Raw genomic sequence first — 113688 nt, forward strand, 5'->3', positions numbered from 1 at the left:
ATGATGACCGGCAAATCGACGGCAACGACGGGTGATGATGCACATGCGAACCGTATCCACGGATCTTCTGCTACCGGAAACGACAAGAGCCTGGTCGAGTTGAGCGGCAACGCAGGTGACGAGGTTTTCGAGCGCCTTACGGCAAAGCTGAAAGCCCGCGTCGGAACCGAGATCTATTCGAGCTGGTTCGGTCGTCTGAAGCTCGACGACATCTCCAAGAGCATTGTCCGCCTGTCGGTTCCGACGGCATTTTTGCGCTCCTGGATCAACAATCACTATTCCGAACTCCTGACTGAACTTTGGCAGGAAGAAAACGCCCAGATTCTCAAGGTCGAAATCGTCGTTCGTGGCGTAAGCCGCGTGGTGCGCAGCGCAGCTCCGGTGGAAGCCTGTGAAGCGGCAGACAGCAAGCCCGCCGTCGCTCCGCGTGAAAAGATGGTGTTTCCTCTTGGACAGTCCTTTGCTGGACAGGCTTTCGGCGAAAAGCGCGGCTCTGCCGTGGTCGCAGAATCGGCAGCGGCTTCGGGCTCGGTTCTGGGTTCGCCGCTCGACCCCCGCTATACGTTCGACAGCTTTGTCGACGGCGCATCGAATCGCGTTGCACTTGCCGCAGCGCGCACCATTGCCGAAGCCGGTTCCAGCGCCGTGCGCTTCAATCCGCTTTTCATCCATGCGTCCGTTGGACTCGGCAAGACTCACCTTCTGCAGGCCATTGCCGCTGCCGCGCTCCAGCGCCAGGAAAAGGCTCGCGTTGTCTATCTGACGGCTGAATATTTCATGTGGCGCTTCGCCACCGCGATCCGCGACAACAATGCGCTGTCCTTCAAGGAGCAGCTGCGCGATATCGATCTTCTCGTGATCGACGACATGCAGTTCCTGCAGGGCAAGTCGATCCAGCATGAGTTCTGCCATCTCCTGAACACGCTGCTCGACAGCGCCAAGCAGGTTGTGGTTGCTGCCGACCGCGCGCCTTCCGAACTGGAATCGCTCGATGTCCGCGTTCGTTCGCGTCTTCAGGGTGGTGTTGCGCTCGAAGTGGCGGCTCCTGATTACGATATGCGGGTTGAGATGCTGCGCCGCCGTCTGGCCGTCGCACAGGCAGAAGATTCGAGCCTCACCATTGGCGACGAGATTCTCTCTCACGTTGCCCGCACCGTCACCGGATCGGGTCGTGAACTGGAAGGCGCTTTCAACCAGCTCCTGTTCCGCCAGTCTTTCGAGCCGAATATTTCCATCGACCGCGTCGATGAATTGCTGGGTCATCTGACCCGCGTTGGCGAGCCGAAGCGTATCCGCATCGAGGAAATCCAGCGCATCGTGGCACGTCACTACAATGTTTCGAAGCAGGACCTGCTGTCGAACCGCCGCACGCGCACCATCGTCAAGCCGCGTCAGGTTGCGATGTATCTTGCCAAGATGATGACGCCGCGCTCCCTGCCGGAAATCGGCCGCCGCTTTGGCGGACGCGACCACACCACAGTTCTTCATGCTGTACGCAAGATCGAGGATCTGGTCGGCGCCGACACCAAGCTGGCACAGGAACTTGAGCTTCTGAAGCGCCTCATCAACGATCAGGCTGCCTGATCGACAAGGCATTGGCCCGAAAATCGCTATCGATTTTCGAAAAGCACGATGCGCCAGTTTGCCAGCTTAGGCGCGCCGCGTGTCCGAAAGGATGCACGGCGCTCCAGGCTTCCCCGCTATCAACGGCGGTTATCAACAAAAAGCCCGGGCCCTGTCGCTTTCCGACACGGCGCGGGCTTGCTTTTCTCCTTAAAAATCTGCCACTTTAACGGACCTTCTGGCGCCCCTGGCGCCTTATCGACAGGGGCCGTCTGCCTGCCCGTCAGATGCAGTTGCCCTGTCCCAGCGAGCGAGTGCGTTTGAACATGCGTGTTACCCTAGAGCGATCGAACCTTCTCAAATCTCTCAACCACGTCCATCGCGTCGTGGAGCGCCGCAACACGATACCGATTCTGTCGAACGTGCTTTTGCAGGCTGAGGGTGCAAGCCTCGCACTCAAGGCAACCGACCTTGATCTCGAGGTCAATGAAGCGACGGCCGCCATGGTGGAACAGGCTGGCGCCACGACGGTTCCGGCACATCTTCTCTATGATATCGTCCGCAAGCTGCCGGATGGTGCCGAAGTCATGCTGTCGACCAATCCGGATGGCGGCTCCATGTCGGTTATTTCCGGCAAATCGTCCTTCCGCCTGCAATGCCTGCCGCAGTCCGATTTCCCGGAATTGACAGCAGGTGCCTTCACCCATTCCTTCCGGATTGAGGCGCAGGCGCTGAAGCGTCTCATTGACCGCACGCAGTTTGCGATCTCGACGGAAGAAACCCGTTATTACCTCAACGGCATTTTCTTCCATGCCATCGAAAGCGATGGCGCCCTGAAGCTGCGCGCTGTCGCGACCGACGGTCATCGTCTGGCGCGCGCTGAACTGGAAGCGCCGTCCGGCACGGAAGGCATGCCGGGCATCATCATTCCGCGCAAGACGGTTGCCGAACTGCAAAAACTGGTCGATGTGCCGGATGTGGTCGTTTTGGTCGAACTGTCTGATGCCAAGATCCGCTTTACGGTTGGGTCGGTGGTTCTCACCTCGAAGCTGATCGACGGCACCTTCCCGGATTACCAGCGTGTGATTCCGTCCGGCAACGACAAGAAGCTCACTATCGGCCGCCAGGAATTTGCAGCCTCCGTGGATCGCGTCTCGACCATTTCGAGCGAACGTGGCCGCGCGGTCAAGCTTTCGATTGCCGATGGCCAGCTGACGCTGACGGTCAACAATCCCGATTCGGGCAGTGCAACCGATGAGCTGGCGGCAGACTATGATTCCGATCCGCTGGATATAGGCTTCAATTCCAAGTATCTCTTGGACATTACCAGCCAGCTTTCGGGTTCGGATGCGATCTTCATGCTGGCCGATGCCGGCTCGCCGACGCTGGTGCGCGATACCGGCGACGAAGATGTGTTGTACGTCCTCATGCCGATGCGTGTTTAAAGAAACAGAAACGTGAATAGGCCTGAATCTAATCAAAGCCGCCCGGATCGCGTTTCGATCCGGCGGCTTAAGCTTGTCAATTTCCGCAATTATACGGAACTGTCGCTGCCGCTTGGCCCCGGCCATGTGGTGCTGACGGGTGAAAATGGTTCCGGCAAGACCAATCTGATCGAAGCGATTTCCTTTCTGTCGCCGGGGCGCGGTCTGCGCCGCGCCGCTTATGATGATGTTGCGCGCACCAACGCGCTCGACGGCTTTGCCATTCATGCCGCACTCGACTGCATGATCTATGGAGAAGCCGAAATCGGGACCGGTACGGCAGGCGGCGGTGAAAGTGGCCGTAAAGTTCGTATCAACGGCATTGCGGCCTCCGGCGACGATATGCTCGATTACGCGCGCATCCTCTGGGTGGTGCCCTCAATGGACGGGTTGTTTACCGGAGGTGCTTCCGATCGCCGGCGTTTTCTCGACCGCATGGTGCTTGCTATCGATACCGCCCACGGCAAGCGCGTGCTCGATTATGAAAAAGCGATGCGCAGCCGAAACCGGTTGCTGAACGACGGCAATAATGACGACCAATGGCTGGATGCGATTGAAAGCCAGATGGCGGAACTGGGCACGGCTATTGCCGCTGCCCGCGCCGAAGCCATGCGCCTGATCGCGGCCATGATCGAACGACTGCCCGCAGAGGGGCCTTTTCCAAAGGCTGATTGTTTTCTGGAAGGGGTGCTGGAGCAGAGAATCAATGTCGAGGCAGCACTTGATCTCGAAGAAGATTTCCGCCGTACCCTGCGGGATGGCCGGACTCGAGACCGGGCAGCAGGCCGTACGCTCGACGGTCCGCATCGCACCGATCTGATTGTCCAGCATCGCCCCAAGGCCATGCCCGCCGCGCTCTGTTCCACAGGCGAGCAAAAGGCACTGCTGATCGGTCTGGTGCTTGCCCATGCGCGACTGACGGCGGAGCTTTCCGGCATGGCTCCCATACTCCTGCTCGATGAAATTGCCGCGCATCTTGATACCGGTCGCCGTGCGGCCCTGTTCGGCATCCTCGATGAACTGGGCGGACAGGCTTTCATGACCGGCACCGATCGTGCGCTCTTTGAAGCGCTTGAAGGGGAGGCGCAATTCTTCAACGTCTCTGCCGGTCATCTCACCAGACTGTCTGACGCCTAATTCTGATCCAAAAGCCGGTTCCGTTTGGGGGATCGTACTGTGAGGCAAAATATCCGCTGACAGCGCCTTGGGAGAGGCATATGTTTGGCGGTATGAATGCACCATCCAGACCATTTTCGTCCGAAGAACTTGAACGCTATGCGCGCCATATCGTGCTGCTGGAAATCGGCGGGCCGGGCCAGCAGAAGCTGAAGGCAGCCCGTGTGCTGATCGTCGGCGCAGGGGGGCTTGGCGCGCCTGTGCTGCAATATCTGGCGGCTGCGGGGGTCGGTACGCTCGGCATCGTCGATGACGACACGGTTTCGCTGTCGAACCTGCAGCGGCAGGTCATTCACGATACGCAAAGCGTGGGCCAGCCAAAGGTGGAAAGCGCGCTGGTTACCATTGCCCGTATCAACCCGCATGTGAAGGTCGAGGGACACCAGCTTCGCCTCGATGCGGACAACGTCGAAGCATTGATCGGCAATTATGATGTCCTGGTGGATGGTTCGGACAATTTCACCACACGCTATATTCTGGCCGATGCTGCTGCCAAGTTGGAAAGGCCGCTGGTGACGGGCGCCATGGGGCGTTTCGACGGCACGGTCACCGTGTTGATGCCCTATACGACCGGACCGGATGGCGCGCAGAACCCTTCCTATCGCGATCTCTTTCCGGAAGCCCCGCCACCCGGAACGGTGCCGACCTGTGCGGAAGCCGGTGTGCTTGGCGTCTTGCCGGGTGTGATCGGCAGTCTGCAGGCGATGGAGGTCATCAAGCTCATCACCGGTATCGGAGAGCCGCTGGTCGGTCGTCTGCTGCTTTATAATGCCCTGAATGTCCGTTTTGAGACTATTCGCTACAAGGCGCGCAAGAAGGGCTGAGCATGGCACTGACATTAACCGATGAAGAGCGCTCGATAGCCGCGGGCGATCAGGGAGAAGGTGCTGCGATGGCGATGCGCATCGTGGCCGATACGGCGAAACTGATGGGCGCGCCGCGCCTCATCCCGATTGCGTCCGCTCATATCGATGGCGCGCTTTATCACGGCGACAGCGGAACGCTTTTTGCAGAAAAGCTGGTTGAGGGCGGTGCCAAGGTCAAAGTTCGCTCGACGCTCAATGTCGGTTCGGTCGATCTGACTGGCTGTTCGCGTAATCTTTTGCCGGCTTATGAAGCTGACATGGCCAAGCGTATGATGCGTGCCTATATCAAGCTCGGCTGCGAGCCGACCTGGACCTGTGCACCCTATCAGGCCGGGCACAGGCCTGTAAAAGGCACCGATGTTGCCTGGGGCGAATCCAATGCCGTTGTGTTCTGCAATTCGGTTCTCGGCGCGCGAACCAATCGCTATGGCGACTTTCTCGATATCGCCTGCGCCATTGCGTGCCGCGCGCCCGATTATGGTCTCCATCGCAGCGAAAACCGCCGTGCCACGGTGGTGATCGATATTTCGGCACTCGATCCGGCTTTCCTGTCTTCGGAAGTGGCCTGGCCTATACTCGGCAATCTGTTCGGTCGCAGCGTGGGGACGAATATCGGTGTCGTTGCGGGCAGTCCTGTCCATCCCGATGAGGACGATCTCAAGGCGTTCGGTGCGGCGTCGGCATCGGTCGGCGCTGTCGGGCTGTTTCACATTGCGGGCGTGACGCCGGAAGCCCCCGATCTCGAGACAGCTTTGCAGCATAGCAAGCCGGAAAGTGTCATCCGCGTCACGCAGGAAATGATTGAGGCGACCCGCAAGCGGCTTTCGACGGTCGGGCAGGTAGATCATATCGATGCGGTCGCCATTGGCAGTCCGCATCTTTCTATAATGGAATTCGACCGCCTGGAGCGCGCCATAGCGGAACGCAAGCTTGCAGTGCCGCTTTATGCCTGCACTGGCCGTCATGCGCTGGTCGAGCTGGAGAAAGACGGACGCAGGCAGGCGCTGGAAAAAGCAGGCGTCGTGATTGTTGCCGATACATGCGTGGTCGTTACACCCATTTTGCCGGCTAAAAGTGATGCTGTTCTGATGACCAATTCCGGCAAGTTTGCCCATTATGCACCCGGCAATACCGGCTATGGCGTGCTTTACGGTTCGCTGGAGGAATGCGTGGAAAGTGCTGTTGCGGGCAGGCCGGTTTTCGGGAGGCAGGCGGCATGAGCCTTGGTGAAAGTTCTGTGCTCATTGCAGGTAAGGGTGCTGATGCTGATGCGCTGGTTCTCTCTGCGCCGATCAGCTTCTGGGGCGGTGTCGATCCGAAGAGCGGGCGCATTGCCGATGTGCGCCATCCGGAACATGGGCAAAGCATCGCCGGGCGAGTGCTGTGTCTGCCCGGAACCATCGGGTCGTCATCGGCTGCTGCCGTGCTTCTGGAGCTGGTCCATAGCGGTTATGCGCCTGCGGCCATTGTCCTGCATGAACCGGATGCGATCCTGCTGCTTGGCCTCATCGTGGCGCGTGAAATGGGGCATGACGTGCCTATCGCCGTTGAACTCGACCGCGAGGCACAAAAGCAACTCGCCGGCCATCGGGTGACGGTCGGCGAGGATGGGATGATCGGAATCGCCGCTTAGAGCGCCGATCTGATCGAATCAGATCGGCGCTCTAAATATTTGTTTTAACGCGCATCTTTTCCGAAAACCGTTTCACACTTTTCGGGATGCGCTCTAATACTGCGTGTTTCGGTCGACGATGTGTTCCAGCGTCCCGTCGCGCTCAAAAGCTTCGATCTGCCGGATGATCTGCGGCACAAGCGCGGTTGCGGATGAGCTTGCCGCCGCATGGGGGGTGATCGTCACACGTGGATGATCCCAGAGAGGGCTGCCGGTCGGCAACGGTTCCTGCGTGAATACGTCGAGCGAAGCTGCCGAAAGAAGCCCGCGATCAAGCGCGGCCAGAATATCCGCCTCGTTCTGCAGACCACCGCGTCCGGCATTGATCAATACCGGCGCACCGAGCGGCCCGTCGCTCTTCAGTTGCGCAAACATAGACATGGAGAGGATGCCCTTGGTGTCGGGTGTCAGCGGCAGCAGGCAGACGAAAATATCGGCTGTCTTGAGGAATTTCCCGAACCCGTCCTTGCCGTGATAGGTCTGCACGCCGTCGATTTCCTGCGGGCGACGGCTCCAGCCGGTTATGTTGAAGCCGAGAACCTTCAGCTTTTCCGCTGCATCGCGGCCCAGCACGCCGAGGCCCATGATGCCGACCGTTACCTCATGGGCGGCAGGCTGGCGGCGATCTTCATGCCAGACATGATTCTGCTGCTGCTTGCGATAGCGCTGCCCAAGACGGTGATGGTCCAGCACCTGCCAGACAACATATTCCGTCATGCGCATGGTGAGATCGTCGGAGATGATGCGCACCAGTGGCACATCGGGAATCCGGTCGTCGCGGAAGACGTGATCGACGCCTGCACCCAGCGAGAAGATGACCTTCAGATTGGGCAGGTTCTCAAGCGAACCCGGCTTTTGCTTCCAGACAAGCGCATATTTGACGGAAGGATCGTTTTCCGTGCGTTCCGTCACCACCGGACGATCCGGCGCGTGATCCCGAAATGTCTTCAGCCAGATTTCCGGATCCCAATCGGTGATCGCCAGAAGGATATTGCCCTGATCGTTATTCGTCATTGTTTTATTCCTCCTCCTCCCTCGGTGGCTTCCATACGGAATGCTGCCGCCATCAACGCCTTGGTATAGTCGGTCTGCGGGTGGGCGAAGACGTCCTTCGCCGCGCCATACTCGACCGCCTTGCCGTTGCGCATCACCAGCACATCATTGGCCAGCGCCCGTACCACTTTCAGGTCGTGGCTTATGAAAAGATAGGCGAGATCATGCTTCTTCTGCAATGCGCGTAATAGATCGACGACCTGCGCTTGTACGCTCATGTCGAGCGCGGAGGTCGGTTCGTCCAGCATGACGAATTTCGGGTTCAGCACCATGGCGCGCGCAATGGCGATGCGCTGGCGCTGGCCACCGGAAAACTCGTGCGGATAGCGAAAGCGGGTTTCTGGATCGAGGTTCACTTCCTGAAGTGCTGCGACGACGCGCGCATCGCGGTCGTCTGCCGACAGTTTTGGCTCATGCACCAGAAGCCCCTCGGCGATGATATCGGCGATGGTCATGCGCGGTGATAGGGAGCCGAACGGGTCCTGAAACACGATCTGCATTTCACGGCGCAGCGGGCGCATGTCCTTGAAGCTGAACTTGGCGATATCATGCCCGTCGAACCTGATTTCGCCTTTGGATGAAATCATGCGCGAAAGGGCGAGGCCAAGCGTTGTCTTGCCGGAACCCGATTCGCCAACGACGCCGAGCGTCTGGCCGGCGCGCAGATTGACGTCGATGCCATCCACCGCCTTCACATGGTCGACGGTCTTGCGCATGAAGCCCTTTTTGATCGGGAACCAGACACGGATACCCTTGCCTTCCATCACCGTTTTTGCTGCAGGATCGGCAGCGGGCGGCTCGCCCTTCGGCTCGGCTGCGAGCAGGTGCTTAGTGTAAGGGTGCTGCGGGTTTTCGAAAATCTCTTTGGTTGGCCCGGCCTCGACGATCTTGCCCTTGCTCATCACGCAGACCTTGTCGGCGATCTTGCGCACGATACCGAGATCGTGGGTGATGAAGAGCATCGACATGCCCTGCGCGGCTTTCAGCTCGGCAAGCAGTTTCAAAATCTGTGCCTGCACGGTGACGTCGAGTGCCGTGGTCGGCTCATCGGCAATCAGCAGTTTTGGCTTGTTGGCAAGCGCCATGGCGATCATCACGCGCTGGCGCTGGCCGCCTGAAAGCTGGTGCGGGAAGGCCGACAGGCGTTTTTCCGGCTCGCGAATGCCGACTTCGTTCAGAAGTTCCAGCGTTCGCGCCCGTGCTGCCTCAACACCCATACCCTGATGCATTTTCAGGATTTCGCCGATCTGTCGCTCCACACTGTGCAGCGGATTGAGCGATGTCATAGGCTCCTGAAAGATCATTGTGATGTCGTTGCCACGCACATGGCGCAGTTCCGGCTCCGAGGCCTTCATCAGATCCTTGCCGTTGAAAAGAATTTCTCCGGAAGGATGGCTGGCAGACGGATAGGGCAGCAGCTTCAGGATAGAAAGTGCCGAGACGGATTTGCCTGATCCTGATTCGCCGACGAGCGCGACTGTTTCGCCTTCGGCAATGTCGAAGGATACCCGATCCACGGAGATGCGTTCCTCGCCGTTCTGGCGGAATGCGACGGACAGATCGCGGACGGACAGCAAAGTTTTGTTCCCTGATTCGATCATGGATCCGCTCATTGAAAAGCCTTTCGCGGATCGAAGGCGTCACGTGTTGCTTCACCGATGAAGATCAGAAGCGACAGCATCAGTGAGATGACCACGAAGCCGGTAATGCCGAGCCACGGCGCCTGCAGGTTGTTCTTGCCCTGGGCAAGAAGTTCGCCAAGCGAAGCCGAGCCGGGCGGCAGGCCGAAACCGAGGAAGTCGAGCGAGGTGAGCGTGGTGATCGAGCCGTTCAGGATGAAAGGCAGGAAGGTCAATGTCGCGACCATGGCATTGGGCAGCAGATGGCGCCACATGATCGTGCCGTTCTTCACGCCAAGCGCGCGCGCGGCGTTCACATATTCGAAGTTTCGGGCGCGCAGGAATTCAGCGCGCACGACGCCGACGAACGCCACCCATGAAAACAAAAGCATGATGCCGAGCAGCACCCAGAAGCCGGGCGGTAATATCGCCGCAATAATCAGCAGCAGATAAAGAACGGGGATAGAGGACCAGATTTCGATGACGCGCTGGAAGATGAGATCGACCCAGCCGCCGAAATAGCCCTGAACTGCGCCTGCCGTCACGCCGATGATCGCCGAGAAGAAGGTGAGGATCAGGCCGAACAGCACCGAAATGCGGAAGCCGTAAAGCGCGCGGGCAAAGACATCGCGCGCCTGATCGTCGGTGCCGAGCAGATTGAAATTGCCGAAGCGGCAATTGGGATCGCTCACACCTTGCGGATAGCGCTGGCAGCGTTCTTCCGCCGAATAGAGCCAGAATGGCTTTGATGGCGCTGCTTCCGGTATCTCGTTGTTCACCGTGTTGTAGGAATAGCGGACCGGCGGCCAGATGGCCCAGCCATTATTGGCGATCTCTTCCTGTATGACCGGGTCGCGATAATCGGTGACGGCATAAAAACCGCCGAATTTCTCTTCCGGGTAATCGACAAAAACCGGCATCAGCAACTCGCCCTTGTAGGAAACGAGAATGGGCCGGTCATTGGCGATGAATTCGGCGCAGAGTGCCGCAACGAGCAGGAACAGGAAAATCCACAGCGACCAGTAACCGCGCTTGTTGGCCTTGAAGTTCTGCCAGCGGCGCTTGTTGAGCGGTGAAAGCCACGGCCGTTTTACGGGCGTTGCGGCGGGGGCGAGGGTGGTGTCTGTCATCACACGTCCCTCCGGTCAAAGTCGATGCGCGGATCGATCCAGGTATAGGTGAGATCGGACAGAAGACCGACCAGAAGCCCGATCAGCGAGAAGATGAAAAGATTGGCGAACACCACCGGATAATCGCGGTTGATGACCGACTGGTAGCCAAGAAGGCCGAGCCCGTCGAGCGAGAAGATGGTTTCGATCAAAAGTGAGCCGGTGAAGAAGGCCGAGATGAAGGCGCCGGGAAAACCGGCGATCACGATCAGCATCGCATTGCGGAAGACGTGACGATAGAGAACCTGATTCTCGGTCAGCCCCTTGGCGCGGGCCGTGGTCACATATTGCTTGCGGATTTCTTCCAGAAACGAATTCTTGGTCAGCAGCGTCGTGGTGGCGAAGGCTGAAAGAACGAGTGCTGTGACCGGCAGCACCATGTGCCACAGATAGTCGCCGATCTTGCCCCAGAACGACATCTGCGCGAAATCGGGCGAGGTGAGGCCGCGCAGCGGGAACCAGTCGAAAAACGATCCGCCTGCGAACAGCACGATCAGCAGGATCGCGAACAGGAAGCTCGGAATGGCGTAACCGACGATGATAATGGCGCTGGTCCATGTATCGAAACGGGTGCCTTCCTTGACCGCCTTGCGAATGCCGAGCGGGATCGAGATCAGATAGGACAGGAAAGTCAGCCACAGGCCAAGCGAGATCGATACCGGCATCTTTTCCTTGATGAGATCGATCACGCTGATGTCGCGGAAATAGCTGCGTCCGAAATCGAAGCGCATATAGTTCCACAGCATCTGGCCGAATCGTTCCAGCGGCGGCTTGTCGAAGCCGAATTGCTTTTCCAGATCGGCGATGAATTGCGGGTCGAGCCCTTGCGCACCGCGATATTTGGAATTGACCGAGCCGCTGTCGACAGCGCTTTGCCCGAAATCGCCGCCACCGCCTGAAAGGCGGTCGAGAGCGTCGCCGCCCTGGCCGGAGAGCTGCGCGATCACGCGCTCGACCGGGCCGCCGGGAGCGAACTGAACCACAGCGAAAGAAATAGCCATGATGCCGAGAATCGTCGGGATCATCAGAAGCAGACGGCGGAGAATATATGCGCCCATCAGCCCGGCTTTCTCCGCAGGTTCAGGTTTGTCTTATGGCTTGCCAACAACTTCTGCCTTTTCTTTATCTATCCACCACAGCGTCTCGACAGGGAAGCCGTAATCGGGCTTCGGCTCCTTGAAACCGAACCGGTCCCAATAGGCCGCGAGATGATTCGCTGTCGTCCAATTTGGAATCCAGTCGCGCCGGATACGCAAGTACCGATCAAGCACCCGCATCGTGGCGACGAGTTCTTCACGGGTCGAAACCTTGCCGATATCCGCAATCAGCGCATCGATCAACGGATCTTCCGTGCCGGGCAGATTGTAGCTGCCGGGGATCTTGGCCGATTCGGAGCCGAACATGCCGGCAAGCGATTCCTGCGTCGGTGTCGGGCTGAACTGCAGTGCCATTCCCACCATGTCGAACTGGAAATCCTGCATCCGCGCCTGATACTGGCTTGCATCGACAAACCGCAGACTGGCATCGATGCCGATGGCGCGCAGCTTCTGCACATAGGGATTGTAGACCCGCGCGAAGGCTTCGGAATTGGAGAGAATTTCCAGCGCGAACTTTGATCCGTCCTTGTCGTAGAACTGGCCCTTCCTGCGCTCGAAACCTGCAGCCTCCAGCAGTTTGATGGCCTGCGCGAACTGCGCGCGGTCGCGACCCGTCCCGTCCGATACCGGCATGAGCACAGCCTCGCTGAAAACTGTGTCCGGCAGTTTTCCGCGATAGCGTTCAAGCACTTTCAGCTCATCGGGCGTCGGCAGTCCGCTTGCCTGAAAATCCGAGCCGTTGAAGCAGGACTGTGAACGGGCATAGACATTGTAGAACAGATTTTCATTGGTCCATTCGAAGTCGAAGCAGAGCGCGATTGCTTCGCGCACGCGCGGATCGCGAAACCGTTCGCGGCGCTGGTTCAGCGCCCAGGCCTGCATCAGCGGGCGCTTTTCTCTCGGAAAGGTGCGCTTGATGACCTTCTTCTGCTGGATGGCCGGGAAATCGTAGGCTGTCGCCCAGTTCTTGGAGACGCTCTCCTCGCGGTAATCGATGCTGCCTTTCTTGAAGGCTTCGAATTGCGGCTGGCGGTCGCGGAAAAACTCGATGCGAATGCGGTCGAAATGGTTGAAACCTTTCTGCACCGGCAGGTCTTTCGCCCAATAATCCTCGACGCGGTCATATTCAATGAACTGACCGGCGGCGAAGTTACCGACCTTGTAGGCGCCGGAACCCAGCACAGGCTCCATGGTCGTGGCTTCGAAATCGCGATCCTTGAACCAGCTTTCCGACAGGATCGGCACCGTCACGGCGTCGAGAATGGCGTTCGGTCCACGCCCTTCGACGAAACGCATCCGTACCTCGCGCTTGCCGGTAACTTCCACCTTTTCTAACCCAGCCAGAGACTGGCGCAGGGTCGGATGGCCTTTCTGCTTGATGGTCGTGTATGTGAACAACACGTCGTTCGCCTCGATCGGCGAGCCGTCGTGAAAACGTGCTTCCTTGCGAAGCTTGAAGGTGCAGCTACGCCTGTCTTTGGAAAGCGTCGCACTTTCCGCGATCAGGCCGTAGACGGAATCCGGCTCGTCCAGTGCCGAAGCCATCAGCGTATCGAAGGTCAGTTCCATACGCGGCGGCGCATCGCCCTTGAAGGTGAAGGTGTTGAGCGTGTTGAACGTGTCGGTATTCTGGTTCCAGACCCAGCTCGACGGGGCGAAGTTGAACGTGCCGCCTTTCGGCGCTTCGGGGCTGGCATAGTCGAAATGCGGAAAATCGGGACCATATTTCAGGTCACCGAAAGCCGAAATCCCGTGCAGCGCCTTGCCCGTCGGGATATCGGCAAAGGCCTTGTGCGGCAGGAAAGCCGCGACGGCGGCACTTCCCGAAAGCCCCAGAAAATGGCGGCGGTTCATGCGAAGGATCGTCATTCTCGCTCAGCCCTCATTCACTGCCGGTCTTGAGCTTGGCTTCCTTCGCAGGGTCTATCCACCAGGAGAACGGGTCAATCCCAAGATAGTCGGGCTGCTTTTCAGGCATTCCGAATTTATTCCAGTAAGCCACGTTGATGTGGTCGGAATACCATTGCGGAATGACGTAATAGTTCCACAACAGAGCCCGGTCGAGCGCATGGGTCGAGGCGACCAGCTCGTCGCGGTCCTTGGCATAGATGACACGGTCTACCAGCTTGTCGATGGCCGGATTCTTGATACCGGCATAGTTGCGGCTGCCTTTGAAGTCGGCGGCCTTGGAGCCCCACATGTCCCGCTGTTCATTGCCGGGCGAATTGCTCTGCGCGATGATGGAGGTGACCACATCATAGTCGAAATCGTTGACGCGAGCCTGATATTGCGCGGTATCGACGATACGCACAGTCGCGTTGATGCCGATCTTGCGCAGGCTCGCGGCAAACGGATTGTAAATGCGCTCGTCGGTCGGATCCTTGCCGAGAAATTCGATGGTGAACGGATTGCCCTTGGCGTCAACCAGCTTGTTGCCCTGCAATGTCCAGCCTGCTTCCGAGAACAGCTTCAGCGCGGTACGCAGGTTTTCGCGGGTGGCCTGCGGCGTGTCATAGACCGGCAGAGCGAATTCCTTGGTCAGCGCGTCCGCCGGAAGCGAATCCTGGACTGTTTCCAGTATGACTCGCTCCTCGGGCGTTGGCGGGCCGCTCAGTTCCAGTTCATTACCTGCGAAATAGCTGTTGATACGCTTGTACTGGTTGAAGAACAGCAGGCGATTCATCGATTCGAAATCGAAGGCGTAGGTCAGCGCCTGACGCACTTTCGGATCCTTGAACTTGTCGCGGCGCGTATTCAGGAAATAGCCCTGCATGCGTCCGGCGGCATGGAAGGGAAACGAAGCCTTCACGACATCGCCGCGCTGCACGGCCGGGAAATTATACTGTTCGGCCCAGCGCTGGGCGCGATTCTCGTTGCGATAATCGTATTGTCCGCCCTTCTTGAAGGCTTCCCAGGTCGCGTCCTCGTTGAAATAATATTCGTAAGCGATGCGGTCGAAATTGTTACGCCCGACATTCACGGCTACGTTCTTGCCCCAATAGTCGTCGACGCGCGCCCAGATGATGGAGCGTCCAGGTGCCATGCTGTCGATCTTGTAGGCGGAAGAGCCGAGCGGGATTTCAAGCGTCGGGCGGGTGATGTCACGCTGTTTGCCCTGCGCATCCTTGCCCTCCCACCAGTGCTTGGGCAAAACGGCAAGCTGGCCCAGAATCTGCGGCAGTTCGCGGTTGCCCTTTTGGCTGAAGGTGAATTTCACCTCATGTTCGCCGGTCTTTTCCGCCTTCTCCACGTCACCATAATATTTGTTGTACATCGGCGACTGCTTCTTCAGCACATCGAACGACCAGATCACGTCATCGACGGTGATCGGCTGGCCGTCATGCCATTTCGCATCGGGATTGAGCTTGAATTTAACCCAGGAGAAATCCTCGGGATATTGCAAAGCTTCGGCAATCAGCGGGTATTGCGTCGATCCCTGATCGAGCGAATCCGTCATCAGCGTATCGTAGAGAAGGCCACCGCCGAAATCGGAAAGGCCAGCGGCGGGAACGCCTTGCACCACGAACGGATTGAGACTGTCGAAGGTGCCGACGGCGACCATGTTCAGCGTGCCGCCTTTCGGCGCATCGGGGTTCACATAGTCATAATGTTTGAAATCAGCTGGATATTTGGGCTCGCCAAGCAGGCTGGAGGAGTATCGCCATTGGGGTTCCGTGTCATTCGCCCGCCCCATTGAAACCGTGCTCGCAAGCATGGCCACCGCGAACGCACCCGCCCAAAAAGCTCTCATCCAGCCGCTCCGTTTCTGTTTCGGATATATCCGGATGAAGTCTTATGGGTTTTTGCGGAGGAAGAAAGGCATGCAGGCAAGAAATTTGACGCGGGCAAGAAAAAAGCCCGGCGAACCGGGCTTTTTTCCTACCTGTATCTTGTCCGCTTAATTGGCAGGCGCCGGTTCGGCAGGCTTCTGTTCGCCGCCTGCCGGTGCACCTTCCGCCGGCTTTTCACCTGCCGGTGCGTTGCCTTCGGCTGGCTTTGCATCGCCGCCTGCTGCAGGTGCCGCATCAGCGGTCGGCAGCGGAGCCGGATTGTCGGACAGCGTGCGCAGATAAGCGATCAGATCAGCGCGCTCATTGTCCTTCTTGTCACCGGCAAAGCCCATGGCGGTGCCCTTGATGAAGCCCTTCGGCGAGGTCAGGAACTTGTTGAGATGTTCAAAATCCCACTTGTTGCCGCCAGCGCCGAATTCCTTCATGGCAGCCGAATAGCCGAAACCTTCAACGGAGGCAGCCGGACGGTTCACGACATCCCACAGATGCGGACCAACCTTGTTGGCGCCACCCTTTTCACCGGTATGGCATGCAGCGCAACGCTTGAAGACGGTTTCACCGCGTGCCGGATCGGCAGTCTGCAGCAACGTCGCAATGGAAACTTCTTCCTTGGCCGGTGCAGCTCCCCCTTCACCGGTCGAGGCTTCTGCAGCTTCGATGGCGAAGCCCGGCTTTTCAGGCGCAGGCGAGTGAAACAGCGAATCGGACAGGATGCCTGTCGTCATGACAACGAAAACCGTTGCCAGAAAAGCCATGATAAACTTGTTAGTCCGGGTTGAATTCATCGCCGGTCAGCGCTCCCTCTACCAAAACGCTCTCCCCGAGAACGCTCTCCTAGCCGGCATGCAAACCTTTAATAAAGGTCACAATTCTCTCCCCGGCATCGGGCGGAAACTAGGTCTTTTACCAAAGCGATGCAACACCTATAAGGGTGACTAGACCCGTGACTTTTTGACACTTTTGATGCATTTCCAGTGCTGTGAAAGCGGTTTAAAAGACCTTCGCGACCTTATCGATCTCAAGAGGCAATGATGCTTCAGACATTAAAGACACTTACTCTTATCCCGGCGCGCATGGCGTCCACGCGGCTGCCGAACAAGCCGCTCGCCGATATTTGCGGCAAGCCGATGATCGTCCATGTGGCTGATCGTGCAGCGGCTGCAAAGCTGGGCCGGACCGTGGTCGCAACCGACAGCGAAGAGATTTTTTCAGTTGTTACCGCGCATGGCCACGAAGCCATCATGACGCGAGAAGATCATGAATCCGGTTCCGACCGCATCTATGAAGCGCTGATGAAAGTCGATCCGGCGGGCGAATTCGATGCCGTGGTGAATGTTCAGGGCGACCTGCCGACTATCGATCCCGATATCATCCGCCGCGCGCTTCTGCCGCTCGAAGACGGGCCTGCCGACATCGCGACGCTCGGCGTCGAAATCGAGGAAGAATCGGAAAAGACCAATCCCAGCGTGGTGAAGATCGTCGGTTCGCCGCTTGCCGGTAACAGCCGCCTGCGCGCGCTTTATTTCACCCGTGCAACCGCGCCCTATGGCGACGGTCCGCTTTATCACCATATCGGCCTTTACGCCTATCGCCGCTCGGCACTGGAACGCTTTGTGAAGCTTGGGCCATCGCCTTTGGAAAAGCGTGAAAAACTCGAACAATTGCGGGCCCTCGAAGCCGGAATGCGCATCGATGTGGAGCTTGTAAAGACAGTGCCGCTCGGTGTCGACACGCGGGTCGATCTTGACCGGGCGCGCATTCTTGTAGCACAGGGTATCTGACAGATCGCTTGTGAGCGGTATTTGAGAAAGCATGGTACGATGAAAACCAATAGGATTTCCTTTCAGGGTGAAGCGGGCGCAAATTCCGATACGGCGTGCCGCAACATGTTTCCCGATATGGAGCCTTTGCCGTGCCCGACTTTCGAGGATGCCTTCAACGCAGTTGAAACCGGCGCTGCCGACCTCGCCATGATCCCGATCGAGAACACGCTGGCCGGTCGCGTTGCCGATATTCATTATCTGCTGCCGCTGGCCGACATGCATATCATCGGCGAATATTTCCTGCCGATCCACTTTCAGCTGATGGTGCTTCCGGGCGTCAAGCGTGAGGAAATCAAGACCGTTCACAGCCATGTCCATGCGCTCGGCCAGTGCCGCAACGTCATTCGCCAGAACGGCTGGAAGGGCGTCATCGCAGGCGATACGGCGGGAGCCGCGCGTCTCGTCGCCGATATGAAGGACCGCTCGATGGCGGCGCTGGCGCCAAGCCTCGCTGCCGATCTCTACGGTCTCGATATTCTGGAAGAAAACGTCGAGGATTCGGAAGACAATGTGACCCGCTTCGTGGTTCTGTCCAAGAACAAGCAGTGGGCGCCCCGTCCCGAAAATGGCGAACGCATCGTGACGACTTTTGTCTTCCGTGTCCGCAACGTTCCGGCTGCGCTCTACAAGGCGCTGGGCGGTTTTGCCACCAATGGCGTCAACATGACGAAGCTGGAAAGCTATCAGATCGGCGGGCGTTTCATCGCGACGCAGTTCTACGCCGATGTCGAGGGGCATCCGGAAGACGCCAATCTGCAGCTTGCGCTGGAAGAATTGCGCTTCTTCACCAAGGAAGTGCGTGTCCTCGGCGTCTATCACGGCAGCGATATTCGCGGCACGCAGTTACTCGCTGCGGAGTAATCTAGAAGCTATCGGGCGGAATCAGTTTTCCGCCCAGGTCTTTATGAGATGGTTTGCGATGGCGCCGGATGGCGGCACCCGCAACCCGTTTTCATGTGTGCCGTCCAGCATTGTGCGCACTTCGGCTTTCGAGAACCAGCGCCCGTCTTCGAGTTCCGAGCGGTCGATGGTGAAGTCGTCGCTGAGCACCTCGGCATGACAGCCGATCATCAGCGAATAGGGAAAAGGCCAGGGCTGGCTCGCATGATAGGCAACGCGGCCGATTGCCAGCCCCATTTCCTCGACACTTTCGCGGCGCACAGCGGCCTCGATTGTTTCGCCGTGCTCAATGAAGCCTGCAAGGCAGGAATAGGAACCCGGCGCGAAATGCGGGCTGCGGGCCAGAATGCATTTTTCGCCACGCACCGGCAGCATGATTGCCACCGGATCGGTGCGCGGGAAATGCTCGGCACTACAGTTCGGGCATTGCCGCTTGGCACCACCGGCACGCATTTCGGTTTTCGTGCCGCAGCGTCCACAGAAACGGTGATTTGTATGCCATGCGGTCAGCGCTGCGGCCTGTGCCAGCGCGCCGAGCAGATCGGCGGATACCAGCCCTTCCGTATAGAGGCTGCGATAATCCTGCAGGCGGAAAGGCGCCTCCATCGTTTCGGGGTCAAGCGGTGTCGTCAACGCGACAAGCGGCACGCCGTCCTGAAGTCCCAGCAGAATGGGTTCACTGAGATCGGGCGCGAACGCCTTCGCCTCGCCAAGGCGGAACAATGCACGCGGGGCCTTCTCATCGGCATAGTCGAGAAGAAGCCTGTTGCCGCCCAAAAGCATGATTCGCGTTTCGGGAAGTTCCAGTGCCGTGAAGGCAGAATCATCCTGCCGCTTTTCGGATTGGCGGTCGATTCGATTGCCGGCAAATCCGACAAGTCGGCTCGGTTCGATTTCCGGCAGATCGTAGAGGCGGAAAGCCATGATGCTCTCGAATTGCTGTTGCTGGGAGAATTATAAAGCCGCGCGAATGTCGGCGATCAGTTGGTGGGCGACCTTGTCATCATAGGTCTCGCGGGTGCCGAAACCCCAGACAGGGCCGGGCCAGCCCGCATCACCCTCATTGCGGGCGATCACATGCAGATGGAGCTGCCGCACGATATTGCCGAGCGCGCCTGTATTGATCTTCTCGCAACCCGTCACAGTCTTGAGTGCCTGCGCCACGATGCCGGTCTCGAAGGTCAGCATGGTCTGGTCGAGTGGCGTCATGTCGTGAATTTCGGTGAGGCCTGAACGGCGCGGCACCATGATCAGCCACGGCCAGCGCCGGTCATTCATCAGTCGCAGCTCGCAAAGGCCGAGCTTGGCGACAGAAAAAGTGTCGGCATTGAGTCGCTTATCGAGTTCAAACTGTTCCATAGGCCGACATTTACCAGTTTTTTTCGGTCAGCGCTTGCTTTTTGCGTGGCGCCCTCCTTGCTTTTTGCTTCACAATTGACGATATGCAGCGTGGGAGGTTGGTGGTGGACGAGCCACTCGCCAACCGGGTCAGGTCCGGAAGGAAGCAGCCCTAACGAGCCACGGCACGGGTCATCGTGCCAGCCTCCCACCCTTTCTCATTCGCCCGGTTCCGTGATTTTCACGGCGATTGTTGATGGGCTCTATCCCATGTTGACGCCACTCATGCGTCCGGTCCAAACTGGCGATTGAGAAATAAGCGGAACAGGAAGAACGGAAGGGTCGCGCTATGGACACAAAATCCGCCGATGGCGCCTATCGCGTTCTCGCCCGCAAATATCGCCCCCAGAATTTCAACGACCTTATCGGCCAGGAGCCGATGGTTCGCACGCTCAAGAACGCGTTCGAGACGGGCCGTATCGCGCAGGCCTGGATGCTCACCGGCGTTCGCGGGGTGGGCAAAACCACCACGGCGCGCATTCTGGCGCGCGCGCTCAATTACAAGACCGATACCGTCGATCAGCCGACTATCGACCTCTCCGAGCCGGGCGAAAACTGTCAGGCGATCATGGAAGGCCGTCATGTCGACGTGATCGAGATGGATGCCGCCTCGCATACCGGCATCGACGATATCCGCGAGATCATCGAACAGGTCCGCTATCGTCCGGTTTCGGCGCGCTACAAGGTCTACATCATTGACGAAGTGCACATGCTCTCCAATCAGGCCTTCAACGGCTTGTTGAAGACGCTGGAAGAGCCGCCGCCGCACGTCAAATTCATCTTTGCGACCACCGAAATCCGCAAAGTGCCGATCACGGTTCTGTCGCGCTGCCAGCGCTTTGACCTGCGCCGCATCGAATCGGGCACGCTGGCACAGCATCTGCGTCGAATCGCGGAGGCAGAACAGATCGCCGTGGACGACACGTCGCTGGCCATGATTGCACGCGCAGGCGAAGGCTCGGCACGTGATTCGCTGTCGATCTTCGATCAGGCGATTGCGCATGGTGCTGGCACCGTCACGGCGGAGGCTGTACGCTCCATGCTGGGCCTTGCCGACCGCGCCCGTATCATCGACCTGTTCGAGATGCTGATGCGCGGCGATGTGGCTGGCGCTCTCACCGAATTTCGTGCGCAGTATGATGTTGGCGCCGATCCGTCGGTCGTGCTGACCGATCTTGCCGATTTCAACCATCTGGTGACCCGTCTGCGTTTCACGCCGGATGTGGCCGAAGACGTGTCGCTGTCGGAAGACGAACGCGTGCGCGGGCGCGAGTTCGCGCAGAAACTTTCCGTCCGCGTGCTGTCGCGCACCTGGCAGATGCTGCTCAAGGGCATCACGGAAGTCGATACCGCAACGAGGCCGGTTCAGGCTGCAGAAATGCTTTTGATCCGGCTTGCCCATGCTGCCGATCTGCCAACGCTGGACGAGGCGATCCGCGGCCTCGACAATGGTTCGGTCTCGGCACCGCGCCAGCAGCCGGGCAATCCGCGGTCGAATGGCGGTGGCGGTGCGCCGGAAGCGCGTTTTGCCACTGATGCGGTCGGTTCGTCGTCGATGGTACCTGCCTCCGGTGGGCCGGCGACAGCCATGCGCATCGTGGAAACGCCGCCGCAACCGGTTCAGCCGTCGGCCGCACCGCAGCAATTTGTCGAAAATACGCCGCAGCCTTCCGTGCCGGTCAACAGCCTGCACGATGTTGTCGCAATGGCCGACAAGCATCGCGACATGCAGTTCAAGATTTTGGTCAAGAGCTGTGTGCGCCTCGCATCCATTGCACCCGGACGGCTGGAAATCGGCTTGACCGACGATGCACCGAAATCGCTACCGAGCGACATTTCGCAACGCCTCCTGAACTGGACCGGCATTCGCTGGGTGGTGACCGTCGCGCGTGACGTGGCAGGGCAGACCATTTCGGAGGCGGAAACCGAACGTCGCGACAATCTGGTGACCGACGCCCGTGCCGATCCCGATGTTGCCGCTATTCTCGCGGCCTTTCCGGGCGCAAAGATCACCGACGTGCGCATTGCCGTGCCGGAACAGAATGACGACGAGGACATTGACCTCGATGCCGTGGTGGAAACACCCGGTGCCCCGTCTGAAGACGATTGATCTACAGAATGATGGAGTGAACCCATGCGTGACATGATGGGCATGATGAAGCAGGCGAAGGAATTGCAGGCCAAGATGAAGGCCATGCAGGATGAGATCGCCACTATGGAAGCCTCGGCCTCTTCGGGCGGCGGGCTGGTGACGATCACGCTTTCCGGCAAGGGCACCTTGTCGGCGCTGAAGATCGACCCGTCGCTGATGAAGGAAGAAGAGGTGGAAATCCTCGAAGACCTGATCATCGCGGCGCATAACGATGCCAAGGCGAAGCTCGAAGCGGCCATGGCCGAAAAGACGCAGTCGCTGACCGCCGGTCTGCCGATCCCTCCGGGATTCAAGCTGCCATTTTAAGTGAGTAGGGCAGCAAGGCATTAGGGCAGTATGTTTTATCTGCTCGAAATGTTGCTGCCTCTGCTTTCCCTATTGCCTTACTGCCCTGTTGCCGTATTGCCTTAAAAGATGTCCAAACGAATAGCCGGTCCTGAAATCGAACGTCTTATCCAGCTTCTGGCCCGCGTGCCGGGGCTTGGACCGCGTTCGGCCCGTCGTGCAGCGCTTCATCTCATCAAGAAGAAGGAAGCGCTTCTGGTGCCGCTCGGCGGCGCGATGCAGGAGGCTGCCGAAAAGGTGCGCATCTGTTCATGCTGCGGCAATGTCGATACGTCCGATCCGTGCACGATCTGCACCGATGAGCGCCGCGATCCGACGACCCTTATCGTGGTGGAAGATGTTTCCGATCTCTGGGCGCTGGAACGGGCGGGCACGATGAATGTGCGCTATCATGTTCTCGGCGGTCGCCTGTCGCCGCTCGATGGCATCGGCCCGGACGATCTCAACATCAAGGGACTGGTGGAACGTGTCGCGACCGGCGAGATCAGGGAAGTGATTCTCGCGGTCAACGCCACCGTCGAAGGTCAGACCACCGCGCATTACATCACCGACCAGCTAACGAGTTTCGACATTCGCGTCACCCGGCTTGCCCATGGCGTGCCGGTCGGCGGCGAACTTGATTATCTCGATGAAGGCACGCTTGCTGCCGCCTTGCGGGCGAGAACCACCCTCTAGTTTTTCAGGAGAAATATGATGGCAGCAAGCCATTGGAAGCATGCTTTGAAAACTGCTCTGGGTCTTGCCGTCATTCTTGCTGTTTCTCCGGCTGTCGCGGCGCCTTCGAAGGCTCAGATTGAAAACCAGTATCGTAACTGGCTCGAGAAGGATCTCTGGCCGGAGGCGAAGGCAGCAGGTGTGTCCCGCGCCGTGTTCGATCAGGCTTTTGCCGGTGTGTCGATCAACTGGAAGCTGCCCGATCTTGTCATTCCCGGCGAAAAACCTTCGACCCCGAAAGAGCAGAAACAGGCAGAATTCGGTGCGCCCGGCAAATATTTCAACGCCAAGACGATGGGCGCTGTCACAAGCGGCGGCAAGGCGCGCTATGGCCAATATGCCAGTCTCCTGAAGCGCATCGAGCAGAAATACGGCGTTCCGGGGCCCATTCTGCTTGCCGTATGGGGTCGTGAATCGGGCTTTGGCACCGTCAAGATCCCCTACAATGCCTATGAGGTTCTCGGCACCAAGGCTTATCTGGCGACGCGCAAGGATATGTTTCGCAAGGAGCTGATCGCCGCGCTCGAAATCGCGTCCAAGGGTTATATCGACGAGAACGCGATGAAAAGCTCGTGGGCGGGCGCGCTGGGCCAGCCGCAATTCATGCCGACTTCCTATCTGAAGCACGCCGTCGATTTCGATGGCGACGGCAAGCGCGATATCTGGAATTCGGTACCCGATACACTCGCCTCCATTGCCAATTATCTGAAGCTTCACGGCTGGCAGAAGGGGCGCGACTGGGGCTTTGAAGTGAACGTTCCGCAGAACGTGTCCTGCGCGCTGGAAGGCCCCGATCAGGGCAAGACGATTGCCGAATGGGCAAAGCTCGGCATTACGCGGGTGAATAACAAGCCATTCCCAGCCAATGAAATTAAAGGCGAGGGCTTTCTGCTCATGCCTGCTGGCCGCTACGGTCCGGCCTTCGTCGTGAGCCCGAATTTCTACGTGCTCAAAGACTATAATATGAGCGATCTTTATGCACTGTTCATCGGTCATGTCGGCGATCGCGTCGCCTATGGCGCGGGCGATTTCAGCCGCGCATGGGGTGATGTCGGTTCCATGTATCGCTCCGATATCGGCGCGATGCAGAAACGCATGCAGGCACAGGGCTATGATGTCGGCAAGCCGGACGGTCTGCCCGGCTTCAAGACGCGCCGCTCGATTGGCCTGTGGCAGGCCAAGAACGGCTTACCGTCGACCTGCTTTCCGCAGCCCGAATTGTTGCGTCAGATACGCTGATCCTCGCCGCTTAGCAGGCTTGCGAAAGACTGGAGAGCCTTCGTTCTGTAACGGTCGTTGTGCTGCAACATCAGAAACTGGCGTTGCGGGAGTGCAAAATCGGCCTTCACCAGCGTTCCTGCGGCAAGATGCGGAGCCGCGACGAGTTCCGAGACGGCCGTAACATAATCACCGGAGCGCACTGCCGAGCAGATGGCTTCGTTCGATGGCAGTTCCAGCGCTACATGCAGTCGCGCCGGATTATAGCCGGAAGCGCGCATGGCATCCTCGAAAACGCTGCGTGTGCCTGATCCCTGTTCGCGGAGGATCCATTTTCCTTCGAACAATCGGTCCCATGACAGTTTTCCGCCCGTACCCCAGTCATGATCGGGGCGTGCCACCAGAATAAGCTGGTCGCTTGCAACCTTGCTGATCGATAATGATGGCGCCTGCACAGCGCCTTCCACAAGGCCGATATCGGCGACACCTTCCTGTGTCGCCTCGGTGACGCTTTCGGTATTACCAAGCGTCAGCCGCACATCGATCAGGGGAAAGGCGGCATGAAAGCGTGCCAGAAAAGGCGGCAGCCAGTAGCTGGCGATGGTCTGGCTGGCATGAATGGCGAGGATACCACGCTTGCCACCGCCAAGCTCGGACAGCATGCGCTCAGCGGAACGGGCGCGTGCAAGTGTGGCGCGCGCCTCATCCAGAAACATGCGCCCGTCACCGGTCAGCTCTATCCGGCGCCCGATGCGGTTGAAGAGTGTCGCTCCGTAGCGGTCTTCCATCGTGCGGATGGCCGAACTGACCGCAGACGGGGTGAGATGCAAGGCTTCGGAAGCGCGCGTCAGGTGTTCGCGCTCGGCGACTTCAATGAAAATTCGTAACTGTTCCAGCGTCATAGCAATAACCATTCGATTTAATCGAATAAAACATGCCATATAATGAAATGGATTGAACAGGGAAAATCGGGCATCTGATCAGAAAATATTTCTCTTTTCATACGAAATGCCGAAAATGACATACTCCAAAATCCAGAACATCCTCCCAGGACTTGGCCTAAGCGTCGCCGTTGCAATAGCAGCGATCGGACTTGAGAAGGTTGAGGAGCATTATGCGGGGCGCGCCTGGCTCGAAGCGCTGGTGATCGCCATTCTCCTCGGTACGGTCGTGCGGACGTTTCTGCGTCCGGGCAAGCAATTCAACAAGGGCATCGGCTTTTCTGCCAAGCTTCTTCTGGAAATTGCCGTGGTGATGCTCGGCGCATCGATCAGCGCCAGCGCGGTCGTGGCAGCGGGTTCCGGGCTCATCTTCGGCATTGCAGGCGTTGTGGTGGTTGCCATCACGCTCAGCTACGGGATCGGGCGCCTGCTGAAGCTTCCCCATCGCATGGCCGTACTGGTCGCCTGCGGCAATTCCATTTGCGGCAATTCCGCCATCGCCGCCACAGCACCGGTCATCGGCGCGGGAAGCGAGGATGTGGCAGCCTCCATCGCGTTCACCGCAATTCTCGGTGTGGTCGTCGTGCTGCTCCTGCCGCTGCTCGTTCCGCTTCTGGGGCTGTCGCACACGCAATATGGCGTACTGGCCGGATTGACGGTCTATGCGGTGCCGCAGGTTCTGGCGGCCACAGCGCCGGTCGCAACGATCAGTGTCCAGATTGGTACGCTGGTGAAACTCGTGCGCGTGCTGATGCTGGGGCCGGTCATTCTCGCTCTGGCGCTTCTTGCCGGCAACAAGAATGCGGACGTCAAGCCAGGTTTCTTCCAGCTGGTGCCATGGTTCATCCTCGGCTTTCTTGGCATGATGGCGCTGCATTCGCTGCATCTGATCCCGGAAACGATCCTGCCCGGCATTCAATATGCCTCGACCCTTCTCACTATCATTTCGATGGCCGCGCTCGGCCTCGGCGTGGATATCCGTTCGGTCGCATCGGCAGGCGGTCGTGTCACGCTGACCGCCGTGCTTTCGCTGGTGGCGTTGTGCGCCATCAGCCTTGGTCTGATCCACATGCTCAGCGTTGCATAAAAAAGGCCGGGATGGTTCACATCCCGGCCTTTTCTTCCTGCAAGCTAGAGCGCGTTTCGATCTGATTGAATCAGGTTGGCGCTCTAACTGTTTATTTTAACGCGCATCTTTCCGAAAGCCGTTTCACACTTTTCGGGATGCGCTCTATATTCAGCTTTTCTTGGCAGTATCAGCAGACTTTGCGTCGGCTGGGGCAGCTGTTTTGCCCGCGTCCTTGGTGTCGTCCATCGACATATTGGAGCGGATTGTCACCATGCGTTCCGCCTTGATGAGGGTCAGGTTGGCATCGTAATATTTGGCATCGCCGAGCTGCTCCAGGGCCAGATCGACATCCTTGTCGATGGCGGGCAGATTAGCCGTCGTTTCGGTTATTACCAGATCGACATCCGCGAGCTTCAGTTCTTCCTGGGCCTCTTTCTTGCGCCCGTGCTGGATATGGTCATTGGCCTTTTTGAGATGTGCCGCCTTTTCCGGCGTCAGCTTGTAATCGTCGACGACGCCGACTTCCATATCGACCGGCAATGTGCCTGATTGAACCTCGGCGATTTCATCGGCTGAAGCGCCAGCCGCTTTCATCTTGTCGAGCAATGAAGGGGTGTCTTTCAGTGCCTTGTCCAGGTCGTCCTTGACGGTCGTCAGGATGACCTTTGCCTGGTCGGGCGTTCCCTGAAAAATGGCCAGTCTCGCCAGTGTGATGCCACGCACTGCTGCCAGGCCGTCGCCGGAAATCGCATCCAGCTTCTTGATGGCGTCCTGCTGGGCAACTTTCATGCCCTGTGCTGCAGCGGCTTTCGGCTTTGCCGCATCGTCGGCAAAGCTCGACGCTGCAAAGGAAGCGCTGAGCAGTGCGGTTGAAAGCAGCATTGCAGTCAAGGAAGTGGTTCTGGAAATCATCGTATGCAATCCCTTCAAAAATAATTCTGTATAGATAATTTTAGGTCAATATTATTTTTGGATGCTTTGCTCCTCCAAAATTGGTTTCGTTAAAAATTGTTAGCTTTTTTACTGCTGTTTCTGAAAAGGGTGTCGAAACTATATTTATCGAATACATAAAATTCACCCGGTTCGTGACCATTTCGTGGCAGGGGGGATATCTTAAATTTATTTAATAAAGAAAAAGCCCGCCGAAAGGCGGGCTTTTCCATGTTCAGTCGAAGAGGGAAAGATTAGTTCTTTTCCGACTTCTTCATGGCTGCAGCAAGAATGTCGCCGAGCGAAGCGCCCGAGTCGGACGAACCGTACTGAGCAACTGCTTCTTTTTCTTCAGCGATTTCAAGAGCCTTGATCGAGACCTGCAGCTTGCGGGTCTTCTTGTCGAAGGCGATGACGCGAGCGTCAACCTTCTGACCAACGGTGAAGCGTTCTGGACGCTGTTCATCGCGGTCACGCGACAGATCGGAGCGCTTGATGAAGCTGTCGAGGTCGTGATCGACCAGACGAACTTCAAGGCCGCCGTCGGTAATTGCTGTGACTTCACAGGTTACAACGGCGTTCTTGCGCAGTTCACCCGAAGCTGCTGCTTCGCCGACCTTGTCGCCGGAAAGCTGCTTGATGCCGAGCGAGATGCGTTCCTTGTCGATGTCGACATCGAGAACGACAGCCTTGACGACTTCACCCTTGTTGTACTCTTCGATGACCTGTTCGCCCGGACGGTTCCAGTCGAGGTCGGAGAGGTGAACCATGCCGTCAACGTCGCCGTCGAGGCCGATGAACAGGCCGAATTCGGTCTTGTTCTTGACTTCGCCTTCAACAACGGTACCGACAGGGTACTTCTGGGCAAAGGTCGTCCACGGATTGTCGAGGGTCTGCTTGAGGCCGAGCGAGATGCGGCGCTTGACCGGATCAACTTCGAGCACAACGACTTCGACTTCCTGCGTGGTGGAGAGAATCTTGCCCGGATGGACATTCTTCTTGGTCCACGACATTTCGGAAACGTGGATGAGGCCTTCGATGCCCGGCTCGATTTCGACGAACGCACCGTAGTCGGTGATGTTCGTGACGGTGCCGGTGATCTTTTTGCCGATCGGGTACTTCGCGCCGATACCATCCCAAGGATCGCTCTCGAGCTGCTTCATGCCGAGCGAGATACGATGGGTTTCCTGGTTGATGCGGATGATCTGCACCTTGACCGTCTGGCCGATGGTGAGGATTTCCGACGGATGGTTGACGCGGCGCCATGCCATGTCGGTCACGTGCAGGAGACCGTCGATGCCGCCGAGGTCAACGAACGCACCGTAATCGGTGATGTTCTTGACGACGCCTTCAACAACCTGACCTTCTTCAAGGTTCTGGACGATTTCCGAACGCTGTTCTGCACGGCTCTCTTCGAGAACGGTACGACGCGAGACAACGATGTTGCCGCGGCGCTTGTCCATCTTGAGGATTTCGAACGGCTGCGGGACGTGCATGAGCGGGGTGACGTCGCGGATCGGACGGATGTCGACCTGCGAACGCGGCAGGAAGGCAACGGCGCCGTCGAGATCGACGGTGAAACCACCCTTGACCTGATTGAAGATGACGCCATCGACGCGCTCGCCATTGGCGAACTTCTGCTCGAGCTTGACCCAGCTTTCTTCACGGCGTGCTTTTTCGCGCGACAGGACAGCTTCGCCCAGAGCGTTTTCGATACGCTCGACGTAAACTTCCACTTCGTCGCCCGGCTTCAGCGTGCCGTCTTTGCCCTTTGCGCCGAATTCCTTCAGCGGCACGCGGCCTTCGACCTTCAGACCGGCGTCGATGATCGCCATGTCCTTTTCAATGGCTACGATGCGGCCCTTGACGACATAACCTTCAGCAAGGTCGTTCGTTGCAAAGGATTCCGCCAGCAGCGATTCGAAGTCTGCGAGGGATGGATTGAATTCTGACATGAATACTCCTGGTGCATCCGGAAAATTCATCGGATGCGGCGCCGGGGGTTAGTGTTGCGTTATGCCCGACCTCGGCCCCGTCTTTGCAGACAACCGGCGCGTGGAACGCGAAGTCAGGCTTTTCTGTATGAGTGCAGCCTATATAGGTCCGAACTCACAATAATCCAGTTCTTCGAGGCGTAATGAAGCCCGAAAAGCTTAAAAACTTGCCGGTTTCATCCCCGATGCTGCGCCAAAGCGTGATCGATCAGCTTTTTTGCGGCTAGAAATGCCGCTTCTATACTCATTTCGCTCGTATCAAGCAAGTGCGCGTCTTCAGCGGGCCTGAGCGGAGAATCGATGCGGTTTGTGTCACGCTCGTCGCGTTTCTTGAGGTCTGCCAGGATTTCCGCGAAATCCGCCTTCTCGCCGCGCGCCACGATCTCTTCATAACGACGCTCGGCGCGGACTTCCGGCGAGGCTGTGACGAAGAGTTTTATGGCAGCATCGGGACAGACGACTGTGCCGATATCGCGCCCGTCAAGCACGCTTGAGGGCAGGGCGTTGGCGAAATTGCGCTGCGCGTCGACAAGCGCACGCCTGACCTTCGGCATGACCGCAACCTTCGATGCCGCTTCGCCGATCGTATGAGCGGAAAGGACTGCCTTGTCCATCTCGCGCAGATCGAGATTGAGTGCCGCTTCGGCCGCCACCGCTTCATCGTCGAGGGGAAGGCCCTTGTCGATAAGCGCCTTGGCGACGGCGCGATAGGTCAGTCCCGTGTCCAGATGCGGCATGCCGTAATGAATGGCAATGCGCCGGGCAAGGGTTCCCTTGCCCGAGGCGGCCGGTCCGTCGATAGCGACGATGAACGGCATCATCGTGCGTCGCTCAGCTCGATCTTCGCGCCCAGTCCCGGCATCATGCTCATGAATTCTGGGAAGGACGTGGCGATCATTGTGCTGTCGTCAACCGTTACCGGCTTTTCCGATGCCAGCCCCATCACGAGAAAACTCATCGCGATGCGGTGATCGAGATGGGTTGCGACCGTGCCGCCGCCCAGTCCCTTGCCGTCGGGGCGACCGCGTACCGTCAGCGACATCTCGCCTTCGGTGCAATCGACGCCATTGGCTTCGAGGCCGCGCGCAACCGCAGCAAGCCGATCCGATTCCTTGACACGCAGCTCGTCGAGACCGTCCATGAGGGTTTCACCTTCCGCGAAGGATGCAGCAACGGCCAGAACCGGATATTCATCGATCATCGACGGTGCGCGTTCAGGCGGAACGACGACGCCCTTAAGCTTCGAGGCCTTGACGCGCAGATCGGCAACATCCTCGCCACCGGCAAGACGCGGATCGATGATTTCGATATCGGCGCCCATTTCCTGTAGCGTCAGGATCAGGCCGGTACGGGTCGGGTTCATCAGCACGTTACGGATGGTGACGTCCGAACCTTCGACCAGAAGGGCGGCAACGAGCGGGAAGGCGGTCGAGGATGGATCGCCCGGTACGTCGATGGTCTGGCCGGTGAGCTTGCCCTGTCCGGTGATGCGGATATGGCGAACGCCGTCCTTGTCGGTTTCAACCGATAGATCGGCGCCAAAACCCTGCAGCATCTTTTCGGTATGGTCACGGGTCATGACCGGCTCGATCACGGTGGTGACGCCCGGCGTGTTGAGGCCGGCGAGCAGCACGGCGGATTTCACCTGTGCGGAGGCCATCGGCACGCGATAGGTGATCGGATTAGCCGTCCTGGGGCCGATCAGTGTCAGCGGCATGCGGTCGCCAGCGGCTGCTTCCACCTGAACGCCCATTTCACGCAAAGGATTCAGCACGCGGCCCATAGGGCGCGAGGTTAGCGATGCGTCGCCGATAAAGGCGGTTTTCATGTCATAGGTGCCGACAAGGCCCATGGTGAGGCGCGCACCGGTTCCGGCATTGCCGAAATCAAGGGCAGCTTCGGGCTGCAACAGGCAGCCATTGCCGACGCCGTTGATGATCCAGACATCACCATCCTTGCGGATTTTTGCGCCCATGGCCTGCATGGCGCGACCGGTATTGATGACGTCTTCACCTTCCAAAAGGCCAGTGATGCGGGTTTCACCCGATGCAAGGCCACCAAACATAAAGGAACGATGCGAGATGGATTTGTCGCCCGGAATGCGGATTTCGCCCTTTAAAGCCTCCGAGCGGCGGGCGATTGCTGGTTTCGGGGATGCGGAATGGGACATGGATTTTTCACTGTCGCATTTTTGGCGCGGACACGCGCCGGGATTGAGAGATAAGCAGGGCTTCCCTAGCATAGGAAAATGCCGGGGTCATCCGCGAATACGCGGCGCGGGCGACACCGATAACCAGGAGGGAGAAGCAAGAGTCTGCGCGCGCCTGTGCGTTTGGCTTTGACAAATGCGCCAAATTGCGTTTATGCACCGGACAACAATATAAACGCGCTTAAGACTTGCCCCTTGCCATATGTTTGAGTGAACAGCATGGTGTTAGGCAACATGCTTCAAGGCAATCATCCCGGCGCGATTTTATGAATTTGTGTCCCCGTGCAAATTAACGAGGCTAGACGTGACAAAAACTGAACTAGGTACCAAGCGTATCGACCCGGAAACGGGCAAGAAATTTTACGATCTCAATCGCGACCCGATCGTTTCGCCCTATACCGGCATTTCCTATCCGCGTTCGTACTTCGATTCCACGCTTGAAAGCCGTGTTGTCGAAGAGGAAACCGAAGAGGAAGAAGTCGATACGGCACTCGAAAAGCCGGAATTCGTCTCGCTCGAGGATGCCGACGACGAAACCAAGGGCACTGGCGACGATCTGCCGGATATGGGCGACGACGACGACGATGTTGATCTCGGCGACGACGATGAAGACACCTTCCTCGAAGAAGAGGAAGACGAGGACGACGACATGTCGGGCATTCTCGGCGGTGGTGTCGGCGGCGACGACGAAGAGGGCTGATCCATCTGCGGATCAGGATCTGATGTTTTTTGCGAGGCGACCTTCGGGTCGCCTCGTTTTGTTTGGAGCGCCTTCGCATGGCTGCTTCAGCGCGATCTGTGAATTATTTTTGGCAGATGTGAAAAGAGTTGCGATTTAGCTCTTGATCTTCTGACAAACGCCATTTAATAAGCCGCCACACCGGGCAGCAAGTCCTGCCTGATGCGCCTCGAAAGAGGTCTGATGGGGCCATAGCTCAGCTGGGAGAGCGCCTGCATGGCATGCAGGAGGTCAGCGGTTCGATCCCGCTTGGCTCCACCAAATTTTCCTTTCCAAAAGCCCGAAAGCATTCCGGCATCGGTCGGCACAATAACTGTCATTGGACAAAACTTGTTCGTGCGCTATGTCGTTTCCCATGACAGAAATGATCTTGGCGACATTCGACTGGGTTCCCAAAATGCCACGCGGCTTTGTGCGTGATCTCCGGGTGCGTTGGGCGCTGGAAGAAGCCGGGTTCCCCTACCGTGTCGAAGGTGTTCCTTTCAAGGATCGCGGGTCCGAACATTTCATGCATCAGCCCTTCGGGCAGGTGCCATGGCTGATCGATGGCGATATATCGGTCTTCGAAAGTGGCGCTATCCTGCTTCATATCGCCGAGAAGAGCGACGTGCTCCTGCCGAGCGATGCGAGGGCACGAAACGAGGTCATACAGTGGCTGTTTGCTGCGTTGAATTCGGTCGAAATGGCCGCCTTGCCGCTCGCCCTTTATAGATTCACCGGCGATGACGAGCAGACGCCGGGGCGCAAGCTCATGGACAGTTTTCTGGCGGGGCGGCTGGGGCATATGGAACAGGTGCTGTCCGGTCGCAAATGGCTGACGGACAGGTTTTCGGTTGCCGATATTCTGATGGCTGATGTGTTACGTCTGGTCGACCACTTCGACGGATTGGCGCAGCATCCTGTCTGCCGGGCCTATGTCGAACGCGCCACCGCGCGGCCCGCTTTCCAGAAAGCCTTTACCGACCAGATGGAGCATTTCGCTGCTGCGGACTGACGCGTGCATCGAAATTGTCGTATCAGGCATCTTTCACGCCTAAGTTGCGCTCGACAATTCCTTAAAATTGATAAATAGAACTTCATCGAAGTAATTTATCAGTGTTATGTTGAATGAAAAGACTTTCTGATTTCGATGGATTGCGGTTTTTGTTATGTGCCGGAATCGCGATCTTTCATTTTTCTTTCCGAATTCCGGTGAAGAATGAGCCGTTGAGCGATTTTATATTAACTTTCGCTTATTTTACCGATGTCTTTTTTATTCTTTCTGGATTGTTTCTGGCGAGACGGCGTCATTACCTCTGGAGCTGGGCCCGTTATGTGGCTTTTGTCGGAAAGCGACTGGCGCGAATCTACCCATTGCATGTGGCGGCTTTCTCGTGTTTCGCGCTTCTTTCGATTCTGACGGCAGCGGGAGTTCTCCATCCTCTGGTCGATCCCAGCACGAGCTGGCGAGACGGACTGACCCAGCTTCTGTTAGTCCACAATTGGGGATTGGGTCACACTTTATCCTATAACTATGTGAGCTGGTCGCTCAGTGCCCTTTTTGCCATGTATCTCGGTTTTCCGCTGTTCGACATGTTGTACCATCGCTACGGGAGCTGGGTTCTTGCAGGCGTGATAGCGACTATCGTCGGCGGTGAATATCTGGCGCAGAAGCTCGGTGTGTTGTCACTCACCCGCATTCAGTTGTCCGATATAGGTGTCTTCCGAGCCTTGCCGTCCTTTCTCTTCGGTATGTGGCTTGCAAGGCGAACACATCCTGCGGTGCCGGTTGCGGCAATCAAGGCATTGCTCGCCGTCTGCCTGCTGGTCTTTCTGTTCTATCATCCGGGAAACGGGCCGGGCGAACCCAACACACTTGAAGGACCCTGGCGGCTGGCATTCCTTTATGCCGGTACCTATGTGCTCTATATCGCTTCCATTCAGGGCGTTTATACGCCGCTGCAATGGAGCGTCCTGACAAAACTCTCCCGCTACAGCTTCGGTATTTTCATTCTTCATCCCGTGGTCGGGATGATGTTTTTCAGAGCGACCCCGGATCAATGGGGGGAGACGACGGCAGGCGCGGTCATGCTCATCGCCGGAGGTGTTTTTGCAAGCCTGTTGACCGCTATTGCCGCCTACCACCTGTTCGAAAATCCTGTTCACCGCTGGCTGGTGACACGGATCGATCGCTGGTTGAGCCGGCAGGAGGACAGGCCGGCGATGTTATCGCGTGCCGGCCCCGCCTGATCTTTCTCAAATCAGTTCCCTTGCCGGGTGATGAGCCGATGCTGTAGAAACCCGGGACGAAGCTCATCGGGAGAGGGTCAGCTTCATATCGTTACGGGAGGAATGATGAGCACCAACGCAGTCCCCACGCAATTTTCGCACGACCATCCACTGTGGCAGCCGGATGCCGGGCGCATTGCCGCCAGCAATCTGGAACAATTCCGCATTCGCGCAGAACAGCGCACGGGCCAGAGCCTGCCGGATTATGCCGCGCTGCATCGCTGGTCAATCGAGGATCGCGCCGGGTTCTGGCAGCTTGTGTGGGATTTCTGCGAGATTATCGGCGAGCGCGGCAATACGGCTCTCGTCGACAAGGGACATATGCGCGAGGCAAAATTCTTTCCCGAGGCACGGCTCAATTTTGCCGAGAACCTGTTGCGTTATCACGGTGACGAGGAGGCGATCATCTTTCGCGGCGAGGACAAGGTCGAGCGCCGTCTGACCTGGGATGATCTTCACGCGCAGGTCTCGAAGCTACAGCAATTCATGCTGGCGGAAGGCGTTCAGCCTGGCGACCGCGTGGCGGGCATGATGCCCAACATGCCGGAGGCCGTAGCCCTGATGTTGGCTGCCAGCTCCATCGGTGCAGTCTGGTCGTCGTGCTCGCCGGATTTCGGTGTGCAAGGCGTGCTCGACCGTTTCGGCCAGATCGAGCCGAAACTGTTCTTTGCCTGCGATGGCTACTGGTACAACGGCAAGCGTATCGATGTGGCCGACAAGATCGCTCAGGTCACGGCAAAGCTGCCCGGACTGAGGCGGTCGGTGATTGTTTCGTATCTGGGGGAGGCGGAAGCGGTTGCGCAGAGCGCCGAGAAGGGCATCGCGCTCGATGAAGCGCTGAGTGGCTTTGTGGCAAATCCTGTCGAATTCACGCATCTGCCTTTCGATCATCCGCTTTGTATCCTGTTTTCCTCCGGCACGACGGGCATTCCGAAATGCATCGTTCATCGCGCTGGCGGCGTGCTGTTGCAGCATTTGAAAGAACACCGCCTGCATGCGGATATTCGCGACGGCGACCGCTTCTTCTATTTCACGACATGCGGCTGGATGATGTGGAACTGGCTTGCTTCGGGCATCGCCTCGGGGGCAACGCTTCTGCTCTATGACGGTTCGCCTTTCTATCCCGATGGCAATGTGCTGTTTGATTATGCCGCCGCCGAGGGCATGACTTATTTCGGCACATCGGCAAAGTTTATCGACGCTGTGCTGAAAGCCGGGCTGAAGCCGGGCGAAACGCATGATCTGTCGGCGCTGCGCACGGTTTCGTCCACCGGTTCGCCGCTGTCGCCGGAGGGCTTTGCCTTCGTCTATGACGCCATCAAGCCGGACGTGCATCTGGCATCCATTTCCGGCGGTACGGATATTGTGTCCTGCTTCGTGCTGGGCGTGCCGACCGAACCGGTCTGGCTGGGTGAAATTCAGGGCGCTGGTCTTGGCATGGCCGTCGATGTCTGGAACGACGACGGCAAGCCGGTCCGCCGCGAGAAAGGCGAACTGGTCTGCACGAAGGCGTTTCCATGCATGCCGCTGCAATTCTGGAACGATCCCGAAGGCGCGAAATATCAGGCCGCCTATTTCGAGCGCTTCGACAATATCTGGTGCCATGGCGATTTTGCCGAATGGACTGAACATGATGGCATCGTCATCCATGGCCGTTCGGATGCGACACTCAATCCCGGCGGCGTACGCATTGGTACGGCGGAGATTTACAATCAGGTCGAACAAATGCCGGAGATCGCGGAGGCGCTCTGCATCGGGCAGGATTGGGACCAGGATGTGCGTGTTGTGCTGTTCGTGCGGCTTGCTGAAGGCGTGACGCTCGATGACGGTCTGAAAGTGCGCATCAAGACCAAGATCCGCACGGGCGCCACGCCGCGCCACGTCCCGGCGAAGATCGTGGCAGTGCAGGATATTCCGCGCACCAAATCCGGCAAGATCGTGGAGCTTGCCGTCCGCGATATCGTGCATGGGCGCGACGTGAAGAACCGCGAGGCGCTCGCCAATCCGGAAGCGCTGGAGCTTTATCGCGACATTGCGGAGCTGCATGAGGACTGATTTGGTCAGCCTCCAACCGCTTGGAGTTGCCGGATAACGGGCGCAACAAAATTTCGTTATTCGGCAATAAATAGCCACAGAACGCCACGCAAAACGGTTGCCTATTCGAAATTCACGGGACACTCTGGCCGGACATAGCCATCTTGCAAAAGATGGACACCGGGCAGAACTTGTGGAGGACGAGTATGTTTGCATCGGGCATGAATTTCGGTCTTGGCGAGGAGATCGAAGCCCTTCGTGATACGGTGCGCCGTTTCGCGGAAAGCCGCATCGCGCCGCTTGCCGCTGAAACCGACCGCAACAACGCATTTCCAATGCATCTTTGGCGTGAACTGGGTGAGCTTGGCGTACTCGGCATTACTGCGCCCGAAGAATACGGCGGCGCGGGCATGGGCTATCTTGCCCATTGCATCGCGATGGAAGAAATCAGCCGGGCTTCCGCTTCCATCGGCCTCAGCTATGGCGCGCATTCCAACCTCTGCGTCAACCAGATCAAGCGCAACGGTTCGCCTGAACAGCGCGCGAAATATCTGCCAAAGCTCATTTCCGGTGAACATGTCGGCGCGCTTGCCATGTCCGAGCCGGGCGCTGGATCGGACGTGGTTTCGATGAAGCTTCGCGCCGAAAAGCGCGGCGACGCCTATGTGCTGAACGGCAACAAGATGTGGATCACCAACGGCCCGGATGCCGATGTGCTGGTGGTCTATGCCAAGACCGATCCTTCGGCTGGCCCACGCGGGATGAGCGCCTTTATCGTCGAAAAAGGCTTTGCAGGTTTCTCCACAGCACAAAAGCTCGACAAGCTTGGCATGCGCGGCTCCAACACCTGCGAATTGGTGTTTGAAAATTGCGAAGTGCCTGCCGAGAACCTTCTGGGCGAGGTCGGCAAGGGCGTCAATGTGCTGATGTCCGGTCTCGATTATGAGCGTGTGGTGCTGGCGGGCGGTCCGCTTGGCATCATGGCGGCGTGTCTCGATGTCGTGGTGCCCTATGTGCATGAGCGCAAGCAGTTTGATCAGCCGATTGGCGAGTTCCAGCTGATGCAGGGCAAGCTTGCCGACATGTATGTGACCTTCAACGCCTCGCGCGCCTATACTTATGCGGTGGCGGCGGCCTGCGACCGGGGCGAGACGACACGCAAGGATGCGGCGGGCTGCATTCTCTATACGGCAGAAAATGCGACCCAGATGGCCTTGCAGGCCATCCAGTCGCTGGGCGGCAATGGCTATATCAACGACTATCCGACCGGGCGTCTGCTGCGCGATGCCAAGCTTTACGAAATCGGTGCGGGCACGTCGGAAATCCGGCGTATGCTGATCGGACGGGAATTGTTTCAGGAGACCCGTTGATGCCGGTTCTGAAATCGGAAATTTCGACCCGTAGCGCCACTTTTGAAGCCAATCGCAAGGCTATGCTGGCAGCGATTGAGGTGGCGGCGGAAGCATCTCGCACTGCCATTGATGGCGGCGGCGAGAAAGCGCGTGAACGTCATGTCGCGCGCGGCAAGCTGCTCCCGCGCGAGCGCGTGGCGCAATTGCTCGATCCCGGCTCGCCTTTTCTCGAAGTGGGGCTGACGGCAGCGCATGGCATGTATGGTGGCGCGGCGCCTTCGGGCGGAATCATTACCGGCGTGGGGCGTGTGTCGGGCCGTGAATGCATGATCGTCTGCAACGATGCGACGGTGAAGGGCGGCACCTACTATCCGGTGACGGTGAAAAAGCATCTGCGTGCGCAGGAGATCGCGGGCGAGAATCGCCTGCCCTGCATTTATCTGGTCGATTCCGGTGGCGCGAACCTGCCCAATCAGGACGAGGTTTTTCCGGATCGCGACCATTTCGGACGCATCTTCTACAATCAGGCGCAGATGTCGGCTGCGGGTATTCCTCAGGTCGCCGTGGTCATGGGATCATGCACGGCAGGCGGCGCTTATGTGCCCGCCATGAGCGACGAGACCGTCATCGTGCGCAATCAGGGCACGATCTTTCTGGCCGGTCCGCCGCTGGTGAAGGCCGCAACCGGCGAAGTGGTAACGGCGGAAGATCTCGGCGGTGGCGATGTGCACACACGGCTTTCCGGTGTGGCCGATCATCTGGCCAATGACGACGCCCACGCCCTCCAGGTTGCGCGCGCCATTGCCGCCAATCTCAACAGCGAAAAGCGCAGCTTCATCCCAAAAGGCGATAGCGCGGCCCCGCTTTACGACCCGGAAGAACTGCTTGGCGTGGTCTCGGCGGATACGCGTATTCCCTATGATGTGCGCGAAGTGATTGCGCGGCTGGTCGATGGCTCGGATTTCGATGAGTTCAAGGCGCGTTACGGCACCACATTGGTCTGCGGCTTTGCCAGCATCTACGGTATGCCGGTCGGGATCATCGCCAATAATGGCGTGCTGTTTTCCGAAGCGGCGACCAAGGGCGCGCATTTCATCGAGCTTTGCTGCCAGCGCAATATTCCGCTGGTGTTTTTGCAGAATATTACCGGCTTCATGGTCGGTCGCAAATATGAGGCCGAAGGTATCGCCAAGCACGGCGCCAAGCTGGTGACGGCGGTGGCGACAGCCAATGTGCCGAAAATCACCATGCTGATCGGCGCGTCCTATGGCGCGGGTAATTACGGCATGGCGGGCCGGGCCTATTCGCCACGCTTCCTGTGGACCTGGCCGAACAGTCGCATTGCGGTGATGGGCGGCGAACAGGCGGCGGGCGTGCTGGCAACCGTCAAGCGCGACGGCATCGAGCGAACCGGCGGAACATGGTCGGCGGAAGAGGAAGCGGAATTCAAGCGCCCGACGCTCGAAATGTTCGAGCGCCAGAGCCACCCGCTCTACGCCTCTGCGCGGCTTTGGGACGATGGTATTGTCGATCCGCGCAAAAGCCGCGAAGTGCTGGGACTGTCGCTTTCCGCAACGCTGAACGCGCCGGTCGAGCCGACGCGTTTCGGCTTGTTCAGAATGTAGGGAGGGGCGCGGGATGAGGAAAAGTGTAAAGCGGTTTTCCGCCCGCATCCCGCGAGGGCAAGAATGATGTTCAGGAAAATACTGATTGCCAATCGCGGGGAAATTGCCTGCCGGGTCATTCGCACGGCGCGTGAATTGGGCATTGCCACCGTTGCAATTTATTCCGATGCGGATGCCAAGGCGCTGCATGTGGAAATGGCTGACGAGGCTGTGCGTGTCGGTCCGGCGCTTTCGGCACAAAGCTATCTTAATGTCGAGGCGATTATCAAAGCGGCACTTGAAACCGGAGCCGAGGCGATCCACCCGGGCTATGGCTTTCTCTCGGAAAACGCAGGTTTTGTAGATGCCGTCGAGGCGGCGGGATTGGTCTTTATCGGTCCCTCGGCAACAGCCATTCGCGCCATGGGGCTGAAGGATGCCGCCAAGGCGTTGATGGAAAAGGCGAGTGTGCCGGTCGTACCGGGCTATCACGGTGACAATCAGGATGGCGCTTTCCTCAAAAGCGAGGCGGACCGGATCGGCTATCCGGTGCTTATCAAGGCGCGGGCTGGTGGCGGCGGCAAGGGCATGCGGCGCGTCGATCAGGCGGCGGATTTCACCGCGGCACTTGAAAGCGCGCGTCGTGAGGCCGAAGCATCGTTCGGCGACAGCGCCGTGCTGGTGGAAAAATACATGACCAAACCGCGCCATATCGAGGTGCAGGTCTTTGGCGACAATCACGGCAATGCGGTGCATCTTTTCGAGCGCGATTGCTCGCTGCAACGCCGCCACCAGAAGGTGATCGAGGAAGCGCCAGCACCCGGCATGACGCCGGATATGCGCGCGGCAATGGGCGAAGCAGCGGTGAAGGCCGCATTGGCAATCGGCTATTCCGGCGCAGGCACGGTGGAGTTCATCGCCGATGTGTCGGATGGGCTGCGGCCCGACCGGTTCTTCTTCATGGAAATGAACACGCGCCTGCAGGTGGAGCATCCGGTGACGGAAGCGATCACCGGTCTCGATCTGGTCGAATGGCAATTGCGTGTGGCTTCCGGCGATCCGCTGCCGAAACGGCAGGATGAACTTGCAATCGATGGCTGGGCTTTCGAGGCGCGGCTTTATGCCGAGGACCCGGCACGCGACTTTCTGCCCGCAACGGGCAAGCTCGCTTTGTTCGCACCGCCTGAAAATGCGCGAGTCGATTCCGGCGTGCGCACCGGCGACACGATCACGCCGTTCTACGATCCGATGATCGCAAAGATCATCGCCCATGGCGCAACGCGCGATGAGGCATTGAACCAGCTTGATGCAGCACTCAACAAAACCCGCATTGCAGGCCTCGTAACCAATCGGCAGTTCCTGTCGGCGCTCTGCAATCTCGAAGCTTTCCGCACCGGCGATGTCGATACCGGCCTGATCGGGCGCGAGACGGCAGCGCTGTTCACCAATGAGCAGCCTTCAGATATCGCCTTTGCGTTGGCCGCACTCGGTGCACTCGATCTTCTGGATGCGCCGAAAACTGGCGCCCCCAAAAATGATGACCCATGGTCGAGCCTGCGCGGGTTTCGCCTGTGGGGAGAAGCATCGCGCTCGGTCCTGCTCGATCATCATGGCGAGCGTCATGCGGTGAGCTTCACGACCGGGAGCGACGGGCATTTCGGCTTCGCTTTCGGTACCATCGAAATCCGCTCTCACGAAAACGGGCTGGTTCGCTTCGTTGCTGATGGCCGTGTTTCGGAGGCATCAGTCCTGCGCATCGGGCATGATGTGACGGTGCAATTCGAAGGTCGCGACACCATATTTCATCATGTGCAGTCTGCCGGTGCGGAAGAGGATGCTTCGAGCGAGAGCCGCATCCTGTCGCCGATGCCGGGACTGGTGCGACTGGTTTCTGCCGTGGAGGGGGCCAGCGTTGCCAAGGGCGACCCACTGGTGACGATGGAGGCAATGAAGATGGAGCTTTCGCTGACCGCGCCGCGCGACGGCAAGGTTGCGTCCGTAACCGTTGTAGCGGGCGATCAGGTCAATGAAGGTATCCTTCTTGTAGAACTGGAGGAAGAACATGGCTGAACACGTAGAAATCGTTGAAATGGCTGCGCGTGATGGCCTGCAGAATGAAAAGCGGTTTGTGCCGACAGCGGACAAGATCGCACTGATCGACCGCCTGTCCGGCTGCGGTTATGCTCGCATCGAGGCGACGAGTTTCGTCAGTCCCAAATGGGTGCCGCAACTTTCCGATGCGGCGGAAGTGATGGCCGGGATTCGCCGCGCCGACGGTGTGCGTTATTCCGTTCTCGTGCCCAATATGAAGGGGTATGAGGCGGCGGCTGCAGCCAATGCGGACGAGATCGCGGTTTTCGTTTCCGCCTCGGAAGGTTTTTCGAAGGCCAATATCAATTGCACGATTGCAGAGAGCATCGAGCGGCTTGCGCCGGTGATTGGTGCAGCCATCAATGATGGCTTAGCCATTCGTGGCTATGTGAGTTGCGTTGTGGAATGTCCTTATGATGGACCGACCGCGCCGCAGGCGGTTGCCGATGTGACCGAACAACTCTTCTCGCTCGGCTGTCATGAGGTGAGCCTTGGCGACACGATAGGGCGTGGCGCGCCGGACAAGGTTGCGGCCATGCTCGATGCCGTGCTGGCGATTGCACCAGCGCACAGCCTTGCCGGCCATTTTCACGATACGGGCGGCCGCGCGCTCGACAATATCCGCGTCAGTCTGGAAAAGGGTCTGCGGGTGTTCGATGCTTCGGTTGGCGGGCTGGGCGGCTGTCCGTTCGCGCCGGGTGCCAAGGGCAATGTCGATACGGTTTGCGTCGTCGAAATGCTGCATGAAATGGGTTTTGAAACCGGCCTCGATCTGGACAAGCTTAGATCGGCGGCTCTGTTCGCACAGGCGCTGCGCCAGGATAAAGCTGCCTAGGGGGACATGTGAGCGACTTCGAAACAATCCAGATTGCGATAGACCAACGCGGCGTCGCGACACTGACGCTCAATCGTCCTGACCAGCATAACGCGCTCTCCGGCCAGATGATTGACGAGCTTCTGACGGCTGTGTTGCATCTGGCGGATAATGAAGCTGCGCGTCTCGTTGTTCTGACCGGCGCAGGCGCCAGCTTTTGTGCGGGCGGCGATCTGGGATGGATGCAGGAGCAGGTAAAAGCCACGCGTGCGCAGCGCATCGAAGAGGCGCGCAAGCTCGCCCTCATGCTGAAGGCGCTGCGCGATCTGCCGAAACCATTGATCGGACGCATCAATGGGCAGGCCTATGGCGGCGGCGTGGGCCTCATCAGCGTATGCGATGCAGCAATTGGCGTTTCGGGCGCACGTTTCGGGCTGACTGAGACGAAGCTCGGTCTAATACCCGCTACCATCAGCCCCTATGTGGTGGCGCGCATCGGGCAGGCCAATGCGCTACGCACATTCACATCGGCGCGGCTGTTCGATGCCGAGGAAGCGCGACGCATCGGTCTGTTGCACGAAGTGGTCGAGGCCGAACGTCTCGATGCGGCGGTGGAGGCGGAGATAAAACCCTATTTTGCCACCCCGCCCGCAGCCGTCGCCGCCTCCAAGCGGCTGGTCCATGCACTGGGCGCGCCGATAGACGAGGCCGTCATCGATATGACGCTGACCCGTCTTGCCGATACATGGGAAACGCCAGAGGCCGCAGAGGGAATCGCGGCCTTTTTTGCGAAACGATCACCGACGTGGAAGGGAGGAAACTAAGACTTTGGGAGGAGCCGATTTTCGTTGTAGTTGCGGGTACTTGGCGCTTGCAATCGAAAGCCGGAAATGCATTCTTATTACATCATGAAAGCTCGCTCCCGGTCTGGAGCATGATTCCGAAAGAGCGGATGCGATTTTGGATAATATTATGGCTCCGGGATGCCGCGAGGCTGGTGTGGCGAGCTTTTGGATTGACCCTTTGAGATCATGCGATGAACAAAAGGGAGGGCCCGGCAATTCGGCAGCGCAGATGCGCTGAGATTTGACCGGCAAGGGTTGTCTCGGGGCCGTCGGAGGACGCTGCCCTACAAAGGAGAAAAAGAATGAACCTGAAACTTCTGTCCAGCGTGGCTTTTGCAGCTACACTCGGCTTTGCCAGCGCCGCCTATGCAGACATCACCATCGGCGTCGTCGCACCGCTGACGGGCCCTGTCGCCGCTTTCGGTGACCAGGTGAAGAAGGGTGCGGAAACCGCTGTTGAGGTGATCAACAAGGCTGGCGGCATCAAGGGCGAGAAAGTCGTACTGAAGTTTGCCGACGATGCCGGTGAACCGAAGCAGGGCGTTTCCGCCGCCAACCAGATCGTCGGCGACGGCATCAAGTTCGTCGTCGGCCCGGTCACGACCGGCGTTGCCATCCCTGTTTCCGACGTGTTCTCGGAAAACGGCGTCCTGATGGTCACCCCGACCGCCACCGGCCCGGACCTGACCGCGCGCAAACTTGAAAACGTGTTCCGCACCTGCGGTCGCGACGACCAGCAGGCCGAAGTCATGGCCGACTACGTCCTGAAGAATTTCAAGGACAAGAAGGTCGCCGTCATCCACGACAAGGGTGCCTATGGCAAGGGTCTGGCCGACGCTTTCAAGGCTGCGATCAACAAGGGCGGTGTCACCGAAGTTCAATATGATTCGGTTACCCCGGGCGACAAGGACTTCAGCGCGCTCGTTTCCAAGCTGAAGGCTGCTGGCACCGACATCGTCTATTTCGGCGGCTACCATGCCGAAGGCGGTCTCCTGTCGCGTCAGTTGCATGACGCTGGCATGCAGGCGCTGGTACTCGGCGGTGAAGGCCTGTCCAACACCGAATATTGGGCAATCGGCGGCACCAACGCACAGGGCACGCTGTTCACCAATGCCAAGGACGCCACCAAGAATCCGGCTTCCAAGGATGCCATTGAGGCTCTGAAGGCCAAGAACATCCCGGCTGAAGCGTTCACCATGAACGCCTATGCTGCTGTGGAAGTCATCAAGGCTGGCATTGAACGCGCCGGTTCGACCGATGATTCGGCCGCCGTTGCCAAGGCTCTGCATGATGGCAAGCCGATCGAAACCGCTATCGGCACGCTGACCTATGGCGAAAACGGCGATCTCAGCTCGCCGAGCTTCGACATCTTCAAGTGGGATGACGGCAAGATCGTCGGCCTCGAATAAGATCGTCAATCGTTTAAGATAGAAAAACGCTGGGGCTTGTCCCCGGCGTTTTGCGTTTGGGAAGCGCGGCTCCGTCAGGAGCCGGTATAGCCCAGTTCCGCTTCGACAGCCTCGAATGTCTTTTCCATCGCATAGGTTGGGCTGAGCGGAAAACCGAAATGTCCGTAGGCGATGGACATTTGCCGTTCGGCCCGGCTTTCACCTCCCTTGGCAACCGCCGCCACATAGAGCGCTGCGGCCAGGCCGGTACGGTCGGCGCCGGATTTGCAATGGATGAGAACAGGCTTTTCCGCATTCTGCATCAGGGCGATCAACTGTCTGGTTTGTGCAGGGTCTAACTGTCGTCTTGACGACATTTCGAAATCGGCGTGCTGGATACCGAGCGTCTTTGCGGCTGTGATCTCTTCATCGTACCATTTCGAACCCGGTTCGGGACCGCGCAGGTTGATGATGGTCTTGATGCCGTAGAGCTTCTGCAAGGAAGCGATGCGCGCCGGGTCCGGCTGGTTGGAGCGATAAGCCTGCCCGTCGACGATGGTATGAACGTTGCCCTTATATTGCAGCGTATAGAGATAGCCGCCCATGACGCTCGATCCGATAAGCAACCCAAGCCCGGCTAGCCGAGCATAGCTGAAGGACCATTCGACGTATTTCCGAAAGAACGACATAGGGGCCTCATTTAAACGCAAGTAAATAATAAAATATAGCTGGCTGAAAATTTGTTCTTGGCTTCCGGGTGAAATATACTAAGATTTAGACTTAATCTTGTCCGAAAGAAGAAGAAATTTCATTTGTTCTGTTTGAGTTATTTGTAAAATTCCCGAAGGTGCGTGCGGGAACGTTGTTGGGGGCAGCATCTGTGTCAGTTCGTGGTGTCGGTAAATCGCGTTGGTTTTTCGTGGCTTAAGCTTCGGTTAACCATGACTGTTTAATCTATGACCATGTGTTGGGGCAGCTAGCGGAGCAGGTTTATGCAGCGCTACAGATTTGACGATAAACGAATTCTGATCGAGGCGATTGTTGAGTTACTCAACCAGGGCGTAGAGCCTGACGAACTCGATCTTGTACTAAGCCAGATCGGTCCGGTCGATCTTGATTTGATGCGGCAATGCCTGATCGAGGTGTGGAATTACAACCATCCGGATCTGGCGGAAACGCCGATGGCGGCCTGACGACGGGTCTGCAGGCCGAGTGGTGCAAAGCATCGCGGTAAGGCAGCAAGGACGAGCCAAAGCCAATGACGTTTTGGCAGGCAATGCTTCACTTGGGCGCGCGAACCGTTCGGACGGTTGCGAACTGGGTCTGTCGAAAGGTGGATCGGGGTGCCTGAAGCGGGAAATATAAATGTCCACCTGCGGAAGTGGGTTTGACGCGGATGGAATTGGGCGTGGATGATACGCCTGTCGGACGAATACGGCAGTTCAGGCAACGGTTTGTGTGTCGGAACTGTCGGGGCAGGGCCGGGTTGAACCGGTTTTGGAGCAATCTGGCCACTGCCCGCAATGTCATATTCCTGAAATGCAGACGGGTTATACCCATTTGCATATCGGGAATTCACTTGGGACCGCGACCACGGATGTACTGGCGCAACTCAGGTGAAAGCGGAAGGTCGGGTTCAACCCGGCCTTTTTCGTTTTTGAGCGCATCCGGGAAAGCGTCAAACCTCTCCGTTGGGAAATCAGTTCATAGGACGGATTGAGAGCGTATCCCGAAAAGTGTGTGGCGGTTTTCGGAAAAGATACGCGTCAAAACAGCATTTAGAGTGCCGATCTGAGCCAATTGGATCGAAACGCGCCCCCCGGCGCTGATGGCGTGCGCATTTCAGGCTGGTCATGCATGGGATTGCGAACGGTTCGCGCACGGGCTTTCGCTGCTGTTTCGCCTTGTATCAGATGACGGAAACATTTTCCCTTTCCAACAAATGCCGTATGAAAAGACATCGCCGTCGCTATCGCGGTTGTTTTGAGCATATCTCCCGAAAGTGGAACCGGTTTCGCGGTAAAGAGATGCGTCAAAACGAGAAGATGGAGCGGTTTCGATGCTTGACTGGAATCGCCCTGGAAACGTCATTTTCAATCACGGAAGCAATTCATGATACGCCATATCGTTCTCATCAAATTCAGACCGGAACTAAAAGCCGCGCAGATAGAAGAGAGACTGCAAGCTGTTGTTGCCCTCAAGGAGAAGATCGGGGGTATCCTGTCCATCACGGCTGGGGAAAACAACAGTCCGGAAAATCTTGAAAAGGGATTCAGACACGGTTTCGTCGTCGATTTCACGGATGGCGCGGCGCGGGACGCCTATCTTCCGCATCCCGAGCACGCGAAGGTAGGTAAAAGCCTTGTCGAAGCAGCCGATGGCGGCATCGAGGGGATACTGGTATTTGACTACGCGATCTGAGATTTGCGGAAGCCGTGCGGCGCGCGACGATGCAGGCTATAGCACCAGTCCGCCGACCCCCATGCGGGACAGATCGTCGGCAGAAAGCGCAATCCCTGCCATCAGGCGATCCAGCACCCAATCGAGGCTGTTTTCGCGTGCGCTGCGGGCTGATCCGGGTGCAGCAACGATATATTTGCCGTCACGCTGGCCCAGAACCAGCAGATTGCCCGGATCGACCGGCATTCCGATGCGCAGGATTTCGCCACCTGAAATACGGATCGATTGCGGCACGATATCCGCCTCGTCTGCAACAGCTGATGCGCTGAAAATCACGATAATGTCGCAGGCCCGGCCAACCTCCACGATAGCCGCTGCCAGCGCAGCCGGATCGTGCGCGACGCGTTTTTCACAAACAAGCGCCCCGCCATTTCGAATAGCCCGCTTTTCCATCAGCTCGCGGGTTTTCTCAAGAACCGTCTCGCGTATCGAGGGAAGACGCGACTGGATCAGCCCGATCCGTGTGCCATTGAACGGGTAGACGCGAAGCGCCGGTTGTGCATCAAGGCCGATTTCCTGGAGAAGTGACCCCGGCACGGCAAAAGGAATGATCTTGACGGTGGCTATCATCTGCCCGGCTTCCACCCGCATATGATTGCGCAATGTGGCCACGGAAATACGCGCATCATGTGCATTGACCGTATCGATACGGTCGACATCGGCAGAAAATACGCCATTGCGCCGGGCATGGAGGTTGACCCGCCCAGTCGTGGCATTGCCGATCGCTATCTCGGCGGAAGCAAGCATGCGCCCGATGGCGAGGGCTGCTTCATCCTCGCCGATGTCCCCTTTTCCAAGACGCGCGGCCAGAACCGAACCTATGCCTGCCTCTCGCAGCAAAGCGAGATTGAGGGCATCGAGAACCGTCCCTTTGCGTAAAGTGAGCGCGCTTGCCGTCATCGCATAGCCGAGAATTGCACCTTCGGCCTCATCGAGCGGCATTTCGGCAAATATCATTTCTACCCCCCAATCGCCTCGCAGTATTTTCAATAAAGCATAAACCGACCGGAGTGAAACGAGGATCGATAAGATTGTGCTGAAACGCGCGCTGGGCATGCCAGGCTCAGACGATAAACCGTTGGTCGCACCAGTCATTCAACCGGGCTTGCGCCACCGACGAGGCAGCAGGTGCGGGGTGCGACGGCTGGCCGAAAACCGGTAAATTTCCATCACGATCTCGTTTACTCGGGGGTAAACGGCGGTTTTCATCTTGCAAGCCCCATCCTTTGGGCCTATTCGCTCCGCCGCGTCTGGCGGTTGGCGGTATCTCCAGAAACCCGCCGGAACGTCGATCCCTTGATATGCGGATCGCTGGTTTCATTGCATTAAACATTGCCAAGACATGATCTCAAACGGGGCTTGGAACATGGCCCGCATCTGCGATCAGGCCGGATTATTTAGGCAGAATCCCCGCTTTTGGGCGCGACATTACGATCCAGCACAATTTTCGTCAGGCACGTGACAAACCGGATTATTCGTTATAACGGTACTTTTGGAAATTTCAGAATTTACCGAAAACTAGGAAATGACGCATGCGCCGGAGGTGACACTCTGCGCGCAGGATGGAAAGACAAATGAAACACGGCACCCCCCGGACGATCGTTTCGTTCGCCGTCTTGGCCCTCACGGCGTTTCTCGCCGGCTGCGAGAACCAGGTCCTGCTCTCCCCGAAAGGGGAAGTCGGCGTGGCAGAACGCGATCTCATCCTTTTTGCGACCGGCATCATGCTGCTCGTCGTGCTTCCCGTTATCTTCATGACGCTGTATTTCGCATGGAAATACCGCGCCTCGAACGAGAAGGCGGATTACCAGCCAGACTGGCACCACTCGACCAAGATCGAGCTTGCTGTCTGGCTCATCCCGATGGCGATCATTGTCGTTCTCGGGACGGTGACCTGGATCAGCACGCACAAGCTCGATCCCTATCGCCCGCTGGAATCCAATGCGAAGCCGATCAATGTCGAAGTCGTCGCGCTCGACTGGAAATGGCTTTTCATCTATCCGGACCAGGGCATCGCCACTGTCAATGAAATGGCAATGCCGGTCGATGTGCCGGTCAACTTCAAGCTGACCTCCAGCAACATCATGAACTCCTTCTTCATTCCGCAGCTTGGCAGTCAGGTCTATACCATGCCGAGCATGCAGACGAAGCTGCATCTGGTTGCCAACCATGCGGGCGAGTTCGACGGTATCTCCGCCAATTATAGCGGTCAGGGTTTTGCCCAGATGCGCTTCAAGGCGCATGCCTACAATCAGGCCGACTTCGATAAGTGGGTGGCCGATGTGAAGGCCAAGGCGAATGGCCAAGAGCTGAGCCGCGACCGTTACGCCTCGCTGGTGCAGCCGAGCGAGAAGGTTCCGCCGCAGTTCTTCACCTTCAGCGATCCGGCGTTGTTTCACAACATCGTGAACCGCTGCTGGGATGGCAAGTCAGTCTGCATGGATGACGAAATGCATCGTCAACAGATGATCCGCGAAGCGCGTGCCAATCTGCGCAAGTCTTCGCCCGTCGATTTCAGCCAGTGGGCGAGCGACATCATCTGCGCAGTCCAGCCGCAGCGCCTTTCGCAGCTCGAAAACTGATGTGCCGATTGGCCCGCGACCTCGCATGAGGTCGCGGCCATCCGCATTCAATCCCTTGTTTCACGCGGTTCCGGAAAGATGGCGCATCTTGCGCCGCCCCGGAATTGCTTCAATCGAAGCGTGATAAAAAATGTTCGGAAAACTTACGCTCGAAGCGATACCCTATCACGAGCCAATCATCATGGTCACTTTGGCCGCGGTGGCTGGCGGGGCGCTCGCTATTCTGGCAGCCATTACCTATTACCGCAAATGGACCCCGCTCTGGAACGACTGGCTTACATCCGTCGACCATAAGCGCATCGGGGTCATGTACATCATTCTGGCACTCGTGATGCTGTTCCGCGGCTTCTCGGATGCCGTCATGATGCGTGCCCAGCAGGCTCTGGCCTCCGGCGCCAACGAAGGCTTCCTGCCGCCGCATCACTATGACCAGATCTTCACCGCCCATGGCGTGATCATGATCTTCTTCGTGGCGATGCCTTTCGTTGTCGGCTTGATGAACTTTGCCGTGCCGCTTCAGATCGGCGCGCGCGACGTGGCTTTCCCGTACCTCAACTCGCTCAGCTTCTGGCTGACCGTTGCGGGTGCGATCCTCATCAATGTCTCGCTCGGCGTCGGCGAATTCGCCAAGACCGGCTGGCTGGCCTATCCGCCGCTTTCCGGCAAGGAATTCAGCCCGGATGTCGGGGTGGATTATTATATCTGGGCCTTGCAGATTTCCGGTATGGGCACGCTGCTTTCGGGCGTGAACCTCATCACCACGATCATCAAGATGCGCGCACCCGGCATGGGCATGATGCAGGTTCCGGTCTTCACCTGGACCGCACTCTGCTCCAACGTGCTGATCGTCGCCGCCTTCCCGATCCTCACCGTCACGCTGGCGCTGCTGTCGCTCGACCGTTATCTGGATTTCCACTTCTTCACCAATGATGCCGGTGGCAATCCGATGATGTATGTGAACCTCATCTGGATCTGGGGGCACCCGGAAGTCTATATTCTGGTTCTGCCTGCCTTCGGTATCTTCTCGGAAATCGTCGCGACCTTCTCCGGCAAGCGCCTGTTCGGCTACAAGTCGATGGTTTACGCCACGGTTGCGATCACCATCCTGTCGTTCCTGGTCTGGGTCCATCACTTCTTCACCATGGGTGGCGGCGCCAATGTCAACGCCTTCTTCGGCGTGGCGACCATGATCATCTCGATCCCGACAGGGGCGAAGGTCTTCAACTGGCTCTTCACCATGTATAAGGGCCGCGTTCGCATGGAAACGCCGGTCATGTGGACCATCGGCTTCATGTGCACCTTCGTCGTCGGCGGCATGACGGGCGTTCTGCTCGCGGTTCCGCCAGCGGATTTCGTGCTGCACAATTCGGTGTTCCTGATCGCCCACTTCCATAATGTGATCATCTCGGGTGTTCTGTTCGGCTGCTTCGCCGGTCTTATCTACTGGTGGCCGAAGGCTTTCGGCTTCAAGCTGAACGAACGTCTGGGCAAGAACGCATTCTGGTGCTGGCTCGTCGGCTTCATCATGGCCTTCATGCCGCTCTATGTACTCGGCCTGATGGGCATGACCCGTCGTCTGAACCATACCGAAAACCCGGCATGGCACATCTACCTCATCATTGCCGCCGTCGGCGTTGCGATCATCCTTTGCGGTATCGTGTTCCAGATTCTGCAGATTGCGATTTCTATCCGCGACCGCGAAAAGCTGCGTGACAACAACGGCGATAGCTGGGGTACGGGCCGTACGCTCGAATGGTCGCTGGCTTCGCCGCCTGCCTTCTACAACTTTGCCGAAGTGCCGCATGTGCGCGATCATGACGGCTGGTGGGATATGAAGCAGAACGGCTATGTGCGCCGCACCGAAAAGTTCGCGCGCATCCATATGCCGAAGAACACCGGCGCCGGCTTCATCATCGGCATCCTGAACATTCCGCTCGGCTTTGCTCTGGTGTGGCACATCTGGTGGCTGGCAATCGCCTCCGCCGTGGCTGTGCTGGCCGTTGCCATCGCTCACTCCTTCAATAATGACAGGGACTATTACGTCTCGGCCGAAGAGGTGCAGGAAGTCGAAGACCTCCGTACCCGGCAACTGACTGCTCAGGAGGCCTGATTCCGATGAGCGCAAGCATTTCAACCGCCGCTCCGTTCACGGGCGGAAACGAGCACCCGGCTCACGAGGACCATCATGATGCAGGGTCGACCACACTGGTCGGCTTCTGGATCTACCTGATGAGCGACTGCGTCCTGTTCTCGGGCCTGTTTGCAACCTATGCCGTTCTGGCGCATCAGTTCGCGGGCGGTCCGACCGGCCGTGAACTCTTCGACCTGAACTTCGTTCTGATCGAAACGATGCTGCTGCTGGTGTCGTCGCTGACCTATGGTCTGGCGACACTGTCGATGTTCAAGAAGAACCGTGCTGGCCTTCTGTTCTGGCTGGGCGTGACCTTCATGCTCGGCGCGGCCTTCCTTGCGATGGAAGTCTATGAATTCCGCCATCTGATCCATGAGGGCGCAGGTCCAGGCCGCAGCGCTTTCCTCTCGGCCTTCTTTGCGCTGGTGGGAACCCATGGTCTTCACATCACGTCCGGCCTGATCTGGATTCTGGTGCTTTCCGGCCAGCTTCTGCGTGATGGTCTGACGGAAAAGAACCAGACGCGCGTGATGTGCCTCAGCCTCTTCTGGCACTTCCTTGATATTATCTGGATCGGCGTCTTTACCCTTGTCTATCTGTTGGGTGTACTGTGATGAGCTCTGCACACGAAACACACGATCATTCCGCAACCCATAGCGCGCATGGCAGCCTGAAGTCCTATCTGATCGGCTTTGTGCTGGCGGTCGTCCTTACCGTCGTGCCGTTCATGATGGCGATGAACGGTTACTTCACGCCGGGAACCACCGCAGCCATTGTGCTGGGTATCGCCGTCGTTCAGATCCTGGTGCATCTGGTTTATTTCCTGCACCTTGATCCGAAGTCCGAAGGCGGCTGGAACATTCTGGCGCTCATCTTCACGGTCATCATTCTGGCTATCGTGCTTGCAGGCTCCATCTGGGTCATGCATCACCTCGATACCAATATGATGCCGATGTACATGTCGCCGGAAGACGTGCGCAATCTGCCGTAACAAATAGCAAGAGCATTTCCGACGGTTCAGACCGCACCGGAAATGCTCTTGCTGCCTTTGCGAAACTATTGGCCTGACGGCCCGGTAATGCAGCATCGTATCGCGGCTTTATCCTCCCTCTCTCCCCCCAAAAGCCGCGTGGCGCCCCGGTTCCCTCCGGGGCGCCTTTCTTTTTGGCGGAATGCCATCCTGGGAGGGGGTATTATGTAAACTTTGAATCAATTTAATGTAATCGTAGTTTTGTTTAATGTAAAAATAAGATGATTACCGTTAATATCGAAGTGTAGAAAACAATAATATACGTCATAAATTTACCATTATTGAAGACGTTGTTTGTATTGTGTATGGTAATGCCATATCATAATTTTTGCTTGGTACTTTATTGCGTCTCTATTTGATCGCTAATCTGGAGAAGATGCGATGCCTTTATTTAAGAGAGTGCTTACTGGTAATCATATTCTTGGTGCAGCCGTCATTGCTGCCGCTCTGTTTACGCCTGCCATTGCTTCCGCAGCGACTGCCTATGTCTCGGCATCGGTGAATATCCGGTCAGGCCCCGGTTCCAGTTACGGACGGCTTGCCGCGCTCCCCGCCGGCGCAACCGTCAATGCCGGTTCATGCCGCAACGACTGGTGCCAGATTTACAACGGCAACAGGGTTGGCTTTGTATCGGCGCGCTATGTGCGCTTCGGTGCCTATAGCGGCCCCGCTTATGCGGCGCCGTCCAGCACGACTGTCATCGTCAATAATGACGGTTACGACGATGGCTGGGGTTCGGGCTTCGGTCTCGGACTTGGCCTCGGCTGGGCCACCGGCGGCTATTGGGGCCCCGGCTGGGGCGGCGGCTGGGGACCGGGCTGGCGCGGTGGGCCGAATTACGTCAATGGTTGCATCGGTCGCAACTGCCAGTCCAATCGCGGCGGCTGGAACCCGCGCTGGGGGCATGGCCCCCAGTGGAATGGTCGCGGCAACTGGAATGGTCGCGGCAACTGGGGCGGGCGCGGATGGCCCAATGGGCAGATCCGCCACAACTGGGGCCCCGGTCCGGTGATGCGTCCGACCGGTTTCGGCGGTTTCAATCGTCCCGCATTCGCCAATCGCGGTTTCGGTGGCGGTTTTGGCGGTGGCGGCTTTCACTTCGGCAATATGCGCCCGATGCACGCCGGCCGCTGATCGGGGCCTGTCGAAACGTCGAAACCTAGTCCATCTTGATCAGGTCGTTCCTCCCTCCTCCCAATGACCTGATGAGCGGCTCGTCGGCAGCACCCCCGCCGGCGAGCCGTTACGCATTTCAAGGCATATGGTTCTGCAATCAAGCCGTTTGGAAATTCGCGACGGCTTCAATCAAGGCGGGAAATTGCAATGGTGTGGTAACGTTAATACTCCATTGACTGAAATGGTCCATATCTAGCGTTGTTGCTTGGACTTCCGTTCTCCCTATGGTAACCCTGAATCGTCCTGGGCTTGGGGGTAATGAACGGGACGCCGCCAGGCGACCGCATAGACAGGAACCGGACAGTAGCGCGTATGACTTGGAGTAACAGGACGATACAGGGAAGGGGCATCGCCGTGCTTTTGCTGGCGGCGCATTTTTCCTCCTTCGCGGTGTCGCCTGCACTGGCGTTCGAGCTCTTCGGTGTTCGCCTGTGGGGCGAGGACAAGAAGCAGGATCCTGACATCATCGATCCCAAGACATATTCGGTCGAGGTCACGACCACGGGCGACCGCAAGAATGCGGACGGCACGGAAGCCGATCTGAAATCCACCATAGAAGGCGCTTCGGGCCTCGTATCGGATGCCGAGAAACCGGCTTCGGGCTCTGCCGGTCTGCTGGCCAAGGCGCGCGGCGATTATCGCCGCATTCTGGCCGCGCTCTATGGCGAGGGCCGTTATGGCGGCACGATCTCCATCAAGGTCGATGGCCGCGAGGCGAACGACATTCCGCCCGATGCCGAAATCCCCAATGATGCGAAGGTCGCGATCGCAGTCGATCCCGGTCCGCAGTTTCTGTTCTCGCGCACGGCCATTTCGAATATCGCGCCGCCCCCGGTCGACAAGCGTGATCACGTGCCGTCGCCGGAAGAGGCAGGTTTCGCACCCGGACAGGTGGCCCGGTCCGGCACGATCATCAAGGCGGAACGTCTTGCCGTCGAGGCATGGCGCCAGCAGGGTTATGCGAAGGCGCGGGTTACCGGCGAGGATATCGTTGCCGACCATGCCGACAACCGGGTTGCTGCCGATGTTTCGCTAGATCCCGGCCAGAAGGCGCATTACGGCCCGGTCAGCGTTGTCGGTACGGCGCGCATGGACCCGCAATTCGTGGCCTGGATGACTGGGTTGAAGGAAGGTCAGGAATACGATCCCGACGACATCGAGAAAGCCAAGAAACGACTTGGCCGCATGGAAGTGTTCCGTGCCATGAGCTTCGAGGAAGCCGAAAAGATCGAGACGGATGGCAGCCTGCCGATGACGCTCAATGTGCAGGAGCGCAAGCCGCGCCGTTTCGGCTTCGGTGCCGAATATTCGACCATCGACGGCTTCGGCCTCACTGGCTACTGGATGCACCGCAACCTGTTCGGACGCGGCGAGCGCCTGCGCTTCGATGCCAAGGTCAGCGGCATCGGCGGCACGCAGGATAATTCCTTCGACCCGCAGAATTTTACCTATCTTGTCGGCACAAGCTTCACGAAACCGGGCGTCTACACGCCGGATACGGATTTTGTCGCCGCGCTCGATGCCAAGCGCGAAGTGCTGGACGCCTATACCGAAACCTCAGTCAATGCGAAGACCGGCTTCACGCAGATATTCAGCGATGAACTGTCGGGCGCGCTTTATGCCAAGGCGAGCCAGGGCCATTTCGATGACGATGTATTCGGCTCGCGCAGTTTCACGACGGCCGGGCTTGAGGGCAATCTCCTCTATGACAGCCGCAACAACAAGCCGGATCCAAGCTCAGGCTTTTATCTTGAGGGCAATATCCAGCCCTTCTACGAATTCCAGTACGGCAATTTCGCCACCCGCTTCACCGCCGAAGGCCGCACCTATTACGGCTTTGGCGAAAAGGATCGTGTGATCCTCGCGGGCCGTCTCAAGGTCGGTTCGATTGTTGGCGCCTCTATCGAGGACCTGCCGCCGAGCCAGCTCTTCCTGGCGGGCGGCGGCGGCTCGGTTCGTGGTTACGGCTATCGCAATATCGGCGTCAGCGCGGGCAATGGCGAGATCATCGGCGGGCGTTCGCTGGTCGAGGCCAATGGCGAAGTGCGCACCCGCATCACCGATTCCATCGGTGCGGTCGCCTTCGTCGATGCCGGTTATGTCGGCGAAAAATCGTTCCCCGATTTTTCGGAACAGATGCGTGTCGGCGTCGGTGGCGGTCTGCGCTATCTGACCGGTCTTGGACCGATCCGCCTTGATGTCGCTGTTCCGCTCAACCGCCGCTCGGGTGATCCGAGCTATGGCTTGTACGTTGGTATAGGACAGGCGTTTTGACCAGATTTCTCGCAATCATCGCCGTTGTCGTTCTCGCCGTTACGGCAGTCATCATCGGCTGGCCGGAACAGGAAGCACCAGTCACGGCCCACGCCCAGGTAAATGCCCAGACAAACGTTCAGGCAAATGCTGTCGCACAAGAGCCGGGCAGCTCGGAAGCACCGGCCCAGCCCGAAGAAGAGAAGTCCTATTTCCTGTCTTTCGTGGAAAGCCAGCTTTCAGCGCCGAACCGCCGCATATCCATTTCGGGCATCAGCGGCGTGCTGTCTTCGGAAGCCTCGGTCGGCCTGATCACCATCGCCGACCGCGAAGGCGTCTGGCTGCGTATCGAAAATGCCAAGCTCAACTGGAGCCGCACCGCGCTTCTCATCGGTCGTCTCAGCATCCAGTCGCTTGCCGCCGAGCGCATCGATGTCATTCGCAAGCCGCTTCCCGACAACAGCCTGCCGTCGCCGGAATCGTCCAGCTTCAGCCTGCCGGAGCTGCCGATTTCGATCAATCTCGACCAGCTCGCCATTGCACGCCTGCATTTCGGACCTGAAATTTTCGGCCTTGAATCGGAAGTTTCGGCCAATGGTAGCCTGTCGCTCGCCGATGGCTCGCTGGATTCGAATTTCGACATCAAGCGTCTCGACGGTCCGGGCGGAAATTTTGCTCTTCGCGCGGCTTATGCCAATGCCGACCAGAAGGTCGATCTCGACCTGAAAGTCTCGGAACCGGCCAACGGCATCGTCGCCAACCTGTTGAACATCGACGGTCGGCCTCCGGTCGATCTCACTTTGACCGGCGCCGGTCCGCTGGATGAATTGAAGGTCGATCTTGCACTCGACACCAATGGCAGCCGCACGCTGACGGGCGAATTCGCGCTTAACCGTCAGGGCAAGGCACCCGATGGCGGGCGTGTTTTCTCTGCCCGTTTCAATGGCCCGATCGCGGTTCTGGTGCCGCCGGTGTTCCGCGATTTCTTCGGTGCTGAAACGGTTCTTTCCGCCGATGGCTTTCTCAAGGATGCGGGCGGTTTCCGTCTCGACGATCTGGCGCTGAACAGCGCCGCCTTGAAGCTGAAGGCCTCCGCCGAAACCGGCAATGACCGCTTCCTGAACAAGCTGCGCATCGACGCCTCCATTGCCGATGAAAGCAAGGGGCGCGTTCTCCTGCCGGTCAAGGGCGCTGAAACCTATATCGACAATGCCCGGTTCCAGGTCGCTTACGGTGATCGCCCGACCAATGACTGGACGGGAACGCTCGCCATTGCCGGTCTCAAGAACGCAACGATTTCCGCTGACCGCATCGCGCTCGACATGGGCGGGGTCGCTGAAAATCTGAACGATGCCGCCAATCGCCATATCACCTTCAAGGTGAATGGAGGAATGGACGGCATTTCGGCAGAGCGCGCGGAAATCGCCGAAGCGCTTGGAAGCAAGATTGCGCTCGCCATCGATGGCGCGTGGCGCGCCGGTTCGCCGGTCGAGCTTGCGCAAGCCAATATTGCCGGCAACGGTCTCAGCCTCGATCTCAAGGGCAATATCGATGACTTTGCCTTCAATGGCGATATTGCCGCGAAGATCGCAAGCCTTGCGCCGTTCGGTGCTCTGGCCGACCGTGACCTTGCAGGCAGCATCGATGTCAATGCCAAGGGTATTGTTCGCCCGGTTAGCGGCGCATTCCAGCTCGACCTTAACGGCACGGCGCAGAACATGCGCACCGGCACGGAAGCGGTTGATCGCATTCTCGACGGCGCCGTCAATCTCAGCGGTGCGCTTGGCCGCAGCGCGGAAGGGTTTTCGGCGCGCGATTTCCGTATCGGCAACGAGCTGAGTGAAATCACTGCCAATGGTTCCTTTGCTTCCGACAAGGCCAGCTTCGATTTTGGCGTCATGCTGTCCGATCTCAAGCTCCTTTCCGATCAGGCATCGGGCCGGATGACGGTCAAGGGCAGCGCGCGCGGCGACGACAAGCTGATCGCACTCGCATTGCGCGCCGATGCGCCGGAAGGCACTTTGGCCGGGCGCAAGCTTTCCGAAGGCGGCCTTGATTTCAATGCCATGCTCGATGGCAATGCAAAAACCGGCGCGGCCCTTTCCGGCAAGCTTGCTGGCAGCGCATTCCTCAATGGCCAGCGGGTCGATCTTGGAACGTTGATCGACATCATCAATGATGAAAAGCGCCTGACCAATCTCGTCTTCAATGCGGGCGGCGCGCATCTTTCCGGCAATGTCACCCAGACTGCGAAAGGCCTGCTCAATGGCGCGCTGAAGCTCGATGCGCCGGATATTTCAACGGCAGCAGCCTTGGCGCTGGCAGATGCGACCGGTGCGGCCAATGCCGATATCACGCTTGACGCCAGTGACGGTCGCCAGAATGCATCGGTCACGGCCAATGCCAAGGACATCAAGGTCAATGGCAATCATATCACCTCGGCTGACATTGCCCTGACGGCTAAGGATCTGTTCGGTGTGCCGGTGGTCGATGGCAATGCGGCGGCGCGCGACATCATGGTCGGCACTTTCGGCATCGACAGCTTTGACGCCAAAGCGAATGCAACGGGGTCGAAAACCGACTTCACCGCCAACACCAAGCTGAAGATCGGCACGGTTGCCAGCGCTGCCGGTTCGCTTGAGCCGAAGGACGGTGGTTTCGAACTGGGGTTGGCCTCGGCCAATGTGAAGCAGGGCACACTCAGCGCCAATCTGGCTTCGCCCGCCACCATTTCCATGAAGGGCGAGGAAATCTCCTTCGGCGATATCATCATCAATACGGGGGCGGATGCCAGCGCCGGTCAGGTCAAGGTCAACGGGGTGGTCGATGGCCGTCTCGATCTTTCGGTCGCCCTTTCCAATCTGCCGCTGGCTCTTGCCAACACATTCAAGCCGGAACTGGGTCTTGGTGGCACGGTCAACGGCACGGCCCGTATCACCGGCACGAAAGAAGCACCTGATGTCGCCTTCGACATGGCGGCGCGGGGAGTGACCGCAGCCGAACTGAAGAAGCAGGGCATTGCACCCCTCAATGCGGATGCCAAGGGCACTTCGGCCAATAATCGGCTCAATGTCGATGCGCATGTAACCGGCGGCGGCGGCATCGATGTTCGCGCCAATGGCGGTGTGCCGCTCGGCAAGGGAGACCTTGCCGTCGACGTCAATCTCGCCAATCTTCCGCTGACAGCACTGAACGGTGCGGTCAAGGGACAGGATCTCGCCGGTAATGTTACCGGAACGGCGCGTGTGACCGGGCCGCTCACCAATCCTGCGGCGACGTTCAATCTGCGCGGCACCGGTCTTGCGGCCAAGCCGCTGCGCGATAACGGGCTTGCGCCTCTTACCCTGCAGGCAGCCGGCAGCTATGCGGCGATGGCCATCGATTTTTCGTCGCTGACCGTTGATGGTCCGCGCGGCCTCAATGTCACCGCCAATGGTAAGGTGCCGTTTTCGGGGCAGGGGCTCGGCGTCAATGTCAATGGCAGCATTCCGCTGGCGCTCGCCAACCGCTTCCTGGCGGATCGCGGCGCGCAGGCAAACGGCACGCTGACGCTGACGGCCAGTGTTTCGGGCGGCTTCAACCGTCCGCAATTGCGCGGCATGTTCTCGACCAATGGCGCAACCTTTATCGATCCGGACACCAATGTCCGCCTGAACAATATCAATGTCATGGGCAGTTTGGATGGCGAGACCATCACCCTGCGCCAGGTCAATGCGGCGCTTGGCAGTGGCGGATCGGTTTCCGCAAGCGGTACGATTTCGACCAATGCCGAAGCGAACTTCCCGGCCAATATCGATATCAAGCTCAATCGCGCCCGCTATGCCGATGGCAAGCTGGTCGTGGCGACGGTCGATGGCGGGATCACGATCAGCGGACCGCTGATGCGCGATCCGCTGATTGCAGGTCGCATCGATGTGGACAGGGCTGAAATCTCGGTGCCGGAAAATCTCGGCGGCGGCGCAGCCTATGTCCCGGTCCGGCACAAGAACACGCCGAAGAATGTCCAGATCACGCTCGACCGCGCCAAGGTTGAAACGCGTCGCAGCCGGGTACCGACGCCGACAGCGCGTCCGACCGTGCCGCGCCTCGACGTTCTCATCAACGCGCCGAACCAGATCTTCGTGCGTGGTCGCGGCCTCGATACGGAGCTGGGCGGGCGGTTGCGCCTGACTGGGCCTGTAACCGATATCAAGCCGGTCGGCTCGTTTGACATGATCCGCGGTCGTATCGGCATTCTCGGCCAGCGCATTACCTTCGACGAAGGCCATGTCACGCTGGTGGGCGATCTCAATCCGCAGCTCAACTTCGTCGCCCGTTCGGAAGGCAATGAAATCACTGCAATCGTGACGGTAACGGGTACGGTCGATAATCTCGACATCAAGTTCTCGTCGACACCGGAACTACCGCAGGATGAAGTGCTGGCCCAATTGATCTTCAAGCGCTCCATCGGCGAATTGTCGGCGTTCCAGATCGCACAGCTTGCCGCTGCGGCAGCCGAACTTGCGGGCGGTTCCAACAACTCGCTGATGAACAAGCTGCGTCAGGGAACCGGTCTCGACGACCTCGATGTCGTGACCGACGACAAGGGCCAGACGGCAGTTCGCGCCGGCCGCTACATCCGCGACAATATCTATCTCGGCGTGGAAGCGGGTTCCGGCGGCTCGACCAAGGGCACCGTCAATCTCGACATCACCCGCAATCTGAAAGCGAAGGGATCGCTCGGCGCCGAAGGCGATTCCAGCGGTGGTATCTTCTACGAAAAAGATTACTGATCGACATAGATCATCGATCGAGACAGGCCGGGTATCAGCCCCGGCCTTTTCATTTTCAGAATGCAATTCCAAATGGCGATCTTCTTGAAAGCCACAATTTTGCCATCAAATAGCCATGGCATACATATGCTCGCCGCATTTGCCTTGATGTTTAAATCGATTGAATTTTCATAATCACTGCAATTTATGCTTTCAGTTATGATTTTCAGACACGTTTGCGCGAAACGTTTAACCGTTCTTCAACCATAAGAACGCAAATTGCTGTTGAGTACAGCGGTCGCCTGACGACTGTGTTTCAACCCTTGAGTCCGGGTAATTTGCATGACCAAGTTCATTGACAATCTGAGCCGCCGCCGTTTCCTTTTCGGCACCGGCGCCATCCTCCTCACCGGTGCTGCCGGTTGTAACCAAACGATGGATATGTCGGCCTTCCAGATGAATGTCGATCCAATGTCGACAGGCGGTATCACGCCGATGCGTCCGCAGATCAGTGTTGATCGCGATATCACGACGCCGGATGTCATGTATGCCGCCGTACAGGAAGGGCCGTATTCACTGCCCGCAATTCCTTACGAAAAGGTGCCGAAGCAATTCCGCCGTCAGATTGTGCCGGATCCAACAGGGCAGGCGCCGGGAACGATTGTCGTCAGCCTCAAGGACCATCTTCTCTACTACGTTCTGCCGGGCGGAGAAGCGCTGCGTTACGGTATCGGTATCGGCAAGGCCGGTTTTGAGTGGCAGGGCACCGCCAATGTCCAGTACAAGAAGCAATGGCCGGTCTGGACGCCGCCGCCGGAAATGATCCAGCGCAAGCCGGAACTGGCAAAATACCGCAACGGTCAGGAACCCGGTCCGCAAAATCCGCTGGGCGCGCGCGCGCTCTACATCTTCCAGAATGGGCAGGACACCGGCTATCGCATCCACGGCTCGCCGGAATGGTGGTCGATCGGCCAGTCCATGTCATCCGGCTGTATCCGCCTGATGAACCAGGACATCATCGATCTCTACAACCGCGTGCAGGGCAAGGCCCCTATTATCGTCGGATAAGCAATTGGTTTGCAAAAAAAAGGCCGCGCCAGATCTGGCGCGGCCTTTTTTGTATAAGATTCGATACGATTATTCGTAGTGTGCCGATCTGGCTCCAACTTCGCCGAGCTTGATGAAATGGCGCAGTTCGGCGCGCAGGTTTTCGGCCGAAGCCATATGGATCTGGCGCTGCGGCACAACATCGTTCTGCACGATCTGCGTGGATACGCCCGGCATGACAAACGCTCCTGCGGTCAGGACGAGGGCGGCGGCAATGCCGAGGCGTCTTTCGGTTCTGGCCTGCATTTCTATCTCCTTGCGCCATGTGACGGCGACTTAAAATCTGGAATCATCTTCATTCGCAAAACGCTGGGACTTTTCCGGTCGAGGACCGATCTGGGACCGATCAGTGAAAAGTCGCGCGCTGCGTAAAATTCAAAGCGCTGTCGATGGCATGAATGGGTATTGGCAATAAAGTCTGGCCGAAATCAGCCAGCGTGTCGGCAAAATTGCGGGCTGCTCCTGCCACATCGTCGCAGCGACGATGGCAGGCAATGGCTGCAAGGCAGGTATCGAGCAGCAGCGCGTCCTGATTCTGGATGCCGGAAATCAGCCCCAGCGTCAGGCATTCCTCCCGGCAGACATGGTGCGAGTCGAAAGGGAAGGCGCGCAACTGGCAACTGGCGCAATGGCGCAGCACGCGGATGAAATGCGACAGCTCGCCCACCGCACGTTTTGCTTCCGACGGTCCGAGAACTTCCGAATAGAGGCCCCAGGTCATTTCCCACGGGATGATGGAGCCGGTCTCGAAACCCGCAGTCCAGCGGCGATAGCCTTCCAGCACCAGCTTCTCCGGCAGACGGTCGAAATAGCCTGCGGTATTGGCGCCGTTCAGTTGGGATATGCGCATATTCATGTCCGCCTCCCGAGGAAGTTGCGGAATGAGGACATGCGTGCAGATGCGGGGCCTGCGCCCTGCTTCTCCGCCGAGGGACGTTCGGTTTCCCCCCGCACATTGCAATATCCGGTCGGCAAGAGACCGAGCTGCCAAGGCAGGCCGTCGACATTTGCGGACCGGCATTCGCCGAGACCAATCATTGGTCCTCCAATCGAAAGGGTTCAAGGCCCAGACATCAAAGGTTGTGAATTTGCACTAGGGATAGAAGCATGAAAAATCATCTGGAGTCAATTCCTCAACTTTAAAATCATATTAGATTTCAATCATTTAGAATTATTCTAGACTCTAATTGTCATGTTTACAGCATTCAACGAAGAACGCAACCGCTGTGGGGGAACAGCGGTTGCGGCAAACGGGCGCATAATGCGCGAAGGAGAGAGGACGCGGATCATTCGCCCTTTTGCTAAGGGATCGGTCTTCGCAATTGAACTTTCAGGCATTTCCCGAAACCGCACAGATAGCGCGCGGCTTGCCGGAAACGGCTGGTTCGCTTAGTGACCCGAGTGCTCTCCGTCCTTCTGGCCGCTTTTGGCTGTGACGGGGAAATCGATCGTGACCTTGCCGGCCTTTTCGAATTGCAGCGTTACCGGCACGGTCTCGCCTTCCTTGTAAGGTTTTTCCGGCTGGATGAACATGAGGTGATAGCCGCCCGACTTCAGCTCGACTTTTTCACCTGCCGGAATGTCCAGTCCGCCTTCGAGCTGGCGCATCTTCATCACGTCATCCTGCATCGTCATTTCGTGGATTTCGACGCGCTTGACGCCTTCGGTGGTGACGGAAACCAGCTTGTCGGCATCCTTGCCGTCATTGGCGATGGTCAGGAAGCCGCCTGCGACCTTGGCACCGGGAACCATGGCGCGCACCGAAGGAGCCGTGATTTCCAGATCGCCAAGCTTTGTCGGCACTGCGGCCTGCATGGAGGCATGGTCCATCTGGCCCATCATCTTGTCGTGGCCCCCGTGCCCGTCGTCACCGGCTGCGGCCATCACGTGCAACTGCGGCGCAGGGTGCTTCAGATCGTGCGGGTTCTGGCCGTCCTTTGCGATTTCCGTCCAGGCGACCGATGCGTCGCTTCCGCAAAGCTGGGTCACGGGGAAGGAAAGGGTTGTATCCTTGTCGAATTTGGCAAGCTGGCCGACAACGGTGAATTCGTCATAGAAATCGCCGGGCAGATTGCCGTCGGTGAAGCGGACTTCGCGGACGCCCGCGGTCACGTCCTTGCCGTGCACCTTGTAGCTCTGGGCATAGTCGCCCTTGACGGTTTCGATCTTCCAGCCCGCCTTGACCTGCGGCTGGGCAGAAATGAAGCCTTCGGGAAGCTCGACCTTCAATTCGGTCGTGGCTTTGCCATCGCAGCCATGCGGAACGCGGAAGGTTGCCTTGTAGAAGCTGCCTGCCTTGGCTTCACTCTGGTCGAGCGACGAATGGGCATTGGCCATGCCGGCAGAAGCGCACAGAGCGGCAATCGAGATCGCGGAGGCGAAAAGACGATAGTTTTTCATTGTTTCAAACCTGAATAATCGTTGGAAGGCACACCGGTACCAAGTTCGGGGGAACAGAGTTCGGGCGCGTTTCATTCCCGAATGCGGTCCGGGAAACGCATTCGCTCAAACGGGATATTCAGGCGAGGGGTGGCGCTTGTGGCGGCGCAGAGGGCGGGTAGGTGCTGTGCCGCAAGATGGGCTGCGGCGGCACAATCCCGTCGGCCATGGCAATATTGGGGGCGGCACCGCTGGAATCCGCTGGCGCAGGGCACAGGAAGGCTGACGAAATCCGGCAGGCTTCGCAACTGGTGTTGCTCAGATGCTTGTCGTGATCCTTCTGGCCCGGATCGGAGCCATGATCGCCGATACAGAGAACCGGGTAGGTTCCATCCGGCAGTCTGTATTGGGCAAGCTGATAGCTGTCGGGGGCATTGAGGTCGACGGGCTTGTGCGCAAAGGCGACGAACATCAGGGCGAATACGCTCAAGATGCGTATTGCCAGAGACATCCGATATTGGCCGATGCTCGTCTTCAACTCAAAGCTTCTCCATTCAAGCCGAGTTTACCTAGCCTATGAGGGCCGTCTTTGCCAAGCATCAAACAGAACCGGCGCGAATTGGTCGCGCCGGTTCTCCTTTTGGGCGGTTGGGGGAGAATAAGCCCGGCGGTCAGATCGTCCGCTTCTTCATCTGTTCCGCGATATAGTCTGCCTGTCGGATGGCTAGAGCCACGATGGTCAGGGTCGGGTTTTCCGCCCCGCCGGAGGTGAACTGGCTACCATCGGAAACAAACAGATTCTTGATGTCGTGCGTCTGCCCGTGCTTGTTCACGACGCCGTCCTGCGGTTTTTCGCTCATCCGGTTGGTGCCGAGATTATGTGTCGACGGATAGGGTGGTGTCGGGAAAGTGCGCACGGCACCGACGGCTTCATAGAGGGCCTTGCCCTGCGCATAAGCATGGGTGCGCATGGCGATATCGTTCGGATGATCGTCGTAATAGACATCGGGAACGGGCAGGCCGTGCTCGTCCTTCACGTCCTTGCTCAGCGTGATGCGGTTTTTCTCCTGCGGCATGTCTTCGCCGACGATCCACAGACCCGCCATGTTGACATAGTCATCCAGTGCCGAGGTGAAGCTGCGCCCCCAGCCGCCCGGATTGAGGAAAGCGGCCATGAAGGGCAGGCCGAGCGAGATGGTTTCCATCTCATAGCCGCCGACGAAGCCTCGCTTCGGGTTATGGGCGGCCTCGTCGCGGATGATGCCCGCCATGGTGGTGCCGCGATACATATGAACCGGCTTTTCGAACGAGGCATAGACCGATCCCGTCATATGGCGCAGATAGTTGCGCCCGACCTGTCCCGACGAATTGGCAAGCCCGTCCGGGAATTTCGATGAGGCCGAGTTGAGCAGCAGGCGCGGGCTCTCGATCGAATTGCCTGCAACGCAGACGACGCGCGCTTTTTGCAAATGCTGCTTGCCGTCCTTGTCGGCATAGAGCACGCCCGTCACCTTGCCAGCCGCATTATGCTCGATCTTGAGCGCCGTGCATTCGGGGCGAACTTCCAGCTTGCCGGTTTCCTCGCCCTTGGGAATTTCGGTATAAAGCGTCGACCATTTCGCACCCCATTTGCAGCCCTGAAAGCAGAAGCCGGTCTGCTGGCAGCCCATGCGGTCATCGCGCGGCGCGGAATTGATCGCCATGCGACCCGTATGACATTCCTTGTAACCGAGCTTGTCGGCACCGGCTTTCATCACCTTGAAATTGTTGTTGCCCGGCAGGCCTTCAATGCCGTTGGTGCGGGTGACGCCCATCTTGTCTTCGGCTTTGGTGTAATAAGGCTCCAGATCGGCAAGCGTGATCGGCCAGTCGAGCAGATTTGCCCCTTCGACCTTGCCGTAATGGGTCAGGGCCTGGAACTCGTAATCCTGAAAACGCAGCGATGCGCCAGCCCAGTGCGTGGTGGTGCCGCCGACGGCTTTCACGATCCATGCAGGCAGGTTCGGAAAGTCCTTCGCGACCCGCCAGTCGCCTGACGTGGTGCGCTTGTCGAGCCAGGCAAGCTGCGCAAAGCTGTCCCATTCGTCATTGATGAAATCTTCGAATTCGTGACGTTTTCCGGCTTCCAGAATGACGACGTCGATGCCTTTTTGCGCCAGTTCGTTGCCGAGCGTGCCGCCGCCAGCACCTGAACCGATGATGACGACGACCTTGTCGTCCTTGAGATCATATGGAGCAGCCATGGTTTCCTCCCAATGCTTCGCCGTTTCCGCAAAACGCAAGGCGCTTGCAGGACGGTGGTGCCGCTTTGAATTGGTTGAGCCTGATCAGCCCCTTAAAGCCATTCGATATCGTCGAAGCCGCGATGGATATAACCGCCCTTGGAATAGGATTCGCCTTCGTAACCGAAGAGCGGCCAGATATCCTTCTGGTTATAAAGGCCGGTCACAAGTCCGCTGCGCACCTTCTGGAAAAAGGGACTTTTCTCGATATCGCGCAGGATCGCGACGCGCTCTTCTTCCCAGCCCAGCCCCAGATAGCCCCCGGTTCCGGCCCGCTTGTTCAGATCGGCAACGCCGTCCTCGATCAGCTTTTTGAGTGTTTCGTCCTTGGCGGAATCCATGTCGTAGGGTTTGACGGCAATGGCGTAAAATCGGTCGGGCAGCTGGTCGTGCGGATAGATATCGCGTGCGAGCTGGATGAGTGTCGCCATGGTCTCGGGCTTGAGCGTGGTGGTTTCAAGCGCCCATGCGAATTGCGGGCAGATAACGGCATTGCCGCTGATGACCAGCATGGCCCCAAGGCTCAGTCCTGCACCGCGCTTCAAGAGGTCGCGGCGGGAGAGCTTCTTTTTTTCATGGGTGGAAAGACCGTCGAAAACGGTTGTCATTCGGTTCTCCTCCTTTGCTTGCTCATCCAGTATGGATGGGCTGGCTAACGCGCACCCGGAGGTTTTTACCACCGGGAACGCTGGTATCCCGTCTTTGACGGTCGCTCCTCCCGACCGTTAAAGACGATAGAAAGCGGCTTACTGGTAACGGCCGCCGCGCTGCAGAACTTCGATCTTGTAGCCGTCCGGATCTTCCACGAAGAAGAAACGGGCGAGCTGCACGCCGTTATTCTTGAAATCGACAAGCTTGCCGACCTTGAAGCCGAGTTCGGTAAAGCGGGCATGTTCCGCATCGACATCGTCAACCGCCACAGCGAGATGGCCGTAACCGTCACCCAGATTGTACGGTTCGGTGCGCCCCTTGTTGACGGTCAGCTCGACTTCGAAGTCGGCTTCGGCATTGCGCAGATAGATCAGCGTGAAGGTTTCGAAATCGATGCGTTCTGCAATGTCGAGCTTGAAGGCCGGGCTGTAAAAGGAAACGGATTTTTCCTCATCGAGAACACGGATCATCGAATGGATGGCTTTAGCCACAAGCTACTCCTGTTTCTTATGCCGCTTTGTCAAAAGCGGCTTGCGATTGTCTTGCTGGTTGTCGATTATGAAAGAAAAAACGACGGCGTGGTGGCAATCGGCTACCACAACCAAGTTCGTGCTCTAAAGGATGGAGGAACCCATGTGCAAGGTTTTCGCGGAGCAGGACCCGGAAGGCTACCGGCAGATCAATCGCTCCGTGCGCATTGGCGGGCATTCCACCAGCATTCAGCTGGAAGCGACCTTCTGGCGCCTGCTGGATGAGATCGCGGCCAGCCAGAACCTGACCACGCCGCGCTTCATCTCGACGCTCTACGATGAAGCGCTGGAGGCTAATGGCGCGATCCCGAATTTCGCCTCCATGCTGCGCACCACCTGCGCGCTTTACCTCATGGGGGATCGCCCCGAGACGGCTGTCTGTGAGGAAGCAGCCTGAAACAGCCGCCGGATGAGGCCCTGAACAAGGCATTGGCCTTTTGGTGAAAAGGGACTAATGCAGTAAGGCACTATGGGAATAGGGGAGTAAGGGAATAGGTGGTTAAGGCCCTATTCCCTTACTCCCCTAACAAGGGAATCGAAATGGCAAGCGTAACGCGCGAACAGGTTCTGGAGCGGCTGAAGACCGTGACGGGGCCGGACTTCGAAAGCGATGTTGTGTCGCTCGGACTGGTATCGGATATCTTCATTGCCGACGGCAAGGTCTTCTTCTCCATCACGGTTCCTGCCGAGCGCGCCGATGCGCTGGAGCCGATGCGGCTTGCCGCAGAAAAGGCCGTGAAGGAAATTCCCGGCGTTTCCGGTGCGCTGGTCACGCTGACGGCGGAAAAGAGAGGCGGGCGCACCAGTGACGATGCCCCGCCGCCGCCAAAGCCGCAACCGCGTCCTGCTGCGGCCGCACCCGCGCAGCATCGCCATCCGCCACAGCCACAGCGCCCGGCGCAAAAGCCCGGTATTCCGGGCGTCGGCGCGATCATTGCGGTCGCATCCGGCAAGGGCGGCGTTGGCAAGTCCACCACGGCGGTCAATCTGGCGCTTGGCCTTGCGGCCAATGGCTTGAAGGTCGGCATTCTCGATGCCGATATTTACGGTCCCTCCATGCCGCGCCTTCTGGGTCTTTCCGGTCGCCCGGAAACGATCGAAGGCCGCATCCTGAAGCCGATGGAAAATTACGGCATCAAGGTCATGTCGATGGGCTTCATGGTCGATGAGGAAACGCCGATGATCTGGCGCGGGCCGATGGTCATGTCGGCGCTGACGCAGATGCTGCGCGAAGTGGCATGGGGCGAGCTTGATGTTCTGGTGGTCGATATGCCTCCGGGCACTGGCGACGCACAGCTCACCATGGCGCAGCAGGTGCCGCTGGCGGGCGCCGTCGTGGTTTCGACGCCGCAGGATCTGGCGCTGATCGATGCGCGCAAGGGGCTCAACATGTTCCGCAAGGTGGATGTGCCGCTTCTGGGTATCGTCGAGAATATGAGCTACTTCATCGCGCCCGATACCGGCAATCGCTACGATATTTTCGGCAATGGCGGCGCGCGCAGGGAGGCCGAACGTCTCGATGTGCCGTTCCTGGGCGAGGTGCCGCTGCATATGGATGTGCGCGCCTATTCGGACAATGGCACGCCGATCACCGTCGAGGAGCCGGACAGCGAACACGCGAAAATCTATCGCGAGATTGCGGTCAAGGTCTGGGACAACATGAAGGGCGGCAAGGGGGCTGGCAGGCCAGCACCGGCGATTGTTTTTGAATAAAAAAAAGGGCCGTTTCCGGCCCTTTTCTTTTGTCAGGTGATAACGCTCGGCTCGGTGCGCCCGCTGCGCTTCTTCACCTCGGCGATCTGTTCTGCTGCGTCGATGAATGGTGCCAGCGTTTCCTGCGTATCGAGATTGTGCTTGGTGGCATCTGCTTCGTAGCGCTCGATATAGATGCGGATGGTGGCGCCTGACGTGCCCGTGCCCGAGAGGCGAAGCACGACGCGCCCGCCATCCGGGAAATAGATGCGGATGCCCTGATGCTCGCTGACCGAATGGTCGACCGGGTCATGATAAGCGAAATCGTCGGCTTTCTCGATCTTCAGACCGTTGACCGTGGTGCCGGGCAGGCTTGAGAGCTTGGCGCGCAGATCGGCTACCAGCTTGTTCGCGATATCCGAATCGACCGCCTCATAGTCATGGCGGGTGTAATAATTGCGTCCGAAGCGCGCCCAATGTTCCTCGACAATGGCCTTCACGCTTTCCTTACGCACGGCCAGAATATTGAGCCAGAGCAGCACAGCCCACAGACCGTCCTTCTCGCGCACATGGTCGGAACCGGTGCCGGAGCTTTCCTCGCCGCAGATCGTGACCTTGTCGTTGTCCAGCAGATTGCCGAAGAACTTCCAGCCGGTCGGCGTTTCAAACATGCCGATGCCGAGCTTTTCCGCCACGCGGTCGGCGGCAGCACTCGTCGGCATGGAACGGGCGATGCCCTTGATGCCACCCTTATAGCCCGGCGCGAGATGCGCATTGGCGGCCAGCATGGCCAGCGAATCGGAAGGGGTGACGAAAATACCGCGCCCGATAATGAGATTGCGGTCGCCGTCGCCATCGGAAGCCGCGCCGAAATCCGGTGCATGATCGGACATCAGCAGATCATAGAGGTCTTTTGCGTAGACGAGGTTCGGATCGGGGTGATGACCGCCAAAATCCGGCAACGGAATGAAATTGACGACGCTGCCTTCCGGCGCGCCGAGACGACGCTCGAAGATTTCCTTGGCGTAAGGGCCGGTCACGGCATGCATGGCGTCGAATTTGAGCCCAAAGCCGCCCTTGATCATGGCGCGGATCGCGTCGAAATCGAACAGGCTTTCCATAAGCTCGGCATAGTCGGTCACCGGATCGAAAATGACGATCTCGGCGTCACCCAGCTTGGTGCTGCCGAGTTTGTCGATATCGACATCGGCCACATCGGCAATCTTGTACTGGTCGATCACCTTGGAGCGAGCGAAGATTGCATCGGTGATCTTTTCCGGTGCCGGGCCGCCATTGCCGATATTGTACTTGATGCCGAAATCTTCCTTCGGTCCGCCGGGATTATGGCTTGCCGAGAGTATCATGCCGCCGAATGCCTTGTATTTGCGGATCATGTTGGAGGCGGCTGGCGTGGAAAGAATGCCGCCCTGGCCCACCATGATGCGGCCAAAGCCATTCGCCACCGCGATCTTGATGAGCTTCTGGATCACTTCGCGGTTATAATAGCGTCCGTCGCCACCCACCACGAGCGTCTTGCCGGCAAAACCTTCCAGCACATCGAAAACCGACTGGATGAAGTTTTCAGCGTAATTGGGCTGCTGGAAAACCGGAACCTTCTTGCGCAGGCCCGAAGTGCCCGGTTGCTGATCCTGAAAAGGCGTGGTCGCGATCGTCTTGACGGTCATATCTTTCCCGTTCGATTCAATGAATTAAGCAGTCAATGTGTTGGCATTTGCGGTCATTGCAAGACAACATAGATCAAACTTATTGATTGAAAATAACAAAGCGTGTGTTTGTGACGCGATCTGCTACAAATTTATCCGATGACCGACACGCACCACCATGGCCATGACGCCCGCGATGTCATGCGCCTGAAACGCGACGATGCCACCGGCCTCGAAGCTGTTGCCGCGCGTTTCCACAGCCATGCCTATGACATGCATTTCCATGACGAATGGCTCGTTGGCGTAACCCATGCGGGCGTGCAGGACTTTTTCTGTCGCGGAAAACGGCGGCAGAGCACGCCGGGCCGGGTGATTCTGATCGAGCCGGGCGAGCGCCATGACGGGCAGGCGATAGAGGCGGATGGCTTCACCTATAACATGCTCTATATGCCGCAATCGCTGATCCGCGATGCGATGGGCGGCAGTGATGCGCATATCGGCTTTCGCAAAACGCTGGCCGATGACCAGCAGCTGTTTCAAGCCATAGCATGTGCCTGCGAAGCCATATTCCTGCAAGCGCCGCAGCTGATGGTCGAGGATTATCGCGATCAGGTGAACCGCCATCTGGCGCGGCATCTCGGGCAGGACAGGCCGGAGACGGGGACGGTGCCGCACCCCGTTGCAGCGCGTGCGATGGACTATCTGCGCGCGCGCTTCGATGAAGAATTCGGGCTGGATGAGCTGGCAAAAGCCGCAGGTGCTGCGGACCGGTTCCAGCTTTCACGCGGGTTTCGGCGCGAATTCGGCACTTCGCCCCATGCCTTTCTGGTGCAGCTGCGGCTTGCTGAAGCGCGCCGTCTGTTGCGGGAAAAGACGCCTCCGGCAGAGGCGGCAGCACTCAGCGGCTTTGCGGACCAAAGCCATATGGGGCGCTGGTTCAGGCGCGCTTATGGCATGACACCGGCAGCTTATCGCCGGGGACGCACAAACGTTCCAGAAATTGCAGCCGCGAAGAGATAGGTCTTTTCTCGAAAAGAGGAAGAACCGATGATTTTCGATACCAAAGTAGCCATTCTTGTCCTGAACGATCTGCCGGTCTGGCAGAAATTGAACGTGACCGCCTTCATTGCAACCGGCATATCCGGCGCGGTGCCCGATGCGATGGGCGTGCCTTATGAAGATGCGTCAGGCCGCCGCCATGCGCCGCTTCTGGGGCAGCCGATGCTGATTTTCTCGGCGACGCCGGAAATCTTGCAACGGGCATGGCAGCAATCGATCCAGCGCGATCTCATCCGTGCGCCCTATGTGCGCGCCATGTTCGAGACCGGGCATGATGTCGCCAACCGTGCCGTATTCAAGGCGGAAAATGCCGACGCGCCCGATCTGGTCGGCCTTGCGCTTTATGGCCCCAAGAAAGACATCGACAAGGCCATCAAGGGTTCTAGCCTGCATCCTTGAACAGCACGCTCTGGTCGAACAGATAGCGATTGGAAAGCGGCAGGCTTGCCGCGCCCATCGCCTTGGCATGAACACCGACCTTGCCCTCGATGATTTTCGGCGCCCGCAAGCCTTGCAGGTCGAGACATGAAAGCTCCACGCGGGTCGCTTCCACGATGCGGTGGCGCACATTGCCTGGTAGCCAACCGTCAATGACGGCGGCCGGAAAGTCGATAACGGAAGCGGCTGCCACCGTCGCATGGGCCAGCCCGCGTGCAGCAAGCGCCACCCATTCGTCGAGCGGAGTGCCGAAATTGCGCCAGTTTTCCGGCGAAAGCCACAGATCATCGGAGGGCAGACTGCGCTCCTGCAACATGCGTTCGAGAACGAACAGCGAGGCTGTATCGATGAGCTGCAAGGTTTCGCCGCGCTCCCACGTGCCACGCATGCGCATCGGCATGGAGCCAAGCGCGCCCGCATTGCCGGTGCGTCCCGGATAGAGCGTGTTGTTCAACACCACGCCGCCGCCGATAAACGATCCAATGAAGAAATAGACAAAATCGGTGAATTCAGGCCCGCGGCCAAAGGTCAGTTCTGCGCCGCAAGCCGCCGTTCCGTCATTCTGCACGAACACGGGAAACGAAAACGCCTTGGCAAAATCGCTGACCAGATCGGCGCCGAGCCATGCATCCAGATCCTCGGCCGGTGCCCCGACTTCCTCGACCCAGTTCCACAATTCGAAGGGCAATGCGATACCAAGCCCTGCGATGCGGTCGCGCTTGGCCGGTTCGAGTGCTTGGGTGAAAGTGGCGACGCTGTCTATGGCAAAGCGGCGGATTTCACTCGGCACAGGCCAGCGATAGGTAATGTGCCGCCGTTCGCGAATCGTGCCCAGAAAATCCATCAGGATGATTTCCGCACTGCGCCGCCCGATCTTGAGACCGAAGGAGAAAACACCGTCGGCGGCTAGGCGCATCGGCATGGAAGGCTGGCCGACACGACCGCGAACACGTTCGCCTTGCGTGATGAGGCCGTCTTTTTCCAGCGCGCGGATGATGACGGACACCGTCTGTGCCGAAAGTCCGGTCAGCCGCGCAATATCCGCGCGGGCCAGCGCGCCATGACGGCGCACGAGCGCCAGAACCAGCCGCTCATTATAGGCGCGCACGCCGATCTGGTTTGAGCCGCGATTGACGCTCGCGCCAGGTCCGGCAAATTGCAGCATGGCAGGGCCCGGCGTGCCAGAGAGCGTGCCGGAAAGAGTACCTGAGAGCGTGCCGGAAAGCGTATCGGCAGACCCACTGTCCGGCTCGCGTTCAACTTTATGCCTGACCATAGCCTCTCCCAGATTCCGTGCCCATGGAAAGCAATCTCGAAATGCTGCCACGAAGTGCCGGAATTCCTAAACCATTCACCGAAGGAGAAAAAGCCCTCATTGCAAGAGATATGAAATAAAAACAATCGCTTAAGATAGATATTGCCGCAAAGTGGCAGCTCCTCGCCGACTTTGCATGCCCTCTCTCCTCCGCCTCCCAAAGTGACACAGCATATTAATAAATCAAGTGGATTTATTAATTGACTCTCTTTTGAAGCCGTGTTTTGCTTTCGGCATGCCGGGGGAAGAGGACCGGTTTCACTCTGGGAGGAGTCCATGAAGAAGACAGTTCTGTCGGCAGCCTTCGCTGCCTTCACGCTTGGCGCTGCCGCGTTACCTGTTGTCGGTCCGGCCAATGCCGCCGATGTCGGCGCGTGCCTCATCACCAAGACCGATACCAACCCGTTCTTCGTCAAGATGAAGGAAGGCGCCATTGCCAAGGCCAAGGAGCTGGGCGTCAATCTCAAGACCTATGCGGGCAAGATCGACGGCGATTCCGAAAGCCAGGTCGCGGCGATCGAAACCTGCATCGCCGATGGCGCCAAGGGCATTCTCATCACCGCTTCCGATACCAAGGGCATTGTACCGTCGCTGCAGAAGGCGCGCGATGCGGGTATGCTCATCATCGCACTCGATACGCCGCTTGAACCAGCCGACGCGGCTGACGCAACCTTTGCCACCGACAATTTCCTTGCTGGCGAACTGGTCGGCAAATGGGCGGCGGCAACGCTTGGCGACAAGGCCAAGGACGCACGGGTTGCCTTCCTCAACCTTACCGCATCGCAGCCGAGCGTCGATGTTCTGCGCGATCAGGGCTTTGCTACCGGCTTCGGCATCGATCCGAAGGACAAGACCAAGCTCGGCGACGAAGACGATCCGCGCATTGCCGGTCGCGATCTGACCGACGGCAACGAAGAAGGCGGACGCCGGGCGATGGAAAACCTTCTCCAGAAGGACCCGAACATCAATGTCGTCCACACGATCAACGAGCCTGCCGCTGCCGGTGCCTATGAAGCACTGAAGGCGGTCGGGCGCGAAAAGGACGTGCTGATCGTCTCCATCGATGGCGGTTGCCCCGGTGTCAAGAACGTGCAGGACGGCATTATAGGTGCGACCTCGCAGCAATATCCGCTGCAGATGGCTTCGCTCGGCATCGAGGCGATCAAGAAATTCGCTGGCTCAGGCGAAAAGCCGAAGCCGACCGAGGGCAAGGACTTTGTCGATACCGGCGTGTCGCTTGTCACCGACAAGCCGGTCGATGGCGTTCCGTCCATCGATACGAAGACCGCGCTCGACAAGTGCTGGGGCTGATAGGCTCTTTAGGTTCCGGTTCGGCAGATCGAAAGGTCTGCCGAACCTTTCTGCAGGTGAAGGCAGGAGACAGACATGAGTGAGCCACAGGCGGCTTCCGCTGCACAAAAACCGTCTATACAGGACTATGAAAAGACGTTGTCGCAAAGCGCGGCCGATGTCGCCTCCTTCGATGCGGGCGACCAGTCGGCGCTTTACCGGATGCGGAATTTCCTGCACCACAATCCAGCCGCTGTGCCGCTGATCGTGCTCGTCCTGTCGCTGCTGGTGTTCGGCATCACGCTCGGCGGCAAGTTCTTTTCCGCCTTCGCGCTGACACTCATTTTGCAGCAGGTCGCCATCACGGGCATCATTGCCGTGGCACAGACACTTGTGATCCTGACGGCGGGTATCGATCTTTCGGTCGGCGCCATCATGGTGCTGTCATCGGTGGTGATGGGCCAGTTCACCTTCCGCTATGGTCTGCCTGCCGAACTTTCCGTTCTCTGCGGCTTTGCCACGGGTGCGCTGTGCGGCTTCATCAACGGTTTTCTGGTTGCCTATGTCCGCCTGCCGCCCTTCATCGTGACGCTCGGCATGTGGCAGGTGATCCTCGCCACCAACTTCCTCTATTCGGCCAATGAGACGATCCGCGCGCAGGAAATCACGGCTGAAGCGCCGATCCTGCAATTCTTTGGCGAGAGCATCCGCATCGGCGGCGCCGTCTTCACCTATGGCGTCATTGCCATGGTGCTTCTGGTTCTGCTGTTCTGGTATGTGCTGAACCACACCGCCTGGGGACGGCACGTCTATGCCATCGGCGACGATCCGGAAGCGGCACAGCTTTCCGGCGTCTCGGTCAAGCCGATCTTGATGTCGGTCTATGTGCTGGCCGGTATCATCTGCGCGCTTGCAGGCTGGGCGATGATCGGTCGTCTGGGTTCTGTGTCGCCGACCGCAGGTCAGTTCGCCAATATCGAATCGATCACCGCCGTGGTGATCGGCGGCATTTCGCTGTTCGGCGGGCGCGGCTCCATTCTCGGCACCATGTTCGGCGCGCTGATTGTCGGCGTGTTTTCGCTGGGTCTGCGCCTGTGGGGCACCGATCCGCAATGGACCTATCTCCTGATCGGCGTTCTCATCATCGCCGCCGTCGCCATAGACCAGTGGATCAGAAAGGCTGCCGCATGAAAACCTCGGCTACACCTGTTCTCTCGGCAAAGGGTCTGGTCAAGCGCTACGGTCGCGTCACCGCACTCGACCATGCCGATTTCGACCTCTATCCGGGCGAAATCCTTGCCGTTATCGGCGACAATGGCGCAGGCAAATCCTCGCTCATCAAGGCACTGTCCGGCGCGATCAAGCCGGATGAAGGGGAAGTCCTGCTCGACGGCAAGCCGGTCAGCTTTCATTCGCCGATGGAAGCGCGCCAGGCGGGTATCGAAACGGTTTATCAGAACCTTGCCCTGTCGCCTGCGCTTTCCATCGCCGACAATCTGTTTCTGGGGCGCGAAATTCGCCGCAAGGGACCGCTCGGATCCCTGTTCCGCATGCTGGATCGCGGCGCGATGGAAAAGATTGCGCGCGAGAAGCTGACGGAACTGGGCCTGATGACCATCCAGAATATCGGTCAGGCAGTGGAGACGCTGTCCGGCGGGCAGCGTCAGGGCGTTGCGGTGGCGCGCGCAGCCGCCTTCGGCTCCAAGGTTGTTATCATGGATGAGCCGACGGCGGCGCTGGGTGTCAAGGAATCGCGTCGCGTGCTGGAGCTGATCCTCGACGTGAAGGCGCGCGGCATGCCCATCGTGCTCATCTCGCACAACATGCCGCATGTGTTCGAGGTTGCTGACCGCATCCATATTCACCGGCTCGGACGCCGTCTGACGGTGATCGACCCGAAGGAATATTCCATGTCGGATGCCGTGGCGCTGATGACCGGGGCTATGAGGCCGAAGGAAGCGGCTTGAGTGTCTGATAAGGTGACAGCACGAATCACGGAAACCGGACATGATGCCAATTGAGCGCGAAGCGCTGCCTTCGGAAATTCTTGCACGGCTGGCGGAAACCGACGGGCGTCTGATCGTGGCCATTGCAGGCCCGCCGGGCGCAGGCAAGTCCACCATTTCCGACTATCTGCTCCATGCCATCAACAAGGGCGGCGAAACGCCGTCCATCGTCGTGCCCATGGACGGGTTTCATCTCGATGACGGGATTCTCGATCGGCGCGGATTGCTGAGCCGCAAGGGATCGCCGCCCACCTTCGACTGCGCCGGGTTTGCGGTGTTGCTTCAGCGTCTGAAACAGGCACGGGAAGAAGTTTTCATCCCGGTCTTCGACCGCTCGCTGGAGCTTTCCCGCGCTGCCGCATCTGTGGTTGGCCCCGAGCATCGCGTGCTTCTGGTCGAAGGCAATTATCTGCTGCTCGATCGGGAACCCTGGTCGCGGCTGGCTCCCTTGTTCGACATGACGCTCTATCTGGATGTGCCCTTTGCCGAGCTGGAGCGCCGCCTGATCGATCGCTGGCTCGGCTTCGGCTTCGATGCCGAAACGGCGCGAAACCGTGCGCGTTCCAACGATATTCCCAATGCCGAACTCGTGGTAGCGCAGTCGCGCAAGGCGGAATTTGTCGTCGCTACGGCTGGGCGATAACGGGGAATTGCTGTTTTCAAGGGTTGCGGCGATGCGTTTGCGTCTGCATGATGGGACAAATCGCTTCATCAGTTTCCGACCGGAATAGTTCCCCATGACGACTTATGTTTTTGCGCCGCCCCCGCAGCCATTTTTGCCTGTGAAGGGAACGGATGCGCGCTTTCCCGTGCATCGCATCTATTGCGTCGGCCAGAACTATGCCGATCACGCCATCGAAATGGGCGGCGATCCGACCCGCAATCCGCCTTTCTTCTTCCAGAAGAATCCGGACAGCCTTGTGATCGAAGGCGGTGATTTCCCCTATCCGCCGAAGACCGAGGATGTGCATCACGAGATCGAACTTGTGGTGGCGCTGCAAGCCGGCGGTACCGACATTCCGGTCGAAAAGGCGCTGGACCATGTTTATGGCTATGCGGTCGGCATAGACATGACGCGCCGCGACCTGCAGACCGTGGCCAAGAAGGCCGGACGCCCGTGGGAAGTGGCCAAGGCCTTCGAACATTCCGCACCCTGTTCGGCCATCGTGCCGGTGTCGGAAATCGGTCATCTTGAAAAGGCTGCGATTTCGCTCGCCATCAATGGCGAAACCCGCCAGTCGGGCGATCTCAACCAGATGATCTGGAAAGTGGCGGAAACCATTTCCTATCTGTCCTCGCTCTTTGAGCTGCAGCCCGGCGATCTTATCTTTACGGGTACACCTGCAGGCGTCGGACCGGTGAAGCGCGGCGACCGTCTGGAAGGCAAGGTGGATGGTTTGGGGGAACTATCCGTAACAGTCGCTTGAAATAAGCGGAGGAGCATGAATGAGCATCTATCTTCCCGATGACGTGCACGACGCTCTGGAGCGCTTCATCGCCGAAAAACATCCCGGTCTCAACCAGACCGAGGCGATGACGCTTGTCCTGCGCAAATGGCTGGTGCGCGAGGGCTATCTGTCGGCAGAGCCCGAACATGGCACGCCGCCGGATGAACTGAACGCGACCAATGACGATTGAACAAGGCAGCGATTGACTATGGCCAAACAGCCGCCGGAAGGAGCGGGTCGCAAGACCGCGCTCGGGCGACGCCTTTTGATTCTGATGATTCTGGCAATTTTGCTCGTGATCGCGCTCATCTGGATGAGCATTTATCTCTTCGATCCAAACGGCGGTCTGGATTTCGATGATCTTGGTATTTTTGCATTGAATTTCAATGCGGTAGATACAATGCTGCCACGCATCCTGTGAGTGCGTTAATCTTTTTGTTACCATTTGAAATATTCATTTTGGCTGGCCCCCAACGTTTAGCGCTTCCGTTTGCCGTCTTTTGCATGGTACATGATCCTCATCGACCGAAAGAATATTGACTGCAACGGGCTTCCTGGAGGCCGTTAAGCCAAGAGGATCTGGATGGCATTCGAGGACATCAAGGCGGAAATTGCTCTGCTGTTTGAGCAAATGGTGAATCAGCCGCAAGACGCTCATGAAATCCGCGAAACGGTTCGTGAGAAGCTCAATGCGCTGCGGGCCAGTGGTTTGCCTCTGCCTGAAGATCTGGTCGAGCTTGAAAAACGCATCGAAAAAGATTTCGATTCCTGAGAACGGGTCCGGTCATGCGTTACGCGCTTTCTTCCTCATCTGCCGGTCTGGTCCGCAAGGGCCTGATGCTTCTTGGTTGTGCCGTAGCGCTCAGCGCCTGCAATACCACCAATGACGGCAAGCCCGTGAAAACGGCGCTGATCACGCAGACCGATACATCCAGCCAGACTGCTTCCGCGACAGGCAGCGCTGCCAGTGCCACGGCCAATGCTGCAGGCACGGTGACTGCCGATGCCGGCGCTGTTGCCGGAACGCAGACCGTTGCAGCGGTAACCGATCCTTCCGATCCGGTCCTGCCTGCCAATGTTCCCATTCCCGGCATTCGTGGCCAGTCCGAGCCGATGATGGCCTATGCCGGTGCGCAGGCTGCCGCTTCGCCAGCATCCGTTGCCGCCAATATGGCGTTCGAGACGCCCGATCATGCGCCGGAAGAACTCGATGCGCTGATTACAAAATATTCCGTCGCCTATGATGTGCCGGAGCGCCTGGTGCGCCGGGTCGTGCATCGCGAGAGCCGGTTCAATCCGGGTGCGCGCAACGGACCCTATTGGGGTTTGATGCAGATCAGCCATCCGACTGCTCGTGGCATGGGTTATACGGGCGCGGCCAAGGGCCTGCTCGATGCGGAAACCAATCTGAAATATGCGGTTCGTTATCTGTCCGGCGCCTATAAGGTGGCAGGCGGTAACGAGAGCCAGGCAGTCCGCTATTATGCACGTGGCTATTATTACGACGCCAAGCGCAAGGGACTGTTGCAGGAAACCGGCCTCGACGGCAGCTGGAAGCGCAGCGGCCCGACTCGTGACGCAGCCGCTTCCATCGAACCGGCATCCTTGCCGGAAGGTGGGGCAACACCACTCCCCGGCGTCGCACCCATCCAGGCATCCTACGCCCCGACAGCGCAATAAACTTCCTATCAACCAACTGTCATCTTGACGCTGCAAAGCGATGGCAGTTTGTTGTGAATATGAAGTATGGATACGCGTGATGGATGTAAGACTGCCTTATCCGATCAAATGGAAATATGACCGGGCCGAATTGTGGGCCGATGGCGTCATCCATGTTCTGGGTGTCGGGCTGGCGCTTGCCGGTGCCATTGCCATGCTGATCTATTTCCTGCCGAACATGCCTGCGGCGACCTCGATTTCGTCGGGGGTCTATCTGGCGAGCCTTCTGGCGGCGCTCGGAATTTCGGCTGTCTACAATATCTGGCCGGTTTCCCCGACAAAATGGTTCCTGCGCCGTTTTGACCACTCGGCAATCTATCTGCTGATCGCTGGAACCTACACGCCCTTTGCCATGCATATGGGGGATCGCGCACTGCCGCTGCTTCTCTTCGTATGGAGCGTGGCTTTTGTCGGCATCACATTGAAACTGTTCATGCCGGGACGTTTTGACCGGTTGTCGATCCTGCTTTATCTGGCGCTCGGCTGGAGCGGCGTGATGGTCTACGACACTATGGTGCAGTCGCTGCCGCCAGCCGTTTTCTGGCTGATTGCAGCCGGCGGCATGGTCTATTCTCTGGGTGTGATCTTCCATGTCTGGGAGCGTCTGCGGTTTCAAAATGCCATCTGGCATGGTTTTGTCGTGGTGGGCGCAGCGCTGCATTATTGTGCGGTGTTCTTTGTCGGCGCATGGAACTGAAGCCCGCTCTATTTCGGCTCTGACGGTCTGCAAATGGCGCACTTCTGCGCTTCCGGTGCTCATGGATATTTCCTTGACGCATAGTCTCATCCGAAAAGTCTGCAACTTTTCGGGACTATGCTGTAGTACACTCCGCTCCGGTTCTCGAATTGCATCATTTTCGTCACGTCATACCCCAAATAGCGAACGGTCTTCGGAGTGCTTGATCGCCTTCAATGAAAATCCCGCGAGTTCGGCATGATTTTAACATTCCGCGGATGATGCGCCGTCTGGGACGGAGCGACGAGGCGCTGTGCTTCGCGTCCGCTCATCTCGATCAGCGCTGCCGAACGGTCCTGCAATTTTGCCGCCACCAGATGTACGACCCCTTCGGGGCTGCGCTGGATGCGGCCTTCGATATGGATCAGCCGCGCGCCCATCACTTCGCGGCGAAACGTCTTCATGATCTTCGGCCAGACGACAATATTGGCAATGCCGGTTTCATCTTCGATGGTGAGAAACACCACACCCTTGGCGCTGCCGGGGCGCTGGCGCACGGTGACGACGCCCGCCACCTTCATGCGGCGTCCGTCGGCACCTTCCTGCACGGCGCGACAGGTTGAAATGCCTTCCGCTGCCAGCCCCTCGCGCAGATATTGCAGCGGGTGCCCCTTCAGCGAAAGCCGCGTCGTCTCGTAATCGGCAATCACATGTTCGGAAGCGGCCATTTCAGGAAGCCTCGTGCGCGGTTCCTCCGCCAGCTCGCTGGTCGCAGCGGCGCGAAACAGCGGCAAAGTCTCGTCATTGGGCAGGCGGCGCACGGCCCAAAGTGCGGCACGGCGGTCGATGTCGAGCGAGCCGAAGGCATCTGCATCGGCCAGAAGCGTGAAGGCGCGCCGGTCGAGCCGGAGACGCCGATGCATGTCCTCGATGGTGCGGTAAGGTTCCTGCCGGTCGGCAAGCAGCAGCTCTGTGTCACGCTTGGAAAAACCATCGATCTGGCGAAAGCCGAGCCTCACAGCGGGGTTCGGACCGGGGATGTCTTCCAGAAGATTATCCCATTGGCTGAAATTTACATCGACGGGCAGCACCGTCACATCATGTTCGCGGGCATCGCGCACGATCTGGGCGGGCGCGTAAAAGCCCATCGGCTGGGAATTGAGAAGCGCTGCGGCGAACACTTCCGGGTGATGATGCTTGATCCACGCGGAAATATAGACCAGATGCGCAAAGCTCGCCGCGTGACTTTCGGGGAAGCCATATTCGCCGAAACCCTTGATCTGGTTGAAGCAGTTTTCGGCAAAGCTCCGGTCGTAGCCACGATTGACCATGCCGTCGATCATCTTTTTCTCCATGGTATGAATGGTGCCCATCTTGCGGAAGGTGGCCATGGCGCGGCGCAACTGATTGGCTTCTTCGGGCGTGAATTTTGCGGCCTCCATGGCAATGCGCATCGCCTGTTCCTGAAACAGCGGCACACCCTTGGTCTTGCCGAGAATCTGCTGCAACTCGTCGGGTGGGCCATGTTCCGGCGAAGGCGATGGCAAGGTGGAGGGTTCCTCATTGTTCCGTCGCCGCAGATAAGGATGCACCATGTCGCCCTGAATGGGGCCGGGGCGCACAATGGCGACCTCGATGACGAGATCGTAGAACTTGCGCGGTTGCAAACGCGGCAGCATGTTCATCTGGGCGCGGCTTTCCACCTGAAACACGCCAAGCGAATCCCCCTTACACAGCATGTCGTAGACGGCTTTATCTTCGCGCGGCAGATTGGCCAGCGTCAGCTTTTGACCACCATAAAGCTGCGGCTTATGCTGGTGAATAAGGTCGAAAGCCTTGCGAATGCAGGTGAGCATGCCGAGCGACAGCACATCCACCTTCATCAGCCCCACCTCGTCGATATCGTCCTTGTCCCATTCGATGAAAGATCGCTTGTCCATTGCTGCCGGGCCGATGGGCACGGTCTCGTCCAGCCGGTCGCGGGTGAGCACGAAACCACCGACATGCTGCGACAAGTGGCGCGGAAAGCCGATCAGCGTGATGGCAAGTTCCACTGCGCGCCGGACGACGGGATTGTCGGGGTCGAGACCTGCCTGCCTTATATGCTGCTTGTCGATGCCGCCGCCCGATATGCCCCAGACCGTATTGGCGAGCGCTGCCGTCACGTCTTCGGTCAGCCCCAGCGCCTTGCCGACATCGCGGATCGCGCTGCGGGACCGATAGCTGATGACGGTTGCGACAATGGCCGCGCGGTCTCTCGAATATCGGTCATAGACATATTGCATTACCTCCTCGCGGCGCTCATGCTCGAAATCGACATCGATATCCGGCGGCTCCTGACGCTCGGCGGAGATGAAACGCTCGAACAGGAGATCGACCTGTGTCGGGTCCACACCGGTGACGCCAAGGCAGAAGCAGACGACGGAATTGGCCGCCGAGCCGCGTCCCTGACATAGAATGCCTTCTCCGCGGGCATAGCTCACAATGTCATAGACGGTGAGGAAATAGGCCGCATATTGCAGCTTTTCGATCAGCGCCAGTTCCTTGTGGATCAGCGCCTGCACCTTCGGCGGTATGCTGTCCGCACCATAATGGCGAGCCGCACCTGCCCAGGTGAGATCATGCAGATGCTGCTGCGGCGTCTTGCCGGGGGGCACCGGCTCGTCTGGATAATCATATTTCAGCTCGTCGAGCCGGAAGGTGATGGGCGCGACGAAATCGGCAGTCGCTTCGACGGCCCCAGTGTAGTCGCGGAACAATCGCATCATTTCATGCGGTGGCTTCAGATGACGTTCGGCATTCTTTTCGAGAAGCCGACCGGCTGCGAAAACAGTCGTGTGGTGGCGGGTGGCCGTCAGCACGTCCTGAAGCGCACGGCGGTCGGGGTGGTGATAAAGCACGTCATTGGTGGCGAGCAGCGGCACATTGGCTTCGGCTGCAAAACGGGCGATGCGCTCGGACCGGCGTCCGTCATGGCCCTGATGCGGCATGGCGAGCGCCAGCCAGACAGAGCCGGGTGCGGCCTGTGCGATCTCTGTCAGGCGTGCGGCAAAATCCGGCTCGTCTTTGTCAGGCGGAAAGACCGCGATCTGGAACTGTCGGGCGCGAAACAGCAGGTCGCTCCATTCGAGGTGGCATTCGCCCTTGATGGCGGCGCGTGCCTTGCCTTCCGTCAGCAGGCGACACAATTGCCCATAGGCCGGACGATCACGCGGATAGACGACCATATCCGGCGTGCCGTCGATGAAAGAAAGGCGACAGCCGATGAAAAGCCGAAAATCGCATGTTTCGCGAAAATCCTTCCATGCCGCATGTGCCCGCACCACACCGGCCAGCGTGTTGCGATCGGCAATGCCGATGCCGGACAGGCCAAGCTCATGCGCGCGCGCTACCTGTTCCTGCGGATGCGAAGCACCGCAAAGGAAGGAAAAATTGCTGGCAGCAGCCATTTCAAAATAATGAGCCATCACGCAAACAACCCATGCAGAAACCAGCGCGGATGATTGGCGCCGTCATAAAGGCCTTCGCGAAAAATCCAGAAGCGCTGGCCGTTCTCGTCTTCCACCCGGTAATAATCGCGCAGCTCCGGCACCTCGTGACCGATTGCGAGCCACCATTCCGGTTCGATCCTTTCCGGCCCTTCGGCAAGGTGCACATGATGGCGCACCCGTCGCCACAGGAAAAACGAAGGTGGACTGTCGGGCACTTCCGCCACGCTTTCGATTGGCTGTGGCGGGCGAAACAGTTTTATGGGACGCGCAGGCGGATCACCGGGAAGCGCCGGCGCGCTTTCATAATCGGCTTCACCCTTGCCGTCCGTGTGCAGGGCAGGACGCAGGCCGAAGGCCCGTTCGGGCATATGTGTGTTGCGCGAAAAGGAAACCAGAATGCGGTTCTGTCCAAGCCGCGCCGAAAGCCGGTCGACAAGCTGGCTGAACCCCGCTTCATCCTCCTCATGCTGGTCGAGCCCGGTCTGGCGCTGGGCGATTGCCGCGCAGCGCAGCGCTGCCAGCCGGATCATGTCGAAGCCGAAACCGGCATCGAGCGGATCGGTAAGCGCATTGAGCCTTTCACGCGCAAGACGCAGGAAAACCTTGTCGTTGCGCAAAGGCTGGCCGGTTTCGATGTGGATATGACGCACGTCGCCATCGACACGGAAGAAGGAGGCCTCAATCAGAAGCGCGCCTTTGCCCTCCGGTTCAAGCTGCGTAAAAAGCTCCTGTGCCAGTTCCTGCAAGAGGCGCTCGACCAGCTCCATCACTGTTACCGGCTCTGACAGGCGGCGCTCGGCGGTACTGAGCGGCATGATGCGCAAAGGTGAAATCGGCGCGTGCTCGCGCCGCGCCAGCCGGTCGAGCCGGGTCGCAAGATCGGTGCCGAAGCGGGCGGTGAGTGCGGCACGCGGAAGCCCCATCACATCGCCGATCCGTTTCAATCCGGCGCGCTTGAGGCCGGTTTCTGCGGTTTGCGTCAGTTCAAGTGCGGAGAGCGGCAGGCGGGGAAGCAGCCGGTCGGCTTCCGCCCTGCTGAAAGTACCGCCCTTCGTTCCACGTGCCAGAAGCCGCGCGGCAAAACTGTTATCGGCAATCGCCGCCTGTACGCCAAGCCCGGCCCGTTCCAGACGCCGGACCGCATCCGCATGCATGGCGTCGAGACCGCCAAAAAGATGCGCGCAGCCGGTGATGTCGAGCATCAGCCCGTGCGGCTGGTCGAGGGCGACAAGCGGCGTGTAGCGTTCGCACCAATGGGCAAGACGCTTGAGCAATGCTGCATCATGTTCGGGTGCCGCCGCTGCCACTTCAAGCCTTTCCACGCGGGCGCGCGCATCCGTCAGCGCCATACCGGGAAAAAGACCAAGCTTTGCCGCTCCGGCATCCACCGCTGTCAGGCGCAGCGCATTGGCCGTGCGCTCGGTGACAATAAGGGGCGCCATGGGGGACAGGCGCGGTTTGCCGTCAGGCGGAACGGCGCGGCGAAGCCGGTCGGTCGGCAGAAACGGAAACCAGAGGGCGAGAAACAGACGTTCTGCCGTCCCGTTCTCTTGTACCAAATTCCTGGGTTTCATTGTTCCATTCCATGATCCATTGCCCGCATGTGCCGTGGCGATTGCGCTCCAGAACCGCAGAAAAAACAGGCTTTCCGGGCGCGTTTGCTCCGCTTGAACGGGATGGCGCGGGCGCCACGCGCCAGCGGCTGACGGCAGCGCTTTGCACGCCTGTCCGGTGGCTCCTGAGCAGGATGACCGGCAGCTGCGCGGTTTCGGTTGCCAGAAGCAGACGGCGCGAGGCGGTCAGGTCGAGACATTTCGGCTGGCCTGTCACCGAGGCGACGACGCCGGAAACGAGGTGCGAGGCCTTGCCGCCGCTTCCGGCTTCCAGTGCATCATTTGCCGCCTTCAGAACATCCTGTGCCGTGGGACAGCGCACGATCAGAAGTCGCGACGGATCGATCCCGAAGGCATGAAGTCCCGGCGGATAAAGCCCGCCATATTCGCTTGAGGCGCTTTCTTCCTCGATCCAGATAATCGGGCGCCGAGATTCTGCTGCACGGGCGGCAAAGGCGAGCGCAAAGCCGGTCGCGGCCATGTGCGCGCCGGGATTTTCGGCAAAAACCTCATGCAGCGCATCGCCTGCCAGACCATGCGGAAAGGCGGCATCTGCCCCGGCAAGACCGAGCGTGAAACTGCGCGCCCGCCCGAAGCCCGTTTGCCCCTGATTTGCAAAACTACCTTGCGGATCGTTGCCTTCAATGGTCGTAACCATGCGCCGCAGCGCCGCGATGTCGATGCCGCTCACGTCTAGATTCCATCTTTTTGTTCTCTATATGTTCTAGTATTGAATCGAGTCAGGCAAGAGTCAAGCGGGATCAGTCGGGGGCATGTGTGGATAAGAAAAATGCTTCCTTAGAACGCATCCCGAAAAGTGGGAAACGGTTTTCGGAAAAGATGCGTTCAGACAAACAGTTAGAGCGCCGATCTGATAAAATCAGATCGGCGCTCTAAGAGGGAGCATTTATCGTCATGGGTGATTAGCTTAGCACTACAGTTGCAAATTCGTCAGGCCGTGGCGAAAAGAGTGATTTTCGAGTACCGGAGCGGAGCGTACTTGAAGGTACGAGAGCACCGGAACGCAGACAAAGCGCTCTTTGCAGCCCGGCATCACGAAGAATGCAACTGTAGTGTTAGGCGGCTTTCTTGAAAGGCACGCCTGCCAGTTGCGCCAGATGGCCGGGAAGGTCGGTGCCTGCACCAGCCGCATTGATCGTGTCGAAATAATCATGCCAGCCGGTGGCGGTGATTCCGGCAATCAGCATGTCGAGAGCTGCTTCATCCGGGAAACGCCAGATGGCGAAGAAACTCTGGCTGGGCGCAAAAGACTTTGTCGCGTCGACGGGCCCCAGTGCCAAGGCTTCGATACCGAGCGCGGCAAGCCCGCCCATGCCCGCACCGACTTTCTCAAAGAAGGCCTGCCTGCCTTCAGCATCAAGCGCGTGCCAGCTCGGTTTCGGGGAATAAAGCTCGGCGAGATAATAGGTCATGTCATATCCCTGAGGGTTGCATTGATCTTGAAAGAGTGGCCGGCATCGGTGCGACTCCAGATGCGGCGCAGCAAGGTGCTGAGAAGTTGCTGTTCGCCTGTCGAGAGGTCGCTCATCAGGCTTGCAATCCATGCGGTGTGTTCTTCGAAAAGCTGTTGTGCCAGCAGCAAACCCTCGGATGTCAGCCGGACAATCAGCTTGCGGCGGTCCTCGCTATCCGCGTGGCGCTTGAGGAAACCATCGCGCTCCAGCCCGTCCAGCAGGCCGGTGATAGTGGCGCGCGTTACGCCTGCGCGTTCTGAAAGCGCGTGCGGCGAGAGGCCGTCGGGCGCATCGTGCAGCAGAAACAGCAGGACGAACTTGCCTTCCGAAAGCTTGTGCGGTGCCAGCCGGTTGGCGCAATCCCGGTCAATGGCCGAAGCAAGCGACAAAACCTCAAAGCAGACTTTCAGCGCGTCGGTGGACGGGCTGTGCCGGCGTTCCATTTCACCCAGAAGGGCGTGATGCTTTTGCTCGATTATTTCCATACGGTACCGTATAATATGGTGCCACATTAAACGCAAATGGTTTTGATTGATCGAACAGGAATCGGATGGACTTGATCGATAGGCATATACGGTTTATATATGATCCGTATATGAACTGTATGGTCTGGACAATGCTATGGGTATCGTGAAAATCGGTGACGAACTGCATGAGGAACTGCGCAAGGCGAGTGACGTCATGTGTCGTTCGATCAATGCGCAGGCTGAATACTGGATGAAGATCGGTATGCTCGCGCAGGCCCATCCCGAACTGTCGTTCAATGAGATCGTGCAGATGCAGTTGCGCGCAGCGCAGGTCGAGCTGCCGGTTCTGGCGGTGCAGTCGTCATGACCAAGACATCTGCCGAAGTGGAAAAAATGGCGGCCTCCGGCGCGCTGCTCGCCTCTGTTTTTGCACTTCTCGACCGTACGCCTCTGGTGGGCATGACCACGATGCAGGTCAATGATCTGGTCGAGGATTACATTACCCGCGAGCTGCAGGCGCGGCCTGCCAGCAAGGGGCAATATGACTATCCCTATGTGCTGAATGCTTCGAGGAACGAAGTCGTTTGTCACGGCATGCCGTCAGATGACAATTTCATTGAAAACGGCGAGATCGTCAACTTCGACATCACGCTGGAAAAGGACGGCTATATCGCCGATTCCAGCAAGACCTATATGGTCGGCGAGGTTGCTCCCTTCGCCTCACGACTGGTTCGTGTGACTTATGAGGCGTTGTGGAAGGGAATTGCCGCCGTGCGTCCCGGCGCGACGCTGGGTGACATAGGCCATGCCATCGAACGCCACGCCAAGCGCCATGATTACAGCGTCGTGCGGGAATATTGCGGTCACGGCATCGGCCGCGAGATGCATGAGGAACCGCAGGTTCTGCATTTCGGCAAGCCCGGCACCGGCGTCCGTCTGCGCGAAGGCATGGTGTTCACCATCGAACCGATGCTCAATCAGGGAACGGCCAAGGTGAAGACCGAAAAGGACGGCTGGACAGTGGTGACGCGTGACGGAAAATTGTCAGCGCAGTTCGAGCATACGGTCGCTGTCACCGCGAATGGGGTACGGGTGCTGACCTTGCGTCCCGGTGAAGAAAAGATGCTGGCTGGTGTAAAACACGCAGCTTGAACAAAGAAAAACGCCCTCCAATGAGGAGGGCGTTTTTTTGTAGGTTGGCTTTCGCTTATTTGCGGTCGCGCGCAGCAAGTGTGCGCAGGCGCAATGCATTGAGCTTGATGAAGCCTGCTGCGTCCTTCTGATCGTAAGCGCCCTGATCGTCTTCGAAGGTGACGAGCTTGTCGGAATAAAGGGACTTGTCCGACTCGCGGCCGATCACCATCACATTGCCCTTGTAGAGCTTGAGCGTGACTTCGCCTTCGACATGGCGCTGGCTGTGATCGATTGCCGCCTGCAGCATTTCGCGTTCCGGCGAGAACCAGAAGCCGTAATAGATCAGTTCCGCATAACGCGGCATCAGCTCGTCTTTCAGGTGCGCCGCACCGCGGTCGAGCGTGATCGATTCGATGGCGCGGTGTGCTGCCAGCAGGATCGTGCCGCCCGGCGTTTCGTAGACGCCGCGCGACTTCATGCCGACGAAGCGGTTTTCCACGAGGTCGAGACGACCGATGCCATTGTCGCGGCCATAGTCGTTGAGCTTGGCAAGAAGGGTCGCAGGCGACAGGCGCTCGCCATTGATCGAAACGGCATCGCCCTTTTCAAAGCCGATCTTGATGATCGTTGCCTTGTCGGGAGCTGTTTCCGGCGAAATGGTGCGCATGTGCACATATTCCGGAGCCTCGACAGCCGGATCTTCCAGAACTTTGCCCTCGGACGAGGAGTGCAGCAGGTTGGCGTCGACGGAGAACGGCGCTTCGCCCTTCTTGTCCTTGGCAACCGGAATCTGGTGCTGTTCGGCAAATTCGAGCAGATGCGTACGGCTCTTGAACGACCAGTCGCGCCATGGGGCGATGATCTTGATGTCCGGGTTCAGCGCATAAGCCGAAAGCTCGAAGCGAACCTGGTCGTTGCCCTTGCCGGTCGCGCCATGCGCGATGGCGTCTGCGCCGGTCTTCCTGGCAATCTCGATGAGATGCTTGGAGATCAGTGGACGGGCGATCGAGGTGCCGAGCAGATAGACGCCTTCATAGACGGCATTGGCGCGGAACATCGGGAAGACGAAATCGCGCACGAATTCTTCGCGCACGTCCTCAACGAAGATTTCCTTGATGCCCAGCATTTCCGCTTTCTTGCGTGCCGGTTCAAGTTCTTCGCCCTGGCCCAGATCGGCGGTAAAGGTCACGACTTCCGCGCCCAGTTCCGTCTGAAGCCACTTCAGGATGATCGAGGTGTCGAGGCCGCCCGAATAGGCGAGAACGACTTTCTTAACGTCTTTCCACTTGCTCATAGTTCACTTCCGTCTGATGCGGTGCCGGTTGGAGAGGGAACTCCAACAGATATATCCGCAAGTCTTTTATCAGTTGCCAAGCCGCGTGCAAGCCGAAGGGCTGCGACTTATCGCTAAAACTGATGCGGTATCATGTAGCCTGCGGCTCGCCGACTTCATAAACAACGAGATTGCGGTCGCCGATACCGAGCTCAGGCCATGCCGCGCGCCATTCGGCAATATGGGCAGAGGCAAAATGCCGGTCGAGCGAAGCACGGTCGCGCCACATCTCCTTCACATGGATGAGGCCCGGCTCAAGAATGTCTACGGCATAGCCATAATCCATGCAGCCATCTTCCGCCCGGCTGGCCGAGATCATGCACTGCATGGCTTCGCGCGCCTTTGCGAGGTTTTCCGGGGGCAGACGGACGGTCCCTACGATCAGCAGCATTTCTGTCTCCATTCGACTGTTGGCCAGTTTCATTTGAGAAGATTTTATTCTAGCGTGCGCCATCTCTTGGAGCACATTTCGATGTCTTTTCTGACAAACCTGACCTTCATTCCCGAATGGACGATTTTTGTCCAGTTCGCGATAGCAACCGCGATCCTTTCCATCACGCCCGGTCCTGACATGACGCTTTTCGTCGGGCGCGCCCTTTCCGAAGGCAAGGCCGCAGGTTTTGCCTGCATGGCTGGCGCCAGCACCGGCATTGTCATTCACACCACCATGGTGGCGCTCGGCCTTTCGGCGCTGATTCTGGCGTCCCCTGCAGCCTTTACGGCGCTCAAGGTTGTGGGTGCGGGCTATCTGGTCTGGTTGGCCGTGCAGGCGATCCGCAAGGGATCGGCTTTCTCGCCCGAGAAGAATGGCGGCAAGAAGCATACGCTGTTCCAGAACTGGCTGACAGGGCTTGGCATCAACCTTCTGAACCCGAAGATCATCCTGTTCAACATGACCTTCCTGCCGCAGTTCGTCTCCGCGCACGACCCGCATGCCATGGGCAAACTGTTCTTCCTCGGCCTGTCGTTCATTCCGATGGCGCTGCCCTTCACCATTCCGATGGTGGTGGCGGCAGATCGTTTTGCCGGGCTCCTGAAGAAGAACCCGACCGTGACGCGCATTGTGGACTGGTTGTTTGCGGGCGTATTCTCGGCTTTCGCGCTGAAGATCATCACCGCACAGGCGAAATAAAACGGAGCTAGTTTTCCGGGCGGGTTAAAAGCCGCCCGGCATTACGCCCGGCCAACAGCCAGTAGACGAAGCTGCCAACAACGCCGGCACCTGCTATGGCTGCGATCCAGAGCGAACTTTCGGGCACGCTCCGGCCATCGCTGAACGGAAGCGATGCGCCTGCGGCGGCCAGCCCGATCAGGGCACCCGCAACGCAGTAGAAAAGCGATGATTTGTAGCCACGCGCTTCAGCCAGAATGATGAGGATGAGGGCCGGCACAAAGCTGAACCCGCCAGCCATCGCGGCAAGAACGAAGCCACCGACGAAAACGGCACTCCAGAAGCTGGTGGCCGCAAAGAGCGAACCGGTATCCATATCGCTCGCCATCATGACGAAATCGTTCATGAAGGAATCGACCCCGAGGGTGCGGAACAGCACGGCGGCCAGAAACCAGCCTGCCGACAATACGCCACAGCAATAGCCGAACACGATGATGACGAAGCGCGTTATGTAGTCAAAAGTATCGTTCAAGCGCGCTCATCCATCGGCTTCTTCACCCCGTTATTCACCGTGCCCGGCAATCATCATGGCTTCGAGCGCAAGGCGTTCGCTCTTGCGCAGGCGTTCGGATTCCGACTTAAGCTGGCCGCAGGCAGCGAGAATATCACGGCCGCGCGGCGTGCGGATCGGGGATGCATAGCCTGCCGCGTTCACATAATCGGCAAATTTTTCGATCTGTTCCCACTCCGAGCACTGGTAATTCGTGCCGGGCCACGGATTGAACGGGATCAGGTTGATCTTGGCCGGAATGCCCTGCAAAAGCTTCACCAGACGCTTGGCATCCTCAAGACTGTCATTGATGTCCTTGAGCATCACATATTCGAAAGTGATGCGCTTGGCATTGGACAGGCCCGGATATTCGCGGCACGCCTTGATGAGCTGTTCCAGCGGATACTTCTTGTTGATCGGCACCAGAATGTCGCGCAATTCGTCACGCACGGCGTGCAGCGAAATGGCGAGCATGACGCCGATCTCGTCGCCGGTGCGATAGATTTCCGGCACAACACCGGAGGTCGAAAGCGTGATGCGGCGCTTGGAGAGAGACAGGCCATCGCCATCGGAGGCGATCAGCAGGGCCTTCTTCACTTCCTCGAAGTTATAGAGCGGCTCGCCCATGCCCATCATCACGATATTGGTGATCTTGCGGCCCTCGGCAGGCACCATGGCGCCGTCGGGCGTATCCTTGTCCGGAAAATCGCCAAGCCGGTCGCGCGCGGTCAAAAGCTGCGCCAGAATTTCTTCCGAGGTCAGGTTGCGCACCAGCTTCTGCGTTCCGGTATGGCAAAACGAGCAGGTAAGCGTGCAACCAACCTGGCTGGAAATGCACAGCGTGCCGCGACCTTCTTCGGGAATATAAACGCATTCGATCTCGACCGGGCGGCCAGCACCACGCGGCGGAAAACGGAACAGCCACTTGCGGGTACCGTCCTGTGAAATCTGTTCCTCGACCACTTCCGGGCGGGCAATGGTGAAATGCTGCGCCAGAAGGCCACGCAAATCCTTGGAAATATTGCGCATGTCGGCGAAGTCGGAAACGCCGCGCACATAGAGCCAATGCCAGAGCTGGCTGATGCGCATCTTCACCTGGCGCTCGGACACGCCGGCCTTGATCAGCGCTTCGCCCAATTCCTCGCGCGACATGCCGATGAGCGACGGCTTTGCCTCCAGGCTGGCGCGCGCGTGGCGGGCAAGCTGGTCGCGCGTATCATCAATGGTAAGGTCGAACGAAATGGACATCTGTTTTCAACTGTTGGAGACGACGGCTGAAGCGCGTCGATAAGCTTCGCCAGATAATCTGGCCCGAATGCATGGATAAATAGGGTCCGGCACTTGGCTTTGCGACCCCTGTTGCGCGCGCTCTTAGCACACAATATCGCATTCGTCATCCCACATGGAGGCTTGTCTGCCATGCATGACGGCAGAGGTCGGAGCTGCAAAAGAAAAAGCCAGGCTGTGTACCCGGCTTGGAGCGCATCCCGAAAAGTGTGAAACGGTTTTCGGATAAGATGCGCGTAAAAACAAAGAAATAGAGCATTTCCAATTGGAAATGCTCTAGAAATCTATCCGATCATCAGGATTATTTGCATTTCTGGATGGCTTTCAGCGCATCCGAAATACCCTTCAGAGAATAGGTGTAGTTGGTTTTGGTGCCGCGCTTCGACTGTGCCTCCACCTTCATCTCCGAGCCGCCCCGCATCGCTGCGATCAACTGCGGCTCTTCCGCCGCATTTTCCATCCAGCCGGACTTGCCGTTGACGAACATGTTGAAGTTGCGGTTACCGATGGAGACGACAACCTTGGCATTGGTGTTGAGGTCGTAACCCGCCATGAACTGCGGTTCGAACGAGATGTTCTGTCCGGGCTTCTGGCTCACGAGGAAGAAGTTGTCACCGTGATCGACATTGGCCGGAGCCTTCTGGGTCGGTACGGAGAGGACATAACAGACCTTGCCGTTGCCCGACTGATAGCTGTAGGCGCCCCAGGCATTGAACTGGCTGATCTGGCTCGGGGTCTGGGCGAGTGCCGAACCCGCCATCCCAATCATGAACACAGAAGCCGCGACGATCGATTTTCCAAGCATTGGTTTTTACCGGTTCTCTTTCGTTTGCTTCAAACTTGAATATCGGGATGCCGCCGTTCATCACGCCGTCCCGCTCAGTTGCCGATTAAATTGCCTTAATCTGGGTTACCAAACGGTGAAGTTTCGAAAGAAAACTTGAATGAGCAGCTAAGTCGCCCCGCCATCCCTTGGATCCACTTGAATTAAAAGAAAGCGGCGAGAGTTTGTTCGACGGGGTAAGGCAATGAGGCAGTCGGGGATTAAGGCAGTGTGTTAAAAGGGGAATAGGGGTGTAGGGGAACAGGAGAACAAGGAAAAAACGGGTACCGATGAAGCAAGCTGGTCGGGATCACATAGCTGTGAACAGAGCCCCTTACTCCCTTACTCCCTCATCCTCCAGCGCCTGCTGCGCGGCGAGCCGGTGCGCAGGTGTGATATGGGCGCGAACAGCGGTGAGCGCTGCCATCAGCACGGCAACGTCGTCTGTGAAGCCGATACCGGCCAGAATATCGGGAATGGCGTCAAACGGCAGAACGAAATAGGCGAGCGCCGCCATCAGCGTCATGCGCACGCGGGTCGGTGTCTTCTGGTCGAGCGCACAGTAATAGGCTGCAACCACCTCATCCATGAACGGCACCATGCGACCGGCGCGGCGCGCGGCCTTCCAGAAACCGTTCTTCACCCGTTCGCGGCGCTTCTTGAATTCGCTCTCGCTACCGGGTTCGAGGATTTCGCCGATTCTGACATCATCCATTCTCGTTCAACTCCTGTCGTCCCGATTCCAATCATCGAATGCGGTTGTGACCGGTTAAAAATGGGGAGTTTTTGCTGTCCTTGCAAGACCACGATGATTCCACCACCCGGTCACCTGCAAGAACCATCAGCTACAACGCTCTCGTCAAATCCCCAAAATACAGATTCGACCGGATCGCTTCCGAAGCGCTTCGGGCGCGCGGTGATCCATTGTTGAACGACTGGAGATTTTGATGCATTTGACCGGCTATGGGGAAAACTTCATCCGCAGCGACCGTTCAACACGGCTGTTTCGCGGCAACCAGTTGTTGGCCTCCGGAAGCGAAGATAATTACATCACCGTCGATCTGTTCGAGGCCGGATGCTACGATGCCGCTGTCTATCTGCGGTTTCTCTTCGGTGCCGGAATTTCTCTCAACACGCTGCGCGGCACGTCCAGCCAGAACTGGATACCCATCCTGAATTTCAGGGCGGGCGAACAATGGAACGGCTATTCGGCGCTGCCCTTCGGTCAGGCAATCGGTTTTTACGACGTTCAGGCCGGGCACATCTTTCATGCCGCCATTTCGCTTGGCGGTGTGCATATCCGGGGTGTCCGTGGCGGCAAACTCGGACAGAACTGGCAGGATCGGACCAATCTGACCCGCGTCCTTCCCTATTCCAGCCGCAACCCAGATGGCAGCTTCAATTATGATCGCCGGAAGATATACGTCTATATTTCAAAGCTCTGAGTGTATTCAGGCTATAGCGTTCATCTTGCGCGCAAGCTTGATATCGAGCTCTGTAATGCCGTTTTCGCTATGGGTGGCGAGCGTGACATCGACGCGGTTGTAGACATTGAACCATTCAGGATGATGATCGAGCTTTTCCGCATGGAGCGCCGCGCGCGCCATGAAGCCGAAGGCGGCATTGAAATCCTTGAACTTGAAGCTTTTGGCAATCGCTTCACGTTCGTCGAGCTTCTGCCAGCCATCCAGTTCCCTGAGTGCTTCGTTCAGTTCATTTTCCGTCAGCCGGTTGCGTGCCATCGTCTTTCGCCTATGTTGCGGTTCCTGAGATAACCTACCATAAGCGCGAGAGTTCCTTGACCCCGACCAGCATTCTTTTCATCTGCGCAGGCAATATTTGCCGTTCTCCGCTTGCCGAAGGCGTGATGGGCCATGTGCTGGAACAGCGCGGCATCCGCCATGTGACGGTCGATTCTGCCGGAACGAACGGTTACCATACCGGCGAGGAACCGGATGAGCGCTCCATCAGCGTTGCAGCGCGCCACGGTCTCGATATTTCGGCGCAGCGCTGCCGACAGTTGATCGCAGCCGACTTCAGCCGTTTTGACCTGATCCTTGGGATGGACCGCTACAACATGCGGATGATCGCCCAGCGACAGCCTGCAAATGCAAGTGCGCATATCGGGCTTTTCACCGAGATTGCCGAAGGAAAGCCGGTTGAAATCCCCGATCCCTATTATGGCGGGACCGGGGATTTTGAGAAGGTTTATCGGATGGTTCTGGCAGCTTCCATCGCACTTGCCGACCAGTTCTGGCCTGTGCGGGATGTGGCAACCAAAGGCCAGGCTTCCTCGACAACGTAAGGTCCGCCACCCACGGAATCGCGTGACGACATCAGCACGAACCGTCCCACCTTGAAGGGCAGCGTCGCGAAGTTGCCGCGCGAGGAGAGGTAGTGCACCACATCGTCGATGCGGGCGTTTCTCAGCCGCGCCAGTGTCACATGGGGCGTGAACTTGCGCGGGTCGGCGGGAATGTGAAGCCGCTGGCAGATCCGTTCGATTTCCGCCTGCAATGCGTTGAGTTCAGGCGAGGGGGATACACCCGCATAGATGCTGTGCGGCTTTTTGGAGCCGAAAGCATTGACGCCTGACAGGTTGAGCATGAATTCAGGCCGCCGCACGCGATCAAGCGCATTGGCGATCTCGTCGGCCACGTGGCCTTCCACATCTCCGATAAAACGCAGCGTTATGTGGTAGTTTTCGACATCAATCCAGCGTGCGCCGGGGAGACCGCCTCGCAACAACGAGAGCGAAAGCGCGGCGTCGCGCGGGATTTCGAGGGCAGTGAAAAGACGCGGCATAAGGCATCCTCCTCGAAGCGTTCCATGCCAGAGCGCCGGGCATCCAAAGGATGCATAAAGGACACTCTAGCTCAGAGAGTCAGTGCATCGTTCCATCGAAGATGATTCGATATTTGCCGATGCAAGCTCAGCGAATCAAAGTTTTCTACCGGGGGCAAGCTGTTTATGCTCCCGACCGGCGTCAGCCTCCCGATGTCCCCTTGTTTTGCATTTCTGTCAGGCTCTTTTCGATGGTGGGCATAAAGTTGGACACCATCGTTTCGACGCCTTTTTCATTGGGGTGCATTCCGTCCTCGAGCTGAAGATCCTTCTTGGTTGCTACGCCGTCGAGGAAAAACGGGTAGAGCGGCACGCCATATTTTTGTGCCAGCTTCGGATAGATCGGGTTGAACTTGGCGGCATAGTCCTTGCCCATGTTGGGCGGAGCCATCATGCCGGCAAGAATGACCGAGATGCCGCGCTGCTTCAGGCGCGCCAGCATCTCGTCGAGGTTCTTTTCGGTAATGTCGGGTTCGATGCCGCGCAGAGCGTCATTGGCACCCAGTTCAAGAATAACTAGATCGGTTCCATCGGGGATCGACCAGTCGATGCGCGAAAGCCCGCCCGTGGTCGTGTCGCCCGACACGCCTGCATTCTCGATCGAAACCTCGACGCCCTTGTCGTTGAGCGCCTTTTCAAGCTGCTGCGGAAAGGCGGCATTGGACGGCAGCAGATAGCCCGCCATCAGGCTGTCGCCGAAGCCGACGATTCTCACTTGCGACAATTGCTCGGTCGGCAGAGCGTCTTCGAGACCGGTCGGATCTTCCTGCGCCTGCGCCGCAATGATGGGGCTTGCCGCTGTAAAAGCCGCAATCGCCGCAAAAATCGGGAGCCATGCCGGAATTGAGAGTTTGAAACGCATCGTCGAAAACCCATATTTGAGGGGCTGTGGGCAACTGGCCCGCCGGACTTCTCTTCAATAATTGGCGCAACATAAGTTCAAATTTGTGGCGCGCTGTTTGGTTCTACAGATTCATATAGGATAAAAACCGCGTGACGGAACAGGTTGTTGGCCCGATTATCGAACTTGAGAACGTTCATCTGACCCTTGGTCACGCCGCCTCATCGGTGCATGTGCTGAAGGGCGTTTCCCTTCATATCGCGCAAGGACAGTCGGCTGGCATCGTTGGTCCGTCGGGTTCTGGCAAGTCCACGCTGCTGATGGTTCTGGCCGGTCTGGAGCATGTCGATAACGGAACTGTGAAGATCGCAGGTCAGACGATCAGCCAGATGAGCGAAGATCAGGCCGCCGCGTTCCGTGGCGCCAATATCGGCATCGTGTTCCAGTCCTTCCACCTCATTCCAAACATGACCGCGCTCGAAAATGTCGCCGTGCCGCTGGAACTTGCCGGGCGTCGGGACGCATTCGACGTGGCTGAACGTGAATTGCGCGCCGTCGGCCTCGGCGAGCGCCTCACACATTATCCATCCGAGCTTTCCGGCGGCGAGCAGCAGCGCGTGGCGATTGCTCGCGCGCTTGCGCCGTCACCGAAAATCCTGATCGCGGATGAGCCGACCGGCAATCTCGACACCACGACGGGTCGCCAGATTGCCGATCTTCTATTCGCCAAGCAGCGCGAAAACGGCCTGACCATGGTGCTCGTCACGCATGACCCGGCGCTTGCGGCACGCTGCGATATCGAAATTCCGGTGCGCTCGGGCCGGATCGAGGAGCCTGCACAGGGCGGCTCCGTTCTCGAATCGCTGGCGGCTGGCGCATGAGTGCGGCAAAGTCGTTCTCGCTTGCTCTCCGCTTTGCGCTGCGCGAAATGCGCGGCGGGCTTAGCGGTTTCTATATTTTTCTGGCCTGTATCGCGCTTGGCGTTGCCGCCATCGGCGGCGTCAATTCGGTGGCGCGGTCGGTCAGCACCGGCATTGCATCGGAAGGCCAAAGCATTCTGGGCGGCGATGTCAGCTTCGCGCTCAATCAGCGGGAAGTATCGGCGGAAGAGCGCGCCTTCATTGAAACGCAGGGCAGGATGGCGGAAAGCGCCACGATGCGCTCCATGGCGCGCATGCCCGATGGCTCCGACCAGTCGCTGGTCGAGGTGAAAGCTGTCGATGCCGCCTATCCGCTTTATGGCACGCTGAAGGTCCAGCCGCAGCAATCTCTGGCCGATATGACCGGCGAGAAGGCCGGTACCTATGGCGCTGCCGTCAGCCAGGACTTTCTCAGTCGCATGGGGCTGACGCTGGGCGCAAAGGTGCTGCTCGGCTCGCAAACCTTCGAATTGCGTGGTCTGATCGAGAGCGAACCGGACCTGCTTTCGTCGGGCTTCAATTTTGCACCGCGTTTTCTCGTTTCACTCGATGGCCTGCGCACTTCCGGTCTCATCCAGCCCGGTAGTCTTGTCGATCATATCTACAAGGTTGCCCTGCCGAATGGTGCGCCGGATTCGGCAATTGCCGACGTCAGGCGGCAGGCAGCTGCCGATTTCCCCGATGCAGGCTGGAATATCCGCTCCCGCGCCAATGCCGCTCCGGCGCTCAGCGCCAATATCGAACGCTTTTCGCAATTCCTGACGCTGGTGGGTCTGACGGCCTTGATCGTCGGCGGTGTCGGTGTCGCCAATGCGGTGCGCGCCTATCTCGACGGCAAGCGCGGCGTGATCGCGACCTTCAAGTCGCTTGGCGCGCCTGCGCGCTTTGCGGTTCTGGTCTATCTGGTGCAGATCATGGTGATCGGCCTGATCGGTATCGTTCTGGGGCTGATACTGGCGGCGATCATTCCTTTTGCCGCCGCACTGGCGCTCGCCAATTATCTGCCGGTCGTCGGTGGCGGCGGGTTCTTCCCCGGTGCGTTGGCGCTCGCCGCCGTCTTCGGCCTCATCACCACGCTCGCCTTTGCGATCATTCCGCTTGGTCGCGCCCGCGATATTCCCGCGACGGCGCTGTTCCGTGAGCAGGGTTTTGAACAGCGGGGCCTGCCGCCGCTGCTTTATCTCGGCCTTGCTGTTCTGCTGATTGCGGCTCTCGCCGGATTGGCGCTCTATGTCGCCTATGACCGGCGCATTGCGGCGATCTTCATCGTCTCGGCCATTGCAGCTTTCGGCGTGTTGCGGCTTGTCGCCGATGGCATACGCTGGCTCGCCCGCCGCGTGCCGCGCGTGCGCTCGACAGCGCTTCGGCTTGCGGTCGGCAACATTCATCGTCCAGGCGCGCTCACGCCTTCCGTGGTGCTTTCGCTCGGCCTTGGCCTCACGCTGATGGTGGCGATCGCGCTGATTGACGGTAATCTGCGCCGTCAGGTCACGGAAAACATTCCGGCGCAGGCACCCGATTTCTTCTTCGTCGATATCCAGAACCGGGACATTGGCGATTTCACCAGGCTGGTCAGCGGTATTGTGCCCGACGGCAAGCTTACCTCCGGCCCGATGCTGCGCGGTCGCATTGTTGCCTTCAACGGGACCAATGTGCGCGACATGACCATTCCGCCGGAAGCAGCCTGGGTGCTGCGCGGCGACCGCGGCATAACCTTTTCCGATACAGTCCCCGAAAACTCGACGCTGACGGAAGGCGAATGGTGGCCGACCGATTATAGTGGTGAGCCGCTGGTGTCCTTCGCGGAGCGCGAGGGCAAGGAACTGGGCCTGAAGCTTGGCGACACGGTGACGGTCAATGTGCTTGGCCGCAACATCAGCGCAAAGATTGCAAGCTTCCGTCAGGTTCAGTGGGAAACGCTTGCGATGAACTTCGTCATGGTGTTCTCGCCCAATACCTTTGCCGGTGCACCGGCGACATGGCTGGCGACACTCACCATTCCCGACAGTCAGAAAAATCTGGCGCCCGATGTGCTGCGGCAGGTCACCAAGACCTGGCCTGCGGTTACGACCGTCAGCGTGACTGATGCGCTCAATGTCGCCAACGATCTCATCAGCCAGCTTGCCACCGCCATTCGCGCGGCGGCTTCCATTGCGCTTGCGGCTTCGGTTCTGGTGCTGGGCGGGGCGCTGGCTGCGGGCAATCGTGCCCGTGTTCACGATGCGGTTGTGCTGAAGACGCTGGGTGCCACGCGCGGCACGCTGATTACAGCCTATGTGCTTGAATATATGCTGCTCGGGCTTGCAACAGCCCTCTTTGCACTTGCTGCTGGCAGCCTGGCGGGCTGGTATGTCGTGGTGGAAATCATGAAGCTGAAAGCAAGCTTCCTGCCCGATGTCGCACTGATGACCGTTGCCATAGCACTGGTGCTGACGGTCGGTTTCGGGCTGGCCGGGACATGGCGTGTGCTGGGCCAGAAGCCTGCCCAAGTGTTGAGAACGATATGAAGCATTTGTAATATGAGGCTTAACCCTTTGGATCGCATGGGTAATGTGTTTTCGAATGCAATTGCTGGCATCACGTTTTTTTACGGGTGGTACTTGTACGCGAAGGCCGAAATCCCCATAATGTCAGGCAGGCATGCTGGGGTCCCGCCAGCGGCGCCTGGAGGCGGCTCGGCCTTTTGAGCGCCCCGACACCGGACGGGACATGGCAAGAGGATTTAAGTCATGGCTGACTTTCGCAATATTCAGGCGCAGCAGAGGCCGGTAGGCGGTGCTCGTGCTGATGCAGGCATCGACCAGGGCCTGCGCAGCTATATGCTGGGCGTCTATAACATGATGGCTATCGGCTTGGCCGTTACCGGCCTTGCCGCATTCGCCGTTGCAGCGCTCGCAACGACCACGGACCCGTCCGCAGCCGTCGCGCAGCTTGCCAACGGCAAGATGCTCACCGCACTGGGCGCTGCGCTTTATACGTCGCCGCTGCGCTGGGTGGTGATGCTTGCGCCGCTCGCGGCAGTGTTCTTCCTGAGCTTCCGCATCGAGCGTCTTTCGGTCTCGACCGCCAACGCCGTCTTCTGGGGCTATGCAGCTCTCGTCGGCCTGTCGCTGTCGTCGATTTTTCTGGTCTTCACCGGCCAGAGCATCGTTCGCACCTTCTTTGTAACGGCTGCTTCCTTCGGCGCGCTGTCGCTCTATGGTTACACGACCAAGCGCGACCTGTCCGCCATGGGTTCGTTCCTGGTCATGGGCCTGTTCGGCCTGATCCTGGCATCGGTCGTCAACATTTTCCTCGGCTCCACCGCGCTGCAGTTCGCGATCTCGGTGATCGGTGTTCTGATCTTCGCAGGCCTCACCGCCTACGACACGCAGTCGATCAAGGAAATGTACTACGAAGGCGATTCTTCGGATGCGCATGGCCGCAAGATCGTGATGGGCGCCCTGCGTCTCTATCTCGACTTCATCAACATGTTCACCTTCCTGCTGCAGTTCATGGGCAACCGTAACTAATCAGCTGAAAAGTGTTTGAACAAAAGGGCAGCGGAGACGCTGCCCTTTTTTGCTTTTATAAAACAAATACATTGTGCATTCTGGAAGCCGTCAAACGATCATCTCCGGTTCCCCATGCCTGTCATCCGTGATTTCCAGCCTGCCGATATCGAAACGATCACCGCAATCTATACGCAAGCCGTTCTGACCGGCGCCGGTTCCTATGAGATCGAGCCGCCGACATTGGACGAAATGGCAAAGCGTTTCGGGGCATTTGTAGAGCAAGGTTTTCCGATCCTCGTCGCGGAAGAGGACGGCGTGGTTCTGGGCTATGCCTATGCGAGCTATTTCCGCGTCAGGCCTGCCTATCGCTGGCTTGCAGAGGATTCGATCTATATCGCCCCGGACGCGAAGGGGAAGGGAATCGGCAAGCTCCTGCTGCGCGAACTCATCGAGCGTATTTCCGCATTGGGGTTCCGGCAATTGCTGGCGGTGATCGGCGACGGCGAACACAATATCGGTTCGGTCAAGCTGCATGAAAGCCTGGGCTTCGCCCATTGCGGACGCATCGAGGGTTCCGGCTTCAAGCACGAACGCTGGCTCGACACCGTACTGATGCAATTGCCGCTCAACGGCGGGCGTTCAGTGGAACCGGGGAAGCCTCCGCTTTCATAATCTGCCGACGCGGCGGAGGGTCAGCTTTCCACAAGCTTGAGGCTCTTGTCGAACACGCGCAGCACGCGCTCCAGCTCGTGGCCGCGCTTCATGATAAGCCCGCTTGCAGCGATGACCGAATAAGCACCCTGTTTCTGCGACAGTTTCGGATTCTTCTCGATGCGGAAAAGCGGTACCTCGCTTGCACGGCGAAAGATGGAAAACACGGCGCGGTCGCTCAGGTGATCGATGGCGTAATCCCGCCACGCGCCGGAGGAGACCATGCGGCCATAAATATTCAGGATTTTGCCGAGTTCATGCCGGTTGAAACTGATGGGAGCGGGTCGCGCATGGTCGAGAGGAACGACCTTTGGCGAAGCAGACGAGGGGGAACGGGATGACAAATCCTCATTCGCTGCGCTTGACGTATCCATTTCCTTCCTTTCAGCCTTTTGCAGGGCGCAAGCCGAAACAGGTTCGTGTGCGCTCAAGAACAAATTGCGCGCAACCGGTATGGACATTCGCCAATGGCGAGGAAGTGAACCCAACCGGCGCATGACAACAGGGTGATGCTTTTATGAAGCAATTTCAAGGGGAGCGTTTTGCGAGCCGGTTCTAGCCGTCAATTATTGGGCAAAGAAAACCCCAATAAATAGGGATTAGCGGCGGTATATTAGCTATTCACGAAAAGAGAATGCCTGTTTGCAATGGTGATTGCTGGCCACATTTTCGCCTTGTCAGCTTCGCATTCCAGCCTGATTATGGCTTCAGCATCCACGTGTTGCCTGAGACGGTTCGGTTCGGGTATGTCCGACCCCAAGCCCCCCGCCCAAAGGACTGCCCGAGCCGAACCAACCTCTTCCTGCCAGCCGCGCTGGACGACCGAGCAACAACACTCCGCCCGAAGTTCACCAAAGAGAAACAGCGCCACTGGACCATGCATCGGTCACGTACCATGGATGATTGAGCGGCTGCCGTTTTCTGGTCAGAGACCGACAGGCTTCTTCTGTTTGAACATAGCTGCACCATGTATGGGACCGAGCGAATTGTCGTCGCGCGTTTCCTGAAGCACCACGGCGCAGCCTGAAACGTCCTTGCGCTTCAGTTCCGAAGCTGGAATCTCGATTTTCAGCGGCTTGCCGTCCCACATGCCGATCGTATTGGTATCGCTGACCGTATTGCGATAGGTGACTGCCTCACCGGCGTTTTCACCTTCCGTGATCGGAATGGTCACCGAATCGCGGAAATAGAACAGCACGACATGCACAGGCGCCTTTGGCTTCTTGCCCGCGCCGATGTCTATGGAAAGACGCCCATCGTCAAGCTGCGTGATGGAAACCGGCACATCCAGCTTGTTGGTGGCGATCTGCTCCTGAAGGGCGCCGCGGTCGCGACCGTTCACTTCCGCCGTGCCGTTGATAATCGCTTGCGGCGTATAGATCATGCGCGCATTGAAAGAGTTGCGATAAGCATTCTGCCGGTCGGTGTTTTCCTGGGTGGCAAGTGTATCGCGCCAACCCATATAATCCCAGTAATTGACGTGGAACGACAGCGCCAGGACATTGGGGTCATCGGCATATTTGGCCAGATTACGGTCGGCCTGAGGGCAGGACTTGCAGCCCTGGCTGGTGTAAAGCTCCAGAACTGCGGTTTTCTTGCCGCTGTCCGATGCCTTGGCAGACCCTTGCATGGATATGCAGCCGGTGAATGCCAGCCCGAGAACGGCACAGATGCTACGCCAGCCGGGCAAATGCTCGCCGGTAAGCCATGGACCTGTCCCATAGAAAGGGGCGTGGAGTATCACTTCGTTTCATCCTGCAATAATTGTCGCTGACATCTATTATGTAAGAAGTCCCACAATCAATAGGAATTCACGTTGCGGTGAGGCCTGCAAGCAAGTGTGTATCGTTTGCGCCGGACTGGAGGCAACACGTTGAAACGACGTGCATAATAAGACGGGCGCATAAGCGGTCCTGTCACAATCACTTTCTGCAAACATAAAAAAAGCCGCCGGATTTCTCCGGCGGCTTCTGATTTTTATGCCCAAGTCGCTTAAGCGGCGAGGTCGCGCAGAACGGTCTGCAGAATGCCGCCGTTCTTCATGTAGTCGAGCTCGTCCAGCGTATCGATGCGGCAGATGAGCGGAACCTTCTTCACCGTGCCGTCGGCATAGGTGATGGAAGCTTCAACTTTCTGACGCGGACGCACATCGGCAAGGCCTTCGATGGAGACGATTTCGTCGCCCTTGAGGCCGAGCGTCTGCCAGCTGGTGCCTTCCTCGAAGACGAAAGGCACAATACCCATGCCGACGAGGTTGGAGCGGTGAATACGCTCGAAGGACTGTGCGATCACGGCCTTGACGCCGAGCAGGTTGGTGCCCTTGGCAGCCCAGTCGCGCGAAGAGCCGTTACCGTATTCGACGCCTGCGAAGACGACGAGCGGCACGTTCTCGGCCTTGTACTGCATGGCAGCATCATAGATCGAGGTTTCTTCCTTCGACGGGTAGTGGATGGTGTAGCCGCCTTCACGTCCGTTTTCGCCCAGCATGTGGTTGCGAATACGGATATTTGCAAAGGTGCCGCGCATCATCACTTCATGGTTGCCGCGACGCGTGCCGTACTGGTTGAAATCGGCAACGCCGACGCCATGGTCGATGAGGTATTTGCCGGCTGGCGACTGCGCCTTGATGGAACCGGCAGGCGAAATGTGGTCGGTCGTGATCTTGTCGCCGAAGAGACCAAGAATACGAGCGCCCTTGACGTCGCCGATGGTACCGGCCGACTTGCCCATGCCAACGAAGTAAGGCGGGTTCTGCACATAGGTCGAATCGTCGTCCCATGCATAGGTCTGGCCAGCAGGAACCTGAACGGCCTGCCAGTTTTCGTCACCCTTGAACACGTCCGCATACTTCTCCGAGAAGATCTTGCGGGTGACGTTCTTGGCGATGAATTCCTGGATTTCCTGAGAGGAAGGCCAGATGTCGCGCAGGAATACCGGATTGCCGTTCTGGTCTTCGCCAAGCGGCTCCTTGGTCAGGTCCTTGGTGACCGTACCGGCAAGAGCGTGGGCAACGACGAGCGGCGGTGAAGCAAGGTAGTTTGCCTGCACGTCCGGCGAAACACGACCTTCGAAGTTACGATTGCCGGAAAGAACGGCAGCCGCGATCAGGCCCTTTTCGTTGATCGTCTTGGAGATCGGCGCAGGCAGCGGACCGGAATTGCCGATGCAGGTCGTGCAGCCGAAGCCGACGAGGTTGAAGCCGAGCGCATCGAGATCCTTCTGGAGGCCAGCGGATTCAAGATAGGCGGCAACGACCTGGGAGCCAGGCGCAAGCGAGGTCTTGACCCAAGGCTTGGTCTTGAGGCCCTTGGCAACCGCGTTGCGGGCCAGAAGACCGGCAGCAATCAGCACGCTCGGGTTCGAGGTGTTGGTGCACGACGTGATGGCGGCAATCGCCACATCGCCATGACCGAGATCGTAGTCTTCACCTTCAACGGCGTAACGCGCTGTCTGGCCGGTGGCCTTCTTATATTCCGTTTCGAGCGAGGTTGCGAAACCGGAACCGATGTTTTCCAGCGCAATGCGGCCTTCCGGACGCTTTGGACCGGCCATCGACGGAACCACGTCGCCCATGTCGAGTTCGAGCGTTTCGGTGAAGACCGGATCGGCTGCACCCTTGTCGCGCCACATGCCCTGCGCACGGCAGTAAGCTTCAACCAGTTCGATGCGATGCTCGTCGCGACCGGTGGTGTTCATGTAGTTGAGCGTTTCGCGGTCAACCGGGAAGAAACCGCAGGTTGCGCCATATTCCGGACCCATGTTCGCGATGGTCGCACGGTCGGCGAGCGTCATGTTTTCGAGGCCTTCGCCGAAGAATTCGACGAACTTGCCGACAACGCCCTTCTTGCGCAGCATCTGCGTGACGGTGAGGACGAGGTCGGTCGCGGTCACGCCTTCCTTGATCTTGCCGGTCAGGCGGAAGCCGACGACTTCCGGCAGAAGCATGGAAACCGGCTGGCCGAGCATGGCCGCTTCAGCTTCGATGCCGCCGACGCCCCAGCCCAGAACGCCAAGGCCGTTGACCATGGTGGTGTGGCTGTCGGTGCCGACGCAGGTGTCGGGATAGGCAACGGTTTCGCCGTCTTCTTCCTTGGTCCAGACAGCCTGGGCCAGATATTCGAGGTTCACCTGATGGCAGATGCCGGTGCCCGGAGGAACGACGCGGAAGTTCTTGAATGCCTGCTGGCCCCACTTCAGGAAGCGGTAGCGTTCGCCATTGCGCTGATATTCGAGGTCCACATTGGCCTTGAATGCGCTTGGATTGCCGAATTCGTCGACGATGACCGAATGGTCGATGACGAGATCGACAGGAACGAGCGGATTGATCTTTTCCGGATCGCCGCCGAGCGACTTGAGGCCGTCGCGCATGGCTGCAAGGTCAACGACGGCAGGAACGCCGGTGAAGTCCTGCATCAGCACGCGGGCCGGGCGATAGGCGATTTCTGCGCCTGCAGAGCCGCGGTCGTTCAGCCACTTGGCGACAGCTTCGATGTCCGACTTCTTGACGGAGCGGTCGTCCTCGAAGCGGAGCAGGTTCTCGAGCAGAACCTTCATGGAGAATGGAAGCTTGGAGATGCCCTCAAGGCCGTTCTTTTCGGCTTCGGTCAGGCTGTAATAGACATAATCCTTACCGTCGACGGTAAGGGTTTTGCGACATTTGAAGCTGTCAATGTGTGACACTGCGTTCGTCCTTCATGCTACTGGCCGGAAAACCAGGACGAACGCCTCTGCTGCGTTTCAAGGACGCGCCAAGGTGCGGGTGCAGTCATTTCCGCTGTCCGTCCCGATGCCTGCGTCCTTGAAGTCTTTGTCTTCATTGGCAACAGGTTGAGATCGGCCAAAAATGGTTTCCACGCCGACCGCTGGCATGGTAGCCCTCATATAGAGAGTTTTCTAAAACGATTCCAGACAGAATATCGTGAAATCGACCCCTTGCGGCGAAATGTTGCGATGCCTTTCCGTAGTTCCGGTTCTATTGGTCTGGCAGTTATCCATCGGGGCTTAGAGGGTTTAAAATGCGGCTTGAAGCCGAAAATCTGGCGGGCGAAAGGGGCGGCGAAACGATTTTCGCGGACCTGTCTTTTGCGCTCGGTGAAGGCGAGGCGCTGGTGGTGACCGGCCCCAACGGCTCCGGCAAGTCCACGCTGCTGCGAATCATCTGCGGCCTGCTTCAGCCCGAAGCAGGAAAGGTGGAATTGAGCGAAGACGACACGGTTTTGCCGGTGCGCGCCGCCTGCCATTATCTCGGCCATCAGAATGCGATGAAACCGGCGCTCAGCGTGCGTGAAAACCTGTCCTTCTGGCAGACGTTCCATGGTGCCGCGCAGGCGCAGATCGGTGAGGCGCTGGAAGCCGTCGATCTGCCCGGTGTGGAGCATCTGCCGTTCGGCTATCTCTCGACGGGGCAGAAGCGCCGTGTTTCCATCGCCAAGCTTCTGGTCAGCCATCGCCCGCTGTGGATCGTGGACGAGCCGACAGCCGGTCTCGACAAGGCGTCCGAAGCCCGCTTTGCAGAAATCATGCGCGGTCATATGCGGGAAGGCGGCATGATTGTCGCCGCAACGCATATTCCTCTTGGCCTTGAAGGCGTCAGCGCGCTCGACATGGCCGCCTTTTCGCTCGAGGCCGTCTGATGCTGGCGCTTTTCCTGAGAGACCTGCGCCTCAGTTTTCGCGCCGGTGGTGGTGCGCTGATCGGCATATTGTTTTTCCTCGCCGTCATTGCTGTCATGCCCTTCGGCGTCGGGCCTGATCTCAACCTTCTGGCGCGGATCGGCCCCGCAATGCTGTGGATCGGCGCGCTGCTGGCAATACTTCTGGGGCTCGACCGGCTGTTTCAGGCCGACCGGGAAGACGGTTCGCTCGATCTTCTGCTGATCGGCACGGACAGCCATATGCTGGCCTTTACGGTTTTTGTGAAATGCGTGGCCCATTGGGTGGCAAGTGTGCTGCCGCTGGTGATCGCATCGCCGATGCTGGGCCTCTTCATGAACATGGATGCCTCGGCAATCGGCGCGACATCGCTGACGCTTCTGGTGGGAACGCCTGCCATTGCCTTCATTGGTGCGGTGGGTGCTGCCCTTGCCGTGGCGCTGCCGCGTGGCGGGTTGCTGGTGTCGGTGATCGTTCTGCCGCTCACCATCCCGGTGCTCATTTTCGGTGTATCAGCTTCGCATGGAGCGACAGTAGACAATGCGCCCTTTCTGGCGCCATTCCTCATTCTTGCAGCACTCACCCTGTTCTTTGCCGTGCTGGGGCCTCTGGCCGCGAGCGCAGCGCTGAAAAGTTCGGCGGATTGACGCAGTTGATTACGGTCAATTGAACGGCACAGGGGTGGAAGGTAAGTATAGGCCATGGAAAAAGACATGACCAAAGACGCAGTTAAAGCCACAAGCTGGCTCGATCTGGCCAATCCGACGCGGTTCCTCGCCTTTGCAGGCAAGGTATTGCCATGGCTGGCCGGGCTTTCCGCACTGTTTCTGGCGGCTGGCCTCTATATGGTCTTCTTCCTGTCACCGGAGGACTACCAGCAGGGCATGACGGTCCGTATCATGTATATCCATGTGCCTTTCGCATGGCTTTCCATGATGTGCTACTCGATCATGGCCGTTTCGGCGCTGGGCACGCTGGTCTGGCGGCATCCGCTGGCCGATGTCTCGATCCGAGCCGCCGCTCCCCTGGGCGCCATGTTCACCGCGCTAGCGCTTGCCACCGGTTCGCTCTGGGGCAAGCCGATGTGGGGCACGTGGTGGGTGTGGGATGCGCGGTTGACCTCGGTCTTCGTGCTGTTTTTGATGTATCTCGGCATTATCGCGTTGTCGCGCGCCATGGATGATCCGGCAAGAAGCGCCAAGCCTGTGGCGGTGCTCACGCTGGTCGGCTTCATCAACATCCCGATCATCAAATTCTCGGTCGACTGGTGGAACACGCTGCATCAGCCAGCTTCGGTGTTCCGCATGGACGGCCCCACCATCGACGCGTCGATGCTGCGTCCGCTTTTCGTGATGGCTATCGGCTTCTCGCTTCTGTTTTTCACGCTGCACATGATGGCCATGCGCAATGAAATCTGGCGTCGCCGCGTGGCGTCTATGAAGAAGCTTGCCGCACGCAATGCCGACCGCAGTGCCGACCGCAAGGCCAAGGCACAGGAGGGCGCGGTATGAACCATCTCGGCTATGTTCTGGCCTCCTATGGCATCACGGTCGCGGCGCTCGTCGTCACCATCGGCTGGATATTGATCGATCAGCGCATCCAGAAAAACGAATTGAAGCGGCTTGAGGCGCAGGGCGTGCGCCGCCGTTCTGCAAAAGCCCCCGGTAAAGCATGATGACCGAAACAACCGAAAAGCCCGCAGTACCTAAAAAGCGCTCAACATGGGTTGCCCTGCTGCCGCTGGCGATTTTCGTCGGACTGGCGGCGGTTTTTGCCGTCCAGCTTCTGTCGGGCAAGGACAATACGACGATACCTTCTGCGCTGATCGGCAAGCAGGCACCGCAAACGAACCTGCCGCCCGTCGAGGGTCTGGTGCGCGATGGCGCGCCCGTGCCGGGCCTCAATAGCGATGACTTCAAAACAGGTCCGGGGGGCAAGCTGACACTGGTCAACGTCTGGGGATCGTGGTGCGTTCCCTGCCGTCAGGAGCATCCGCTCTTGATGGAAATCGCCAAGGACGAGCGCATCCGCGTGGTTGGCCTCAATTACAAGGACCAGCCCGAAAATGCGCGCCGCTTCCTCGGCGATCTCGGCAATCCCTTTGCCGCTGTCGGCGCCGACCGCGCAGGACGCTCAGCCATCGAATGGGGCGTCTACGGCGTACCGGAAACCTTCCTCGTCGATCAGAATGGCAAGATCATCTACAAGCATGTCGGGCCGTTCACGCCGGAATCCGTTAAGAACGATCTGATGCCAGCGGTGGAGGACGCGCTAAAAAAAATAGTGTTTTAGATTTCAGCCATCATTCGTCTTGTGGGCCTTCTTTCCAAAGTACGGCTTGTTTCCCAAACATTTCTGCATCTGCTTTAATTGCAGCGAATTGATCAGAGTTTTTGAATGTATCTAGATTGTTCAAAACATTTTTTTGGATTTTTTGTCTTTGTGGACCAGATATTTTTGACATCGCCTCAGAAGAGTACTGCGCCTTTTCCTTGAACACATCGAGCAATCCTATAGGTACAGTAAATTCACCTGGCTTAATAATACCATCTCGGACATGAACCTTTGTACCAACCCAAGGGTCTGACCCTTTTTGGATTACTCCGAATATCATAAAACTTCCAAGCTTAGAAAATGTCATAAGTGATCGACTAGATCCGATAATATCTAAAGTAATTGCTCCACTCATGAAGCGGTTGAAATTATTTGGCAGGTCACGAATATTCGTAGATTCCGCAAGATCGAAAATCAATAAATGTTGTTCAAATTCAGATGGATGTGGAAAATCTCCCTTCAAAAATCCTCGCCAACGTTGTTCAGCTTTGTCCATAAGAGTATTTTGTTCATCCGTATATTCTGCTTCTGGATTGTGCCCTCGTGTGAATTTCAAAACGCGCCACGAAACAGAAACGCAGAACTTTAAAAGCCAATCACTATAGGTTACTTTTCTTTGTCCAGAGTGCCATGGGTGAAAAAGTTTTGTCGCAAATGCTGTTTCGTATTTGCTAAATTTTGTTTCGCAATCACCGCATAACCAATGTAATTTTAGACCATCCTGAACTCTTTTGTTCGGGTTTTCAGTATGTCTAATATGCCCGGAGCCGGATCTACTGCGTAACCAGCGAAAAATAAAGGCTGGCAGAACATGGCTTTCTTTCAAAGGGCTTTTTTGGTCACAGAAGGCGCATGCGTCGGTCATCCAAAATATCTCTGTCTGACAATAAAATCAGGTCAAGTTTTGCATGAAGAAAAGGGCCCGTTAAGGGCCCTTTTGAGAACAGGTGGATGACTTAATCCGGCAATTTCCGCACCGCGCCCTTGGCAGCACTGGTTGCCATGGAGGCATAAGCCTTCAGCGCGGTTGAAACCTTGCGCTTGCGCTCTTCGGTTGGCTTCCAGCCGGTTGCTTCCTGCTCGGCGCGGCGTTCTGCCAGCGTTGCATCGTCAACAGCCAAATGGATCTTGCGGTTCGGAATATCGATATCGATGATATCGCCTTCGCGCACCAGACCGATGGTGCCGCCTTCGGCTGCTTCCGGCGAGACGTGGCCGATGGAAAGGCCCGAAGAGCCGCCCGAAAAACGTCCGTCGGTGATCAGCGCGCAGGCTTTGCCCAGACCCTTCGACTTCAGATAGCTGGTCGGATAGAGCATTTCCTGCATGCCGGGACCGCCGCGCGGGCCTTCATAGCGGATCAGCACAATGTCGCCAGCCTTGATCTTGCCGTTCAAAATGCCGAGCACAGCCGTGTCCTGGCTTTCGAAAATGCGGGCCGGGCCGGAGAATTTCAGGATGGAATCGTCCACGCCCGCCGTCTTCACGATGCAGCCGTCTTCGGCCAGATTGCCGTAAAGCACGGCCAGACCGCCATCCTGACTGAAAGCATGTTCCTTGGAACGGATAACGCCGGTTTCACGGTCGGCATCGACGCTGTCAAAGCGGCGCTCTTGTGAGAATGCAACCTGTGTCGGCACGCCACCGGGAGCTGCCGAATAGAATTTGTGCACCATTTCGCTCTTGGTGCGCGTGACGTCCCAATGATCGAGCGCCTTACCCATGGTTTCGCTGTGCACGGTTGGCAGCGCGGTATTGATCAGGCCTGCCTTGTCGAGCTGGCCGAGAATACCCATGATGCCGCCTGCGCGGTGCACGTCTTCCATGTGAACCGTGTTGTTGGCAGGCGCGACCTTGCAGAGCACCGGTACGCGGCGCGACAGACGGTCGATATCGGCCATGGTGAAGTCGATTTCGGCTTCCTGCGCGGCTGCAAGCAGATGCAGGACCGTATTGGTCGAGCCGCCCATGGCGATATCGAGCGTCATGGCATTTTCAAAGGCCGGGAAGCTCGCAATCGAGCGCGGCAGCACGTTTTCATCGTCCTGCTCGTAATAACGACGGGCGAGATCGACGACCAGATGACCGGCTTCCACAAACAGGCGCTTGCGGTCGGCATGGGTTGCGAGTGTCGAGCCATTGCCCGGCAGCGACAGGCCGAGCGCTTCGGTGAGGCAGTTCATCGAATTCGCGGTGAACATGCCCGAGCACGAACCGCAGGTCGGGCAGGCGGAGCGTTCAATCGCCTTGACCTGATCGTCGGTGTAGCTGTCGTCAGCGGCTGCAACCATCGCATCCACGAGGTCGAGCTTCTTGACCTGATCATCCCAGATGACCTTGCCTGCTTCCATCGGGCCACCGGAAACGAACACGACCGGAATATTGAGGCGCAATGCGGCCATCAGCATGCCGGGGGTGATCTTGTCGCAATTGGAAATGCAGACCATCGCATCGGCGCAATGGGCATTGACCATATATTCGACCGAGTCGGCGATGAGTTCGCGCGATGGCAGCGAATAGAGCATGCCGTCATGGCCCATGGCGATGCCGTCATCGACCGCAATGGTGTTGAATTCCTTGGCGACGCCGCCAGCGCTTTCGATTTCGCGCGCGACGAGCTGGCCTAGATCCTTCAGGTGCACATGGCCGGGC

105 protein-coding genes, 1 tRNA gene and 1 other RNA gene (1 of these 107 only partly in view) are annotated in these 113688 nt (G+C 58.3%); 63 read left to right on the forward strand and 44 right to left on the reverse strand.

What is annotated here, in order from left to right; all coding sequences use genetic code 11:
• From dnaA to CQZ93_RS00030, 6 genes are all read left to right on the forward strand, one after another.
• On the forward strand, positions 1–1584 hold a 1584-nt coding region (gene dnaA, locus CQZ93_RS00005; RefSeq protein ID WP_105540756.1), incomplete at its 5' end, for a chromosomal replication initiator protein DnaA.
• 305 nt (positions 1585–1889) lie between these two features.
• Positions 1890–3008, forward strand: a complete 1119-nt coding sequence (gene dnaN / locus CQZ93_RS00010) for a DNA polymerase III subunit beta (protein WP_105540757.1) — start codon at positions 1890–1892, stop codon at positions 3006–3008.
• 12 nt (positions 3009–3020) lie between these two features.
• Positions 3021–4184 carry a DNA replication/repair protein RecF gene (gene recF / locus CQZ93_RS00015; RefSeq protein ID WP_105540758.1) on the forward strand — a complete coding sequence of 388 codons (1164 nt, stop codon included), beginning with the start codon at positions 3021–3023 and terminating at the stop codon, positions 4182–4184.
• Positions 4185–4264: 80 nt separating this feature from the next.
• Entirely contained in the window at positions 4265–5047 is a 783-nt protein-coding gene (locus CQZ93_RS00020; RefSeq protein ID WP_181153285.1) for a molybdopterin-synthase adenylyltransferase MoeB, read from the forward strand.
• Positions 5048–5049: 2 nt separating this feature from the next.
• Positions 5050–6309, forward strand: a complete 1260-nt coding sequence (locus tag CQZ93_RS00025; protein WP_105540759.1) for an aconitase X — start codon at positions 5050–5052, stop codon at positions 6307–6309.
• The gene (locus CQZ93_RS00030; RefSeq protein WP_105540760.1) at positions 6306–6722 is read left to right on the forward strand and encodes an aconitase X swivel domain-containing protein; all 417 of its coding nucleotides are present in this window, start codon (positions 6306–6308) and stop codon (positions 6720–6722) included. Before CQZ93_RS00025 ends, CQZ93_RS00030 begins: the two co-directional genes overlap by 4 nt.
• Positions 6723–6815: 93 nt before the next feature.
• On the opposite strand, the gene CQZ93_RS00035 is transcribed toward CQZ93_RS00030, so the two are convergent.
• From CQZ93_RS00035 to CQZ93_RS00065, 7 genes are all read right to left on the reverse strand, one after another.
• A complete protein-coding gene (locus CQZ93_RS00035; RefSeq protein WP_105540761.1) occupies positions 6816–7775 on the reverse strand; it encodes a 2-hydroxyacid dehydrogenase in 960 nt (319 codons plus the stop codon).
• Positions 7772–9427 carry an ABC transporter ATP-binding protein gene (locus CQZ93_RS00040; RefSeq protein ID WP_422616075.1) on the reverse strand — a complete coding sequence of 552 codons (1656 nt, stop codon included), beginning with the start codon at positions 9425–9427 and terminating at the stop codon, positions 7772–7774. The genes CQZ93_RS00035 and CQZ93_RS00040 overlap by 4 nt, the downstream gene beginning before the upstream one ends.
• The gene (locus CQZ93_RS00045; protein ID WP_105540762.1) at positions 9424–10563 is read right to left on the reverse strand and encodes an ABC transporter permease; all 1140 of its coding nucleotides are present in this window, start codon (positions 10561–10563) and stop codon (positions 9424–9426) included. The genes CQZ93_RS00040 and CQZ93_RS00045 overlap by 4 nt, the downstream gene beginning before the upstream one ends.
• A complete protein-coding gene (locus CQZ93_RS00050; protein WP_105540763.1) occupies positions 10563–11660 on the reverse strand; it encodes a microcin C ABC transporter permease YejB in 1098 nt (365 codons plus the stop codon). Before CQZ93_RS00050 ends, CQZ93_RS00045 begins: the two co-directional genes overlap by 1 nt.
• A 33-nt stretch (positions 11661–11693) precedes the next feature.
• Positions 11694–13568, reverse strand: coding sequence for an extracellular solute-binding protein (locus CQZ93_RS00055; protein ID WP_105540764.1), 1875 nt, complete (start codon positions 13566–13568; stop codon positions 11694–11696).
• 13 nt (positions 13569–13581) lie between these two features.
• Positions 13582–15450: an extracellular solute-binding protein gene (locus CQZ93_RS00060; RefSeq protein WP_105540765.1), complete on the reverse strand. Its 1869-nt coding sequence runs from the start codon at positions 15448–15450 to the stop codon at positions 13582–13584.
• Between the two features lie 147 nt (positions 15451–15597).
• Positions 15598–16275 (reverse strand): c-type cytochrome, encoded by a 678-nt coding sequence (locus tag CQZ93_RS00065; protein WP_105540766.1) that lies wholly within the window; start codon positions 16273–16275, stop codon positions 15598–15600.
• Positions 16276–16521: 246 nt separating this feature from the next.
• On the opposite strand from CQZ93_RS00065, the gene CQZ93_RS00070 reads away from it, so the two are divergent.
• Positions 16522–17271, forward strand: a complete 750-nt coding sequence (locus tag CQZ93_RS00070; RefSeq protein WP_105543109.1) for a 3-deoxy-manno-octulosonate cytidylyltransferase — start codon at positions 16522–16524, stop codon at positions 17269–17271.
• A 39-nt stretch (positions 17272–17310) separates the two neighbouring features.
• The gene (locus tag CQZ93_RS00075) at positions 17311–18174 is read left to right on the forward strand and encodes a prephenate dehydratase (RefSeq protein WP_105540767.1); all 864 of its coding nucleotides are present in this window, start codon (positions 17311–17313) and stop codon (positions 18172–18174) included.
• 21 nt (positions 18175–18195) lie between these two features.
• Here CQZ93_RS00075 and nudC read toward each other — a convergent pair whose 3' ends face one another.
• Both nudC and CQZ93_RS00085 read right to left on the reverse strand, forming a co-directional pair.
• Complete coding sequence (nudC, locus tag CQZ93_RS00080) at positions 18196–19137, reverse strand: NAD(+) diphosphatase (protein ID WP_105540768.1); 942 nt, start codon at positions 19135–19137, stop codon at positions 18196–18198.
• 30 nt (positions 19138–19167) lie between these two features.
• Positions 19168–19572, reverse strand: coding sequence for an HIT domain-containing protein (locus CQZ93_RS00085; protein ID WP_105540769.1), 405 nt, complete (start codon positions 19570–19572; stop codon positions 19168–19170).
• A 93-nt stretch (positions 19573–19665) separates the two neighbouring features.
• Between CQZ93_RS00085 and ffs the strand changes: the two genes are divergently transcribed.
• From ffs to CQZ93_RS00110, 5 genes are all read left to right on the forward strand, one after another.
• Positions 19666–19763: signal recognition particle sRNA small type (gene ffs / locus CQZ93_RS00090), an RNA gene on the forward strand.
• A gap of 137 nt (positions 19764–19900) precedes the next feature.
• Complete coding sequence (locus CQZ93_RS00095; protein WP_105540770.1) at positions 19901–21721, forward strand: DNA polymerase III subunit gamma/tau; 1821 nt, start codon at positions 19901–19903, stop codon at positions 21719–21721.
• A 24-nt stretch (positions 21722–21745) separates the two neighbouring features.
• A complete protein-coding gene (locus CQZ93_RS00100; RefSeq protein ID WP_010657829.1) occupies positions 21746–22069 on the forward strand; it encodes a YbaB/EbfC family nucleoid-associated protein in 324 nt (107 codons plus the stop codon).
• Between the two features lie 108 nt (positions 22070–22177).
• A complete protein-coding gene (gene recR / locus CQZ93_RS00105) occupies positions 22178–22783 on the forward strand; it encodes a recombination mediator RecR (RefSeq protein WP_105540771.1) in 606 nt (201 codons plus the stop codon).
• Between the two features lie 18 nt (positions 22784–22801).
• The gene (locus tag CQZ93_RS00110; protein ID WP_105540772.1) at positions 22802–24061 is read left to right on the forward strand and encodes a lytic murein transglycosylase; all 1260 of its coding nucleotides are present in this window, start codon (positions 22802–22804) and stop codon (positions 24059–24061) included.
• On the opposite strand, the gene CQZ93_RS00115 is transcribed toward CQZ93_RS00110, so the two are convergent.
• Entirely contained in the window at positions 24049–24942 is an 894-nt protein-coding gene (locus tag CQZ93_RS00115) for a LysR family transcriptional regulator (RefSeq protein WP_105540773.1), read from the reverse strand. The genes CQZ93_RS00110 and CQZ93_RS00115 overlap by 13 nt on opposite strands.
• Before the next feature lie 106 nt (positions 24943–25048).
• Between CQZ93_RS00115 and CQZ93_RS00120 the strand changes: the two genes are divergently transcribed.
• Positions 25049–26068: a YeiH family protein gene (locus CQZ93_RS00120; protein ID WP_181153286.1), complete on the forward strand. Its 1020-nt coding sequence runs from the start codon at positions 25049–25051 to the stop codon at positions 26066–26068.
• 150 nt (positions 26069–26218) lie between these two features.
• On the opposite strand, the gene CQZ93_RS00125 is transcribed toward CQZ93_RS00120, so the two are convergent.
• From CQZ93_RS00125 to aroA, 4 genes are all read right to left on the reverse strand, one after another.
• A complete protein-coding gene (locus CQZ93_RS00125) occupies positions 26219–26962 on the reverse strand; it encodes a YfdX family protein (RefSeq protein ID WP_105540774.1) in 744 nt (247 codons plus the stop codon).
• A 272-nt stretch (positions 26963–27234) separates the two neighbouring features.
• Positions 27235–28935 carry a 30S ribosomal protein S1 gene (gene rpsA, locus CQZ93_RS00130; RefSeq protein ID WP_105540775.1) on the reverse strand — a complete coding sequence of 567 codons (1701 nt, stop codon included), beginning with the start codon at positions 28933–28935 and terminating at the stop codon, positions 27235–27237.
• 215 nt (positions 28936–29150) lie between these two features.
• On the reverse strand, positions 29151–29792 hold the full coding sequence (cmk, locus tag CQZ93_RS00135; RefSeq protein WP_105543111.1) for a (d)CMP kinase: 642 nt from the start codon (positions 29790–29792) through the stop codon (positions 29151–29153).
• Positions 29792–31144 (reverse strand): 3-phosphoshikimate 1-carboxyvinyltransferase, encoded by a 1353-nt coding sequence (gene aroA, locus CQZ93_RS00140; protein ID WP_105540776.1) that lies wholly within the window; start codon positions 31142–31144, stop codon positions 29792–29794. The genes cmk and aroA overlap by 1 nt, the downstream gene beginning before the upstream one ends.
• A gap of 343 nt (positions 31145–31487) precedes the next feature.
• Here aroA and CQZ93_RS00145 point away from each other — a divergent pair, with 343 nt between their 5' ends.
• From CQZ93_RS00145 to CQZ93_RS00200, 11 genes are all read left to right on the forward strand, one after another.
• Positions 31488–31883 (forward strand): TIGR02300 family protein, encoded by a 396-nt coding sequence (locus tag CQZ93_RS00145; RefSeq protein WP_105540777.1) that lies wholly within the window; start codon positions 31488–31490, stop codon positions 31881–31883.
• Positions 31884–32107: 224 nt separating this feature from the next.
• A tRNA-Ala gene (locus CQZ93_RS00150) sits at positions 32108–32183 on the forward strand.
• Between the two features lie 94 nt (positions 32184–32277).
• Positions 32278–32916, forward strand: coding sequence for a glutathione S-transferase family protein (locus CQZ93_RS00155; protein ID WP_105543112.1), 639 nt, complete (start codon positions 32278–32280; stop codon positions 32914–32916).
• Between the two features lie 113 nt (positions 32917–33029).
• Complete coding sequence (locus CQZ93_RS00160) at positions 33030–34151, forward strand: acyltransferase family protein (RefSeq protein WP_105540778.1); 1122 nt, start codon at positions 33030–33032, stop codon at positions 34149–34151.
• A gap of 105 nt (positions 34152–34256) precedes the next feature.
• A complete protein-coding gene (locus CQZ93_RS00165; RefSeq protein WP_105540779.1) occupies positions 34257–36245 on the forward strand; it encodes an acetoacetate--CoA ligase in 1989 nt (662 codons plus the stop codon).
• 200 nt (positions 36246–36445) lie between these two features.
• Complete coding sequence (locus CQZ93_RS00170) at positions 36446–37594, forward strand: isovaleryl-CoA dehydrogenase (protein ID WP_181153354.1); 1149 nt, start codon at positions 36446–36448, stop codon at positions 37592–37594.
• Positions 37594–39201 carry a carboxyl transferase domain-containing protein gene (locus tag CQZ93_RS00175; RefSeq protein WP_105540781.1) on the forward strand — a complete coding sequence of 536 codons (1608 nt, stop codon included), beginning with the start codon at positions 37594–37596 and terminating at the stop codon, positions 39199–39201. Before CQZ93_RS00170 ends, CQZ93_RS00175 begins: the two co-directional genes overlap by 1 nt.
• Before the next feature lie 66 nt (positions 39202–39267).
• Positions 39268–41250, forward strand: a complete 1983-nt coding sequence (locus tag CQZ93_RS00180) for an acetyl/propionyl/methylcrotonyl-CoA carboxylase subunit alpha (RefSeq protein ID WP_105543113.1) — start codon at positions 39268–39270, stop codon at positions 41248–41250.
• Entirely contained in the window at positions 41243–42106 is an 864-nt protein-coding gene (locus CQZ93_RS00185) for a hydroxymethylglutaryl-CoA lyase (protein ID WP_105540782.1), read from the forward strand. Before CQZ93_RS00180 ends, CQZ93_RS00185 begins: the two co-directional genes overlap by 8 nt.
• 8 nt (positions 42107–42114) lie before the next feature.
• The gene (locus CQZ93_RS00190) at positions 42115–42909 is read left to right on the forward strand and encodes a crotonase/enoyl-CoA hydratase family protein (RefSeq protein WP_105540783.1); all 795 of its coding nucleotides are present in this window, start codon (positions 42115–42117) and stop codon (positions 42907–42909) included.
• Between the two features lie 323 nt (positions 42910–43232).
• A complete protein-coding gene (locus CQZ93_RS00200; RefSeq protein WP_105540784.1) occupies positions 43233–44339 on the forward strand; it encodes a branched-chain amino acid ABC transporter substrate-binding protein in 1107 nt (368 codons plus the stop codon).
• Positions 44340–44413: 74 nt separating this feature from the next.
• On the opposite strand, the gene CQZ93_RS00205 is transcribed toward CQZ93_RS00200, so the two are convergent.
• Positions 44414–45007: a tyrosine-protein phosphatase gene (locus CQZ93_RS00205; RefSeq protein ID WP_105540785.1), complete on the reverse strand. Its 594-nt coding sequence runs from the start codon at positions 45005–45007 to the stop codon at positions 44414–44416.
• A 303-nt stretch (positions 45008–45310) separates the two neighbouring features.
• On the opposite strand from CQZ93_RS00205, the gene CQZ93_RS00210 reads away from it, so the two are divergent.
• Together CQZ93_RS00210 and CQZ93_RS00215 are read left to right on the forward strand one after the other, a co-directional pair.
• Positions 45311–45511 (forward strand): hypothetical protein, encoded by a 201-nt coding sequence (locus CQZ93_RS00210; protein WP_105540786.1) that lies wholly within the window; start codon positions 45311–45313, stop codon positions 45509–45511.
• Between the two features lie 919 nt (positions 45512–46430).
• On the forward strand, positions 46431–46739 hold the full coding sequence (locus CQZ93_RS00215) for a Dabb family protein (RefSeq protein WP_105540787.1): 309 nt from the start codon (positions 46431–46433) through the stop codon (positions 46737–46739).
• Between the two features lie 36 nt (positions 46740–46775).
• On the opposite strand, the gene CQZ93_RS00220 is transcribed toward CQZ93_RS00215, so the two are convergent.
• The gene (locus CQZ93_RS00220) at positions 46776–47735 is read right to left on the reverse strand and encodes a molybdopterin-binding protein (protein WP_105540788.1); all 960 of its coding nucleotides are present in this window, start codon (positions 47733–47735) and stop codon (positions 46776–46778) included.
• 617 nt (positions 47736–48352) lie between these two features.
• Here CQZ93_RS00220 and cyoA point away from each other — a divergent pair.
• The 8 genes from cyoA to CQZ93_RS00260 all read left to right on the forward strand — a co-directional run bounded on the left by cyoA (position 48353) and on the right by CQZ93_RS00260 (position 61769).
• A complete protein-coding gene (gene cyoA, locus CQZ93_RS00225) occupies positions 48353–49360 on the forward strand; it encodes a ubiquinol oxidase subunit II (protein ID WP_105540789.1) in 1008 nt (335 codons plus the stop codon).
• A gap of 130 nt (positions 49361–49490) precedes the next feature.
• Entirely contained in the window at positions 49491–51470 is a 1980-nt protein-coding gene (gene cyoB, locus CQZ93_RS00230; protein WP_105540790.1) for a cytochrome o ubiquinol oxidase subunit I, read from the forward strand.
• A gap of 5 nt (positions 51471–51475) precedes the next feature.
• On the forward strand, positions 51476–52105 hold the full coding sequence (gene cyoC, locus CQZ93_RS00235) for a cytochrome o ubiquinol oxidase subunit III (protein WP_105540791.1): 630 nt from the start codon (positions 51476–51478) through the stop codon (positions 52103–52105).
• Entirely contained in the window at positions 52105–52482 is a 378-nt protein-coding gene (cyoD, locus tag CQZ93_RS00240) for a cytochrome o ubiquinol oxidase subunit IV (protein WP_105540792.1), read from the forward strand. The genes cyoC and cyoD overlap by 1 nt, the downstream gene beginning before the upstream one ends.
• A 420-nt stretch (positions 52483–52902) precedes the next feature.
• The gene (locus tag CQZ93_RS00245; RefSeq protein ID WP_105540793.1) at positions 52903–53655 is read left to right on the forward strand and encodes an SH3 domain-containing protein; all 753 of its coding nucleotides are present in this window, start codon (positions 52903–52905) and stop codon (positions 53653–53655) included.
• Positions 53656–54009: 354 nt separating this feature from the next.
• Positions 54010–55971 (forward strand): autotransporter assembly complex protein TamA, encoded by a 1962-nt coding sequence (locus tag CQZ93_RS00250; RefSeq protein ID WP_434059881.1) that lies wholly within the window; start codon positions 54010–54012, stop codon positions 55969–55971.
• Positions 55968–60722: a translocation/assembly module TamB domain-containing protein gene (locus CQZ93_RS00255; protein WP_105540795.1), complete on the forward strand. Its 4755-nt coding sequence runs from the start codon at positions 55968–55970 to the stop codon at positions 60720–60722. Before CQZ93_RS00250 ends, CQZ93_RS00255 begins: the two co-directional genes overlap by 4 nt.
• A 321-nt stretch (positions 60723–61043) precedes the next feature.
• Positions 61044–61769, forward strand: coding sequence for a L,D-transpeptidase (locus CQZ93_RS00260; protein WP_105540796.1), 726 nt, complete (start codon positions 61044–61046; stop codon positions 61767–61769).
• 69 nt (positions 61770–61838) lie between these two features.
• On the opposite strand, the gene CQZ93_RS00265 is transcribed toward CQZ93_RS00260, so the two are convergent.
• From CQZ93_RS00265 to CQZ93_RS00300, 7 genes are all read right to left on the reverse strand, one after another.
• Positions 61839–62054 (reverse strand): hypothetical protein, encoded by a 216-nt coding sequence (locus CQZ93_RS00265; RefSeq protein WP_105540797.1) that lies wholly within the window; start codon positions 62052–62054, stop codon positions 61839–61841.
• A 100-nt stretch (positions 62055–62154) separates the two neighbouring features.
• Positions 62155–62664 carry a hypothetical protein gene (locus CQZ93_RS00270; protein WP_181153287.1) on the reverse strand — a complete coding sequence of 170 codons (510 nt, stop codon included), beginning with the start codon at positions 62662–62664 and terminating at the stop codon, positions 62155–62157.
• A 533-nt stretch (positions 62665–63197) separates the two neighbouring features.
• A complete protein-coding gene (locus CQZ93_RS00280) occupies positions 63198–64208 on the reverse strand; it encodes a DUF1775 domain-containing protein (protein WP_105540799.1) in 1011 nt (336 codons plus the stop codon).
• 118 nt (positions 64209–64326) lie between these two features.
• Positions 64327–64725: a hypothetical protein gene (locus tag CQZ93_RS00285; protein WP_105540800.1), complete on the reverse strand. Its 399-nt coding sequence runs from the start codon at positions 64723–64725 to the stop codon at positions 64327–64329.
• Between the two features lie 133 nt (positions 64726–64858).
• Positions 64859–66430: a GMC family oxidoreductase gene (locus CQZ93_RS00290; protein WP_105540801.1), complete on the reverse strand. Its 1572-nt coding sequence runs from the start codon at positions 66428–66430 to the stop codon at positions 64859–64861.
• A gap of 92 nt (positions 66431–66522) precedes the next feature.
• Complete coding sequence (locus tag CQZ93_RS00295) at positions 66523–67077, reverse strand: Twin-arginine translocation pathway signal (RefSeq protein WP_105540802.1); 555 nt, start codon at positions 67075–67077, stop codon at positions 66523–66525.
• Positions 67078–67215: 138 nt separating this feature from the next.
• Positions 67216–67611 (reverse strand): VOC family protein, encoded by a 396-nt coding sequence (locus CQZ93_RS00300; protein ID WP_105540803.1) that lies wholly within the window; start codon positions 67609–67611, stop codon positions 67216–67218.
• Positions 67612–67753: 142 nt separating this feature from the next.
• On the opposite strand from CQZ93_RS00300, the gene CQZ93_RS00305 reads away from it, so the two are divergent.
• Both CQZ93_RS00305 and apbC read left to right on the forward strand, forming a co-directional pair.
• Positions 67754–68047 (forward strand): ribbon-helix-helix domain-containing protein, encoded by a 294-nt coding sequence (locus CQZ93_RS00305; protein ID WP_105540804.1) that lies wholly within the window; start codon positions 67754–67756, stop codon positions 68045–68047.
• Positions 68048–68190: 143 nt separating this feature from the next.
• The gene (gene apbC / locus CQZ93_RS00310; protein ID WP_105540805.1) at positions 68191–69363 is read left to right on the forward strand and encodes an iron-sulfur cluster carrier protein ApbC; all 1173 of its coding nucleotides are present in this window, start codon (positions 68191–68193) and stop codon (positions 69361–69363) included.
• A gap of 32 nt (positions 69364–69395) precedes the next feature.
• Here apbC and CQZ93_RS00315 read toward each other — a convergent pair whose 3' ends face one another.
• The gene (locus CQZ93_RS00315) at positions 69396–71027 is read right to left on the reverse strand and encodes an alpha-D-glucose phosphate-specific phosphoglucomutase (protein WP_105540806.1); all 1632 of its coding nucleotides are present in this window, start codon (positions 71025–71027) and stop codon (positions 69396–69398) included.
• A 138-nt stretch (positions 71028–71165) separates the two neighbouring features.
• On the opposite strand from CQZ93_RS00315, the gene CQZ93_RS00320 reads away from it, so the two are divergent.
• Complete coding sequence (locus CQZ93_RS00320; protein ID WP_105540807.1) at positions 71166–72026, forward strand: AraC family transcriptional regulator; 861 nt, start codon at positions 71166–71168, stop codon at positions 72024–72026.
• A gap of 27 nt (positions 72027–72053) precedes the next feature.
• Positions 72054–72464, forward strand: a complete 411-nt coding sequence (locus tag CQZ93_RS00325; RefSeq protein ID WP_105540808.1) for a DUF2000 domain-containing protein — start codon at positions 72054–72056, stop codon at positions 72462–72464.
• On the opposite strand, the gene CQZ93_RS00330 is transcribed toward CQZ93_RS00325, so the two are convergent.
• On the reverse strand, positions 72448–73779 hold the full coding sequence (locus CQZ93_RS00330) for an ROK family transcriptional regulator (RefSeq protein WP_105540809.1): 1332 nt from the start codon (positions 73777–73779) through the stop codon (positions 72448–72450). The two genes, CQZ93_RS00325 and CQZ93_RS00330, sit on opposite strands and share 17 nt — an antisense overlap.
• 315 nt (positions 73780–74094) lie before the next feature.
• Here CQZ93_RS00330 and CQZ93_RS00335 point away from each other — a divergent pair, with 315 nt between their 5' ends.
• The 10 genes from CQZ93_RS00335 (at position 74095) to trhA (ending at position 80978) form a co-directional block, all read left to right on the forward strand.
• Entirely contained in the window at positions 74095–75129 is a 1035-nt protein-coding gene (locus CQZ93_RS00335) for a sugar ABC transporter substrate-binding protein (RefSeq protein ID WP_105540810.1), read from the forward strand.
• A gap of 75 nt (positions 75130–75204) precedes the next feature.
• The gene (locus CQZ93_RS00340) at positions 75205–76299 is read left to right on the forward strand and encodes an ABC transporter permease (protein WP_105540811.1); all 1095 of its coding nucleotides are present in this window, start codon (positions 75205–75207) and stop codon (positions 76297–76299) included.
• Positions 76296–77075: an ATP-binding cassette domain-containing protein gene (locus CQZ93_RS00345; protein ID WP_105540812.1), complete on the forward strand. Its 780-nt coding sequence runs from the start codon at positions 76296–76298 to the stop codon at positions 77073–77075. The genes CQZ93_RS00340 and CQZ93_RS00345 overlap by 4 nt, the downstream gene beginning before the upstream one ends.
• 40 nt (positions 77076–77115) lie before the next feature.
• Complete coding sequence (locus CQZ93_RS00350) at positions 77116–77757, forward strand: nucleoside/nucleotide kinase family protein (protein WP_105540813.1); 642 nt, start codon at positions 77116–77118, stop codon at positions 77755–77757.
• Between the two features lie 94 nt (positions 77758–77851).
• Positions 77852–78541: a fumarylacetoacetate hydrolase family protein gene (locus tag CQZ93_RS00355; RefSeq protein WP_105540814.1), complete on the forward strand. Its 690-nt coding sequence runs from the start codon at positions 77852–77854 to the stop codon at positions 78539–78541.
• Positions 78542–78560: 19 nt separating this feature from the next.
• On the forward strand, positions 78561–78752 hold the full coding sequence (locus tag CQZ93_RS00360; protein ID WP_105540815.1) for a ribbon-helix-helix domain-containing protein: 192 nt from the start codon (positions 78561–78563) through the stop codon (positions 78750–78752).
• A gap of 18 nt (positions 78753–78770) precedes the next feature.
• A complete protein-coding gene (locus CQZ93_RS00365) occupies positions 78771–78983 on the forward strand; it encodes a hypothetical protein (protein WP_105540816.1) in 213 nt (70 codons plus the stop codon).
• 162 nt (positions 78984–79145) lie between these two features.
• The gene (locus CQZ93_RS00370) at positions 79146–79334 is read left to right on the forward strand and encodes a hypothetical protein (protein ID WP_061344759.1); all 189 of its coding nucleotides are present in this window, start codon (positions 79146–79148) and stop codon (positions 79332–79334) included.
• Positions 79335–79348: 14 nt separating this feature from the next.
• Positions 79349–80242 (forward strand): lytic transglycosylase domain-containing protein, encoded by an 894-nt coding sequence (locus CQZ93_RS00375; protein WP_105540817.1) that lies wholly within the window; start codon positions 79349–79351, stop codon positions 80240–80242.
• Positions 80243–80321: 79 nt separating this feature from the next.
• Entirely contained in the window at positions 80322–80978 is a 657-nt protein-coding gene (gene trhA, locus CQZ93_RS00380) for a PAQR family membrane homeostasis protein TrhA (RefSeq protein ID WP_105540818.1), read from the forward strand.
• 212 nt (positions 80979–81190) lie between these two features.
• Here trhA and CQZ93_RS00385 read toward each other — a convergent pair whose 3' ends face one another.
• The 5 genes from CQZ93_RS00385 to CQZ93_RS00405 all read right to left on the reverse strand — a co-directional run bounded on the left by CQZ93_RS00385 (position 81191) and on the right by CQZ93_RS00405 (position 88021).
• Entirely contained in the window at positions 81191–84424 is a 3234-nt protein-coding gene (locus CQZ93_RS00385) for an error-prone DNA polymerase (protein WP_105540819.1), read from the reverse strand.
• Positions 84424–85977, reverse strand: coding sequence for a Y-family DNA polymerase (locus CQZ93_RS00390; RefSeq protein ID WP_105543115.1), 1554 nt, complete (start codon positions 85975–85977; stop codon positions 84424–84426). The genes CQZ93_RS00385 and CQZ93_RS00390 overlap by 1 nt, the downstream gene beginning before the upstream one ends.
• The gene (locus CQZ93_RS00395; RefSeq protein ID WP_105540820.1) at positions 85913–86752 is read right to left on the reverse strand and encodes an ImuA family protein; all 840 of its coding nucleotides are present in this window, start codon (positions 86750–86752) and stop codon (positions 85913–85915) included. Before CQZ93_RS00395 ends, CQZ93_RS00390 begins: the two co-directional genes overlap by 65 nt.
• Positions 86753–87137: 385 nt before the next feature.
• On the reverse strand, positions 87138–87494 hold the full coding sequence (locus CQZ93_RS00400; RefSeq protein ID WP_105540821.1) for a DUF6616 family protein: 357 nt from the start codon (positions 87492–87494) through the stop codon (positions 87138–87140).
• Entirely contained in the window at positions 87491–88021 is a 531-nt protein-coding gene (locus tag CQZ93_RS00405) for a MarR family winged helix-turn-helix transcriptional regulator (protein WP_105540822.1), read from the reverse strand. The genes CQZ93_RS00400 and CQZ93_RS00405 overlap by 4 nt, the downstream gene beginning before the upstream one ends.
• 136 nt (positions 88022–88157) lie before the next feature.
• Here CQZ93_RS00405 and CQZ93_RS00410 point away from each other — a divergent pair, with 136 nt between their 5' ends.
• Both CQZ93_RS00410 and map read left to right on the forward strand, forming a co-directional pair.
• Positions 88158–88370 (forward strand): ParD-like family protein, encoded by a 213-nt coding sequence (locus tag CQZ93_RS00410; RefSeq protein ID WP_105540823.1) that lies wholly within the window; start codon positions 88158–88160, stop codon positions 88368–88370.
• Positions 88367–89155, forward strand: a complete 789-nt coding sequence (gene map / locus CQZ93_RS00415; RefSeq protein WP_105540824.1) for a type I methionyl aminopeptidase — start codon at positions 88367–88369, stop codon at positions 89153–89155. The genes CQZ93_RS00410 and map overlap by 4 nt, the downstream gene beginning before the upstream one ends.
• Positions 89156–89210: 55 nt before the next feature.
• On the opposite strand, the gene CQZ93_RS00420 is transcribed toward map, so the two are convergent.
• Positions 89211–90431 (reverse strand): argininosuccinate synthase, encoded by a 1221-nt coding sequence (locus CQZ93_RS00420; RefSeq protein ID WP_105540825.1) that lies wholly within the window; start codon positions 90429–90431, stop codon positions 89211–89213.
• Positions 90432–90561: 130 nt separating this feature from the next.
• A complete protein-coding gene (locus tag CQZ93_RS00425) occupies positions 90562–90861 on the reverse strand; it encodes a putative quinol monooxygenase (protein ID WP_105540826.1) in 300 nt (99 codons plus the stop codon).
• A gap of 81 nt (positions 90862–90942) precedes the next feature.
• On the opposite strand from CQZ93_RS00425, the gene CQZ93_RS00430 reads away from it, so the two are divergent.
• Positions 90943–91602 (forward strand): LysE family translocator, encoded by a 660-nt coding sequence (locus CQZ93_RS00430; RefSeq protein ID WP_105540827.1) that lies wholly within the window; start codon positions 90943–90945, stop codon positions 91600–91602.
• A 7-nt stretch (positions 91603–91609) separates the two neighbouring features.
• Here CQZ93_RS00430 and CQZ93_RS00435 read toward each other — a convergent pair whose 3' ends face one another.
• The 4 genes from CQZ93_RS00435 to CQZ93_RS00450 all read right to left on the reverse strand — a co-directional run bounded on the left by CQZ93_RS00435 (position 91610) and on the right by CQZ93_RS00450 (position 94956).
• The gene (locus CQZ93_RS00435) at positions 91610–92113 is read right to left on the reverse strand and encodes a hypothetical protein (RefSeq protein WP_105540828.1); all 504 of its coding nucleotides are present in this window, start codon (positions 92111–92113) and stop codon (positions 91610–91612) included.
• A gap of 30 nt (positions 92114–92143) precedes the next feature.
• Complete coding sequence (rlmN, locus tag CQZ93_RS00440; protein WP_105540829.1) at positions 92144–93379, reverse strand: dual-specificity RNA methyltransferase RlmN; 1236 nt, start codon at positions 93377–93379, stop codon at positions 92144–92146.
• A gap of 340 nt (positions 93380–93719) precedes the next feature.
• Complete coding sequence (locus tag CQZ93_RS00445) at positions 93720–94223, reverse strand: invasion associated locus B family protein (protein ID WP_105540830.1); 504 nt, start codon at positions 94221–94223, stop codon at positions 93720–93722.
• Positions 94224–94575: 352 nt separating this feature from the next.
• Positions 94576–94956 carry a YkvA family protein gene (locus CQZ93_RS00450; RefSeq protein WP_105540831.1) on the reverse strand — a complete coding sequence of 127 codons (381 nt, stop codon included), beginning with the start codon at positions 94954–94956 and terminating at the stop codon, positions 94576–94578.
• A gap of 232 nt (positions 94957–95188) precedes the next feature.
• On the opposite strand from CQZ93_RS00450, the gene CQZ93_RS00455 reads away from it, so the two are divergent.
• Positions 95189–95686, forward strand: a complete 498-nt coding sequence (locus tag CQZ93_RS00455; RefSeq protein WP_286151621.1) for a hypothetical protein — start codon at positions 95189–95191, stop codon at positions 95684–95686.
• Between the two features lie 6 nt (positions 95687–95692).
• On the opposite strand, the gene CQZ93_RS00460 is transcribed toward CQZ93_RS00455, so the two are convergent.
• The gene (locus CQZ93_RS00460; protein WP_105540833.1) at positions 95693–95983 is read right to left on the reverse strand and encodes a 4a-hydroxytetrahydrobiopterin dehydratase; all 291 of its coding nucleotides are present in this window, start codon (positions 95981–95983) and stop codon (positions 95693–95695) included.
• Positions 95984–96105: 122 nt separating this feature from the next.
• Between CQZ93_RS00460 and CQZ93_RS00465 the strand changes: the two genes are divergently transcribed.
• Positions 96106–96546: a low molecular weight protein-tyrosine-phosphatase gene (locus tag CQZ93_RS00465; RefSeq protein ID WP_479687485.1), complete on the forward strand. Its 441-nt coding sequence runs from the start codon at positions 96106–96108 to the stop codon at positions 96544–96546.
• Here the strand turns inward: CQZ93_RS00465 and thpR are convergent.
• Positions 96450–97046, reverse strand: a complete 597-nt coding sequence (thpR, locus tag CQZ93_RS00470) for an RNA 2',3'-cyclic phosphodiesterase (RefSeq protein ID WP_105540834.1) — start codon at positions 97044–97046, stop codon at positions 96450–96452. The two genes, CQZ93_RS00465 and thpR, sit on opposite strands and share 97 nt — an antisense overlap.
• Positions 97047–97227: 181 nt before the next feature.
• On the reverse strand, positions 97228–97947 hold the full coding sequence (locus tag CQZ93_RS00475; protein ID WP_105540835.1) for an arylesterase: 720 nt from the start codon (positions 97945–97947) through the stop codon (positions 97228–97230).
• A gap of 131 nt (positions 97948–98078) precedes the next feature.
• On the opposite strand from CQZ93_RS00475, the gene CQZ93_RS00480 reads away from it, so the two are divergent.
• The 4 genes from CQZ93_RS00480 (at position 98079) to CQZ93_RS00495 (ending at position 103012) form a co-directional block, all read left to right on the forward strand.
• Positions 98079–98807, forward strand: coding sequence for an ABC transporter ATP-binding protein (locus tag CQZ93_RS00480; protein WP_105540836.1), 729 nt, complete (start codon positions 98079–98081; stop codon positions 98805–98807).
• Positions 98804–101353 (forward strand): ABC transporter permease, encoded by a 2550-nt coding sequence (locus CQZ93_RS00485; RefSeq protein ID WP_105540837.1) that lies wholly within the window; start codon positions 98804–98806, stop codon positions 101351–101353. The genes CQZ93_RS00480 and CQZ93_RS00485 overlap by 4 nt, the downstream gene beginning before the upstream one ends.
• A gap of 222 nt (positions 101354–101575) precedes the next feature.
• The gene (locus CQZ93_RS00490) at positions 101576–102358 is read left to right on the forward strand and encodes a Bax inhibitor-1/YccA family protein (protein WP_105540838.1); all 783 of its coding nucleotides are present in this window, start codon (positions 101576–101578) and stop codon (positions 102356–102358) included.
• A gap of 114 nt (positions 102359–102472) precedes the next feature.
• Positions 102473–103012, forward strand: coding sequence for a GNAT family N-acetyltransferase (locus CQZ93_RS00495; protein WP_105540839.1), 540 nt, complete (start codon positions 102473–102475; stop codon positions 103010–103012).
• A gap of 20 nt (positions 103013–103032) precedes the next feature.
• Here CQZ93_RS00495 and CQZ93_RS00500 read toward each other — a convergent pair whose 3' ends face one another.
• The 3 genes from CQZ93_RS00500 to acnA form a co-directional block, all read right to left on the reverse strand.
• Positions 103033–103425 carry a DUF2794 domain-containing protein gene (locus CQZ93_RS00500; RefSeq protein WP_105540840.1) on the reverse strand — a complete coding sequence of 131 codons (393 nt, stop codon included), beginning with the start codon at positions 103423–103425 and terminating at the stop codon, positions 103033–103035.
• A 551-nt stretch (positions 103426–103976) separates the two neighbouring features.
• The gene (locus tag CQZ93_RS00510) at positions 103977–104681 is read right to left on the reverse strand and encodes a DUF1223 domain-containing protein (protein WP_181153356.1); all 705 of its coding nucleotides are present in this window, start codon (positions 104679–104681) and stop codon (positions 103977–103979) included.
• 362 nt (positions 104682–105043) lie between these two features.
• A complete protein-coding gene (acnA, locus tag CQZ93_RS00515) occupies positions 105044–107731 on the reverse strand; it encodes an aconitate hydratase AcnA (protein WP_105540843.1) in 2688 nt (895 codons plus the stop codon).
• 335 nt (positions 107732–108066) lie between these two features.
• Here acnA and ccmA point away from each other — a divergent pair, with 335 nt between their 5' ends.
• The 5 genes from ccmA (at position 108067) to CQZ93_RS00545 (ending at position 110994) form a co-directional block, all read left to right on the forward strand.
• Entirely contained in the window at positions 108067–108684 is a 618-nt protein-coding gene (gene ccmA / locus CQZ93_RS00525) for a heme ABC exporter ATP-binding protein CcmA (RefSeq protein WP_105540844.1), read from the forward strand.
• Complete coding sequence (gene ccmB, locus CQZ93_RS00530) at positions 108684–109349, forward strand: heme exporter protein CcmB (RefSeq protein ID WP_105540845.1); 666 nt, start codon at positions 108684–108686, stop codon at positions 109347–109349. Before ccmA ends, ccmB begins: the two co-directional genes overlap by 1 nt.
• Before the next feature lie 66 nt (positions 109350–109415).
• A complete protein-coding gene (locus CQZ93_RS00535) occupies positions 109416–110213 on the forward strand; it encodes a heme ABC transporter permease (protein WP_181153288.1) in 798 nt (265 codons plus the stop codon).
• Positions 110210–110377: a heme exporter protein CcmD gene (gene ccmD / locus CQZ93_RS00540; RefSeq protein ID WP_105540847.1), complete on the forward strand. Its 168-nt coding sequence runs from the start codon at positions 110210–110212 to the stop codon at positions 110375–110377. The genes CQZ93_RS00535 and ccmD overlap by 4 nt, the downstream gene beginning before the upstream one ends.
• Complete coding sequence (locus tag CQZ93_RS00545) at positions 110377–110994, forward strand: DsbE family thiol:disulfide interchange protein (protein ID WP_105543117.1); 618 nt, start codon at positions 110377–110379, stop codon at positions 110992–110994. Before ccmD ends, CQZ93_RS00545 begins: the two co-directional genes overlap by 1 nt.
• Before the next feature lie 10 nt (positions 110995–111004).
• On the opposite strand, the gene CQZ93_RS26310 is transcribed toward CQZ93_RS00545, so the two are convergent.
• Together CQZ93_RS26310 and ilvD are read right to left on the reverse strand one after the other, a co-directional pair.
• On the reverse strand, positions 111005–111901 hold the full coding sequence (locus CQZ93_RS26310; protein WP_146114415.1) for a hypothetical protein: 897 nt from the start codon (positions 111899–111901) through the stop codon (positions 111005–111007).
• A 91-nt stretch (positions 111902–111992) separates the two neighbouring features.
• Positions 111993–113688, reverse strand: partial view of a dihydroxy-acid dehydratase gene (ilvD, locus tag CQZ93_RS00555; RefSeq protein WP_105540849.1) — the 3' portion only. 140 nt of this gene lie beyond the right edge of the window; only the last 1696 of its 1836 coding nucleotides appear in the window; the start codon falls outside the window, past its right edge — the gene reads right to left on this strand; the stop codon is at positions 111993–111995.

Source organism: Ochrobactrum vermis, from assembly GCF_002975205.1.
GTDB classification, from domain to species: domain Bacteria; phylum Pseudomonadota; class Alphaproteobacteria; order Rhizobiales; family Rhizobiaceae; genus Brucella; species Brucella vermis.

What these genes read in the sequence shown, in the direction of transcription:
- CQZ93_RS00450 (WP_105540831.1), bottom strand. Translation starts at nt 94,956, where the DNA reads ATGGATGATGTCAGAATCGGCGAAATCCTCGAACCCGGTAGCGAGAGC.
- CQZ93_RS00350 (WP_105540813.1), top strand. Translation starts at nt 77,116, where the DNA reads ATGATGCCAATTGAGCGCGAAGCGCTGCCTTCGGAAATTCTTGCACGG.
- CQZ93_RS00060 (WP_105540765.1), bottom strand. Translation starts at nt 15,450, where the DNA reads ATGAGAGCTTTTTGGGCGGGTGCGTTCGCGGTGGCCATGCTTGCGAGC.
- rpsA (WP_105540775.1), bottom strand. Translation starts at nt 28,935, where the DNA reads ATGTCAGAATTCAATCCATCCCTCGCAGACTTCGAATCGCTGCTGGCG.
- aroA (WP_105540776.1), bottom strand. Translation starts at nt 31,144, where the DNA reads ATGTCCCATTCCGCATCCCCGAAACCAGCAATCGCCCGCCGCTCGGAG.
- CQZ93_RS00040 (WP_422616075.1), bottom strand. Translation starts at nt 9,427, where the DNA reads ATGAGCGGATCCATGATCGAATCAGGGAACAAAACTTTGCTGTCCGTC.
- ccmD (WP_105540847.1), top strand. Translation starts at nt 110,210, where the DNA reads ATGAACCATCTCGGCTATGTTCTGGCCTCCTATGGCATCACGGTCGCG.
- CQZ93_RS00170 (WP_181153354.1), top strand. Translation starts at nt 36,446, where the DNA reads ATGAATTTCGGTCTTGGCGAGGAGATCGAAGCCCTTCGTGATACGGTG.
- CQZ93_RS00115 (WP_105540773.1), bottom strand. Translation starts at nt 24,942, where the DNA reads ATGACGCTGGAACAGTTACGAATTTTCATTGAAGTCGCCGAGCGCGAA.
- CQZ93_RS00295 (WP_105540802.1), bottom strand. Translation starts at nt 67,077, where the DNA reads ATGACAACCGTTTTCGACGGTCTTTCCACCCATGAAAAAAAGAAGCTC.
- thpR (WP_105540834.1), bottom strand. Translation starts at nt 97,046, where the DNA reads ATGCCGCGTCTTTTCACTGCCCTCGAAATCCCGCGCGACGCCGCGCTT.
- CQZ93_RS00110 (WP_105540772.1), top strand. Translation starts at nt 22,802, where the DNA reads ATGGCAGCAAGCCATTGGAAGCATGCTTTGAAAACTGCTCTGGGTCTT.
- CQZ93_RS00485 (WP_105540837.1), top strand. Translation starts at nt 98,804, where the DNA reads ATGAGTGCGGCAAAGTCGTTCTCGCTTGCTCTCCGCTTTGCGCTGCGC.
- cmk (WP_105543111.1), bottom strand. Translation starts at nt 29,792, where the DNA reads ATGCCGTTCATCGTCGCTATCGACGGACCGGCCGCCTCGGGCAAGGGA.
- CQZ93_RS00220 (WP_105540788.1), bottom strand. Translation starts at nt 47,735, where the DNA reads ATGATATTTGCCGAAATGCCGCTCGATGAGGCCGAAGGTGCAATTCTC.
- CQZ93_RS00070 (WP_105543109.1), top strand. Translation starts at nt 16,522, where the DNA reads ATGCTTCAGACATTAAAGACACTTACTCTTATCCCGGCGCGCATGGCG.
- CQZ93_RS26310 (WP_146114415.1), bottom strand. Translation starts at nt 111,901, where the DNA reads ATGACCGACGCATGCGCCTTCTGTGACCAAAAAAGCCCTTTGAAAGAA.
- CQZ93_RS00305 (WP_105540804.1), top strand. Translation starts at nt 67,754, where the DNA reads ATGTGCAAGGTTTTCGCGGAGCAGGACCCGGAAGGCTACCGGCAGATC.
- CQZ93_RS00065 (WP_105540766.1), bottom strand. Translation starts at nt 16,275, where the DNA reads ATGAATTCAACCCGGACTAACAAGTTTATCATGGCTTTTCTGGCAACG.
- rlmN (WP_105540829.1), bottom strand. Translation starts at nt 93,379, where the DNA reads ATGTCCATTTCGTTCGACCTTACCATTGATGATACGCGCGACCAGCTT.
- CQZ93_RS00020 (WP_181153285.1), top strand. Translation starts at nt 4,265, where the DNA reads ATGTTTGGCGGTATGAATGCACCATCCAGACCATTTTCGTCCGAAGAA.
- CQZ93_RS00205 (WP_105540785.1), bottom strand. Translation starts at nt 45,007, where the DNA reads ATGTCGTTCTTTCGGAAATACGTCGAATGGTCCTTCAGCTATGCTCGG.
- CQZ93_RS00095 (WP_105540770.1), top strand. Translation starts at nt 19,901, where the DNA reads ATGGACACAAAATCCGCCGATGGCGCCTATCGCGTTCTCGCCCGCAAA.
- CQZ93_RS00425 (WP_105540826.1), bottom strand. Translation starts at nt 90,861, where the DNA reads ATGCTGCTGATCGTAGGGACCGTCCGTCTGCCCCCGGAAAACCTCGCA.
- CQZ93_RS00345 (WP_105540812.1), top strand. Translation starts at nt 76,296, where the DNA reads ATGAAAACCTCGGCTACACCTGTTCTCTCGGCAAAGGGTCTGGTCAAG.
- CQZ93_RS00340 (WP_105540811.1), top strand. Translation starts at nt 75,205, where the DNA reads ATGAGTGAGCCACAGGCGGCTTCCGCTGCACAAAAACCGTCTATACAG.
- CQZ93_RS00210 (WP_105540786.1), top strand. Translation starts at nt 45,311, where the DNA reads ATGCAGCGCTACAGATTTGACGATAAACGAATTCTGATCGAGGCGATT.
- CQZ93_RS00055 (WP_105540764.1), bottom strand. Translation starts at nt 13,568, where the DNA reads ATGACGATCCTTCGCATGAACCGCCGCCATTTTCTGGGGCTTTCGGGA.
- CQZ93_RS00420 (WP_105540825.1), bottom strand. Translation starts at nt 90,431, where the DNA reads ATGAGCAAGTGGAAAGACGTTAAGAAAGTCGTTCTCGCCTATTCGGGC.
- CQZ93_RS00355 (WP_105540814.1), top strand. Translation starts at nt 77,852, where the DNA reads ATGACGACTTATGTTTTTGCGCCGCCCCCGCAGCCATTTTTGCCTGTG.
- nudC (WP_105540768.1), bottom strand. Translation starts at nt 19,137, where the DNA reads ATGGCTTTCCGCCTCTACGATCTGCCGGAAATCGAACCGAGCCGACTT.
- CQZ93_RS00500 (WP_105540840.1), bottom strand. Translation starts at nt 103,425, where the DNA reads ATGGATACGTCAAGCGCAGCGAATGAGGATTTGTCATCCCGTTCCCCC.
- CQZ93_RS00200 (WP_105540784.1), top strand. Translation starts at nt 43,233, where the DNA reads ATGAACCTGAAACTTCTGTCCAGCGTGGCTTTTGCAGCTACACTCGGC.
- trhA (WP_105540818.1), top strand. Translation starts at nt 80,322, where the DNA reads ATGGATGTAAGACTGCCTTATCCGATCAAATGGAAATATGACCGGGCC.
- CQZ93_RS00125 (WP_105540774.1), bottom strand. Translation starts at nt 26,962, where the DNA reads ATGATTTCCAGAACCACTTCCTTGACTGCAATGCTGCTTTCAACCGCA.
- CQZ93_RS00455 (WP_286151621.1), top strand. Translation starts at nt 95,189, where the DNA reads ATGCATTTGACCGGCTATGGGGAAAACTTCATCCGCAGCGACCGTTCA.
- cyoB (WP_105540790.1), top strand. Translation starts at nt 49,491, where the DNA reads ATGTTCGGAAAACTTACGCTCGAAGCGATACCCTATCACGAGCCAATC.
- CQZ93_RS00030 (WP_105540760.1), top strand. Translation starts at nt 6,306, where the DNA reads ATGAGCCTTGGTGAAAGTTCTGTGCTCATTGCAGGTAAGGGTGCTGAT.
- CQZ93_RS00265 (WP_105540797.1), bottom strand. Translation starts at nt 62,054, where the DNA reads ATGCAGGCCAGAACCGAAAGACGCCTCGGCATTGCCGCCGCCCTCGTC.
- CQZ93_RS00460 (WP_105540833.1), bottom strand. Translation starts at nt 95,983, where the DNA reads ATGGCACGCAACCGGCTGACGGAAAATGAACTGAACGAAGCACTCAGG.
- CQZ93_RS00260 (WP_105540796.1), top strand. Translation starts at nt 61,044, where the DNA reads ATGACCAAGTTCATTGACAATCTGAGCCGCCGCCGTTTCCTTTTCGGC.
- CQZ93_RS00245 (WP_105540793.1), top strand. Translation starts at nt 52,903, where the DNA reads ATGCCTTTATTTAAGAGAGTGCTTACTGGTAATCATATTCTTGGTGCA.
- CQZ93_RS00365 (WP_105540816.1), top strand. Translation starts at nt 78,771, where the DNA reads ATGGCCAAACAGCCGCCGGAAGGAGCGGGTCGCAAGACCGCGCTCGGG.
- CQZ93_RS00535 (WP_181153288.1), top strand. Translation starts at nt 109,416, where the DNA reads ATGACCAAAGACGCAGTTAAAGCCACAAGCTGGCTCGATCTGGCCAAT.
- CQZ93_RS00045 (WP_105540762.1), bottom strand. Translation starts at nt 10,563, where the DNA reads ATGACAGACACCACCCTCGCCCCCGCCGCAACGCCCGTAAAACGGCCG.
- ccmA (WP_105540844.1), top strand. Translation starts at nt 108,067, where the DNA reads ATGCGGCTTGAAGCCGAAAATCTGGCGGGCGAAAGGGGCGGCGAAACG.
- CQZ93_RS00165 (WP_105540779.1), top strand. Translation starts at nt 34,257, where the DNA reads ATGAGCACCAACGCAGTCCCCACGCAATTTTCGCACGACCATCCACTG.
- ccmB (WP_105540845.1), top strand. Translation starts at nt 108,684, where the DNA reads ATGCTGGCGCTTTTCCTGAGAGACCTGCGCCTCAGTTTTCGCGCCGGT.
- CQZ93_RS00185 (WP_105540782.1), top strand. Translation starts at nt 41,243, where the DNA reads ATGGCTGAACACGTAGAAATCGTTGAAATGGCTGCGCGTGATGGCCTG.
- CQZ93_RS00325 (WP_105540808.1), top strand. Translation starts at nt 72,054, where the DNA reads ATGATTTTCGATACCAAAGTAGCCATTCTTGTCCTGAACGATCTGCCG.
- CQZ93_RS00085 (WP_105540769.1), bottom strand. Translation starts at nt 19,572, where the DNA reads ATGGAACAGTTTGAACTCGATAAGCGACTCAATGCCGACACTTTTTCT.
- CQZ93_RS00510 (WP_181153356.1), bottom strand. Translation starts at nt 104,681, where the DNA reads ATGCAAGGGTCTGCCAAGGCATCGGACAGCGGCAAGAAAACCGCAGTT.
- CQZ93_RS00215 (WP_105540787.1), top strand. Translation starts at nt 46,431, where the DNA reads ATGATACGCCATATCGTTCTCATCAAATTCAGACCGGAACTAAAAGCC.
- CQZ93_RS00160 (WP_105540778.1), top strand. Translation starts at nt 33,030, where the DNA reads ATGAAAAGACTTTCTGATTTCGATGGATTGCGGTTTTTGTTATGTGCC.
- CQZ93_RS00270 (WP_181153287.1), bottom strand. Translation starts at nt 62,664, where the DNA reads ATGAATATGCGCATATCCCAACTGAACGGCGCCAATACCGCAGGCTAT.
- CQZ93_RS00120 (WP_181153286.1), top strand. Translation starts at nt 25,049, where the DNA reads ATGCCGAAAATGACATACTCCAAAATCCAGAACATCCTCCCAGGACTT.
- cyoD (WP_105540792.1), top strand. Translation starts at nt 52,105, where the DNA reads ATGAGCTCTGCACACGAAACACACGATCATTCCGCAACCCATAGCGCG.
- CQZ93_RS00315 (WP_105540806.1), bottom strand. Translation starts at nt 71,027, where the DNA reads ATGACCGTCAAGACGATCGCGACCACGCCTTTTCAGGATCAGCAACCG.
- CQZ93_RS00375 (WP_105540817.1), top strand. Translation starts at nt 79,349, where the DNA reads ATGCGTTACGCGCTTTCTTCCTCATCTGCCGGTCTGGTCCGCAAGGGC.
- CQZ93_RS00475 (WP_105540835.1), bottom strand. Translation starts at nt 97,947, where the DNA reads ATGCGTTTCAAACTCTCAATTCCGGCATGGCTCCCGATTTTTGCGGCG.
- CQZ93_RS00035 (WP_105540761.1), bottom strand. Translation starts at nt 7,775, where the DNA reads ATGACGAATAACGATCAGGGCAATATCCTTCTGGCGATCACCGATTGG.
- CQZ93_RS00175 (WP_105540781.1), top strand. Translation starts at nt 37,594, where the DNA reads ATGCCGGTTCTGAAATCGGAAATTTCGACCCGTAGCGCCACTTTTGAA.
- CQZ93_RS00430 (WP_105540827.1), top strand. Translation starts at nt 90,943, where the DNA reads ATGTCTTTTCTGACAAACCTGACCTTCATTCCCGAATGGACGATTTTT.
- CQZ93_RS00025 (WP_105540759.1), top strand. Translation starts at nt 5,050, where the DNA reads ATGGCACTGACATTAACCGATGAAGAGCGCTCGATAGCCGCGGGCGAT.
- cyoC (WP_105540791.1), top strand. Translation starts at nt 51,476, where the DNA reads ATGAGCGCAAGCATTTCAACCGCCGCTCCGTTCACGGGCGGAAACGAG.
- dnaN (WP_105540757.1), top strand. Translation starts at nt 1,890, where the DNA reads ATGCGTGTTACCCTAGAGCGATCGAACCTTCTCAAATCTCTCAACCAC.
- CQZ93_RS00400 (WP_105540821.1), bottom strand. Translation starts at nt 87,494, where the DNA reads ATGACCTATTATCTCGCCGAGCTTTATTCCCCGAAACCGAGCTGGCAC.
- CQZ93_RS00290 (WP_105540801.1), bottom strand. Translation starts at nt 66,430, where the DNA reads ATGGCTGCTCCATATGATCTCAAGGACGACAAGGTCGTCGTCATCATC.
- CQZ93_RS00100 (WP_010657829.1), top strand. Translation starts at nt 21,746, where the DNA reads ATGCGTGACATGATGGGCATGATGAAGCAGGCGAAGGAATTGCAGGCC.
- CQZ93_RS00385 (WP_105540819.1), bottom strand. Translation starts at nt 84,424, where the DNA reads ATGGCTCATTATTTTGAAATGGCTGCTGCCAGCAATTTTTCCTTCCTT.
- CQZ93_RS00405 (WP_105540822.1), bottom strand. Translation starts at nt 88,021, where the DNA reads ATGGAAATAATCGAGCAAAAGCATCACGCCCTTCTGGGTGAAATGGAA.
- CQZ93_RS00335 (WP_105540810.1), top strand. Translation starts at nt 74,095, where the DNA reads ATGAAGAAGACAGTTCTGTCGGCAGCCTTCGCTGCCTTCACGCTTGGC.
- CQZ93_RS00360 (WP_105540815.1), top strand. Translation starts at nt 78,561, where the DNA reads ATGAGCATCTATCTTCCCGATGACGTGCACGACGCTCTGGAGCGCTTC.
- CQZ93_RS00050 (WP_105540763.1), bottom strand. Translation starts at nt 11,660, where the DNA reads ATGGGCGCATATATTCTCCGCCGTCTGCTTCTGATGATCCCGACGATT.
- CQZ93_RS00155 (WP_105543112.1), top strand. Translation starts at nt 32,278, where the DNA reads ATGACAGAAATGATCTTGGCGACATTCGACTGGGTTCCCAAAATGCCA.
- CQZ93_RS00495 (WP_105540839.1), top strand. Translation starts at nt 102,473, where the DNA reads ATGCCTGTCATCCGTGATTTCCAGCCTGCCGATATCGAAACGATCACC.
- CQZ93_RS00330 (WP_105540809.1), bottom strand. Translation starts at nt 73,779, where the DNA reads ATGGTCAGGCATAAAGTTGAACGCGAGCCGGACAGTGGGTCTGCCGAT.
- CQZ93_RS00250 (WP_434059881.1), top strand. Translation starts at nt 54,010, where the DNA reads ATGACTTGGAGTAACAGGACGATACAGGGAAGGGGCATCGCCGTGCTT.
- CQZ93_RS00075 (WP_105540767.1), top strand. Translation starts at nt 17,311, where the DNA reads ATGAAAACCAATAGGATTTCCTTTCAGGGTGAAGCGGGCGCAAATTCC.
- CQZ93_RS00490 (WP_105540838.1), top strand. Translation starts at nt 101,576, where the DNA reads ATGGCTGACTTTCGCAATATTCAGGCGCAGCAGAGGCCGGTAGGCGGT.
- CQZ93_RS00445 (WP_105540830.1), bottom strand. Translation starts at nt 94,223, where the DNA reads ATGCTTGGAAAATCGATCGTCGCGGCTTCTGTGTTCATGATTGGGATG.
- map (WP_105540824.1), top strand. Translation starts at nt 88,367, where the DNA reads ATGACCAAGACATCTGCCGAAGTGGAAAAAATGGCGGCCTCCGGCGCG.
- recR (WP_105540771.1), top strand. Translation starts at nt 22,178, where the DNA reads ATGTCCAAACGAATAGCCGGTCCTGAAATCGAACGTCTTATCCAGCTT.
- cyoA (WP_105540789.1), top strand. Translation starts at nt 48,353, where the DNA reads ATGAAACACGGCACCCCCCGGACGATCGTTTCGTTCGCCGTCTTGGCC.
- apbC (WP_105540805.1), top strand. Translation starts at nt 68,191, where the DNA reads ATGGCAAGCGTAACGCGCGAACAGGTTCTGGAGCGGCTGAAGACCGTG.
- CQZ93_RS00180 (WP_105543113.1), top strand. Translation starts at nt 39,268, where the DNA reads ATGTTCAGGAAAATACTGATTGCCAATCGCGGGGAAATTGCCTGCCGG.
- CQZ93_RS00280 (WP_105540799.1), bottom strand. Translation starts at nt 64,208, where the DNA reads ATGAAAAACTATCGTCTTTTCGCCTCCGCGATCTCGATTGCCGCTCTG.
- CQZ93_RS00410 (WP_105540823.1), top strand. Translation starts at nt 88,158, where the DNA reads ATGGGTATCGTGAAAATCGGTGACGAACTGCATGAGGAACTGCGCAAG.
- CQZ93_RS00370 (WP_061344759.1), top strand. Translation starts at nt 79,146, where the DNA reads ATGGCATTCGAGGACATCAAGGCGGAAATTGCTCTGCTGTTTGAGCAA.
- CQZ93_RS00320 (WP_105540807.1), top strand. Translation starts at nt 71,166, where the DNA reads ATGACCGACACGCACCACCATGGCCATGACGCCCGCGATGTCATGCGC.
- CQZ93_RS00545 (WP_105543117.1), top strand. Translation starts at nt 110,377, where the DNA reads ATGACCGAAACAACCGAAAAGCCCGCAGTACCTAAAAAGCGCTCAACA.